At 54.4% G+C, this 115343-nt stretch carries 110 protein-coding genes, 5 tRNA genes, 1 other RNA gene, 1 pseudogene and 1 riboswitch (2 of these 118 only partly in view); of the genes and pseudogenes, 46 read left to right on the forward strand and 71 right to left on the reverse strand.

The annotated features are described in order from the left end of the window. A protein-coding gene (gene ompX, locus AC0LWE_RS06825; RefSeq protein WP_059178562.1) for an outer membrane protein OmpX crosses the window boundary here: on the reverse strand, positions 1–232 show its 5' portion. Its footprint begins 287 nt before the window's first position; 232 of the gene's 519 nt are visible here — the first part of the coding sequence; it begins with the start codon at positions 230–232; its stop codon lies beyond the left edge, outside the window. Between the two features lie 355 nt (positions 233–587). On the opposite strand from ompX, the gene rhtA reads away from it, so the two are divergent. From rhtA to ybiO, 6 genes are all read left to right on the forward strand, one after another. After that, the gene (gene rhtA, locus AC0LWE_RS06830; RefSeq protein ID WP_059178563.1) at positions 588–1475 is read left to right on the forward strand and encodes a threonine/homoserine exporter RhtA; all 888 of its coding nucleotides are present in this window, start codon (positions 588–590) and stop codon (positions 1473–1475) included. 301 nt (positions 1476–1776) lie between these two features. Beyond that, positions 1777–2280 carry a DNA starvation/stationary phase protection protein Dps gene (gene dps, locus AC0LWE_RS06835; RefSeq protein ID WP_012016699.1) on the forward strand — a complete coding sequence of 168 codons (504 nt, stop codon included), beginning with the start codon at positions 1777–1779 and terminating at the stop codon, positions 2278–2280. A 362-nt stretch (positions 2281–2642) separates the two neighbouring features. Beyond that, positions 2643–3386 carry a glutamine ABC transporter substrate-binding protein GlnH gene (gene glnH / locus AC0LWE_RS06840; RefSeq protein ID WP_059178564.1) on the forward strand — a complete coding sequence of 248 codons (744 nt, stop codon included), beginning with the start codon at positions 2643–2645 and terminating at the stop codon, positions 3384–3386. Between the two features lie 78 nt (positions 3387–3464). Then, positions 3465–4124, forward strand: coding sequence for a glutamine ABC transporter permease GlnP (glnP, locus tag AC0LWE_RS06845; RefSeq protein ID WP_012016697.1), 660 nt, complete (start codon positions 3465–3467; stop codon positions 4122–4124). After that, a complete protein-coding gene (gene glnQ / locus AC0LWE_RS06850; protein WP_012016696.1) occupies positions 4121–4843 on the forward strand; it encodes a glutamine ABC transporter ATP-binding protein GlnQ in 723 nt (240 codons plus the stop codon). Before glnP ends, glnQ begins: the two co-directional genes overlap by 4 nt. Before the next feature lie 142 nt (positions 4844–4985). Then, positions 4986–7199: a mechanosensitive channel protein gene (gene ybiO / locus AC0LWE_RS06855; RefSeq protein ID WP_216981682.1), complete on the forward strand. Its 2214-nt coding sequence runs from the start codon at positions 4986–4988 to the stop codon at positions 7197–7199. A 35-nt stretch (positions 7200–7234) separates the two neighbouring features. Here ybiO and rlmF read toward each other — a convergent pair whose 3' ends face one another. After that, a complete protein-coding gene (gene rlmF, locus AC0LWE_RS06860) occupies positions 7235–8152 on the reverse strand; it encodes a 23S rRNA (adenine(1618)-N(6))-methyltransferase RlmF (protein WP_131487156.1) in 918 nt (305 codons plus the stop codon). A 241-nt stretch (positions 8153–8393) separates the two neighbouring features. Between rlmF and mcbA the strand changes: the two genes are divergently transcribed. The 3 genes from mcbA to ybiJ all read left to right on the forward strand — a co-directional run bounded on the left by mcbA (position 8394) and on the right by ybiJ (position 9602). Next, complete coding sequence (mcbA, locus tag AC0LWE_RS06865) at positions 8394–8651, forward strand: DUF1471 family periplasmic protein McbA (RefSeq protein WP_131487155.1); 258 nt, start codon at positions 8394–8396, stop codon at positions 8649–8651. Between the two features lie 138 nt (positions 8652–8789). Further along, positions 8790–9056 (forward strand): DksA/TraR family C4-type zinc finger protein, encoded by a 267-nt coding sequence (locus AC0LWE_RS06870; protein WP_012016692.1) that lies wholly within the window; start codon positions 8790–8792, stop codon positions 9054–9056. 285 nt (positions 9057–9341) lie between these two features. Then, complete coding sequence (gene ybiJ / locus AC0LWE_RS06875) at positions 9342–9602, forward strand: DUF1471 family protein YbiJ (protein WP_059178568.1); 261 nt, start codon at positions 9342–9344, stop codon at positions 9600–9602. A 118-nt stretch (positions 9603–9720) separates the two neighbouring features. Here ybiJ and ybiB read toward each other — a convergent pair whose 3' ends face one another. The 3 genes from ybiB to rhlE form a co-directional block, all read right to left on the reverse strand. Then, positions 9721–10686 carry a DNA-binding protein YbiB gene (gene ybiB / locus AC0LWE_RS06880; RefSeq protein WP_202667136.1) on the reverse strand — a complete coding sequence of 322 codons (966 nt, stop codon included), beginning with the start codon at positions 10684–10686 and terminating at the stop codon, positions 9721–9723. Positions 10687–10750: 64 nt separating this feature from the next. Continuing rightward, positions 10751–12928: an ATP-dependent DNA helicase DinG gene (dinG, locus tag AC0LWE_RS06885; protein ID WP_219346856.1), complete on the reverse strand. Its 2178-nt coding sequence runs from the start codon at positions 12926–12928 to the stop codon at positions 10751–10753. Positions 12929–13025: 97 nt separating this feature from the next. Then, positions 13026–14414 carry an ATP-dependent RNA helicase RhlE gene (gene rhlE / locus AC0LWE_RS06890; RefSeq protein ID WP_059178571.1) on the reverse strand — a complete coding sequence of 463 codons (1389 nt, stop codon included), beginning with the start codon at positions 14412–14414 and terminating at the stop codon, positions 13026–13028. 232 nt (positions 14415–14646) lie between these two features. On the opposite strand from rhlE, the gene cecR reads away from it, so the two are divergent. Genes cecR through AC0LWE_RS06915 form a run of 5 tightly spaced genes read left to right on the forward strand, consistent with a single transcriptional unit; the run spans position 14647 to position 20287 of the window. Next, positions 14647–15324: a transcriptional regulator CecR gene (gene cecR / locus AC0LWE_RS06895; RefSeq protein ID WP_219346857.1), complete on the forward strand. Its 678-nt coding sequence runs from the start codon at positions 14647–14649 to the stop codon at positions 15322–15324. Next, positions 15321–16316, forward strand: coding sequence for a secretion protein HlyD (hlyD, locus tag AC0LWE_RS06900; RefSeq protein ID WP_131487150.1), 996 nt, complete (start codon positions 15321–15323; stop codon positions 16314–16316). The genes cecR and hlyD overlap by 4 nt, the downstream gene beginning before the upstream one ends. Continuing rightward, a complete protein-coding gene (locus tag AC0LWE_RS06905; protein WP_219346858.1) occupies positions 16309–18048 on the forward strand; it encodes an ATP-binding cassette domain-containing protein in 1740 nt (579 codons plus the stop codon). The genes hlyD and AC0LWE_RS06905 overlap by 8 nt, the downstream gene beginning before the upstream one ends. Continuing rightward, the gene (locus AC0LWE_RS06910; protein ID WP_202694159.1) at positions 18014–19171 is read left to right on the forward strand and encodes an ABC transporter permease; all 1158 of its coding nucleotides are present in this window, start codon (positions 18014–18016) and stop codon (positions 19169–19171) included. The genes AC0LWE_RS06905 and AC0LWE_RS06910 overlap by 35 nt, the downstream gene beginning before the upstream one ends. A 9-nt stretch (positions 19172–19180) precedes the next feature. Next, positions 19181–20287 carry an ABC transporter permease gene (locus AC0LWE_RS06915; RefSeq protein ID WP_059178576.1) on the forward strand — a complete coding sequence of 369 codons (1107 nt, stop codon included), beginning with the start codon at positions 19181–19183 and terminating at the stop codon, positions 20285–20287. Here AC0LWE_RS06915 and AC0LWE_RS06920 read toward each other — a convergent pair. Next, on the reverse strand, positions 20249–20659 hold the full coding sequence (locus AC0LWE_RS06920; protein WP_131487148.1) for a YbhQ family protein: 411 nt from the start codon (positions 20657–20659) through the stop codon (positions 20249–20251). The genes AC0LWE_RS06915 and AC0LWE_RS06920 overlap by 39 nt on opposite strands. Before the next feature lie 133 nt (positions 20660–20792). Here AC0LWE_RS06920 and AC0LWE_RS06925 point away from each other — a divergent pair, with 133 nt between their 5' ends. The 3 genes from AC0LWE_RS06925 to AC0LWE_RS06935 are packed head-to-tail and all read left to right on the forward strand — an operon-like array spanning position 20793 to position 23754. Then, positions 20793–21554 (forward strand): endonuclease/exonuclease/phosphatase family protein, encoded by a 762-nt coding sequence (locus AC0LWE_RS06925; RefSeq protein ID WP_219346859.1) that lies wholly within the window; start codon positions 20793–20795, stop codon positions 21552–21554. Then, positions 21551–22792: a cardiolipin synthase ClsB gene (gene clsB, locus AC0LWE_RS06930; protein ID WP_059178579.1), complete on the forward strand. Its 1242-nt coding sequence runs from the start codon at positions 21551–21553 to the stop codon at positions 22790–22792. The genes AC0LWE_RS06925 and clsB overlap by 4 nt, the downstream gene beginning before the upstream one ends. Beyond that, on the forward strand, positions 22792–23754 hold the full coding sequence (locus tag AC0LWE_RS06935; protein ID WP_174342250.1) for a lysylphosphatidylglycerol synthase transmembrane domain-containing protein: 963 nt from the start codon (positions 22792–22794) through the stop codon (positions 23752–23754). Before clsB ends, AC0LWE_RS06935 begins: the two co-directional genes overlap by 1 nt. Before the next feature lie 35 nt (positions 23755–23789). Here AC0LWE_RS06935 and AC0LWE_RS06940 read toward each other — a convergent pair whose 3' ends face one another. The 6 genes from AC0LWE_RS06940 to moaA all read right to left on the reverse strand — a co-directional run bounded on the left by AC0LWE_RS06940 (position 23790) and on the right by moaA (position 27260). Further along, positions 23790–24497, reverse strand: a complete 708-nt coding sequence (locus AC0LWE_RS06940; protein WP_012016678.1) for a Bax inhibitor-1/YccA family protein — start codon at positions 24495–24497, stop codon at positions 23790–23792. A gap of 58 nt (positions 24498–24555) precedes the next feature. After that, a complete protein-coding gene (moaE, locus tag AC0LWE_RS06945; protein WP_059178581.1) occupies positions 24556–25008 on the reverse strand; it encodes a molybdopterin synthase catalytic subunit MoaE in 453 nt (150 codons plus the stop codon). 2 nt (positions 25009–25010) lie between these two features. Next, a complete protein-coding gene (gene moaD, locus AC0LWE_RS06950) occupies positions 25011–25256 on the reverse strand; it encodes a molybdopterin synthase sulfur carrier subunit (protein WP_059178582.1) in 246 nt (81 codons plus the stop codon). After that, complete coding sequence (gene moaC / locus AC0LWE_RS06955) at positions 25249–25734, reverse strand: cyclic pyranopterin monophosphate synthase MoaC (protein ID WP_059178583.1); 486 nt, start codon at positions 25732–25734, stop codon at positions 25249–25251. Before moaC ends, moaD begins: the two co-directional genes overlap by 8 nt. Before the next feature lie 2 nt (positions 25735–25736). Next, entirely contained in the window at positions 25737–26249 is a 513-nt protein-coding gene (moaB, locus tag AC0LWE_RS06960) for a molybdenum cofactor biosynthesis protein B (RefSeq protein WP_174342253.1), read from the reverse strand. Positions 26250–26270: 21 nt separating this feature from the next. After that, positions 26271–27260 (reverse strand): GTP 3',8-cyclase MoaA, encoded by a 990-nt coding sequence (gene moaA / locus AC0LWE_RS06965; protein ID WP_219346860.1) that lies wholly within the window; start codon positions 27258–27260, stop codon positions 26271–26273. Then, a riboswitch (molybdenum cofactor riboswitch) is annotated at positions 27248–27382 on the reverse strand. It overlaps the preceding gene by 13 nt. 223 nt (positions 27383–27605) lie before the next feature. Between moaA and yvcK the strand changes: the two genes are divergently transcribed. Continuing rightward, positions 27606–28514, forward strand: coding sequence for a uridine diphosphate-N-acetylglucosamine-binding protein YvcK (yvcK, locus tag AC0LWE_RS06970; protein ID WP_202665207.1), 909 nt, complete (start codon positions 27606–27608; stop codon positions 28512–28514). Between the two features lie 262 nt (positions 28515–28776). On the opposite strand, the gene uvrB is transcribed toward yvcK, so the two are convergent. Next, positions 28777–30798: an excinuclease ABC subunit UvrB gene (gene uvrB, locus AC0LWE_RS06975; RefSeq protein WP_131487685.1), complete on the reverse strand. Its 2022-nt coding sequence runs from the start codon at positions 30796–30798 to the stop codon at positions 28777–28779. A 749-nt stretch (positions 30799–31547) separates the two neighbouring features. On the opposite strand from uvrB, the gene AC0LWE_RS06980 reads away from it, so the two are divergent. Beyond that, the gene (locus AC0LWE_RS06980) at positions 31548–32267 is read left to right on the forward strand and encodes an ABC transporter ATP-binding protein (protein ID WP_219346861.1); all 720 of its coding nucleotides are present in this window, start codon (positions 31548–31550) and stop codon (positions 32265–32267) included. Here the strand turns inward: AC0LWE_RS06980 and bioD are convergent. The 4 genes from bioD to bioB are packed head-to-tail and all read right to left on the reverse strand — an operon-like array spanning position 32230 to position 35857. After that, the gene (bioD, locus tag AC0LWE_RS06985; protein WP_202667141.1) at positions 32230–32931 is read right to left on the reverse strand and encodes a dethiobiotin synthase; all 702 of its coding nucleotides are present in this window, start codon (positions 32929–32931) and stop codon (positions 32230–32232) included. The genes AC0LWE_RS06980 and bioD overlap by 38 nt on opposite strands. Further along, positions 32924–33679 (reverse strand): malonyl-ACP O-methyltransferase BioC, encoded by a 756-nt coding sequence (gene bioC, locus AC0LWE_RS06990; RefSeq protein ID WP_059178590.1) that lies wholly within the window; start codon positions 33677–33679, stop codon positions 32924–32926. The genes bioD and bioC overlap by 8 nt, the downstream gene beginning before the upstream one ends. Next, on the reverse strand, positions 33666–34820 hold the full coding sequence (bioF, locus tag AC0LWE_RS06995) for an 8-amino-7-oxononanoate synthase (RefSeq protein WP_202694164.1): 1155 nt from the start codon (positions 34818–34820) through the stop codon (positions 33666–33668). Before bioF ends, bioC begins: the two co-directional genes overlap by 14 nt. Next, on the reverse strand, positions 34817–35857 hold the full coding sequence (bioB, locus tag AC0LWE_RS07000) for a biotin synthase BioB (protein WP_202694165.1): 1041 nt from the start codon (positions 35855–35857) through the stop codon (positions 34817–34819). The genes bioF and bioB overlap by 4 nt, the downstream gene beginning before the upstream one ends. An 86-nt stretch (positions 35858–35943) precedes the next feature. Here bioB and bioA point away from each other — a divergent pair, with 86 nt between their 5' ends. Next, positions 35944–37233: an adenosylmethionine--8-amino-7-oxononanoate transaminase gene (bioA, locus tag AC0LWE_RS07005; protein WP_411909844.1), complete on the forward strand. Its 1290-nt coding sequence runs from the start codon at positions 35944–35946 to the stop codon at positions 37231–37233. 48 nt (positions 37234–37281) lie between these two features. On the opposite strand, the gene hutH is transcribed toward bioA, so the two are convergent. The 5 genes from hutH to hutI form a co-directional block, all read right to left on the reverse strand. Beyond that, complete coding sequence (gene hutH, locus AC0LWE_RS07010) at positions 37282–38802, reverse strand: histidine ammonia-lyase (protein WP_219346863.1); 1521 nt, start codon at positions 38800–38802, stop codon at positions 37282–37284. Further along, positions 38802–40487 carry a urocanate hydratase gene (gene hutU / locus AC0LWE_RS07015; protein ID WP_202694168.1) on the reverse strand — a complete coding sequence of 562 codons (1686 nt, stop codon included), beginning with the start codon at positions 40485–40487 and terminating at the stop codon, positions 38802–38804. The genes hutH and hutU overlap by 1 nt, the downstream gene beginning before the upstream one ends. A gap of 127 nt (positions 40488–40614) precedes the next feature. Further along, complete coding sequence (locus AC0LWE_RS07020; protein ID WP_174342262.1) at positions 40615–41349, reverse strand: histidine utilization repressor; 735 nt, start codon at positions 41347–41349, stop codon at positions 40615–40617. A 19-nt stretch (positions 41350–41368) separates the two neighbouring features. Then, positions 41369–42307, reverse strand: a complete 939-nt coding sequence (gene hutG, locus AC0LWE_RS07025; protein ID WP_219346864.1) for a formimidoylglutamase — start codon at positions 42305–42307, stop codon at positions 41369–41371. After that, positions 42304–43527: an imidazolonepropionase gene (gene hutI / locus AC0LWE_RS07030; RefSeq protein ID WP_219347711.1), complete on the reverse strand. Its 1224-nt coding sequence runs from the start codon at positions 43525–43527 to the stop codon at positions 42304–42306. Before hutI ends, hutG begins: the two co-directional genes overlap by 4 nt. A gap of 224 nt (positions 43528–43751) precedes the next feature. Between hutI and AC0LWE_RS07035 the strand changes: the two genes are divergently transcribed. Further along, entirely contained in the window at positions 43752–45035 is a 1284-nt protein-coding gene (locus tag AC0LWE_RS07035; protein WP_131487675.1) for a putative acyl-CoA thioester hydrolase, read from the forward strand. Between the two features lie 57 nt (positions 45036–45092). On the opposite strand, the gene pgl is transcribed toward AC0LWE_RS07035, so the two are convergent. Continuing rightward, positions 45093–46088, reverse strand: coding sequence for a 6-phosphogluconolactonase (gene pgl / locus AC0LWE_RS07040; RefSeq protein ID WP_131487674.1), 996 nt, complete (start codon positions 46086–46088; stop codon positions 45093–45095). 141 nt (positions 46089–46229) lie between these two features. Here pgl and AC0LWE_RS07045 point away from each other — a divergent pair, with 141 nt between their 5' ends. Further along, positions 46230–47048: a pyridoxal phosphatase gene (locus tag AC0LWE_RS07045; protein WP_059178601.1), complete on the forward strand. Its 819-nt coding sequence runs from the start codon at positions 46230–46232 to the stop codon at positions 47046–47048. On the opposite strand, the gene modC is transcribed toward AC0LWE_RS07045, so the two are convergent. From modC to AC0LWE_RS07065, 4 genes are all read right to left on the reverse strand, one after another. Then, positions 47049–48107 carry a molybdenum ABC transporter ATP-binding protein ModC gene (modC, locus tag AC0LWE_RS07050; protein ID WP_059178602.1) on the reverse strand — a complete coding sequence of 353 codons (1059 nt, stop codon included), beginning with the start codon at positions 48105–48107 and terminating at the stop codon, positions 47049–47051. A gap of 2 nt (positions 48108–48109) precedes the next feature. Then, on the reverse strand, positions 48110–48799 hold the full coding sequence (gene modB / locus AC0LWE_RS07055) for a molybdate ABC transporter permease subunit (RefSeq protein ID WP_059178603.1): 690 nt from the start codon (positions 48797–48799) through the stop codon (positions 48110–48112). Beyond that, a complete protein-coding gene (gene modA, locus AC0LWE_RS07060; RefSeq protein WP_202667149.1) occupies positions 48799–49572 on the reverse strand; it encodes a molybdate ABC transporter substrate-binding protein in 774 nt (257 codons plus the stop codon). The genes modB and modA overlap by 1 nt, the downstream gene beginning before the upstream one ends. 178 nt (positions 49573–49750) lie before the next feature. Next, a complete protein-coding gene (locus tag AC0LWE_RS07065; protein WP_072241805.1) occupies positions 49751–49900 on the reverse strand; it encodes an AcrZ family multidrug efflux pump-associated protein in 150 nt (49 codons plus the stop codon). 127 nt (positions 49901–50027) lie between these two features. Between AC0LWE_RS07065 and modE the strand changes: the two genes are divergently transcribed. From modE to gpmA, 7 genes are all read left to right on the forward strand, one after another. Next, on the forward strand, positions 50028–50816 hold the full coding sequence (gene modE / locus AC0LWE_RS07070) for a molybdenum-dependent transcriptional regulator (RefSeq protein WP_219346866.1): 789 nt from the start codon (positions 50028–50030) through the stop codon (positions 50814–50816). A gap of 67 nt (positions 50817–50883) precedes the next feature. Further along, positions 50884–52356, forward strand: a complete 1473-nt coding sequence (modF, locus tag AC0LWE_RS07075) for a molybdate ABC transporter ATP-binding protein ModF (RefSeq protein ID WP_202713676.1) — start codon at positions 50884–50886, stop codon at positions 52354–52356. Between the two features lie 203 nt (positions 52357–52559). After that, entirely contained in the window at positions 52560–53576 is a 1017-nt protein-coding gene (galE, locus tag AC0LWE_RS07080) for a UDP-glucose 4-epimerase GalE (RefSeq protein ID WP_202713677.1), read from the forward strand. A 12-nt stretch (positions 53577–53588) separates the two neighbouring features. Then, on the forward strand, positions 53589–54635 hold the full coding sequence (galT, locus tag AC0LWE_RS07085; protein ID WP_219346867.1) for a galactose-1-phosphate uridylyltransferase: 1047 nt from the start codon (positions 53589–53591) through the stop codon (positions 54633–54635). Between the two features lie 4 nt (positions 54636–54639). Beyond that, the gene (galK, locus tag AC0LWE_RS07090; RefSeq protein ID WP_202667153.1) at positions 54640–55788 is read left to right on the forward strand and encodes a galactokinase; all 1149 of its coding nucleotides are present in this window, start codon (positions 54640–54642) and stop codon (positions 55786–55788) included. Then, positions 55782–56822: a galactose-1-epimerase gene (gene galM / locus AC0LWE_RS07095; RefSeq protein ID WP_219346868.1), complete on the forward strand. Its 1041-nt coding sequence runs from the start codon at positions 55782–55784 to the stop codon at positions 56820–56822. Before galK ends, galM begins: the two co-directional genes overlap by 7 nt. A gap of 325 nt (positions 56823–57147) precedes the next feature. Next, a complete protein-coding gene (gpmA, locus tag AC0LWE_RS07100) occupies positions 57148–57900 on the forward strand; it encodes a 2,3-diphosphoglycerate-dependent phosphoglycerate mutase (RefSeq protein ID WP_012016646.1) in 753 nt (250 codons plus the stop codon). Positions 57901–57959: 59 nt separating this feature from the next. Here gpmA and aroG read toward each other — a convergent pair whose 3' ends face one another. Further along, entirely contained in the window at positions 57960–59012 is a 1053-nt protein-coding gene (gene aroG / locus AC0LWE_RS07105; RefSeq protein ID WP_219346869.1) for a 3-deoxy-7-phosphoheptulonate synthase AroG, read from the reverse strand. A 320-nt stretch (positions 59013–59332) separates the two neighbouring features. On the opposite strand from aroG, the gene AC0LWE_RS07110 reads away from it, so the two are divergent. Continuing rightward, positions 59333–59731: a YbgS-like family protein gene (locus AC0LWE_RS07110; protein WP_219346870.1), complete on the forward strand. Its 399-nt coding sequence runs from the start codon at positions 59333–59335 to the stop codon at positions 59729–59731. A 118-nt stretch (positions 59732–59849) separates the two neighbouring features. Then, positions 59850–60788, forward strand: a complete 939-nt coding sequence (zitB, locus tag AC0LWE_RS07115; RefSeq protein ID WP_204772391.1) for a CDF family zinc transporter ZitB — start codon at positions 59850–59852, stop codon at positions 60786–60788. Here the strand turns inward: zitB and pnuC are convergent. From pnuC to sdhC, 27 genes are all read right to left on the reverse strand, one after another. Continuing rightward, complete coding sequence (gene pnuC, locus AC0LWE_RS07120) at positions 60785–61504, reverse strand: nicotinamide riboside transporter PnuC (protein WP_219346871.1); 720 nt, start codon at positions 61502–61504, stop codon at positions 60785–60787. The genes zitB and pnuC overlap by 4 nt on opposite strands. A 36-nt stretch (positions 61505–61540) precedes the next feature. Beyond that, complete coding sequence (gene nadA / locus AC0LWE_RS07125; RefSeq protein ID WP_202667364.1) at positions 61541–62584, reverse strand: quinolinate synthase NadA; 1044 nt, start codon at positions 62582–62584, stop codon at positions 61541–61543. A gap of 296 nt (positions 62585–62880) precedes the next feature. Next, positions 62881–63003: non-coding RNA, RtT sRNA (locus tag AC0LWE_RS07130), on the reverse strand. Positions 63004–63032: 29 nt separating this feature from the next. Next, positions 63033–63108 (reverse strand) — tRNA-Lys (locus AC0LWE_RS07135). A gap of 30 nt (positions 63109–63138) precedes the next feature. Then, positions 63139–63214: transfer RNA gene (locus AC0LWE_RS07140), tRNA-Lys, on the reverse strand. Positions 63215–63354: 140 nt separating this feature from the next. Continuing rightward, positions 63355–63430 (reverse strand) — tRNA-Lys (locus AC0LWE_RS07145). Between the two features lie 3 nt (positions 63431–63433). Beyond that, a tRNA-Val gene (locus AC0LWE_RS07150) sits at positions 63434–63509 on the reverse strand. Between the two features lie 122 nt (positions 63510–63631). Then, positions 63632–63707, reverse strand: a tRNA-Lys gene (locus AC0LWE_RS07155). Between the two features lie 161 nt (positions 63708–63868). Further along, on the reverse strand, positions 63869–64663 hold the full coding sequence (cpoB, locus tag AC0LWE_RS07160; RefSeq protein ID WP_219346872.1) for a cell division protein CpoB: 795 nt from the start codon (positions 64661–64663) through the stop codon (positions 63869–63871). Positions 64664–64672: 9 nt separating this feature from the next. Next, positions 64673–65194, reverse strand: coding sequence for a peptidoglycan-associated lipoprotein Pal (pal, locus tag AC0LWE_RS07165; protein WP_012016639.1), 522 nt, complete (start codon positions 65192–65194; stop codon positions 64673–64675). A gap of 35 nt (positions 65195–65229) precedes the next feature. Beyond that, positions 65230–66522: a Tol-Pal system beta propeller repeat protein TolB gene (gene tolB, locus AC0LWE_RS07170; RefSeq protein ID WP_059178616.1), complete on the reverse strand. Its 1293-nt coding sequence runs from the start codon at positions 66520–66522 to the stop codon at positions 65230–65232. Between the two features lie 131 nt (positions 66523–66653). Then, a complete protein-coding gene (gene tolA, locus AC0LWE_RS07175) occupies positions 66654–67922 on the reverse strand; it encodes a cell envelope integrity protein TolA (protein WP_202694179.1) in 1269 nt (422 codons plus the stop codon). Positions 67923–67950: 28 nt separating this feature from the next. Beyond that, entirely contained in the window at positions 67951–68379 is a 429-nt protein-coding gene (gene tolR, locus AC0LWE_RS07180; protein WP_131487664.1) for a colicin uptake protein TolR, read from the reverse strand. 3 nt (positions 68380–68382) lie between these two features. Next, the gene (gene tolQ, locus AC0LWE_RS07185; protein ID WP_071818725.1) at positions 68383–69075 is read right to left on the reverse strand and encodes a Tol-Pal system protein TolQ; all 693 of its coding nucleotides are present in this window, start codon (positions 69073–69075) and stop codon (positions 68383–68385) included. Beyond that, complete coding sequence (gene ybgC, locus AC0LWE_RS07190; RefSeq protein WP_012016634.1) at positions 69072–69476, reverse strand: tol-pal system-associated acyl-CoA thioesterase; 405 nt, start codon at positions 69474–69476, stop codon at positions 69072–69074. Before ybgC ends, tolQ begins: the two co-directional genes overlap by 4 nt. Before the next feature lie 148 nt (positions 69477–69624). Beyond that, positions 69625–69918, reverse strand: a complete 294-nt coding sequence (gene ybgE, locus AC0LWE_RS07195) for a cyd operon protein YbgE (protein ID WP_131487663.1) — start codon at positions 69916–69918, stop codon at positions 69625–69627. Beyond that, entirely contained in the window at positions 69918–70031 is a 114-nt protein-coding gene (gene cydX, locus AC0LWE_RS07200) for a cytochrome bd-I oxidase subunit CydX (protein ID WP_012016632.1), read from the reverse strand. The genes ybgE and cydX overlap by 1 nt, the downstream gene beginning before the upstream one ends. 14 nt (positions 70032–70045) lie before the next feature. Next, positions 70046–71185, reverse strand: a complete 1140-nt coding sequence (gene cydB / locus AC0LWE_RS07205; protein WP_131487662.1) for a cytochrome d ubiquinol oxidase subunit II — start codon at positions 71183–71185, stop codon at positions 70046–70048. A gap of 15 nt (positions 71186–71200) precedes the next feature. Further along, on the reverse strand, positions 71201–72769 hold the full coding sequence (gene cydA / locus AC0LWE_RS07210) for a cytochrome ubiquinol oxidase subunit I (protein WP_059178621.1): 1569 nt from the start codon (positions 72767–72769) through the stop codon (positions 71201–71203). A 732-nt stretch (positions 72770–73501) separates the two neighbouring features. After that, a complete protein-coding gene (gene sucD, locus AC0LWE_RS07215) occupies positions 73502–74371 on the reverse strand; it encodes a succinate--CoA ligase subunit alpha (protein WP_012016629.1) in 870 nt (289 codons plus the stop codon). Further along, positions 74371–75537 (reverse strand): ADP-forming succinate--CoA ligase subunit beta, encoded by a 1167-nt coding sequence (gene sucC / locus AC0LWE_RS07220; protein WP_059178622.1) that lies wholly within the window; start codon positions 75535–75537, stop codon positions 74371–74373. The genes sucD and sucC overlap by 1 nt, the downstream gene beginning before the upstream one ends. Positions 75538–75623: 86 nt before the next feature. Next, positions 75624–76853 (reverse strand): 2-oxoglutarate dehydrogenase complex dihydrolipoyllysine-residue succinyltransferase, encoded by a 1230-nt coding sequence (odhB, locus tag AC0LWE_RS07225; protein WP_059178623.1) that lies wholly within the window; start codon positions 76851–76853, stop codon positions 75624–75626. A gap of 14 nt (positions 76854–76867) precedes the next feature. Continuing rightward, entirely contained in the window at positions 76868–79675 is a 2808-nt protein-coding gene (gene sucA / locus AC0LWE_RS07230) for a 2-oxoglutarate dehydrogenase E1 component (protein ID WP_174342275.1), read from the reverse strand. A gap of 340 nt (positions 79676–80015) precedes the next feature. Beyond that, positions 80016–80732 (reverse strand): succinate dehydrogenase iron-sulfur subunit SdhB, encoded by a 717-nt coding sequence (gene sdhB, locus AC0LWE_RS07235; RefSeq protein ID WP_059178625.1) that lies wholly within the window; start codon positions 80730–80732, stop codon positions 80016–80018. Between the two features lie 15 nt (positions 80733–80747). Next, a complete protein-coding gene (gene sdhA, locus AC0LWE_RS07240) occupies positions 80748–82514 on the reverse strand; it encodes a succinate dehydrogenase flavoprotein subunit (protein ID WP_131487660.1) in 1767 nt (588 codons plus the stop codon). Beyond that, a complete protein-coding gene (gene sdhD / locus AC0LWE_RS07245; protein ID WP_012016623.1) occupies positions 82514–82861 on the reverse strand; it encodes a succinate dehydrogenase membrane anchor subunit in 348 nt (115 codons plus the stop codon). The genes sdhA and sdhD overlap by 1 nt, the downstream gene beginning before the upstream one ends. Then, on the reverse strand, positions 82855–83259 hold the full coding sequence (gene sdhC / locus AC0LWE_RS07250; protein ID WP_041689345.1) for a succinate dehydrogenase cytochrome b556 subunit: 405 nt from the start codon (positions 83257–83259) through the stop codon (positions 82855–82857). Before sdhC ends, sdhD begins: the two co-directional genes overlap by 7 nt. 491 nt (positions 83260–83750) lie before the next feature. Here sdhC and AC0LWE_RS07255 point away from each other — a divergent pair. Beyond that, positions 83751–83813, forward strand: a pseudogene (locus tag AC0LWE_RS07255) (hypothetical protein); the annotation flags it as partial. A 327-nt stretch (positions 83814–84140) separates the two neighbouring features. After that, on the forward strand, positions 84141–85424 hold the full coding sequence (locus AC0LWE_RS07260; RefSeq protein ID WP_059178627.1) for a citrate synthase: 1284 nt from the start codon (positions 84141–84143) through the stop codon (positions 85422–85424). 105 nt (positions 85425–85529) lie between these two features. Here AC0LWE_RS07260 and nei read toward each other — a convergent pair whose 3' ends face one another. The 10 genes from nei to AC0LWE_RS07310 form a co-directional block, all read right to left on the reverse strand. Continuing rightward, positions 85530–86321 carry an endonuclease VIII gene (nei, locus tag AC0LWE_RS07265; protein ID WP_202694182.1) on the reverse strand — a complete coding sequence of 264 codons (792 nt, stop codon included), beginning with the start codon at positions 86319–86321 and terminating at the stop codon, positions 85530–85532. Between the two features lie 25 nt (positions 86322–86346). Continuing rightward, entirely contained in the window at positions 86347–86991 is a 645-nt protein-coding gene (pcp, locus tag AC0LWE_RS07270; protein ID WP_202694183.1) for a pyroglutamyl-peptidase I, read from the reverse strand. 9 nt (positions 86992–87000) lie between these two features. Further along, the gene (locus AC0LWE_RS07275) at positions 87001–87996 is read right to left on the reverse strand and encodes a DUF979 domain-containing protein (protein ID WP_059178630.1); all 996 of its coding nucleotides are present in this window, start codon (positions 87994–87996) and stop codon (positions 87001–87003) included. Then, the gene (locus AC0LWE_RS07280; protein ID WP_059178631.1) at positions 87993–88712 is read right to left on the reverse strand and encodes a DUF969 domain-containing protein; all 720 of its coding nucleotides are present in this window, start codon (positions 88710–88712) and stop codon (positions 87993–87995) included. The genes AC0LWE_RS07275 and AC0LWE_RS07280 overlap by 4 nt, the downstream gene beginning before the upstream one ends. A 40-nt stretch (positions 88713–88752) precedes the next feature. Continuing rightward, positions 88753–89487, reverse strand: a complete 735-nt coding sequence (pxpA, locus tag AC0LWE_RS07285) for a 5-oxoprolinase subunit PxpA (protein ID WP_219347712.1) — start codon at positions 89485–89487, stop codon at positions 88753–88755. Continuing rightward, positions 89477–90409, reverse strand: coding sequence for a 5-oxoprolinase subunit PxpC (pxpC, locus tag AC0LWE_RS07290; RefSeq protein WP_131487657.1), 933 nt, complete (start codon positions 90407–90409; stop codon positions 89477–89479). The genes pxpA and pxpC overlap by 11 nt, the downstream gene beginning before the upstream one ends. Further along, entirely contained in the window at positions 90403–91059 is a 657-nt protein-coding gene (pxpB, locus tag AC0LWE_RS07295; protein ID WP_204772390.1) for a 5-oxoprolinase subunit PxpB, read from the reverse strand. The genes pxpC and pxpB overlap by 7 nt, the downstream gene beginning before the upstream one ends. A 14-nt stretch (positions 91060–91073) precedes the next feature. Continuing rightward, complete coding sequence (locus AC0LWE_RS07300) at positions 91074–91817, reverse strand: type 2 GTP cyclohydrolase I (protein WP_059178634.1); 744 nt, start codon at positions 91815–91817, stop codon at positions 91074–91076. A gap of 10 nt (positions 91818–91827) precedes the next feature. Beyond that, a complete protein-coding gene (phrB, locus tag AC0LWE_RS07305; protein WP_219346874.1) occupies positions 91828–93240 on the reverse strand; it encodes a deoxyribodipyrimidine photo-lyase in 1413 nt (470 codons plus the stop codon). Between the two features lie 258 nt (positions 93241–93498). Further along, positions 93499–93705, reverse strand: a complete 207-nt coding sequence (locus tag AC0LWE_RS07310; RefSeq protein WP_012016611.1) for a YbfA family protein — start codon at positions 93703–93705, stop codon at positions 93499–93501. A gap of 308 nt (positions 93706–94013) precedes the next feature. Here AC0LWE_RS07310 and kdpF point away from each other — a divergent pair, with 308 nt between their 5' ends. From kdpF to potE, 9 genes are all read left to right on the forward strand, one after another. Beyond that, entirely contained in the window at positions 94014–94103 is a 90-nt protein-coding gene (kdpF, locus tag AC0LWE_RS07315) for a K(+)-transporting ATPase subunit F (protein ID WP_071818723.1), read from the forward strand. Further along, positions 94103–95782 carry a potassium-transporting ATPase subunit KdpA gene (kdpA, locus tag AC0LWE_RS07320; RefSeq protein WP_219346875.1) on the forward strand — a complete coding sequence of 560 codons (1680 nt, stop codon included), beginning with the start codon at positions 94103–94105 and terminating at the stop codon, positions 95780–95782. The genes kdpF and kdpA overlap by 1 nt, the downstream gene beginning before the upstream one ends. A gap of 19 nt (positions 95783–95801) precedes the next feature. After that, positions 95802–97850, forward strand: coding sequence for a potassium-transporting ATPase subunit KdpB (kdpB, locus tag AC0LWE_RS07325; protein ID WP_059178637.1), 2049 nt, complete (start codon positions 95802–95804; stop codon positions 97848–97850). 12 nt (positions 97851–97862) lie between these two features. After that, positions 97863–98438, forward strand: coding sequence for a potassium-transporting ATPase subunit KdpC (gene kdpC / locus AC0LWE_RS07330; protein ID WP_216981709.1), 576 nt, complete (start codon positions 97863–97865; stop codon positions 98436–98438). Further along, positions 98439–101126, forward strand: a complete 2688-nt coding sequence (gene kdpD / locus AC0LWE_RS07335) for a two-component system sensor histidine kinase KdpD (protein WP_219346876.1) — start codon at positions 98439–98441, stop codon at positions 101124–101126. Continuing rightward, positions 101123–101800 (forward strand): two-component system response regulator KdpE, encoded by a 678-nt coding sequence (kdpE, locus tag AC0LWE_RS07340; protein WP_202713698.1) that lies wholly within the window; start codon positions 101123–101125, stop codon positions 101798–101800. The genes kdpD and kdpE overlap by 4 nt, the downstream gene beginning before the upstream one ends. A 277-nt stretch (positions 101801–102077) precedes the next feature. Beyond that, positions 102078–102182 carry a leader peptide SpeFL gene (speFL, locus tag AC0LWE_RS07345; protein ID WP_106875989.1) on the forward strand — a complete coding sequence of 35 codons (105 nt, stop codon included), beginning with the start codon at positions 102078–102080 and terminating at the stop codon, positions 102180–102182. 254 nt (positions 102183–102436) lie between these two features. Then, positions 102437–104635: an ornithine decarboxylase SpeF gene (gene speF, locus AC0LWE_RS07350; protein ID WP_219346877.1), complete on the forward strand. Its 2199-nt coding sequence runs from the start codon at positions 102437–102439 to the stop codon at positions 104633–104635. Next, positions 104632–105945, forward strand: a complete 1314-nt coding sequence (gene potE, locus AC0LWE_RS07355) for a putrescine-ornithine antiporter (protein WP_059178641.1) — start codon at positions 104632–104634, stop codon at positions 105943–105945. The genes speF and potE overlap by 4 nt, the downstream gene beginning before the upstream one ends. A gap of 99 nt (positions 105946–106044) precedes the next feature. Here potE and pgm read toward each other — a convergent pair whose 3' ends face one another. Further along, positions 106045–107685 (reverse strand): phosphoglucomutase (alpha-D-glucose-1,6-bisphosphate-dependent), encoded by a 1641-nt coding sequence (gene pgm, locus AC0LWE_RS07360; RefSeq protein WP_202665223.1) that lies wholly within the window; start codon positions 107683–107685, stop codon positions 106045–106047. Between the two features lie 24 nt (positions 107686–107709). Beyond that, entirely contained in the window at positions 107710–108252 is a 543-nt protein-coding gene (seqA, locus tag AC0LWE_RS07365; protein ID WP_059178643.1) for a replication initiation negative regulator SeqA, read from the reverse strand. A 183-nt stretch (positions 108253–108435) separates the two neighbouring features. On the opposite strand from seqA, the gene ybfF reads away from it, so the two are divergent. The 4 genes from ybfF to fur all read left to right on the forward strand — a co-directional run bounded on the left by ybfF (position 108436) and on the right by fur (position 111051). Continuing rightward, a complete protein-coding gene (gene ybfF / locus AC0LWE_RS07370; RefSeq protein ID WP_219346878.1) occupies positions 108436–109209 on the forward strand; it encodes an esterase in 774 nt (257 codons plus the stop codon). Between the two features lie 128 nt (positions 109210–109337). After that, positions 109338–109625: a LexA regulated protein gene (ybfE, locus tag AC0LWE_RS07375; protein ID WP_012016600.1), complete on the forward strand. Its 288-nt coding sequence runs from the start codon at positions 109338–109340 to the stop codon at positions 109623–109625. Positions 109626–109782: 157 nt separating this feature from the next. After that, complete coding sequence (gene fldA, locus AC0LWE_RS07380) at positions 109783–110313, forward strand: flavodoxin FldA (RefSeq protein WP_059178645.1); 531 nt, start codon at positions 109783–109785, stop codon at positions 110311–110313. A gap of 291 nt (positions 110314–110604) precedes the next feature. Then, a complete protein-coding gene (gene fur / locus AC0LWE_RS07385) occupies positions 110605–111051 on the forward strand; it encodes a ferric iron uptake transcriptional regulator (RefSeq protein ID WP_012016598.1) in 447 nt (148 codons plus the stop codon). Between the two features lie 134 nt (positions 111052–111185). Here the strand turns inward: fur and chiQ are convergent, their stop codons facing one another. The 4 genes from chiQ to nagE form a co-directional block, all read right to left on the reverse strand. Further along, on the reverse strand, positions 111186–111515 hold the full coding sequence (chiQ, locus tag AC0LWE_RS07390) for a ChiQ/YbfN family lipoprotein (protein ID WP_410199983.1): 330 nt from the start codon (positions 111513–111515) through the stop codon (positions 111186–111188). A gap of 53 nt (positions 111516–111568) precedes the next feature. Continuing rightward, a complete protein-coding gene (gene chiP / locus AC0LWE_RS07395; protein WP_059178646.1) occupies positions 111569–112966 on the reverse strand; it encodes a chitoporin ChiP in 1398 nt (465 codons plus the stop codon). A 441-nt stretch (positions 112967–113407) separates the two neighbouring features. Then, a complete protein-coding gene (glnS, locus tag AC0LWE_RS07400; protein ID WP_219346879.1) occupies positions 113408–115075 on the reverse strand; it encodes a glutamine--tRNA ligase in 1668 nt (555 codons plus the stop codon). Between the two features lie 171 nt (positions 115076–115246). Next, positions 115247–115343: the end of an N-acetylglucosamine-specific PTS transporter subunit IIBC gene (gene nagE / locus AC0LWE_RS07405; RefSeq protein ID WP_202667172.1), read on the reverse strand. It continues 1925 nt past the right edge of the window; only the last 97 of its 2022 coding nucleotides appear in the window; its start codon lies beyond the right edge, outside the window; the stop codon is at positions 115247–115249.

Raw genomic sequence — 115343 nt, forward strand, 5'->3', positions numbered from 1 at the left:
CGCCATCTTCAAAGCGATCTTTCTCGGTGTAAGTGAAAGAACCGATCACGCCCAGCGGGTTGTTGTCTTGCTCGTAACGATACTTCAGGTTGAAACCGTTAGCTTTGTTTACAACGCCCTGCATATCGCTCTGAGCGTAACCACCGGTAACGGTAGAAGTAGCAGCTACAGCGGTACCTGCGGAAACAGCCAGAACAGCGGCCAGTGCTGAAAGACATGCAATTTTTTTCATAACCACCTCAAATGTGCTTCAAGTTAATCCGTAAGTTTTAAATATATCAAAAAATCTGGTGAAACTCTTTGTGATTCGTAATGTCTAACAGAGTCTTTGATGTAACAGAACATTTCAAAGAACAGTTATCTCGTTCAAATAACTCTGAATTTCCGCATTTATTCGCTAATTTTGCGCGTCAATGACGTTACGTTCATCCAGATTATTCCTAATCTATTAGCTGATTAATTCATCAACTTGCTGCCATTTTACGGATTTGCGGACACTTTTTTTCAACAAAGTCTCAACCGTTGACCTTTTATTTCCATTACACTGCGGCTTTTACTCCCTTTGACATAAATTGACAGGAGAAAGGATGCCTGGTTTGTCTCGTAAAGCGCCGGTCTGGTTGCCCATCGTCGTGATACTTATTGCAATGCTCTCAATACAGAGCGGCGCGTCGCTGGCAAAATCGCTCTTCCCTATTATAGGTGCACCCGGCGTGACTGCGCTGCGCATCGCGCTTGGCACCCTGATTCTGGTGATTATCTTTAAACCCTGGCGATTACGGTTCAAAAAAGAGCAACGTCTGCCGCTGCTGTTCTATGGCCTGTCGCTGGGGGCGATGAACTATCTCTTCTACCTGTCGATACAAACCGTACCGCTCGGGGTGGCCGTCGCGCTGGAATTCACCGGACCGCTGGCGGTCGCACTGTTCTCCTCCCGTCGTCCCGTGGATTTTGTCTGGGTGGTTCTGGCAGTACTTGGGCTGTGGTTCCTGTTGCCGCTTGGGCAGAATATTTCTCACGTCGATCTAACCGGCGCCGCGCTGGCGCTGGGTGCGGGTGCCTGTTGGGCGGTGTATATCCTGACGGGACAACGCGCAGGCGAAGAGCATGGGCCCGCCACGGTGGCGTTAGGCTCACTTATTGCCGCCATCATTTTTGTCCCGCTCGGCATGGCGCAGGCGACAGAATCCATCTGGCAGTGGTCTGTATTGCCGATCGGTCTTGCGGTCGCCGTGCTCTCAACCGCACTGCCCTATTCACTCGAAATGATTGCGCTGACACGGCTACCCACGCGTATTTTTGGCACATTGATGAGCATGGAACCCGCGCTGGCAGCGATGTCCGGAATGGTATTTCTGGGCGAAAGCCTGACGCTGATTCAGGTACTGGCGCTGTGCTCGATTATTGCCGCTTCAATGGGTTCAACGCTGACCATGCGATCTGAACCTAAAATCAAAGAAATCGATATCCATTAATATGCCCTATTCTGCATGGTTTCTTACCATGCAGAATATACGCCAATTCTTATCCTTCGTTATTTCCGCACATACTTTGTCATCATGGTGAAATAATTTAGTGCATTTCACAGGATTATGTGGAATTAAGACTCATCCGCAATAAATAAAACAAAAAACCACAAAATCAATGAATTAAGAGAAGAACACTCTTATCACTATTACATCGATAGGCACAGACACCCCTGCAGAAAGAAAAAGCGGTGCTATACTTATTTCCGGTAATTACCTGGAACACAAAACATCAAGAGGATATGAGATTATGAGTACCGCTAAACTGGTAAAAACGAAAGCGTCTAATCTGCTTTATACCCGCAACGATGTATCGGACAGTGATAAGAAAGCGACGATTGAGTTGCTGAATCGCCAGGTGATCCAGTTCATTGACCTGTCATTAATCACCAAACAGGCCCACTGGAACATGCGCGGCGCAAACTTTATCGCCGTACATGAAATGCTGGATGGATTCCGTACTGCGCTGGTGACTCACCTTGATACCATGGCGGAGCGAGCTGTACAGCTTGGCGGTGTTGCCCTGGGTACAACCCAGGTGATTAACAGCAAAACGGCGCTGAAAAGCTACCCGCTGGACATTCATTCTGTACAGGATCACCTGAAAGAACTGGCCGATCGCTATGCCATCGTCGCGAACGACGTGCGCAAGGCCATTGGCGAAGCGAAAGATGAAGATACAGCCGATATTCTGACCGCGGCTTCTCGCGACCTGGATCAGTTCCTGTGGTTTATCGAATCTAACATCGAATAATCCATACGGAATTTCAATCAAACCCTCGCCTTACGGTGGGGGTTTTGCACATTTATGGTGCACACTTTTTTCTGTGACACCTGCAAAAGTAAAAAAGTTGTAATAATCACCTCACAAAATCGTTAACGAACGATTGTTTTATCGTCGTTAATTGCGCTTAATATCCTTCCGTCTGTTGACTACATTGAAACGCACCAAAACAGTGCCTCACTTTGGTGCAAATCGATACTCTTGCAACGATTATTGTGCAACGTAACTCTATATCCTCTTTGCAAAACAATAGGTTGTAAAGTTGGCACGATTCTTTCATATAGCCGTTTGCTCCCGCAGGGGATCGCCCCGTGGATATAAAAGGAAATACTATGAAGTCTGTATTAAAAGTTTCACTGGCTGCACTTACCCTGGCGTTCGCGGTTTCTTCTCAGGCCGCAGACAAACTCGTTGTGGCAACTGACACCGCTTTCGTTCCTTTCGAATTCAAGCAGGGTGATAAGTACGTTGGTTTTGACGTGGATTTGTGGGCGGCAATCGCAAAAGAACTGAAACTGGATTACACCCTGAAGCCAATGGATTTCAGCGGCATCATCCCGGCTCTGCAAACCAAAAATATCGACCTGGCGCTGGCGGGTATTACGATCACCGAAGAACGTAAAAAAGCGATCGAATTCTCTGACGGCTACTACAAAAGCGGCCTGCTGTTGATGGTGAAAGCCGACAACAACGACGTGAAAAGCGTGAAAGACCTCGACGGTAAAGTCGTCGCAGTGAAGAGCGGCACCGGTTCTGTTGATTACGCGAAAGCGAATATCAAAACCAAAGACCTGCGCCAGTTCCCTAACATCGACAACGCCTATATGGAACTCGGCACTAACCGTGCTGACGCGGTACTGCACGACACGCCTAACATTCTGTACTTCATCAAAACGGCGGGCAACGGCAAGTTCAAAGCGGTTGGCGAGTCACTGGAAGCACAGCAGTACGGCATTGCGTTCCCGAAAGGCAGCGACGAACTGCGTAATAAAGTGAACGGCGCGCTGAAAACGCTGCGTGAAAACGGTACTTACAACGAAATCTACAAAAAATGGTTCGGTACTGAACCAAAATAATTATTATTAAAGACGTTGTACGCTCAGGGGCGGCTTTCGCCCCTGCATTTTTTAGAACCACGGTTACAGGAAATTATCATGCAGTTTGACTGGAGCGCCATCTGGCCTGCCATTCCTCTCTTGCTTGAAGGCGCTAAAATGACCCTGTGGATTTCGGTCCTCGGTCTGGCTGGCGGGTTGATTATCGGTCTGGTGGCCGGTTTCGCTCGCAGCTACGGTGGCTGGATTGCAAACCACATCGCATTGGTTTTCATCGAAGTGATCCGCGGTACGCCAATCGTCGTACAGGTCATGTTTATCTACTTCGCCCTGCCAATGGCGTTTAACGATCTGCGCATCGATCCGTTCAGCGCAGCGGTCGTGACCATTATGATCAACTCCGGCGCCTATATTGCGGAAATCACCCGTGGCGCAGTGCTGTCGATTCATAAAGGCTTTAGTGAAGCCGGTCTGGCGCTGGGCCTGTCCCGTCGCGAAACCATTCGCCACGTCATTCTCCCGCTGGCGCTGCGTCGCATGCTGCCACCGCTGGGCAACCAATGGATCATCAGTATCAAAGATACCTCGCTGTTTATCGTTATCGGGGTGGCTGAATTAACCCGTCAGGGCCAGGAGATCATTGCCGGTAACTTCCGCGCACTGGAAATCTGGAGCGCCGTTGCGGTGGTTTATCTGATTATTACGCTGCTGCTGAGCTTTGTTCTGCGCCGTCTTGAAAGAAGGATGAAAATCCTGTGATTGAATTTAAAAACGTTTCCAAGCACTTCGGCCCTACGAAAGTGCTGCACGATATCGATCTGAATATCAAACAGGGTGAAGTGGTAGTGATTATCGGGCCGTCAGGCTCCGGTAAATCAACGCTGCTGCGCTGCATCAACAAGCTGGAAGAGATCACCAGCGGCGATCTGTTTGTCGATGGTTTGAAAGTGAACGACCCAAAAGTGGACGAGCGTTTGATTCGTCAGGAAGCGGGTATGGTGTTCCAGCAGTTTTATCTGTTCCCGCACCTGACGGCGCTGGAAAACGTGATGTTCGGTCCACTGCGCGTGCGCGGAGCCAACAAAGCGGCAGCAGAAAAACTGGCGAAAGAGCTGCTGGCGAAAGTCGGCCTTGCCGAGCGTGCACATCACTACCCTTCTGAGCTTTCTGGTGGTCAACAGCAGCGCGTGGCGATCGCCCGTGCGCTGGCGGTTAAACCGAAAATGATGCTGTTCGATGAGCCCACTTCCGCCCTTGACCCCGAACTGCGTCACGAAGTATTGAAAGTTATGCAGGATCTGGCAGAAGAAGGGATGACGATGGTGATCGTGACTCACGAAATCGGCTTCGCCGAGAAAGTGGCCTCCCGACTGATTTTCATCGATAAAGGCCGCATTGCCGAGGACGGCAATCCGCAGGCGCTGATCGAAAATCCGCCGAGCCAACGTTTGCAGGAATTCTTGCAGCACGTCTCCTGATATTTTCACGAAAATCCTCCAAAGCCGGGCTTATTATCGCCCGGCTTTTTTAATGCCAGATTGTTCCCAAAAACTTCCCGCCCCCGTGTTCCTTCTATACTTATCATTTTGCTGAACATTTTCTTCTTCATCGGAGTACGCCGTGCCGTGGATCCTGCTGCTACTGTTTTGCCTGTTCTCCGCGCCCGCGCAGGCGGTCACGATTCCGGGCGTCACCACTGGCGCGTCAACCTCCCAGCAAACCACGCCAGCCCCTGAACCTGACGTTGAACAAAAGAAAGCCGCCTACAGTGCGCTCGCGGATGTACTGGAGAATGACACTTCCCGCCAGGAGCTGATCGAACAGCTCCGCACCGTTGCCGCGACGCCACCGCAGGATCCGGTCCCCAAAATCACACCGCCGGACGTGGTTGAACAAAAAACCGTGCTGGAAAACGTCACCGATGTGGGTCGTCATTATGGCGATGCGCTATCAGCACGCTTCGCTCAGCTCTATCGCAATCTGATTGGTTCCCCGCATAAGCCCTTTAATCCGCAGACGTTCAATAACGCCGCAAGCCATTTTCTGATGCTGGCCGCGATGGTCTTTGCCTTCTACTGGCTGGTGCGCCTGTGCGCCTGGCCGTTGTACCGAAAAATGGGGCAATGGGGACGGAAAAAGAATCGGGAAAGGAGCAGCTGGTTTCATTTACCGCTGATGATTGCCGGGGCGTTCATTATCGATTTGTTGCTACTGGCGTTGACGCTGTTTGTCGGTCAGATCCTCAGTGATAATCTTGATGCCGGGAACCACACCATCGCCTTTCAGCAAAGTCTCTTCCTTAACGCCTTCGCCCTGATTGAATTCTTCAAAGCGCTCTTACGTTTACTCTTTTGCCCACGCGTGCCGGATTTACGCCCTTTCTCCCTCAGCGATGAGCACGCAAAATATTGGGCGCTGCGTCTGAGTATTCTCAGTGGGCTGATTGGTTACGGTCTGCTGGTCGCTGTGCCCATTATCTCAAACCAGGTCAATGTCCAGATTGGTGCGCTAGCCAACGTACTTATCATGATCTGTATTACCGTCTGGGCGTTGTACCTGATTTTTCACAATAAAAAGGCCATCACCGACGGGCTATTACATCTCGCCGATCGCTCGCTCTCGTTCTTTAGCCTGTTTATCCGCGCATTTGCGCTGATATGGCACTGGCTCGCCAGCACCTATTTTATTGTGCTGTGCTTCTTCTCGCTGTTCGATCCGGGCAACAGCCTGAAGTTTATGATGGGTGCTACATTCCGTAGCCTGGCGATTATGGGTATTGCGGCGTTTGTGTCGGGTTTACTGTCGCGCTGGATTTCAAAAACCGTCACGCTTTCTCCGCAGGTTCAGCGAAATTATCCGGAATTGCAGAAACGAGTAAACGGCTGGATCTCAGCGTCATTGAAAGTTGCACGTATTTTGACGGTTTGTGTGTCCATCATGCTTTTGCTTAACGCCTGGGGGCTGTTTGACTTCTGGAACTGGCTGCACAACGGCGCGGGCGAGAAAACCGTGGATATCCTGATTCGTATCGCGCTGATCCTGTTCTTCTCGGCGGTAGGCTGGACGCTTTTAGCGAGCCTGATTGAGAACCGGCTGGTGTCAGATATTCATGGGCGTCCCCTGCCCAGCGCGCGAGCACGTACGCTGCTCACGTTGTTCCGCAATGCGCTGGCAGTCATTATCAGTACCATCACCATTATGATTGTCCTGTCCGAAATCGGCGTGAACATTGCGCCGCTGCTGGCAGGTGCGGGTGCACTCGGCCTGGCGATCTCGTTCGGGTCACAAACGCTGGTGAAAGACATCATTACCGGTATTTTCATTCAGTTTGAGAACGGGATGAACACCGGGGATCTGGTGACCATTGGGCCATTAACCGGCACCGTAGAGCGGATGTCGATTCGATCCGTTGGCGTGCGGCAGGATACCGGCGCGTATCACATCATTCCGTGGTCTTCGATTACCACCTTCGCCAACTTTGTGCGGGGTATCGGATCTGTGGTGGCAAATTACGACGTGGATCGTCACGAAGACGCAGACAAGGCCAAACAGGCGCTCAGATCGGCGGTAGAGGAGCTGATGGAGATGGAGGATATCCGAGGGCTGGTGATCGGTGAACCGTCGTTTGCAGGCATTGTGGGGCTGACCAATACCGCCTTTACGCTGCGCGTCTCATTCACGACCCAACCGCTGAAGCAGTGGACGGTGCGCTTTGCGCTCGACAGCATGGTGAAGAAACACTTTGATCTGGCAGAAGTGCGAACACCTGTTCAGACGTATCAGGTGCTCTCGCCTGCTGGCGCACTTCCGCCACCGCAGGAGCCGACGCTTTAACGACAGGCCGGGCGTTGTCGCCCGGCACATCATGATTAAAGCGGTTTGCGGCGTTTGGCGTCGTCCATAAACGTCCAGGCGATAAATCGGCTTTGCTTCTGCCCTTGCGCCATCTCTTTTTTCACCACTTTTACCGCACCCACTTCCGTCAGCGCGCGGTACAGCGGCGGCAAATTATCGCCACGAGAAACCAGCGTCGTAAACCATTTCACCTGACGGGCAAACACTTTACTTTCCGCAATCATCTTCTCGATGAAAGCCACTTCGCCACCTTCACACCACAGCTCGTGCTGTTGGCCGCCAAAGTTCAGCGCACCATCTTCTGCCTGGCCGAGATTGCGACGCTTACGTTCGCTTCCCGCGCGGGCCGTCTCGGCTGAGTCATGGAAAGGGGGATTGCACATCGTGGCGTCGTAGCTTTCATTCTTATGAATGATGCCGTTGAAAATATCAGACGCCTCTTTCTGACGACGTAATCGAATCGCGCGGGTTAGCCCCTCGTTTCCGTTCACGATCGCCTGTGCGCTGGCATACGCCTCTTTCCCGGTTTCACTTCCGGTAAAGCGCCAGCCGTATTCCGCGACACCAATCAACGGATAAATCAGATTCGCGCCCGTGCCAATATCCAGCACCGTCGCTTGCGTAGGGATAATCCCGGCATTATCTTCCGCCAGCAAATCGGCGAGGTGGTGGACGTAATCAGCACGTCCAGGAACAGGCGGGCAGAGAAAACCTTCCGGAATGTCCCACTGCGTAACGCCGTAAAAATGGGCCAGCAGCGCCTTGTTCAGCGCTTTTACCGCCAGCGGGTCGGCAAAATTCACTGAGGGTTCACCCGCAGGCGTCTGCACGATGAACGCTTGCAGTTGTGGGCAGCTCTGACACAGGGCATTCATGTCGTAGCGGCTGCGGTGGCGGTTACGCGGGTGTAATCCCGGCTTTTCGGCAGTCATGGTATTCTCCTTTTAACAGCGGCGTAAGATACCCTCTGGCGGCGCAACGGTAAATAACTCTCTTCCCCGCACAATAATCCGTCAAAAATCAGCAACCTGTATGTCTATGATATGTCAATATTTTGTCAATAAACATCGTTCAAAAAACACGCAGATCTCCATCAAATTTTTGCGCTAAATCACATCAGGATTACTTCTAAACTTAGTCTGCATTACCCGTTGTCATTCTGAGGATCTGATTATGAAGAAATACCTGACACTACTTGTTCTTGCGGGTTCACTGGCCTCGTTATCCGCCTGGTCAGCTGAGTCCCTCTCCCGTAACGATACCGGACAACTTCGACCGGCAGGCACTGTTTCCGTCACCGGCGCAGCAAACCTTGACGACCTCCAGGCTAAACTCGCAGAAAAAGCCAAAGATGAAGGTGCAAGCGGATTTGTGGTGAACTCTGCTGGCGGTGAAAACCGGATGTTCGGCACGGCCACAATCTATAAATGAGATTTAACCGACACTTTAACCCCGCATAGCTGCATCTGCCCCCAACAGATGCAGTTCTTATTGCCCCCACCTTGACTGTCTATTTTTTAACCCCATATTTACATTATATGAATGTCTATCATGCAAGAGGAGACTGTCATGGCATCCGGTTGGGCCAATGATGACGCCGTCAACGAACAGATCAACAGTACTATTGAAGATGCTGTTGCGCGTGTTCGCGGCGAATTAGCGCAGGGTGAGAGTTTGTGTGAATGCGAAGAATGCGGCGATCCCATCCCTGAAGCCCGGCGTAAAGCCGTGCCAGGTGTGCGGCTATGCATCACCTGCCAGCAGAATAAAGATTCAAAAAATACATCACATTCAGGATATAATCGCAGAGGATCGAAAGACAGCCAGTTGCGCTGACTCTTCTTTACCTAAAACAAAGTCACCCTCATTTAGCTTTACGCTCACGGTTTTTTCCGTGACGCGTAGCAAAATGTGCCCTCGATGAGTGTTGTGTAAAGCGAAACGGCAAGAACGGTAAAGCGGGGATATGAATTTATTAATATTCAATAAGTTATTTGTCATTCAATTTTTTTGAGCAATGCCTTCAATTCTCTTCGATTTTATCTTTCGCAAAAAAACGTGATACTTATCACATCGACGGAACATCGTCCCCTTAACAGAACAACCTGCGAGAGATTACCTATGAAAACCATTAAATATGCTGTTGCCGCTATCGCCCTGACTACCCTTTCTTTTGGCGCGTTCGCTGCACAATCAGTGACTGAAGCTCAGGCACAAAACATGAATAAAATGGGTGTTGTCAGTGCTGAAGGCGCGACCACACTGGATGGTCTGGAAGCGAAACTGGCTGCGAAAGCCTCTGCTGCTGGCGCAAGTGGTTACACCATCACTTCTGCGAACACCAACAACAAACTCAGCGGCACTGCAGTCATTTACCAGTAAGCCAAACGATTTAATGCTCGACCCTCGCTAACCCTCTGGCGAGTTGCTCCAACCCTCATTGACCCTGTTGTTGTTACCCTTTGTTTGCCCGTCCTGGATTGGACGGGCTTTTTTTTGCTTAAAATGTCTGCGCAATACGCGCAAGCCCGGCATCCACGGATTCCACTTCTCCCGTCGCCAGCAGGCAGCACGCCATTTGAAGTTTGAGGGAGTGAGGCACCGGCTCGCTTCCCGCAAGACAACGTTCAATCCAGCGGGCAGTGGTCGCAGGATCTTTGGCCTCCGGCAGCGCAATCTCCCCGGCGGTTTCTTCCCCCCGCTCAAGCACCACACGCGTTCCAGCACTGTCGATCAGCGTCATCTGCGGGCAGCGCTGCGGATTAGCATACGCCTCCCCTTCCGTTCCGTGCATCAATAGCCCTCTGCCGCCGATATCGGCAAAAAAACCGGCAACACGGGTGACATATTCCGGGTGCGACACGCTGGACAGACGCAGCGCTGCATCTTCCGCGAACGGCGTCGCCAGTTTCGCCAGCGTATGCGCACTGTTACGTACCCCCATGCGCCAGCGCATATCCAGCTGTTTTTCCAGCGACGGGCACAGCGCGTTAACCGGGATATAAACCGGCTGAGGCCCATCGAGTTTTGCCTGAGCCTGGCCGGCATGAAGCGTAGGCGCAATTCCGAGCAGGGTAAAAATGGTTTCGGTCAGCACGCGTGTCGGGTCGGCGCTCACTCCGTGCACCACCACCGGGAATCCCAGTTTGTGGAGCAAAATTGCCAGCAACGGCGTCAGGTTCGCCTGTTTACGCGCGCCGTTGTAACTGGGGATCACAATCGGCATCGGCTTGCCCGCAGGCGGCGTCAATTGCAGGGTGTGGGCCTGCATCGCCTCGTAAAAGCCCCGCATTTCCGCTTCGCCTTCCCCTTTGATGCGCAGCGCAATCAATATGCCGCCCATTTCCAGCTCCGGCACATCGCCATTCAACATATGGGTATACAGCGCGCGGGCGGTTTCCTGATCCAGATCGCGGGCATGATTTTTCCCGCGTCCTACCTCTTTGATAATTTTGCGATAATCCACGACATTTCTCCTGGCGACATCTTTTTAACAATATAGCCCCGAAGAAGCGTTCGCCGACAGGTTTTTATTTACCTGCGGGACGACGCCCACGGGCACGCGGACTTTTTTTAGACGCGGCAACGACGCGAGTCGGACGCTTTTTGACTTCCGGCACGTCGGGCTGCTCGATGGGGAATACCGGCAGAGCATTCAGCAAACGCTGACCGTAGTTTTTCGTCAGCAGGCGACGGTCATAAATGACGATTTCACCCCAGCAGCCGTGGCTACGGATCAGTCGCCCGACCTGCTGAATCAAATTAAACGACGCCGCCGGCAGGCTTTGCACTTCAAACGGATAGCGATTCAGGCTTTTCAGCCATTCGCCCTCGGTGATCACCACCGGGCTGTCGATGGGCGGGAAGGCAATTTTGTGTATATGCACCTGCGTCAGATAATCGCCTTTCAGATCCAGACCTTCCGCAAAGGACTGCAAGCCCACCAGCACGCTGCGTTCACCGCTATCAATGCGCTTACGGTGCGCCTCGACCAGCCGATAGCGCGGCTGATCGCCCTGCACCAGCAGCAGCAAACGCAGATCGGTGACAAACGTTAAGAACAGCTGCAGGGCGCGGTTGCTGGCGAACAGCACCAGCATGCCGGGATATTTCTTGCTCTCCACCTGCTCGCGGAAATAGGCCGCCATTTCGGCAATATGCTGCTCTTCGTGCTCCATCAGCGGCTCATATTGCATTTTTGGGATAATCAGTTTGCCCTGCTCGCAGTGGTTAAACGGCGAATCCAGTGAGACAAAACGGTCGCCCGCCTTCTCTTTTAAGCCGCTCATCTCCTGCAAACGCGAGAAACTGTTCAGCGAACGCAGCGTCGCCGACGTCACGACCACATGCGGCACGCTGCGCCAGATCAGCTTTTCCAGCTGATCGCTCACGCGAATGCCCACGCAGTGGAAGAACAGATGGATTTGCCCGTCTTTCACTTCGCGCGTCGCCCATTTGGTGACCGGTGCGCCGGACGCTTGCGCCATTGAGGCCAGGCGCCACAGCTTGCTTTGGCTTTCAAACATGCTTAACGCGCGATTCATCTGTAATAACACGCGATGCACGCGCACCACGTCATGGGTACCGGTTTTCTCGCTGAGATCGTTCAAGAACATTTCAGCCAGGCCACGCAATTTTTCCAGCAGTTTCGCCAGCTGCTTGCAGATCTCCATCACTTCATCCGGCAGCTCACCCATCGCAAAGCGGTGTTCCGCCTGCTGAGCCGCAGGAAGATAAAGGTCGAGGATGGCGTTCAGCGAAGCAATCAGGGCGTAGACCTCTTCGCAATGCTCGCTAAGACGCTCAGGCACCGCCAGCGGTGGCGTCGTTTTGGGGCGAAACTGCTCCATGCAGGTGGCGATCAGTTTGCAGAACAGATCGAGCTGCAGACGGAACCACGACGCGGTGATCTCAGCGCTCATCTCCAGCGCATCGCGCGCCACGTCAGGCAGATGGTGTCCTTCATCGAGCACCAGCAGTAAATTTTTGGGATCGGGAAGCACCGCTTCGCTCTCGAGCGCCGCCATCACCAGCGCGTGGTTGGCGACCACTACTTCTGCTTCCTGAATTTCACGACGGGCAACAAAGAACGGACATTCACGGTAGTAGTGACAGTTACGGTTCAGACAGCTGGCTTTATCCGTGCTCAGGCGTCGCCACAGATCGTCGCTAATCGCCTTATCAGTGTGATCCCGCAGGCCGTCCCATTTATAACCGTCGAGATCGACTTTCAGCTTTGCGCACAGATCCTGCTCGGCCTTATTGTTTGGCGTTAAATCGTCATCCAGGAACGCCAGCAAATCCTGCTGCGTCGCGTCGCTGCTGGCAAGCCCAGCCAGATTACGCGGGCAGACATAGCGTCCACGCCCAAACGCCGCGGTAAAACGCAGCTCGGGAATAATTTTGCGCAGCAGGGGTAAATCTTTGCTGTAAATCTGATCCTGAAGCGCCACGTTGGCGGTACTGATCACCAGCGTTTTTTGCTCTTCGCGGGCAATGGCGATCCCAGGAATTAAATAGGAGAGTGTTTTACCGACGCCGGTCGGCGCTTCAATCGCCAGATGCCGTCCTTCGTCCCCGGCAAGCGTCTTCGCCACGTCGGCAATCATCTGTCGCTGTGGGGCTCGGGGAATAAAGTCGGGGATCTGTTCCTGCAACGCCTTATACCAGGCGGCAATTTGCGTTTTGAGCGCAGCGGTTAAAGCCATCGGGGAACCTGAAATACTGTATAAACAGCCACTATTGTGGCACGTTCGAGGCGTTGTCGCAAAAAGAAAAGCCCGGCTTTAGAGCCGGGCTTCCAGATTACTGCGCGGAGGCAGGTTTACGCGGTTTGCGTCGGCGTTGGCCTTCGCCTGCGGGCTTGGCTTCCCCGCTGCGCCACGGGTTTTCGCCCGCCGGTTTTGCATCACCGCTACGACGCGGAGGCTTACCTGACGCTTTCGGTGCGCCGCCTTCGGAACGACGCGGCTGCTGGCTGCGTCCACCGCCACCACCCTGTCCACGACCACCGCCGCCCTGACGACCGTTTTGAATCGGATCGGCTTTGATAGACTTATCCACTTCATAGCCGTCAATGGCGATGCGCGGAATCTCTTTCTTCAGCAGACGTTCGATGTCATGCAGCAGCTTGTGTTCATCGACACAAACCAGTGAAAGCGCTTCACCGGTGGCCGCAGCACGACCCGTACGACCGATACGGTGCACGTAATCTTCCGGTACGTTCGGCAGCTCGTAGTTCACGACATGCGGCAGCTCTTCGATATCCAGACCGCGCGCGGCGATATCCGTTGCCACCAGCACGCGAATGTCACCGGATTTGAAATCGGCCAGCGCACGCGTACGTGCCCCCTGGCTCTTGTTGCCATGGATTGCCGCACTGCGAATGCCGTCTTTATTCAGTTGTTCAGCCAGGTGGTTAGCGCCGTGTTTGGTACGGGTAAAGACCAGCACCTGCTGCCAGTTGCCTTCGCCAATCATCTGCGACAGCAGTTCCCGCTTACGCTTTTTGTCCACGAAGTGAACGTACTGTGAAACCTGTTCAGACGCGGTATTACGACGCGCGACTTCAATTTCCAGCGGGTTACGCAGCAGCTTTTCTGCCAGGCCTTTGATCTCATCAGAGAAGGTGGCGGAGAAAAGCAGGTTCTGACGCTTAGCAGGCAGTTTCGCCAGCACGCGACGAATGTCATGGATAAAGCCCATGTCCAGCATACGGTCAGCTTCATCCAGCACCAGGATTTCGACCTGATCCAGCTTGACCGCGTTTTGATGTTCCAGATCCAGCAAACGGCCTGGCGTCGCGACTAAAACGTCAACGCCGCTGCGCAGTTTCATCATCTGTGGGTTAATGCTCACACCGCCGAAAACCACCAGCGAGCGGATATCGAGATAGCGGCTGTACTCACGCACGTTCTCGCCGATCTGCGCCGCCAGTTCACGGGTTGGGGTCAGGATCAACGCACGCACCGGGCGACGGCCCTTCGCGTGCGGCTCTTTCTGCACCAGACGTTGCAGCAGCGGCAGCGTAAAGCCTGCCGTTTTGCCGGTGCCGGTCTGTGCGCTGGCCATCAGATCACGGCCTTCCAGCACCGCAGGGATCGCCTGCTGCTGAATCGGGGTTGGCTCGAGGTATCCCTGTTCTGCGACGGCGCGCAGAATTTCCGGGTTCAGGCCAAGGGTATCAAAAGACATAAAAACTCCGAACCGCCCCGACCGTCACAGGTGTAGTTTTCAGGGAGATAAGACGAATAGAAGAGGACAAAAACCACAATGTCACGAAGGTGCGGAGTGTAGCAGATTTTGTGACACGGCGCATAAAATATCCCTCCGTGATTCCTCAGCGAAATATTGCACCACCCGACTGGACAAGGTGAAAATTTATACATAATCTTAATCAATCGATTGATTAACTTTTAATGACGAGATGAATCCAACACCGACCACCACTAAAGGGGAACAGGCGAAAAGCCAGCTGATCGCGGCGGCGTTAGCCCAGTTCGGGGAATACGGACTGCACGCCACGACACGCGACATCGCTGCACAAGCCGGGCAAAACATCGCGGCTATTCCGTACTACTTCGGTTCGAAAGAAGATTTGTATCTCGCCTGCGCGCAATCTATCGCCGATTTCATTGGCAGCAATTTTCGCCCGCACGTTGAAGCCGCCACGGCGCTGCTTGACGCGCCATCGCCGGATCGCGCCGCCATTCGTGGGCTGCTGCATGACGCGTGCAACAACATGATTCGGCTGCTGACCCATGACGATACGATGAACCTCAGTAAGTTTATCTCACGCGAACAACTTTCGCCCACGGCCGCCTATCAGCTGGTCCACGACCAGGTCATCAACCCGATGCACACCCATTTGACTCGGCTGATCGCGGCCTATACCGGACGCGACCCCAACGACACGCAAACCATTTTGCACACCCATGCGCTGCTCGGCGAAATCCTCGCCTTTCGCCTGGGACGAGAAACGATTTTGTTACGTACTGGCTGGACACAATTTGATGAGGATAAAGCCGCGCAGATTAGCCAGGTTATCACCTGTCATCTCGATCTTATCCTGCACGGTTTAACGCTAAGGAGCATGGAGTCATGAAAAAACCTGTCGTGGTCATACTGGCGGTAGTCGTTCTGCTGGCAGCCGGCATCGGCGGCTGGCTGTGGTATCAAAGCCAGCAGGATCGGGGTCTTACGCTTTACGGCAACGTCGATATTCGCACGCTGAATATGAGTTTCCGCGTTGGCGGGCGTCTGGAATCACTCGCCGTTGACGAGGGCGATACGGTAAAAAGTGGGCAACTGCTCGGTCAGCTTGATAAAGCCCCGTATGAAAACGCGTTGATGCAGGCCAAAGCCAGCGTGTCGGTGGCGCAGGCCCAGTATGATTTGATGCTGGCGGGCTACCGCGACGAAGAGGTCGCGCAGGCAGAAGCCGCCGTCAAACAGGCGAAAGCGGCCTACGATTATTCGCAAAACTTCTATAACCGTCAGCAGGGGTTGTGGAAAAGCCGCACTATTTCCGCCAACGATCTGGAGAACGCCCGCTCCTCACGCGATCAGGCCCAGGCAACGCTCAAATCCGCCCAGGATAAATTGAGTCAGTACCGCACCGGTAATCGCCCGCAGGATATTGCCCAGGCGAAAGCCAATCTCGAACAGGCGCAGGCGCAGCTGGCGCAGGCGGAACTGGATCTGCACGATACCACGCTTGTCGCGCCATCGAACGGCACGCTGATGACCCGCGCCGTCGAGCCGGGCAGCATGTTAAGCGCGGGCAGCACCGTGCTGACCCTTTCGCTGACCCGTCCTGTGTGGGTTCGCGCCTATATTGACGAACCGAATCTCAGCCAGGCACAGCCAGGACGCGAAATTTTGCTGTATACCGATGGCCGTCCGGATAAGCCGTATCACGGCAAAATCGGGTTTGTTTCCCCGACGGCTGAATTCACCCCGAAAACCGTCGAGACCCCGGACCTGCGTACCGATCTGGTTTATCGCCTGCGGATTATCGTGACTGATGCCGACGATGCGCTGCGTCAGGGCATGCCAATCACCGTCAAATTCAATGATGGGGAAGGACATGAATGACGCGGTTATCCAACTCAACAATCTGGTAAAACGCTTTGCGGGAATGGATAAACCCGCCGTTGCACCCCTGAATTGTACGTTGCACAAAGGCTACGTGACCGGGCTGGTCGGCCCGGACGGTGCGGGGAAAACCACGCTCATGCGTATGCTCGCCGGACTGCTAAAACCGGATGAAGGCAGCGCCACCGTGCTCGGGCTTGATCCGATAAAAAACGACAGTGAGCTCCACGCCATCATGGGCTACATGCCGCAGAAATTTGGTCTGTATGAAGACCTGACGGTGATGGAAAACCTGAATTTATATGCCGATTTGCGTAGCGTAACCGGCGAAACGCGGAAAACAACGTTTGCGCGGCTGCTGGAATTTACCTCGCTGGGACCGTTCACTGAACGACTGGCGGGCAAGCTTTCGGGCGGCATGAAGCAAAAACTGGGGTTGGCCTGTACGTTGGTCGGCGAGCCAAAGGTACTGCTGCTGGATGAACCCGGCGTGGGCGTGGACCCCATTTCGCGCCGCGAGCTGTGGCAGATGGTTCACGAACTGGCAGGCGACGGGATGCTCATTCTCTGGAGCACCTCTTATCTGGATGAAGCCGAGCAGTGCCGCGACGTACTGTTGATGAACGAAGGCGAGCTGTTGTACCAGGGTGAGCCAACGGCGCTGACGCAGCAGATGGCGGGACGGTGTTTTTTACTGCACAGCCCGGCGGAAACCAACCGCAAATTATTGCAGCGGGTACTGAAACTGCCGCAGGTTAGCGACGGCATGATTCAGGGACGCTCGGTGCGGGTGATCCTCAAGAAAGAGGCTACTGCCGACGACATCCGCCATGCGCAAGGTATGCCCCCTGTCGATATGGACGAAACCGCCCCGCGCTTTGAAGATGCCTTTATTGATTTGCTCGGCGGTGCGGGCACGTCAGAGTCCCCGCTCGGCGCTATTTTGCACACGGTTGAAGGCACGCCCGGCGAAACGGTGATCGAGGCGAAAGCCCTGACCAAAAAATTCGGCGATTTTGCCGCGACCGATCACGTGGATTTTGCGGTCAAGCGCGGGGAGATTTTCGGCCTGCTGGGCCCGAACGGTGCGGGGAAATCCACCACCTTCAAAATGATGTGTGGTCTGCTGGTACCGACATCTGGCAAAGCGCTGGTGCTGGGCATGGACCTGAAGGTCAGCTCCGGCAAAGCGCGCCAGCATCTGGGCTATATGGCGCAAAAATTCTCGCTGTACGGCAACCTCACCGTTGAACAAAATCTGCGATTTTTCTCCGGCGTGTACGGCCTGCGCGGCAAAGCGCAGAACGAGAAAATCACCCGCATGAGCGACGCGTTTAGCCTGACCAACATTGCCTCGCACGCGACGGATGAGCTGCCGCTCGGGTTTAAGCAGCGGCTGGCGCTGGCCTGTTCGCTGATGCACGAGCCGGACATTCTGTTTCTCGACGAACCGACTTCCGGCGTGGATCCCATCACCCGCCGCGAATTTTGGCTGCACATCAACAGCATGGTCGAGAAAGGCGTGACCGTGATGGTCACGACCCACTTTATGGATGAGGCAGAATATTGCGACCGCATCGGGCTGGTCTATCGCGGCAAGCTGATTGCGCACGGTACGCCGGACGATTTGAAAGCCCAGGCCGCTGATGACGACAACCAGGACCTCACCATGGAGCAGGCGTTTATCACGCTTATCAATGACTGGGATAAGGAGCACGCCAGTGAGTCATAAAAGCTTATCCTGGCGCCGGGTGCGCGCCCTGTGCGTCAAAGAGACGCGGCAGATCGTGCGCGATCCGAGCAGCTGGTTGATTGCGGTGGTGATCCCTCTGCTGTTGCTGTTTATTTTCGGCTACGGCATTAACCTCGACTCCAGCAAGCTGCGGGTGGGGATTTTGCTGGAACAGCAGAGCGAAGAGGCGCTCGATTTTACCCATGCCCTGACCGGCTCACCGTATATCGACGCCACCATCAGCGATAACCGGCAGGAACTGGTTCAGAAAATGCAGGCCGGGCGCATTCGCGGGCTGATCGTCATTCCGGTCGATTTTGCCGCCAATATGGCGCGGGCAAATACCGACGCACCGATTCAGGTGATCACCGACGGCAGCGAGCCGAATACCGCTAACTTTGTGCAAGGCTACGCCGAAGGGATCTGGCAGCTGTGGCAAATGCAGCGCGCGGAAGATCGCGGGGAAAAATTTGAACCGCTGATCGACGTGCAAACCCGCTACTGGTTTAACCCGGCGGCGATCAGCCAGCACTTTATCATCCCCGGCGCGGTGACGATTATCATGACCGTTATTGGCGCGATCCTGACCTCACTGGTGATCGCCCGCGAATGGGAGCGCGGCACGATGGAAGCGTTGCTCTCGACCGAAGTCACCCGCGTGGAGCTGCTGCTGTGTAAACTGATTCCGTACTATTTTCTCGGCATGCTGGCGATGCTGCTCTGCATGCTGGTGTCGGTGTTTATCCTCGGCGTGCCCTATCGCGGCTCGCTGATTCTGCTGTTCCTGATCACCAGCCTGTTTTTGCTCAGCACGCTCGGGATGGGGCTGTTGATTTCGACCATTACCCGCAACCAGTTTAACGCCGCGCAGGTGGCGCTGAACGCCGCGTTTCTGCCGTCGATCATGCTTTCCGGGTTTATTTTCCAGATTGACAGCATGCCGGCGATTATCCGCGCGGTGACCTATATCATCCCGGCGCGGTATTTCGTTAATACACTGCAAAGCCTGTTTCTGGCGGGCAATATTCCGTCGGTTTTAGTGGTCAATATTCTGTTTTTAATGGCGTCGGCGGTGATGTTTATCGGTCTGACATGGATGAAAACCAAGCGGCGGCTGGATTAAGGGGAAATTATGTTTCATCGTCTATGGACGTTAATTCGCAAAGAGCTGCAATCCCTGCTGCGTGAGCCGCAGACCCGCGCGATTCTGGTGCTGCCGGTGCTGATTCAGGTGCTGCTGTTTCCGTTTGCCGCCACGCTTGAGGTCACCAACGCCACCATCGCGATTTACAATGAAGACAACGGTAAACATTCGGTCGAGCTGACTCAGCGTTTCGCCCGCGCTAAAGCCTTTACCCACGTGCTGCTGCTGAAAAGTCCGCAGGAGATCAAACCGACCATCGACACGCAAAAAGCGCTGCTGCTGGTGCGTTTCCCGGCTGATTTCTCGCGTAACCTGGACACTTTCCAGACCGCGCCGATGCAGCTGATTCTTGACGGGCGTAACTCCAACAGCGCACAGATTGCGGCGAATTACCTGCAACAGGTGGTGAAGAATTATCAGCAGGAGCTGATGGACGGTAAGCCGAAACCGAACAACAGCGAGCTGGTAGTGCGCAACTGGTACAACCCGAATCTGGATTACAAATGGTTTGTCGTGCCGTCGCTGATCGCCATGATCACCACTATTGGCGTGATGATCGTGACGTCACTGTCGGTTGCGCGTGAACGTGAGCAAGGGACGCTCGATCAGCTGCTGGTGTCTCCCCTTGCCACCTGGCAGATATTTGTCGGAAAAGCCGTTCCCGCGCTGATCGTCGCCACGTTCCAGGCCAGCATTGTGCTGGGAATTGGCATCTGGGCGTATCAGATTCCGTTTGCCGGATCGCTGGCGCTGTTTTACTTCACGATGCTTATCTACGGGTTATCGCTGGTGGGATTCGGTCTGCTGATTTCAGCGCTGTGTTCCACGCAACAGCAGGCGTTTATCGGCGTGTTTGTCTTTATGATGCCGGCGATTTTGCTGTCGGGCTATGTGTCACCGGTCGAAAACATGCCGGTCTGGCTACAGGATCTGACGTGGGTGAATCCCATCAGGCACTTTACGGATATCACGAAACAAATTTATCTGAAGGATGCGAGCATGGATATTGTGTGGGGAAGTTTGTGGCCGCTACTGGTCATAGCGGCCACGACAGGCTCAGTGGCGTACGCGATGTTTAGACGAAATATTGCGTAACTTTTTCTCTTTAGTCAGTAATGAAACCACTGCGGGTCCTGCAAGGATTGCCAGACCCGCCAGGGCCAGCAACAGGTTGTTTTGCAGCACGCGTGACAACAGCCACAGCACAATCATTGCCGCACCAAAATACCAGGTGGTGGTGAGCTCTTCGAGCACATCACCCACTTCGCGCCAGCGTGCGTCGTGGTGACGCTGCAAAAACAGCATCGACAGCACGGTCACGCCATACATGACGCATAACCCTAAGCCGACACGCACCAGCGCGCCGCTCATCCAGCCCATTACCAGTGCCGCCACGACCAGTAAATGCAACATAATCTGCCAGCAACTGAGGCCAGTTGCGACGCGAATGCGTTGTTGCCACTTCATGGCTTCTCTCCTGAAGGATATTTCTCTGCTAGTTCAGAGTACCGCACTTTACGGAAAATTCCGTAACGCCGCATCTTTTTGTGACGCCGACTACACTTTATTTTCATCAGGATAGTGACGCTGGCAGGAAAATATGACGCAAAAAAACCGGCATTTTTCATTAAAAATATTGACGATAAACACACACAAGGGCTTCACGGCATTTAACCGCCGCTTCATTTTACCCGAGTTGCGGGACGCGGTACGCACCGTCGGCGCAGATATCGTGTGCCTGCAAGAGGTGATGGGCGCGCATGAGATTCACCCTATGCATGTCGAAAACTGGCCAGACACGACACATTACGAATTTTTGGCCGATACCATGTGGAGTGACTACGCCTACGGGCGCAACGCCGTTTACCCTGAAGGGCATCACGGCAATGCGGTTCTGTCGCGCTTTCCCATCGAACATTATGAAAATCACGACGTTTCGGTGGGCGAGAGCGAAAAGCGCGGGCTGCTTTACTGTCGGATTACGCCACCGGAACTGGCGTTTCCGATTCACGTCGGGTGCGTCCATCTGGGCCTGCGCGAAGCACACCGTCAGGCACAGCTGAAGATGATGGCGAAATGGGTGAATGCCCTCCCCGAAGGCGAACCGGTGGTCGTCGCGGGCGATTTCAACGACTGGCGGCAGCGCGCCAACCGTCCACTGAAAGTTCACGCCGGGCTGGATGAGATCTTTACGCGCGCACACGGGCGTCCGGCGCGGACCTTCCCGGTGAGTTTCCCGTTGCTTCGCCTCGACCGAATTTATGTCAAAAACGCGCACGCCAGCAGCCCAACTACGCTGGCGCTGCGTACATGGCGTCATTTATCCGACCACGCCCCTTTAAGTGCGGAGATTCACTTATGAAATGTTCATGGCGAGAAGGAAACCGGATCACGCTGCTGGAGAATGGTGACGAGTATTATCCAGCTGTGTATGCCGCGCTTGATAAAGCCCAGCACAGGGTGATTCTGGAAACGTTTATCTGGTTCGAGGATGGCGTTGGCCGTCAGCTTCATGAGGCCATTTTGCGAGCCGCACAGCGCAGCGTCAAAGTTGAAGTGCTGCTTGATGGCTACGGTTCACCCGATTTGAGCGACGAGTTTGTCAACGAACTCACCTCGGCGGGCGTGGTGTTCCGGTATTACGATCCGCGCCCTCCTCTGCTGGGTATGCGCACCAACGTCTTCCGTCGGATGCACCGCAAAATCGTGGTGGTGGATGACGCTGTTGCCTTTGTCGGCGGGATTAACTATTCCGATGAGCACATGTCCGATTACGGCCCCGAAGCCAAGCAGGATTATGCGATACGCGTCGAAGGCCCGGTAGTTCAGGATATTTTGCAGTTCGAGCTGGAAAACTTGCCCGGCGAATCCGTGACGCGTCGGTGGTGGAAACGCCGTCATCGTCCGGAAGAGAACCGTCAGCCGGGCGAAGCGCAGGCGCTGTTCATCTGGCGCGACAACGAAGAGCATCGTGACGATATCGAACGGCATTATTTGAAAATGCTGGCCAACGCGAAGCGTGAAGTGATTATAGCGAACGCCTATTTCTTCCCGGGTTATCGCCTGCTGCATGCCATGCGCAATGCCGCACGACGCGGTGTGCGGGTCAAACTGATTGTGCAGGGTGAGCCGGATATGCCGATTGTCACCGTCGGCGCACGACTGCTGTACGATTATTTAGTCAAAGGCGGCGTGCAGATTTATGAATATCGTCGTCGTCCCCTGCACGGCAAAGTCGCACTGATGGACGATCACTGGGCCACCGTCGGCTCCAGTAATCTCGATCCCCTGAGCCTGTCGCTGAATCTTGAGGCCAACTTGATTATCCACGATCGTGAATTTAACCAGACCTTGCGCGATAACCTGACAGGAATTATCGCTCGCGACTGCGTGCGGGTGGACGATTCAATGGTGCCCAAACGCACCTGGTGGAATTTGACCAAAAGCGTGGTGGTTTTCCACTTCCTGCGCCACTTCCCGGCGCTTGTCGGCTGGCTGCCCGCGCACACGCCTAAACTGGCGCAGGTCCCGGCACCGGTTCAACCTACAATGGAAACTCAGGATCGCGTTGAAGCCGAAAACACGGGGGTGAAGCCATAATGAGCAAATCACATCCTCGCTGGCGAATGGCCAAAAAAATCCTCACCTGGCTCTTTTTTATCGCGGTCATTGTTCTACTGGTGGTATACGCGCAGAAAATTGACTGGGAAGAGGTCTGGAAAGTTATCCGCAACTATAACCGCACGGTGCTGCTCAGCGCCGTCGGGCTGGTGGTAGTAAGTTATCTGATTTATGGCTGTTACGATTTACTCGGACGCGCCTATTGCGGGCATAAGCTGGCAAAACGCCAGGTGATGCTGGTGTCGTTTATCTGCTATGCCTTTAACCTGACGCTCAGCACCTGGGTGGGCGGCATCGGGATGCGCTACCGGCTTTACTCGCGGCTTGGGCTGCCGAGCAGTACCATCACGCGCATTTTTTCACTGAGTATTACCACCAACTGGCTGGGCTATATTCTGCTCGGTGGAGTGATCTTTACCATCGGCGTGGTGCAGTTACCGGCACACTGGTATATCGACGAAACCACGCTGCGGATTTTGGGCATCGTCCTGCTGCTGATTATCGCGGTATATCTTTGGGCATGCGCGTTCGCCAAACATCGCCACATGACCATCAAAGGGCAAAAACTGGTTCTGCCGACGTGGAAATTTGCCCTGATGCAGATGGCGATTTCCAGCGCCAACTGGATGGTGATGGGCACGATCATTTGGCTGTTGATCGGCGAAGACGTGAACTATTTCTTTGTCCTGGGCGTGCTGCTGGTGAGCAGTATCGCGGGCGTCATCGTGCATATCCCGGCGGGGATCGGCGTACTCGAAGCGGTATTTATTGCGCTGCTGGCGGGGGAACATGTTTCTCACGGCAAGATTATCGCCGCGCTGCTGGCCTATCGTATGCTGTACTACTTCTTACCGCTGGCGCTGGCGACGGTCTGCTATCTGATTCTGGAGAGTCGGGCGAAGAAATTGCGGGCGAAAAACGAGAAGGCGATGGCGAAGTGATAATTCCCTCACCCACAGGGGTGAGGGAAAGAGTATTAACGACGGTTGCCGAAAATACGCAGTAGCATCAGGAACAGGTTGATGAAGTCGAGATACAGCGTCAATGCGCCAAGAATGGCGTATTTGCGCAGGTTTGAGCTGTCGCGCACATCGATCTGTTCACCGATATTTTTCAGCTTTTGCGTGTCGTACGCGGTCAGGCCGACAAAGACGATCACCCCGATATACGTCACAGCCCACATCAGCGCTTCGCTTTTCAGCCAGAAGTTCACCAGTGAAGCCAGCACGATACCGATCAGCGCCATAAACAGCATGTTGCCAAAACCGCTCAAATCACGTTTGGTGGTGTAGCCGTAGAGGCTCATCGCACCAAACATCCCGCCGGCGACCACGAAGGTACTGGCGATAGACGAGTAGGTATAGACGATAAAAATGCTGGAAAGCGTCAGGCCGGTGAGCGCCGAATAGAGCATAAACAGCGTGGTCGCCATCCCCGCGCTGAGCTTTTGCACGAGACCGGAGAGCACAAAGACCAGCGCCAGCTGCGCGATAATCAGCCCAAAGAAGGTGATTTTGCTGGAGAAGACAAACATCATCACTGCGGGCGTATTGGCTGCATACCACGCGATAAACGCGGTTAACAGCAAACCACAGGTCATCCAGCCGTACACCTGCGCCATATACGTTTGCAGGCCGCTACGGGTCTGCTGAACGATTGAATCCGAACGTGGAAATCGGTCCATGATAACTCCTCATTAAGTGGACATTTACCGTTAAGATTAACACATCTGCGCGCGTCGGTTACCAGCGGCTGGCAGCGTCTTTATCGCTGTCGCGTGACTCGACCCAGCGCTCGCCTTCCGGCGTGGCCTCGCGCTTCCAGAAGGGTGCCCGCGTTTTGAGATAATCCATGATAAATTCTCCCGCTTCAAACGCGCTGCTGCGGTGAGAACTGGTGACGCCAACAAAGACAATTTCTTCACCCGGCCACATTTCCCCGATGCGGTGAATCACCGTGATACGTCCCAACGCCCAGCGAGTGCGCGCCTCTTGCACGATATCGGCCAGCGATTTTTCGGTCATTCCCGGATAGTGCTCAAGCGTTAGCGCTTTGACGCTGTCGCCCAAATTATGGTTGCGGACTTTCCCGGTAAAAGTGACGACCGCGCCGTCTTCATCGCGCTCTGCAAGCCACGTGTATTCCGTTCCGACGCTAAACCGCGCGGGGCTGACAATGATTCGCGTGTCACTCATCGTTAACCTCCCGTTACTGGCGGGAAAAACGCCACTTCATCACCCGCATTAACAGGATGGCTGAAATCCACCAGCGTCTGATTGACGGCGGCCAATAATTTGCCCTCTTCCAGCGCCAGCGCCCAGCGGTCGCTTTGCGCCGCCAGATGGGCGCGCAGCGCGTCGACGGTCTCGAAAGAGGCGTCAACGGTGAGACTGTCCGTATTCACCAGCTCGCGAACCTGCGCGAAAAACAGAACCTTAATCATGACAGTCAGCCTTAAAATCGCCGGATTTGCCGCCGCTTTTCGCCAGCAGTCGAACCGGACCAATCACCATATCTTTCTGCACCGCTTTGCACATGTCGTAAATGGTGAGTGCCGCCACGGAAGCCGCCGTTAAGGCTTCCATTTCTACGCCGGTTTTACCGGTCAGGCGGCATAACGATTCGATACGCACGCGGCTGTGTTCTGGCTCCGCCAGCAGGTTTACTTCGACCTTGCTTAGCATCAGCGGATGGCACAGCGGGATGAGATCCCATGTGCGTTTCGCCGCCTGAATCCCGGCGATACGTGCGGTAGCAAACACGTCACCTTTGTGGTGGCTGCCGTCGATAATCATGGCCAGCGTTTCAGGCAGCATAGTGACAAAGGCTTCGGCACGCGCTTCGCGCACCGTTTCGGCTTTGGCAGAGACATCCACCATATGGGCTTCGCCTGCGGCGTTAATATGGGTGAGTTGCGACATAATTATTTCTTTAAATGTGGATGAAAATTACAGGGACGTGTGCGGACATCAAGCTGCGGGGCAATGATATTTTCCCATGCGGTACGGCAGGCTTTGGTGGAGCCTGGCATGGCAAAAATCAGCGTTTTGTTCGCCATCCCCGCCACCGCCCGTGATTGCAGCGTCGAGGTGCCAATCTCTTCAAACGACAGCATGCGGAACACTTCGCCAAACCCTTCAACCTCCCGGTCAAACAGCGGCAACAGCGCTTCCGGTGCCTGATCGCCTGCGGTCAAACCCGTTCCACCGTTAATCAACACGACCTGCACGTCGTCGCTGGCGATCCACTGTGAAACCTGCGCGCGAATGGCGTAGCGGTTCTCTTTGACGATGGCCTTATCGACGATATGGTGTCCCACCTCATGCGCCGCGTCACGCAGCCAGTGGCCAGACGTATCGTCCTCTTCGCCACGGCGTTCTGAAATCGTAAGAATAGCAATACGCGTCGGGATAAACTCTGCGCTGACCTGACTCATTTCTGATTCCTTTTAAGCCAATTACCCGCCGATGTAGGACAGGTTCTGTGTGATTCCGGTGTCGCCCTGATGCAGGAAGTGGGTCTGCTTTTTGTGCGTCAACGCTGCTGCGATCCGCGCTTCAAGGGCGTTCTGCTGTGCATCGTCCTCCAGCAAGTCACGGAGATCGACGCCGCCGTCGCCAAACAGGCACAGGTGCAACTTGCCAATCGATGAGACGCGCAGGCGGTTACAGCTGGCGCAGAAGTCTTTTTCATAGGGCATGATAAGCCCGATTTCCCCTTCGTAATCCGGGTGACAAAAGACCTGAGCCGGGCCGTCACTGCGGCTTCGAATCTGATGGATCCAGCCGCGTCTCAACAGCGCATCGCGCAATACCATCCCGGAAATATGATGGCGGCGGAACAGGTCACTGCCCTCGCCTGTCTCCATCAGCTCAATAAAACGCAGCTGAATGCGGCGCGGTTTGATCCACGCCAGGAAGGTGTCCAGTTGGTGGTGATTCACATCGCGCATCAGCACGGTGTTGACTTTGACTTTATCGAATCCGGCTTCAAACGCCGCGTCGATGCCGTCCATCACCTGCTGGAATTTATCCTGCCCGGTAATGGCGTGAAACTGGCGTGCATCAAGGCTATCGACGCTGACGTTAATTGCCGTTAATCCGGCTTCGCGCCAGTTTGCGACGTCGCGTGCCATACGATAGCCATTGGTCGTGACGGCAATTTGACGGATGCTGTCGTTTTCACGAATAGCGGCAATAATGTCAGGAAAGTCACGACGAAGTGAGGGCTCTCCGCCCGTCAGGCGCACTTTTTCCGTGCCGAGTTCAGAGAATGCGCGCGTGACGCGCCGCACTTCGGCCACGGAGAGAAATCCGTTATTGGTGACGCTGCCGGGTTTATAACCGTTCGGCAGGCAATAGGTGCAACGAAAGTTGCACACATCGGTAATCGACAGACGTAAATAGAAAAACTTACGCGCGAAAGCATCAGTGAGTTGTGAAGCCATGTACACCTTTCCAGATACGGGAGGCACAGTCATTTCTTTCTGTACCCTGGTGGCGAAACCGCCACGGCCAGGGCGCCATATCATGTGACACAGGCGCCAGGGCTAGAGTGTATGTTTTCATCAGCGAAAACGTGGGTTATGCCGATAGTAGCGCGGAAATGGCACTTCCGCCATTTTGCTTTCGCTGTATAATTATATATATAGCGTCATTATCGTGCACTTTCACTACAGGATACGTAAAACGCAACGTTTCACATTGATATACGTCATTTTGACGAGCGTAGGGCATCGTCTTTTAGGGGTAGTTAGGTTACTGTTACGCGATCATCAGGATAAGGAATTTGTATGCGCAATCGCACTTTTGCGGATCTTGACCGTGTCGTTGCTCTCGGCGGAGGGCACGGGCTGGGACGCGTTATGTCATCGTTATCGTCGCTGGGTTCCCGGCTGACCGGTATTGTGACAACCACGGATAACGGCGGTTCAACGGGACGTATTCGTCGTGCAGAAGGCGGCATCGCCTGGGGCGACATGCGCAACTGTCTTAATCAATTAATTACCGAGCAAAGCGTCGCTTCGGCGATGTTTGAATATCGTTTTAGCGGCAACGGTGAACTTTCGGGACATAACCTCGGAAATCTGATGTTAAAGGCGCTGGATCACCTGAGCGTAAGGCCTCTCGAAGCCATCAATTTGATCAGAAATCTGCTGAAAGTCGACGCATTCCTTATCCCAATGTCAGAACAACCCGTCGATTTGATGGCGATTGATATGGATGGCCATGAAGTTTACGGCGAGGTGAATATCGATCAACTTGTGGTGCCGCCAAAAGAGCTGATGACCTATCCCAATGTTCCTGCCACGCGTGAAGCGATCGAGGCCATTGCGGAGGCCGATCTGATCCTGATTGGCCCTGGCAGCTTTTACACCAGTCTGATGCCGCTTTTGCTGGTAAAAGAGCTGGCACAAGCGCTGCGCAGAACCCCTGCGCCCATGGTGTATATCGGCAATCTGGGGCGCGAGCTGAGCCCTGCCGCCGCCAGCCTGTCACTGGCAGATAAACTGCACCTGATGGAACAATATGTCGGGAAGAAGATCATCGACGGTGTCGTCGTAGGGCCCGGCGTGGATATTTCAGGTATGGAAGGCCGCGTCGTAGTGCAGGAGCCGCTGGAAGCGAGCGATATTAAGTATCGCCACGATCGCCATCTACTGCGCCTGGCGCTGGAAAAAGCGATTCAGGAATTAGGTTAGAGAGAACCATCTTGCAAATCATCAATTTGCGGGGAATTCTTAGCCCAAAGAAACAGTAAAAATCCGCCTTCATAGAAGGCGGCATTGATTGCGCCCTAAAAGGGCGTACCCAAACCCTTAAAAAGAAGTCTCTACCAGTCCTGTTGGATTTAAATCCGAAGATAATAAGGCAGAGCCAAAACCTGTTGATGACCACGCCCGCAGGACGTGGTTTTCAGTTGGCAATAAAAATGGCAGCCACGCGCTGCCATTTTGCTTTGAGCTACGACGCCGCGATAAACAGTTCCCGCAGTTGATGAAGCTGATCGCGGATTTGCGCGGCTTCTTCGAACTCCAGGTTTTGTGCGTGCTGCATCATCTGCCCTTCCAGTTCGTGAATTTTCTGCTGCAGCGCTTTTGGCGTCAGCACCAGTTCAACCGGATCGGCCTCAACCGGAGAGCGCGATTTGCCGCGGCCTTTGGCTTTGGTTTTCGCCAGCCCCTGACCGAGCGCTAGTATATCCACCACTTTCTTGTTCAAGCCCTGCGGCACAATGCCGTTATCCAGATTGTACTGATGCTGCTTCTCGCGTCGACGTTCGGTTTCGCTAATCGCTTTCGCCATCGACGCCGTAATTTTATCGCCGTACAAAATGGCTTTACCGTTGATGTTACGCGCCGCACGGCCAATGGTCTGAATAAGCGAGCGCTCGGAGCGCAGGAAGCCCTCTTTATCGGCATCCAGAATCGCCACCAGCGATACCTCTGGCATATCCAGGCCTTCTCGTAACAAGTTAATCCCGACCAGCACGTCAAATTCGCCAAGGCGCAAATCGCGAATGATCTCCATACGTTCGACGGTGTCGATATCCGAGTGCAGATAACGCACGCGCTCGCCGTGCTCTTCAAGATACTCGGTCAGATCTTCCGCCATACGCTTGGTGAGCGTGGTGACCAGCACGCGTTCGTTGATCGTCGCGCGCGCACGGATTTCTGAAAGCAGATCGTCCACCTGAGTGCCCACAGGACGCACTTCGATAATGGGATCCAGCAGGCCGGTCGGGCGCACCACCTGATCCACCACATCCTCGCCAGATTTTTCCAGCTCGTAGTTGCCGGGCGTCGCAGAGACATAGATGGTCTGCGGGGCCAGCGCTTCGAACTCTTCGAACTTCATTGGACGGTTATCCAGCGCCGACGGCAGACGGAAGCCATATTCCACCAGCGTCTCTTTACGCGCGCGGTCGCCACGGTACATACCACCGATTTGCGGAATGGTTACGTGGGATTCGTCCACCACCAGCAGTCCATCGGCAGGCAGATAATCAAACAGCGTCGGCGGCGCTTCACCGGGACCACGGCCCGAAAGGTAGCGTGAGTAGTTTTCGATACCCGAGCAGTAGCCCAGCTCGTTCATCATCTCCAGATCGAACTGCGTACGCTGGCTCAAACGCTGCTCTTCGAGCAGTTTGTTATTTTCCAGCAGCACTTTTCGTCGCTCGGCCAGTTCGACTTTGATGTCTTCCATCGCCTGGACAATGCGCTCGCGCGGGGTGACGTAGTGCGTTTTGGGGTAGACGGTGAAGCGCTGAATCACTGAATCAACATGGCCGGTCAGCGGATCAAAAAGCGACAGCCGCTCGACTTCTTCATCAAAAAGCTCAACGCGTAACGCCAGATCGTCGGATTCCGCCGGGAAGATATCGATCACTTCGCCCCGCACCCGGAATGTCCCGCGCTGGAACGCCTGATCGTTACGGGCATATTGCAGCTCGGCCAGACGTCGCAAAATGGCGCGCTGATCGATGATCATCCCGTTGGTGAGGTGCAACATCATTTTCAGATACAGATCGGGATCGCCCAGACCGTAAATAGCGGACACAGAGGCCACCACAATGACGTCTCGACGCTCAAGCAAGGCCTTGGTCGCCGACAGACGCATCTGTTCGATATGCTCGTTCACAGACGCGTCTTTCTCGATAAAGGTATCTGAGCTCGGGACGTAGGCTTCGGGTTGATAATAATCGTAGTAGGAGACGAAATATTCCACGGCGTTATCCGGGAAGAACTCTTTCATCTCACCATAAAGCTGTGCCGCCAGCGTTTTGTTAGGTGCCAGCACCATCGTGGGGCGCTGCAAATCGGCAATCACGTTGGCGACGGTAAATGTTTTACCCGACCCGGTTACGCCCAACAGCGTTTGATGTGCAAGCCCATCTTCCAGCCCCTCTTTCAGACGACGGATCGCCTCCGGCTGATCGCCAGAAGGACGGAAGGCAGAATTCAATTTGAACATTTTACTCATGGGCAACAACCTGATGACGATAAAAGCGGCAGGTGAGTAATTTTACTCGTGACTGGCAAATTTGCCAGTAAAAAATACTGGATGTAATTCCAGTAGCATGTAACGATATTTGGTACTGCATCCGGTGAATCAGCGAAAAAGTGGTCAATATCCAGACTACGGCACGATAAAATACTAGCCTGAAGGGCTTATCCCCAAAACATTTCCATTTTTAACATTTGTCAAGCTGGGTAAGGGCAGATTAATGGCCGCAGATGACACTTTCATTACGGTGATTGCTTTTGTCTAACACATTAATTAATAGAAGATATTTCTTAAAGCCGCGTTTCGCATCAATTCATCCGCAGGCCGCGTATTCTCTCGCTTACCTGAAGTTTTCTAACCCTAATGCACATGGTTATCCACAGGAATAGTGGATAACTGCTTCCAGCCCACGTAGACAGCCACTCCGCAAAGTCCCGGTTTTTCCCAAAAGCCGGTCCGTAAAAAATATTTATAGCTCTTTTTCGATGATTAACAGTTGAGCAGATCATATACGGCTGGTGAGATCTTACTCACATTTCCTCGATCCTCGCTGCACCACGACTCAGCGTCGTTAGCACTGAAGGTGTGCAATTCCGCGCCTGTGCATCACATTAGCAGTGACATAATCCGAAAAAAACACCTTATTCGATTCACTTTACGTATATGGCAAGGGTTTTGCAGAATCATTATGACATCTCGCCCACGCGTTTTTTACGGAGTGAATTATGCTGAGTCTGCGCGCAATAAATCAGTTTTACGGGAGCGAACACACGCTGTGGAACATTGATCTCGATTTGCCGCCAGGAATGTGTACAGGCGTGGTCGGGCTGCCCGGCATGGGGAAAACGACCCTGATCAACTGCATCACCGGGCAACTTCCGGTGGAGAGCGGCTCCATTATCTGGCATGAAGCGGGTGCGCCACCGCAGGACTTGTTGGGCGCTGCACGTGACAGCGAATTACCGGGGATCGGGTATGTCACGCAGGATCGACGGATATTTTCGCAGCTCACGGTTGAAGAAAATTTGCATGTCGCGATGCGCGCGCAGGGGAAATCCGACGCGACGGCCAGCAGCGAAATGTACGATCTGTTGCCGCAGCTGTGGCCGCTGCGACAGGCCCGTGCGATGGGATTATCTCCGGATGACAAATATCAGCTGGCGCTGGCAAATGCGCTGGTCAGCCGCCCTCGCCTGCTGATTCTGGACGAACCGATGCACGGTGCCAGCCCGACGTTTACCCACAGGCTGGGATTGCTTCTGGCGCGTTTAAATCGAGATTTGGGCATGACGGTTTTACTGGCGGAACAGCAGCTGTCGTTTATCCGCCGTGTGGCCGACCGTTTTTGCATGCTGTACCGCGGACGTAACGTGGCACAAGGCCACGTTAATGAGCTCAATGACGAACTTATTGCCCACTGGATGACGCTGGATGCAAGGCGCTGAGATCGAGATAGTGTCCGGTTTCCGCATTTTCTGCCCCGCCGGCAAGCCACGGGATTTCGCCGAGAAAGGGCGCATGAATCCGGTGTTTAAGCGTCGCCAGATACTCATGATGACGTTTTCCAGGCGCAACCACATCGTTGGCTATCCAGCCTGCGAGACGCAGGCCTGACTGTTTTACCGCTAATGCGGTGAGCATCGCATGGTTAATACAGCCCAGTTTGATACCAACGACCAGAATAACCGGCAATTGTTCGCCCGCCACCCAGTCGGCAAAAGTCAGGTCATCACTGAGCGGGGTAAACCAGCCACCCGCGCCTTCAACCAGTACCCATTCAGCCTGCTCCTCCAGCGCCCGAAGGCCCGCAGAGAGCACAGAAAAAGAGATTGGGCGCTGCTCATCATGGCTCACAATGTGTGGCGAGGTCGGTTCCGCAAAGGTGTAAGGATTCACCGCCTGATATGACAGCGCCACGCTGCTGTTTCGTTGCAGCGCTAACGCGTCGGTGTTGCGCAGCCCTTCTGCCGTCATCTCGCTGCCAGAGGCGACCGGTTTATATCCGACGGTTTTGAATCCCTGTAAACGCGCGGCTTGCAATAATGCACTGCTGGCCACGGTTTTCCCCACTTCGGTGTCGGTTCCGGTGACAAAATAGCGTTCAATCACGTTCGATAATTCCATGGAAAAGTTGATAAGAGAGCGGGAATTCACCCCGCTGCTGCGGCCAGGCTAACTCCAGCCGCTGGAGCTCGCCACGCGTCAGCGGTTTGCGCCCGCGCCCGTCATGCAAATGCGTGGCGCCAATGCCCTTCAGGGAACGCATGGCGCTGAGGGCATCCACAAACGTCAGCGTCACCGTCTGCGTGGTCGCGCGATATCGCCAGCCCCGCATGGCGGAAATCACCTCTGCCTCAGGCAAAAACCGGTTGGCATGAGGCCGTTCATCCACGGCCTGCCACGCCTGATTAAGTTCCGGCAGCGAGTGTGCCAGCAGCGTGGTAAAGGCCAGCGTACCGCCAGGACGCGTGACCCGATACAGCTCCCGCAGCGCTTGCGAGAGACTGGCGCACCATTGCACGGCCAGGTGGCTCCAGACCAGGTCAAACTGCGCGTCAGGCAAGGCCATGGATTCAATATCCCCCACCCGATAATCGTCCGCCGCCTGCTGATAGCGGGCCTGTTCGATCATCTGCGGCGAGAGGTCGAGTGCCGTGACGTGACAGCCTCTTTCCCGCCAGACGCGGCTGTTTGCCCCCGGTCCGCAACCGGCATCCAGCACCGCATTAAAGCGTTTATCACCGAGAAACGCGTACAGCCCCTGCGCGCTCTGGCGCTGGAGTTCATCGTGTTGCGAATAGCACCGCGCCGCCCGGCCAAAGGCGGACGCGATGGCCTGCTTATTAACCTGCGGCATACAGCGCCTCCAGCACGTTATCGATGTCCTGCGTCTGGTGCGCGGCCGTCAGCGTCAGACGCAGCCGCGCGGTTCCCGCCGGTACGGTTGGCGGACGAATCGCCGTCACCCACAGATTCCGCGCACGCAGCTGTTCCGCCAGCGCCAGCGCACGACTGTTTTCCCCCACGATCAGAGGCTGAATCGCGCTGTGTGAATCGGTTGTCTGATACGGCAACTCTCGTGCGCCTGCGCGAAAACGCTGAATGAGCGCCGCCAGCGTTTGCCGCCGCTGCTCACCGTCATCGCTTCGAATGACCTTCAACGCGGCCTGAAGCGCCACAGCCTGTGCAGGCGGCATGCTGGTGCTGTAGATCAGATGTCGTGCGAACTGCAGCAGATAATCCGCAACGGAATCGCTGCACAGCACCACCGCACCGCTTACGCCAAAGCCTTTGCCGAAAGTCACGACCAGGATCTCCGGCTGGACGTTTTGGCTGAATGCGCTGCCGCGCCCTTCGTCCCCCAGCACGCCAATTCCGTGGGCATCATCGACCAACATCCAGGCGTTATGCCGCTGAGCGGTTGCCTGCACATCGCATAACGGCGCGCTGTCGCCATCCATGCTAAATACCCCTTCCGTCACCACCAGCTGTTGCCCGTCGCAGGGCTTTTCCAGCAGCGTACTGAGCTGGGAAGCGTCGTTGTGCGCAAAGCGGCGCAATTGAGCGGGGCTGAGATGTGCCGCTTCCAGCAGCGATGCGTGGCTCAAACGATCGGCAACTATCCGATCGTCTTTTTCCATCAGGGCGCTAATCAGCGCCTGATTTGCGGCGAATCCCGAGATAAACAGCAGCGCGCGGGAATAGCCGAGCCAGTCGGCGAGCGACGCCTCCAGGGCATGATGCGCCGTGGTGTAGCCGCTGACGTGACCGGAGCCGCCGCTGCCGACGCCGTACTGCTCAGCCCCCTCTTGCCAGGCGCGAACGATCGCCGGGTGCTGGCTCAGGCCAAGGTAATCATTGCTGGAGAAATTGCAGAACTGACGCTGTTCGCGGATGAGAAAGCGGCCTGCGCCGCCCTCCACGACCGTACGCACGCGAAAAGCCTCTGCCGCCCGGCGTTTCTCCAGCGCAGTTGTGATGCGCTGCTGCCAGGTCATACGGTGGCCGCGTTGTAATACTGTTCGGTATCGGCGTTGAAAAGCTGCTGCTCAAGACGTTGCTGCTGTTCGTTATCGCCCGCCAGCACGTCCGTTTGGGTCGGGTTCAGCCCCAGCTTGCGGAACAACTGAACGTCTTTGTCCTCTTCCGGGTTGGGCGTCGTTAACAGTTTGCAGCCGTAGAAAATAGAGTTCGCGCCCGCCATAAAGCACATCGCCTGGGTCTGCTCGCTCATCTGCTCGCGACCCGCTGAGAGGCGCACGAAAGAGGTTGGCATCATGATGCGCGCCACGGCGATGGTGCGAATAAAATCGAACGCGTCCACGTCGTCGTTATCGGCCATCGGCGTGCCTTTGACTTTCACCAGCATGTTGATCGGCACGCTTTCCGGTGGCGTCGGTAAATTGGCCAGCTGTAACAGCAGACCGGCGCGATCGTTCACGGTTTCGCCCAGGCCAACAATACCGCCAGAACAGACTTTGATCCCCGCATCGCGCACCTTTTCCAGCGTATCCAGGCGCTCCTGATAGGTACGCGTGGTAATAATATTGCCGTAGAATTCCGGTGAGGTATCGAGGTTGTGATTGTAGTAATCCAGCCCTGCCGCCGACAGGCGCTGCGCCTGGCTGTCATTGAGCGTGCCAAGCGTCATACACGCCTCTAGCCCCATCTCTTTAACGCCCTGAACCATTTGTTCCAGATATGGCATATCGCGATCGTGCGGGTTTTTCCACGCTGCACCCATGCAGAAACGGGTCGAGCCGGCATTTTTGGCCTTGCGTGCCGAGTCCAGCACCTGCTCCACTTCCATCAGACGCTCGGCTTCCAGCCCGGTTTTGTAGCGCGCGCTTTGCGGGCAATATTTGCAATCTTCCGGGCACGCCCCGGTTTTGATCGACAGCAGCGTGCTGACCTGGACATGGCGCGGGTCGAAGTGCTGACGGTGGATCTGCTGCGCTTCAAACATCAGTTCCAGGAAAGGTTTATTAAATAATTCGGTGACCTGCGACATTGTCCAGCGAGTGTGGTGAGCCATTGGGCTTCTCCAAAGGGTTTTGTTAATTATCGGTTCAGCGTATAATCGTAAACCTAAATTAATACAAAATGGTTTACAAGTCGATTATGTTACAAGACGATCTCGCCTTCGATCAACGCCATATCTGGCACCCTTACACGTCAATGAGTCAGCCTTTGCCCGTTTATCCGGTGGCGTCTGCGCACGGCTGCGAGCTGCATCTCACGACGGGCGAAACGCTGATCGACGGGATGTCATCGTGGTGGGCGACCATTCATGGCTACAACCACCCGCGCCTGAACGCGGCAATGAAAATGCAAATCGACCAGATGTCACATGTAATGTTTGGCGGAATCACTCACCCGCCAGCGATTACTCTGTGCCGTCGTCTGGTGGCGATGACACCGGAAAATCTGGAATGCGTTTTCCTTGCCGATTCGGGTTCGGTCGCGGTCGAAGTGGCGATGAAAATGGCGCTGCAGTACTGGCATGCGAAGGGCGAACCGCGCCAGCGGTTTCTGACGTTCCGCAACGGCTATCACGGTGATATGTTTGGCGCGATGTCGGTCTGCGATCCGGACAATTCGATGCACAGCTTGTGGAAGGGATATCTCCCGGAAAACCTGTTTGCGCCCGCCCCGCAAAGTCGTTTTGACGGTGAATGGGATGAGGCCGATATGGTTGGGTTTGCGCGAATAATGGCGGCGCATCGCCAGGATATCGCCGCCGTGATTCTGGAGCCCATCGTTCAGGGCGCAGGCGGCATGCGGATGTATCACCCTGAGTGGCTACGACGCATCCGCAAGATGTGCGACCGCGAAGGCATCCTGCTGATTGCCGATGAGATCGCTACCGGATTTGGTCGCACCGGCAAGCTGTTCGCCTGTGAACATGCGGGCATCGCGCCGGATATTTTGTGTCTCGGTAAAGCGCTGACGGGCGGGACAATGACCCTTTCTGCGACGATCACCACGCGTCATGTTGCCGAAACCATCAGCGACGGTGAAGCGGGCTGCTTTATGCACGGTCCCACGTTTATGGGGAATCCGCTTGCGTGCGCGGCGGCCAGCGAAAGCCTGGCGATCCTTGAAAGCGGGGAGTGGCAGGCGCAAGTTGCGGCTATCGAAGCGCAGCTCAAACGGGAACTGACGAAGGCAAAAGCGTCTGAATGTGTGGCGGACGTGCGCGTTCTGGGCGCGATTGGCGTGGTGGAAACCCGCTATCCGGTGAACATGGCCGCGTTGCAGCGTTTCTTCGTCGATCAGGGGGTGTGGGTGCGTCCGTTCGGCAAACTGATTTATCTGATGCCGCCGTACCTCATCACCGCAGAGCAGTTGCAAAAACTGACTGACGCCGTGGTCGACGCGGTGAATTTTCCCGATCACTTTGTGATGTAATCAGGACGTAAAATGACGCCCGGCCAGACAAGTCTGCCGGGCGTTTTTTTATAACACGGCCGGCAACAGCGCCACCAGACGTCCCTCATCCAGCAGTTCCATCGCCTTTTCGATGTCCGGCGCGAAGAAACGGTCATCGTCGTAGTGTGAAACGGCCTCGCGCAGCATCTGGCGCGCCTGCTCCAGCAAGGGGCTGGATTTTAGCCCTTCGCGCAAATCAATACCCTGAACCGCCGCGAGCCACTCTACCGCCAGCACGCCCCGCGTATTCGACGCCATTTCCCACAGGCGACGCCCTGCGGCCGGTGCCATAGAGACGTGATCTTCCTGATTCGCCGAGGTCGGCAGACTGTCGACGCTGTGCGGATGCGACAGGGCTTTATTTTCGCTCGCCAGCGCCGCCGCCGTGACTTGGGCAATCATAAACCCGGAGTTGACGCCGCCGTTACGCACCAGGAACGGCGGCAGCTGCGACATGTGTTTATCCATCATTAACGCGATACGGCGCTCGGATAATGCGCCGATTTCGGCAATCGCCAGTGCCAGATTATCCGCCGCCATCGCCACCGGCTCAGCGTGGAAATTGCCGCCGGAAACCACTTCATTTTGCTCAGCAAACACCAGCGGGTTATCGGAGACCGCGTTGGACTCAATAAGTAAAACCTCTGCGGCATGGCGCAACTGGGTTAAACACGCGCCCATCACCTGCGGCTGACAGCGCAGCGAATACGGGTCCTGCACTTTGTCGCAGTTATGATGAGAATCAGCGATTTCACTGGTATCCGTCAGCACATGGCGATACATCGCCGCCGCGTCAATTTGTCCGCGCTGGCCGCGCACCGCATGAATACGCGCATCAAACGGACTCCGTGAGCCGAGCACCGCTTCGGTCGTTAAGGCGCCGCACACCACCGCCGACGCGAACAGATCTTCGGCTTCGAATAATCCACGCAGCGCAAACGCGGTTGACGCCTGGGTACCGTTCAGCAGCGCCAGGCCCTCTTTCGCGGCGAGGGTAATCGGCTCCAGTCCTGCCTTTTTCAGTGCGTCTTTGGCGGGCAGCCATTCGCCCTGCCAGCGGGCTTTGCCCTCGCCGAGCAACAGCAACGACATATGGGCCAGCGGGGCCAAATCGCCCGACGCGCCAACGGAACCTTTCGACGGGATCCACGGATACACCTGAGCATTCACCAGCGCAATCAGCGCCTGAATCACGCTCAGCCGGATGCCGGAAAAACCGCGCGCCAGACTGTTGATTTTCAGCACCATCATCAGGCGCACCATGCCGTCGTCCAGTGGAGCACCTACGCCTGCGGCATGCGACAGCACCAGCGAGCGCTGGAGATTTTCCAGGTCGTGCGTGGCAATGCGCGTCTGCGCCAGCAGGCCAAAACCGGTGTTAATGCCGTAAGCCGTCCGGTCTTCCGCCACGATCGCTTCGACGCAGGCCACGCTTTGGTTGATGGCTTCATGCGCTTTTTCATCCAGTGCCAGCGGGGTCGGGTGACGCCAGACGCTGCGCAGCTGTTTCAGCGTCAGCGCGCCAGGAGTAAGGGTTAACGCGTTCATCAGTGCTTTCCTTGTGTGGCGGCAATCATCGGCAGATTCAGTCCCTGCTCTTTGGCGCAGTCAATCGCGATGTCGTAACCCGCATCAGCATGGCGCATCACGCCTGTCGCCGGGTCGTTATGTAATACGCGAGCAATGCGCGCCGCAGCTTCGTCGGTGCCGTCGCAGACAATCACCATTCCCGCATGCTGAGAAAAGCCCATCCCCACGCCGCCGCCGTGGTGCAATGACACCCAGGTCGCCCCGCTGGCGGTGTTCAGCAGCGCGTTGAGCAACGGCCAGTCGGAGACCGCGTCGGAGCCGTCCTGCATCGCTTCGGTTTCGCGGTTTGGGCTGGCTACGGAACCTGAATCCAGATGGTCGCGGCCAATCACAATCGGCGCAGACACTTCACCGCTGCGCACCATTTCGTTAAACGCCAGGCCGAGCTTTTGTCGCCACTCCAGCCCCACCCAGCAGATACGCGCCGGTAAGCCCTGGAAGTTGATGCGCTCGCGGGCCATATCCAGCCAGTGATGCAGATGCGCGTCGTCGGCAACGATCTCTTTGACTTTGGCGTCGGTTTTATAGATATCTTCCGGGTCGCCGGAGAGCGCGACCCAGCGGAACGGGCCGATACCGCGGCAGAACAGCGGGCGAATATAGGCGGGGACGAAACCGGGGAAATCGAAGGCGTTTTCAACACCCATCTCTTTGGCCATCTGGCGGATATTGTTCCCGTAGTCGAAGGTCGGGACGCCCATCTCGCTAAACGCCAGCATCGCGCGAACGTGTTCAGCCATCGATTGTTTGGCGGCCAGAACGGTGCCTTCCGGATCGGTTTTCGCTTTTTGCTGGTACTCTTCCCAGCGCCAGCCGGTGGGCAGATAGCCGTGCAGCGGATCGTGGGCGCTGGTCTGGTCGGTCACCAGATCCGGGCGAACGCCGCGCGCGACCAGTTCCGGGACGATATCCGCCGCATTGCCGCACAGCGCAATCGACACCGTTTTGCCTTCGGACGTGTATTTGTTGATGCGCGCCAGCGCGTCGTCCAGATTGTCGGCCTGCTCATCGACATAGCGGGTGCGCAGACGGAAATCGATGCGGCTCTGCTGGCATTCAATGTTCAGGGAACATGCGCCCGCCAGCGTTGCGGCCAGCGGCTGTGCGCCGCCCATGCCGCCCAGTCCTGCGGTCAACACCCAGCGGCCTTTCAGTGAGCCGTTATAGTGTTGGCGACCGGCTTCCACGAAGGTTTCGTAGGTGCCCTGCACAATTCCCTGACTGCCGATATAGATCCAACTGCCCGCGGTCATCTGGCCATACATCGCCAGCCCTTTCGCATCCAGTTCGTTAAAATGTTCCCACGTCGCCCAGTGCGGCACGAGGTTCGAGTTGGCAATCAGTACGCGCGGGGCATTTTTATGGGTTTTGAACACACCCACCGGTTTGCCGGATTGCACCAGCAGGGTTTCGTCGCTTTCAAGATGGGTCAGAGAGTCCACAATGGCGTCGTAGCATTCCCAGTTGCGCGCTGCGCGACCGATGCCGCCGTACACCACCAGCTCATGCGGATTTTCAGCAACGTCGGGATCGAGATTGTTCATCAACATGCGCAGCGGCGCTTCGGTGAGCCAGCTTTTGGCTGTCAGCGTGGTGCCGCGTGGGGCGCGGATCTCCTGCTGACGGTATTTACCTGACGACATTGTGTGGTCCTCATACGGGATGAAAGATACAAATAGATATACTTGTATAGACAACCCCGCACAAGGTTGGATTTAACAAAAAAGATACAATTTTGTTATATTGCGTTAGCTATCACGCTTTTAAAACTTATGACATAAAGTGGCCCTGCAACCGGTAGCGATCCCCGGGAAACAGCAGCCGCGCATGGGAGACAATTTGCGATCCAGACCAGGTGCGACGGCGGATCAGCAGGCACGGATCGTGCTCTTTGATGCGCAGCATTTCACACTCCTGCAACGTAGCGCGTACCGCTTCGACGATGTGTTCGCCTTCGGTCAGCGGAGCAACCTGCGACAGCCAGGCGTGCGGCGTGGTCTGGGTGTAATCCTGTTCGAGATAGTCCGGCACGCGCGCGGCATTGACGCAGCGGTCTTCAATTTGCACCGGGATGTCGTTCTCGAAATGCACCATTACCGAGTGAAAAATCCGCGTCCCCTCATTGACGTTCAGCGCCAACGCCTGTTCAGCGCTGGCCTGCGTCTCTTCAAGAATTAACACCTCGCAATGATGCTGATGATTTCGCGCGGCGATCTCATCGGCGATGCTGCGGATCGCAAAAAGCGCAGACTCCCCTTTTGGCTCGGCGACAAAAGTCCCGACCCCCTGCAATCGCACCAGCATGCCCTCGTCGGTCAGTTCCCGCAGCGCGCGGTTGATGGTCATGCGGCTAAAACCAAACTGCGACACCAGCTCCGCTTCGGATGGAATGCGGTCGTGCGGCTTCCAGACGCCCGCGGCGATTTTCTCGCTGATCGCCTGTTTCACCTTTTCGTAAAAAGGCGCGGGCGCGCTGGGTGGCTGATTCGGTGAGCGTGTAAACATCGTGACTCCTCTAAACGTGTTATGCCCACCAGTGAGCAATTTGCCAGGCCAGACGCGCAGCCAGTCGTGCGCCCTGACCATCGCGATCGTACGACGGATTAAACTCGACTAAATCAGCGGCCTGCAGCTTTCCGCTACGACAGATCTGCTCAATCACCGGCATAAGATCCATGGCCGGAATACCGAGCGCTGCCGGAGCCGAGACTGCGGGCATTTCACCTGCAGGCAGGACGTCCAGATCGAGGGTGAGATACACGCGATCCGCCTGCGCTAAAACGGCGTCCAGTGTGGATAACGCATCGCGGCGAAAATGCAGATCGTCCACCAGCGTGACGTTCAGGCGAACCGCTTCATCCCACAGCGCCTGGGTATTCGCCGCGCGGCTGACGCCAAAGCACGCGTACTGAAATTCACGCTGCTGCGCTTCGCAATACTGCGCAAGCTGGCGGAACGGCGTGCCGGAAGTCGCCCTTTCGGCTTTGCGCAAATCGAGATGCGCATCCAGATTAATGATAACGACGCGTTCATCAGGAAACGCATCCAGCACGCCGCGCCCGTGCGCCCAGGCGGTTTCATGCCCGCCGCCGAATACCAGCGTGCGCATCCCCGCGTGCTGACAGGATTTCACCCCGTCGCTGAGCGCTTGCTGCGCGGGTTCAAGCTGGTCTGCTTCAACGGTGATCGTCCCCATATCCACCAGCCGATCGTGCCCGTGATGGCTGGCCATATTCGCCAGGGCCTTGCGCAGCACGTCGGGTGCGTGCGCCGCGCCAGGTCTGCCGTGATTGCGCTTCACCCCCTCATCGCTGGCAAAACCGAGCAACGCAATACCAGAACTTACCGGAATAAAATGTTCAGCCTGGCGTAGCGTCTGGAAAATACGCAGGGCGTTGCTGGCCTCGGCGCGATCGTCTCGCCCTTGCCAGATTTCAGAGGGCGTTGGTCGCCAGAAATTCATGTTATTTTCCCACGAAAAACACGTTGATACAGCGGGTTACGACCTGGCTCATACACCATTTCCACCGGCCGTTCGGCATCCCAGACAATAAAATCGGCGACAAACCCGTCTTTTAATTGCCCGTGTGTGGCGCCGCGTCCCAGCGCCTGCGCGGCATGGCGCGTCACGCCAGCCCATGCTTCTTCCGGCGTTAAGCCAAACTGGACACAGGCCATGTTCATCGCCAGATGCAGGCTGGCAAACGGGCTGGTGCCGGGATTGTAGTCGGTCGCCACGGCGATCGGCACACCCTGTTTTCGCAGCTGTTCAACCGGTGGGCGCTGGCGCTCCTGTAAGAAATAGAACGCGCCCGGCAGCAATACCGCTACCGTGCCGTTTTGCGCCATCGCGGCAACGCCCGCGTCGTCCAGATATTCGATATGATCGGCGGACAAGCCTTTATAGCGGCTGACAAGTGCCGCACCGCCAAGGTTTGAAAGCTGCTCGACGTGGCCTTTGACGGGGATGCCCAGCGCCGCAGCGGCCTGAAAAACACGCTCGGTTTGTGCAGGGGTGAACCCGACGTTTTCACAAAACACATCCACCGCTTCAAAGACGTTCTGCTTCCAGAGTGTGGGCATGATTTGCTCGCAAACCAGCGTCAGATAAGCATCCGGATCGTGGCGGTATTCAGCTGGTACCGCGTGCGCCGCCAGCAGCGTCGGGCTTATCTCGACCGGATTGTTTTGTGCGAGCTGTTGCGCCACGCGCAGCATTTTCGCTTCGGCCTCGTGATTCAGACCGTAACCGGATTTGATCTCAAGCGTGGTGACGCCCTCTTGCATCAGGCGTTGCAGCCGCTGTTGCGCCAGCGTCAACAGCGTTTCCGCCGAGCTTGCACGCGTCGCCGTGACCGTGGCGTTAATTCCGCCGCCCTGCGCACTGATCGTTTGATACGAGACGCCATTAAGACGCTGCTCCCACTCAGAGGCGCGGTCACCGCCAAACACCAGATGGGTATGACAGTCAATCAGGCCCGGCGTGACCAGCCGCCCTTCTAGGTCAATCCGATTCGCATGATTTACCGGGATGTCAGCTTCAGGAATCAGCGCCAGGATTTTCTCGCCGCGTACAATTAATGCGACGTTTTCCTGCATACCGTAAGGCTCAGGATTGTCCGGATTCAGGGTTGCCAGCCGTGCGTGATGCCAGATAACGTCATCGGGATGAAGCTGCTGCATAGGACGTCCGCTTGTCATGAGTTGTATAGACATTTATTTTCATTCGATTGCCCCTGTCAACCCGCTTTATCGAAAATGTTATTTATTTGTGACGACTTCCGCGGCTGTCGCAGGTGAAAAAGAGAACTTTTTGCCTTTTCATCTTCCCGTTTCGCTCAACTTAGTATAAAAAAGCAGGCTATTTCGATTATCCCGTTAAGACTCGCGAAGCAAGGAGCTTTCCCTTGAACATTTCCAGGATTTCCCGTCTGGCGTTGGCGCTCGCATTTGGCGTGACGTTATCCGCCTGTAGCTCAACGCCTGCGGATCAGTTGCCTTCTGAGCAAGCCGCACCAGGTACGGCGTCTCGCCCGATTCTGTCTGCTGGCGAAGCAAAGAACTTCACCGCTGCACATTATTATTCAGCAATGGATCCAAACGCTGCGCCGTGGACGCCGTCCTCTATTCGTCTGCCTGAGCAGCCAAACTTCGTGGTTGGGCCAGCAGGCGCGCAGGGCGTGACGCACACCAGCATTCAAGCTGCGGTTGACGCGGCTATCACCAAGCACAGCGCGTCTCGCCAGTACATTGCGATTTTACCGGGTGAATACGAAGGAACCGTTTATGTTCCTGCTGCACCGGGCAGCATCACTCTTTATGGTACCGGTGAGAAAGCGGTTGATGTGAAAATTGGCCTGGCGATCGACTCCGAAATCGACCGTAACACCTGGCGTCATCTGGTGAATCCGGCCGGTAAATACATGCCTGGCAAACCGGCGTGGTATATGTTCGACAACTGCCAGAGCAAGCAAAGCGCGACCGTGGGCGTGATGTGTTCTGCGGTAGTCTGGTCACAGAACAACGGTCTGCAGCTGCAAAACCTGACCATCCAGAACACCGTGGGTGACAGCGTGGATGCGGGTAATCATCAGGCGGTTGCCCTGCGTACTGACGGCGATCGGGTGCAGATCAACAACGTGAATATTCTGGGTCGCCAGAACACCTTCTTTGTGACCAACAGCGGCGTGCAAAACACGCTGCAAAATAACCGTCTGACGCGCACTCAGGTCACCAATAGCTACATTGAAGGCGATGTGGATATTGTGTCTGGTCGTGGCGCGGTGGTGTTTGATAACACCGAATTCCGCGTCGTGAACAGCCGCACCCAGCAGGAAGGTTACGTGTTTGCACCTGCAACGCTGTCCAACATGTTCTACGGCTTCCTGGCTATCAACAGCCGCTTCACCGCATCCGGTGACGGCGTGGCGCAGCTGGGTCGTTCTCTGGATGTGGATTCGGCGACCAACGGTCAGGTCGTGATTCGCGACAGCGTGATCAACGAAGGCTTTAACATGGCAAAACCGTGGGCCGATGCCGCTGTATCCAAACGTCCGTTCTCCGGCAACACCGGCGCGGTGGATGATAAAGGCAACGTGCAGCGCAATCTGAACGACGCTAACTTCAACCGCATGTGGGAGTTCAACAACCGCGGCGTGGGCAGTAAAGTCGTGGCTGAGCCGAAGAAGTAATCGGATCTCCTGACATAAAAAAACCTCGCATTAGCGAGGTTTTTTATTTTCTATCGCTTAGTGTGCGTTAACCACCACCCACATTGGGCCTTGACCAACCGCATAGCGACCTTTCTCTTCCAGCAGCCCCTGTACGCCTTTAATTTCATACAGCGCGATGTGATGAGATTTCTGCCCCGCCGCAATCAGGAATTTGCCGCTGTTATCGATATTAAAGCCGCGCGGCTGGGTTTCGGTTGGCTGGAAGCCTTCGATTGCCAGCACGCTGCCGTCTTCAGAGATGCTGAACACGGTGATCAGGCTCGAAGTACGATCGCACGCGTACAGATGACGGCCATCCGGGGTGATATGAATGTCTGCCGCCCAGCGGGTGTCGGCAAAGTCCGCAGGCATCATATCCAGCGTCTGGATGCACTCGATCTGGCCGTTTGGATTGCGCAATTCCCACACGTCAACGGAGCTGTTTAGCTCATTTACCACGTAGGCGTACTGCTGATTTGGATGGAACACCATATGACGCGGACCTGCGCCCTCCACGGTGGTGACCTCTGCCGGGTTCTGCGCCTGCAGGTGGCCGTCGTCGCTGAGCGTGAACAGGCAAATGCGATCCTGCTTCAGCGCGGGAACCCACAGCGTGCGGTTATCAGGTGAGATATTCGCGGAGTGACAGCCTTCCAGCCCTTCGACAATATCCACGGTTTCAACCGGAATGCCCTCTTCCAGACGCGTCACGCTGACGCTGCCCGCATTGTAAGATCCGCTGAAAATGAAACGACCCTGACGATCGGTGGAGATATGCGTCGGGCTGCCCGGCAGTGGCGCTTCGGCGGTGTAGGTCAGCGCGCCATCGTCCGGGGAAATGCGGTAAGCCAGAACGCGGAATTCAGGACGCACGCCCACATACAAAAAACGTTTATCCGGACTGACGACCATTGGCTGAACTTGCCCAGGCACATCGACAACCTGCACCAGCGTGAGCGAGCCTTCGGTATTCAGACGCCAGACGTGGATCTGCTGGCTTTCAGGACTGGCGGTATAAACGGTTTGTTTCATGAATTCTCCTTTCCTCACTGCGCGTGAAAGTAATTAACTTTTAACGGTGAATGCTGAATTCTAGCCTGGCATTTTGCCGGCATCCTCTCTCGGTGTACCATCCCAGAAGACTTTAAATTCAATATTAACCCGGAAGAACAAATGACCTCGCGTGTGATTGCACTGGATTTAGACGGTACACTGCTAACCCCTCAAAAAACCCTGCTTCCCTCTTCGCTTGAAGCACTTAAACGTGCCCAGGAAGCGGGATATCAACTCCTGATCGTCACGGGTCGACATCACGTTGCCATTCATCCTTTTTATCAGGCACTGGCGTTAGATACACCTGCAATTTGTTGTAACGGGACTTATTTGTATGATTATCAAACAAAAAAGGTTCTTGAGTCCGATCCGCTGCCTGTCACTCAGGCGCTGCAACTGATTGACCTGCTGGATGAACACGCCGTACACGGGCTGATGTACGTTGACGATGCCATGCTGTATGAACGCCCAACCGGGCATGTGATCCGCACCCGCAACTGGGCGCTGACGCTGCCTGAAGCCCAGCGCCCGGTGTTTACCCAGGTGTCTACTTTGCGTGAGTCCGCGCAGGAGGTGAACGCTATCTGGAAATTCGCGTTGACGGATGAAAACACGCAAAAGCTGAATGAATTCGCGGCGCACGTGGAGCAAACGCTGGGGCTGGCGTGCGAGTGGTCGTGGCACGATCAGGTGGATATCGCCCGCAAAGGCAACAGCAAAGGCAAACGTCTGACGCAGTTTGTCGAATCTCAGGGCGGTTCAATGCGCGATGTGATTGCCTTTGGCGATAACTATAACGACATCAGCATGCTGGAAGCGGCGGGTACGGGCGTGGCAATGGGCAATGCCGACGATGCGGTGAAAGCGCGCGCTAACGTGGTGATTGGCGACAACACCACCGATAGCATCGCGCAGTATATTTATACTCACCTGCTGTAATCAGGTGGTGATCGAGACGCTCTTGATTTGCGCGTAAAGCCACAGGCCAGGCTTGATACCGAGTTCATCCCTAGCCCACGGGCTGATGCGCGCCCAGAGCGTCTTGCTGCCGATTTCGAGCTGGACTTCCACCTGTCCGTTATCGTCGAAACATTGCGCCACTTTGGCGCGCAGAATATTGCGGATACTGGATTGCAGCGGTGGTTGTAGCACCAGCGAAACGTCAGACGCCTGAATGCGGATCCGCAGCGCTGTCTGCAACGGTTTTTCAATCTTATTGACCCACAGATGCTGATCGCCCAGCGCCAGCGCCGTCATGGCGTAGTGCGGGTGGTGCTCCAGCACGCTCACTTTCAGCACGCTACTTTGTTGCTCTTTCGGCAACCACGGGTGCATGACGCTGCTGCCCCACACCTCTTCCAGATTGCCAAAGGCTTTGACGCTGCCGTTTTCCAGCACCAGCACTTTGTCTGCCAGATGTAAAATCTCATCCAGAGAATGGCTGACATACAGCATTGGAATGTTAATTTCGCGCGCCAGACGCTGGAGATACGGTAACAGTTCACGCTTACGCGGAATGTCGAGCGAGGCCAGCGGCTCATCCAGGAGCAGCAGTTCTGGCGCGGTGAGCAGGGCACGACCAATGGCGACGCGCTGTTTTTCCCCTCCCGAAAGCGACGACGGCAGACGCTCAAGTAAGGTTTCAATTCCGAGCAGCGCCACCAGCTTATCAAACTGTCCGGCCATGCTTTTCGCCATGCCGTAGCGCAGATTGCCGCGCACGTTGTAATGCGGGAACAGGCGCGCATCCTGAAACACGTAGCCAATGCGGCGCTTCTCAGGGGCCAGGTAAATCTTTTTTTCGACGTCATTCAGCACGCGATCGTTAAGGGCAATGCGGCCCGTTTGCGGACGCGTCAGGCCGCTAATCGCGTTGATAAGCGACGTTTTTCCCGCGCCCGATACGCCAAAAACGGCGGTGATCCCTGACGCAGGCAGCGTTTCGTTGAGCGTCAACGTGTGGTTGCCCAGCGTTTGGGTGAAATTGAGTTCCAGCATGATTATTTCCCCATCCGCTCGCGGCTAAGACGCGCCAGCCATTCAGAAACCAACAGCGACACCAGCGCCAGGACAATGGAAATAATGCACAGTCGCGCCGCTGCGCCTTCGCCGCCAGGGGTCTGAATCAGGGTATACATGGCAGAAGGGATGGTGCGGGTTTCGCCAGGAATGTTAGACACAAACGTAATGGTCGCGCCGAATTCGCCAAGCGAACGTGCAAAAGCCAGCACCGTGCCGACAATAATCCCCGGCAAGGTCAGCGGCAGCGTGATGGTGAAGAAGACGCGCCAGCGCCCGGCACCGAGCGTACGCGCGGCGTGTTCCAGTTTGATATCCACCGCTTCCAGCGCGAGGCGAATCGCCCGCACCATCAGCGGGAAGGACATCACCGCAGCTGCCAGCACCGCACCGCGCCAGGTGAATGCCAGCGTCAGGCCAAACCAGTCATACAGCCATTCACCGATAAAACCGCGGCGTCCCATGGCGATCAGCAGTAAATAGCCAACCACTACCGGCGGCAACACCAGGGGAAGATGAAGAACACTGTCGAGCAACGCTTTGCCCGGAAACTGGCAGCGAACCAGCAGCCAGGCAAAAAAGATCCCAAAGGGCAAACTAAAGGCAACGGCCAGGGAAGAGACTTTAAGGCTGAGAATCACAGCCTGCCATTCAGGATCGGTCAATATCATCAGTGAGTCGTAAATCCATAACGTTTAAAGGTTGCTGACGCTTCAGGCCCCTTCAGATAGTCAAAGAAGGCGCTGACCGTCGCATTTTTGTGTCCATCAACAATCGCAATCGGGTACTCGACTTTCTTATGAGAGTCTTCTGGGAACGTACCGACCACTTTCACGCCCTTACTGGCAACTGCATCGGAGCCGTAAACGATGCCCAGAGGGGCTTCATTACGCTCCACCAGAGCCAGCGCACCGCGCACATCTTCAGCAGGTGCCAGTTTCGGGGATAATGTATCCCAGGCACCCAGTTTTTGCAGCGCCTCTTTGGCGTAAATCCCGGCTGGAACATGATCCGGATCGCCCACCGCCAGACGCCCGTCTTTCAGCAGGCTGGCCCAGTTGGTCTCTTTAGAAATCGCGATCTCGCCCTGTGCGCTCGCTTTAGGCGCGATAACCACCAGGCTGTTGCCCAGCAGCGTTTCACGGGTTGCGGCGTCGATAGATTTCTTCTCGACCGCATAATCCATCCATTTCTGGTCGGCAGAAATAAACAGATCGGCCGGGGCCCCTGCTTCAATCTGACGCGCCAGCGTTGACGACGAGGCAAAAGAAGAGACCACATCGACGTTTTTCTCTTTTTTGTACTGCGCCGCAATATCCTGCATCGCATTGGTCAGCGACGCCGCGGCAAAGACCGTGATTTTGTTTTCTTCTGCCAGTGCATGCCCGGCGAGCGAAAGCGTCAACGTTGCCCCTGCAAGAAGGCGTAATAATGTACGTGCCATTTTTATCTCCTGTTAACTTCGTTATATATAAATAAATATAACGATATCTGCAGGGAAGTCCTAGCGTTAAATCGTACCGATTAATGAGTAAAGCGTGCTGACAATGGGAATACTATCGGCGCAGAAGGGAGAAACTTGAGGGCAAAACGCCCGGTCAGACCGGGCGTTTAGAAAGGAATCAATGCTGCTTTTTAGGCTGGTCTTTATGACCGATGTTCGAAAATACGTTGAACACTTCACCCAGGCCGTAGATGGCGCCGAGGATGATGGCCATCACTACGGGTACCATGATCACGGCGAATACCAGACTTTTCAACAACTCTAACATGGTGTTCTCCAGACATTGTGAGTGACGTATTCTACCCTGAAAAGCGAGAAAAACATCCCCTTTTGTGCGGTAGTCTTTGCGCATCCGAGCAATTGGGTCACAATACACTTTTTGCCAGGACTTTGTTATGCAGGCCGAAATTCTCCTTACCCTTCGACTTCAGCAGAAGCTTTTCGCCGATCCGCGCCGCATTGCCCTGCTTAAACAAATAGAGCAAACCGGCTCAATTAGCCAGGGCGCGAAAAATGCCGGTATCAGCTATAAGAGCGCGTGGGACGCCATCAATGAGATGAACACCCTGAGCGAGCAAACGCTGGTCGACAGAGCGACAGGCGGCAAAGGGGGCGGTGGCGCGGTGTTAACGCGTTACGGTCAGCGTCTGATTAAGCTGTACGATTTGCTGGCCCAGATTCAGCAAAAAGCCTTCGATGTCCTGAGCGATGACGATGCCCTTCCGCTCGATAGCCTGCTGGCAGCCATCTCTCGCTTCTCACTGCAAACCAGCGCGCGCAATCAGTGGTTTGGCACCGTGACGGCGCGCGATCGCGCGCAGGTACAACAGCACGTGGATATTCTTCTCGCCGATGGCACCACGCGCCTGAAAGTGGCAATTACGGCGCAAAGCGGTGAACGACTCGGGCTCGACGAAGGCAAAGAGGTGCTGGTGCTGCTCAAAGCGCCGTGGGTGAATATCACACGCAATGCGGAGCAGGCCAAAACGGCGGATAACCAACTGCGCGGCACGATAAGCCAAATAGAAAGCGGCGAAGAGCAGTCGGAAGTGCTGATGACCTTACCGGACGGACAGATCCTGTGCGCGACGATCCCCGCCGCTGCTGCAGACGATTTAACAGAAGGTGTCGACGTCACCGCATATTTCAATGCTGACCGGGTGATTATCGCCACGTTGTGCTGAGTGCATTGACAAATTTGCCGACAGTGCGTATCCCTGAAGATTATCGCTGCACTAAATGGGATACTTCATGTCATCATTGCATATTTCGCAAGGCACGTTTCGTCTTAGCGACACTCAAACGCTGGCCCTTCCTGATATCACTTTGCGCGCAGGCGAAAGCTGGGCGTTTGTGGGCACTAACGGTAGCGGAAAATCTGCACTCGCACGTGCGCTGGCAGGCGAACTGACGCAGCTGAAAGGCGAGCGTCAGTGCAATTTTACGCGCCTGACTCGCCTCTCATTCGAGCAGTTGCAAAAATTGGTCAGTGACGAATGGCAGCGCAACAATACCGATCTACTCAGTCCCGGCGAAGAGGATACTGGCCGTACCACGGCGCAGATCATTCAGGACGAGATCAAAGACGACGCCCGCTGCCGACAGCTGGCGGAACAGTTCGGTATCTCCGCGCTGCTGGATCGACGCTTTAAATATCTCTCCACGGGTGAAACCCGTAAAACCCTGCTCTGCCAGGCACTGATGAGCGCCCCTGACCTGCTGATTCTGGATGAGCCTTTCGACGGGCTGGATGTGCAATCTCGTGCGCAGCTGGCGTCTCTGTTAGCCACGCTGAATCAGGAGGGTTACACCCTCGTATTGGTGTTGAACCGTTTTGATGAGATCCCCGATTTTGTGCAATTTGCGGGCGTGCTGGCGGATTGCACGCTGGTGGAAACCGGCGATAAAACAGCGCTGCTACAACAAGCCCTGATCTCGCAGCTGGCACACAGCGAAAAGCTGGACGGCATCGCACTCCCGGAACCGGACGCCCCTGCGGCTCAGCACGAATTAGACCGCCACCAGCCGCGTATTCAATTGCGCAATGGCGTCGTGTCGTATGACGACCGCCCTATTCTCAATCAGCTTACCTGGACCGTGAATCCGCACGAGCACTGGCAAATCACCGGCCCCAACGGCGCGGGAAAATCGACGCTCCTGAGCCTGATCACGGGCGATCATCCCCAGGGGTACAGCAACGATTTAACCCTGTTTGGCCGCCGTCGCGGGAGCGGTGAAACCATCTGGGATATCAAGAAACATATTGGCTACGTCAGCAGCAGCCTGCATCTGGACTACCGCGTCAGCACCACCGTGCGGAACGTGATTTTGTCAGGCTATTTCGACTCTATCGGAATTTATCAGGCGGTTTCTGACAGGCAACATAAGCTGGCGCAGCAATGGCTGGATATTCTGGGCATGGATAAACGCGTGGCGGATGCGCCGTTTCACAGTTTGTCGTGGGGACAGCAGCGTCTGGCGCTCATTGTTCGTGCGCTGGTTAAGCACCCTACCCTGCTGATCCTCGACGAACCGCTGCAGGGTCTGGACCCGCTTAACCGACAATTAGTCCGTCGCTTTGTGGATATCCTGATTAGCGAGGGTGAAACGCAGCTGTTGTTTGTTTCACACCATGCAGAAGACGCCCCGTCTTGCATTACCCATCGCCTGGCCTTTGTGCCGGAAGGTGAACGCTATCGCTACGCGTTAACCCGTATTAACTAACATCATTCAAGGGGCTTCGGCCCCTTTTTTCAGACAAGTGGCATCATTACATCCCTATCTCTTTGATTTAAAATGCTTAGGCATCAGCAGAAAGCGCGCTTGAAAATCGGTGTAACCGATACCACTATTTTATCCCATGTCACACTTTTCGTGTCTCTGTTATGCTAAGGTTAATACATACCATAAGCCTAATGGAGCGAAAAATGCGAGTTCTGGTAACAGGTGGTAGCGGTTACATTGGGAGTCATACCTGTGTACAACTGCTGCAAAATGGCCATGACGTCATCATTCTGGATAACCTGTGCAACAGTAAGCGCAGCGTTCTGTCTGTCATTGAACGCCTTGGCGGCAAGCAGCCCACTTTTGTGGAAGGCGATATTCGCAACGAAGCGTTGATGACCGAAATCCTTCACGATCACGCGATCGATACGGTAATCCACTTTGCCGGTCTGAAAGCCGTCGGCGAATCCGTCGCGAAACCGCTTGAATACTACGATAACAACGTTAACGGTACGCTGCGTCTGGTCGCTGCGATGCGCGCCGCGAACGTGAAAAACCTCATCTTTAGCTCATCTGCTACCGTCTATGGCGACCAGCCAAAAATCCCTTACGCTGAAAGCTTCCCGACCGGCACGCCGCAAAGCCCGTACGGGAAAAGTAAATTGATGGTGGAGCAGATCCTGACTGACCTGCAAAAAGCCCAGCCGGAATGGAGCATCGCCCTGCTGCGTTATTTCAATCCGGTAGGCGCACATCCATCAGGTGATATGGGCGAAGACCCGCAGGGCATTCCGAATAACCTGATGCCTTACATCGCGCAGGTTGCCGTGGGTCGTCGTGATTCTCTGGCGGTCTTTGGCAATGATTACCCAACCGAAGACGGCACGGGCGTGCGTGATTACATTCACGTCATGGATTTGGCCGACGGACACGTTGCCGCGATGCAGCAGCTGGCGAATAAACCCGGCGTGCACATCTACAACCTCGGTGCGGGCATTGGTAGCAGCGTGCTGGATGTCATCAACGCGTTCAGCAAAGCCTGCGGTAAGCCTGTGGCCCATCACTTCGCGCCGCGCCGCGATGGCGATCTTCCCGCTTATTGGGCTGATGCCTCCAGGGCCGATAAAGAGCTTAACTGGCGTGTGACCCGCACGCTCGATGAAATGGCACAAGATACCTGGCGCTGGCAGTCACGCCATCCCCAGGGCTATCCGGACTAAGGACCCTCCGTCATGACGCAATTCAATCCCGTCGATCATCCACATCGGCGTTTTAACCCGTTAACCGGGCAGTGGATTTTGGTTTCACCGCATCGCGCCAAGCGTCCGTGGCAAGGGGCGCAAGAAACACCCGCCAAGCAGACGCTGCCACAGCACGATCCGGATTGTTTCTTGTGTCCGGGCAATACCCGCGTCACGGGCGATAAAAACCCGGATTATCAGAGCACGTACGTTTTCACTAACGATTTTGCTGCGCTGATGACCGACACGCCTGACGCGCCGGAAAGCGCGGATCCGCTGATGCGCTGTGAGAGCGCACGCGGCACCAGCCGGGTGATTTGTTTCTCGCCGGATCACAGCAAAACGCTGCCAGAACTGAGCGTCAATGCGCTGACCGACGTGATCAAAACCTGGCAGGATCAGACCGCTGAGCTTGGCCAGAGCTATCCCTGGGTGCAGGTATTTGAGAATAAAGGCGCGGCGATGGGGTGCTCTAACCCGCACCCGCACGGTCAGGTGTGGGCAAACAGTTTCCTGCCGAACGAAGTCGAGCGCGAAGACCGCCTGCAAAAAGCCTATTTCGCCGAAAACCAGTCTGCGCTGCTGGCCGATTACGTACAGCGTGAAATGGCCGACGGTAGCCGTACGGTTGTCGAGACCGAACACTGGCTGGCTGTCGTGCCGTACTGGGCGGCGTGGCCGTTCGAAACGCTGCTGCTGCCAAAAGCTCACGTTCTGCGCATTACCGAATTAACCGAAGACCAGCGCGATGATTTGGCGCTGGCGTTGAAAAAACTGACCAGCCGCTATGACAATCTCTTCCAGTGCTCCTTCCCCTATTCTATGGGCTGGCACGGTGCACCGTTTAACGGAGAAGACAATCAGCACTGGCAGTTACATGCCCATTTCTACCCGCCGCTGCTGCGTTCAGCGACGGTACGTAAATTTATGGTGGGTTACGAGATGCTGGCGGAAACCCAGCGTGATTTGACGGCAGAACAAGCAGCAGAACGTCTGCGTGCCGTCAGCGATGTGCATTACCGCGAATCAGGAGTCTAAAAAAATGAGTCTCAAAGATAAAACACAATCCCTGTTTGCTGAAACATTCGGCTACCCTGCCACCCACGCGATTCAGGCTCCCGGGCGCGTGAACCTGATTGGTGAACACACCGATTACAACGACGGTTTTGTGCTGCCGTGTGCAATTGATTATCAAACCGTTATCAGCTGTGCAAAACGCGATGACCGCATCGTGCGCGTCATTGCGGCGGATTACGGTAATCAAACCGACGAGTTTTCACTCGACGCGCCGATCGTAGCTCACGAGACGCAGCAGTGGTCTAACTATGTCCGTGGCGTGGTGAAACACCTGCAAATGCGTAATAAGGCTTTTGGTGGCGCGGACCTGGTGATCACCGGTAACGTGCCGCAGGGCGCAGGGTTAAGCTCTTCTGCGTCTCTCGAAGTCGCCGTGGGGACGGTCTTCCAGCAGCTGTATCACCTGCCGCTGGACGGCGCGCAAATTGCCCTGAATGGCCAGGAAGCTGAGAACCAGTTTGTGGGCTGCAACTGCGGCATCATGGACCAGCTGATCTCTGCGCTGGGCAAAAAAGAGCATGCGCTGCTGATCGACTGCCGCTCGCTCGGCACCAAAGCGGTTCCCCTGCCAAAAGGCGCCGCGGTGGTGATCATCAACAGTAACTTCAAACGCACGCTGGTGGGCAGCGAATACAACACCCGACGCGAGCAGTGCGAAACCGGGGCGCGTTTCTTCCAGCAACCGGCGCTGCGTGATGTCTCCCTGAACGAGTTCAACAAAGTGGCGCACGAGCTGGATCCGGTCGTGACCAAACGCGTTCGCCACGTATTAACCGAAAATGCACGCACCGTTGAAGCCGCGTCAGCGCTGGCACAGGGCGATTTAAAACGGATGGGCGAACTGATGGCTGAGTCGCACGCGTCAATGCGCGACGACTTCGAGATTACGGTTCCGCAAATCGACACGCTGGTGGAGATTGTCAAAGCGACCATCGGCGACAAAGGCGGCGTGCGCATGACCGGTGGCGGCTTCGGCGGTTGTGTTGTCGCCCTCATCCCGGAAGAGTTGGTCCCTGCCGTTCAGGATGCCGTTTCACAGCAATATGAAGCGAAAACCGGAATCAAAGAAACCTTCTACGTCTGCAAACCTTCACAAGGAGCGGGTCAGTGCTAAACGAAACACCTACGCTTGCCGCCGATGGCCTGCCGTACCGCCTGTTAACCCTGCGCAACAGCGCGGGGATGGTGGTCACGGTCATGGATTGGGGCGCAACTTTACTTTCTGCTCGTGTTCCTATGCCTGACGGCAGCGTACGTGAAACGCTGCTCGGCTGCGCGTCGCCGGAACAGTATGCGAATCAGGCCGCGTATCTCGGCGCGTCCGTGGGCCGTTACGCGAACCGCATTGCGAAAAGCCGTTTTACGCTCGACGGTACAGAGTACGCGCTTTTGCCAAGCCAGGGTGAAAACCAGCTTCACGGTGGCCCTGAAGGGTTTGACAAACGCCGCTGGCGTATCGTGCAGCAGAACGACTGTGAGGTCCTGTTTGCGCTGGAATCTGCTGATGGCGATCAGGGCTTCCCGGGTCATCTCTCTGCGTCAGCGAAATTTACGCTGACAGAAGATAACCGTATCTCAATTGAGTACCGTGCAACGGTCGATAAGCCGTGTCCGGTGAACATGACCAATCATGCCTATTTCAATCTGGATGGCGACCAGTCAGACGTCCGTCAGCATAAGCTCCAGCTGCTGGCCGATGCCTGGCTGCCGGTCGATGAGATGGGTATTCCTTGTGAAGGACTGAAAGCCGTTGCCGGTACGAGCTTTGATTTCCGCACGCCCAAAACCATCGCGAAAGAATTCCTGAGCGATGATTATCAGCGCAAGGTGAAAGGCTACGATCACGCGTTCCTGCTGCAGGCGAAAGGTAATGTCAGCCAACCCGCTGCACAGGTGTGGTCTGCAGATGAAAAACTGCAAATGACGGTGTTCACCAATGCCCCTGCGTTGCAGTTCTATTCGGGCAACTATCTCGGCGGAACGCCGGCTCGCGAGCAAGGTGATTACAGTGACTGGCAGGGTCTGGCGCTGGAAAGCGAGTTTTTGCCGGATAGTCCGAATCATCCTGAATTTCCGCAGCCGGACTGCATTCTGCGGCCGGGTTCGGAGTACGTCAGTCTGACGGAATATCAGTTTATAACGCATTAATCTCAAGCCCTCCTCCCGGAGGGCTTTTTTTGTCCATCTTGCTGAAAATAGCGCCATTCACAGACAAAATCATAACCCGCGATTCACAAGCAGCTTACACTGGGGCACTATTTTCGCTATGGTTAGTGTTAAGCGTTGCCGCTGGCCCCGCCACGGCAATATAATGAGAATTGTTATCATTCAACGCGTAAAATCATTCATGCTGCGTCAAACGGGATTGCCCTAAAAATTCCAGGAGCAAATGTGTGACTGGGTTTTGAGAGCGAAACTAACGCAGAAGCAGCGTGAGAGATGAAGCGCAAATAAAGCTTATGAGGAGTGAGATATGGCTGTAACTAAGCTGGTTCTGGTGCGCCACGGCGAAAGTCAGTGGAACAACGAAAACCGCTTCACCGGTTGGTATGATGTTGATCTGTCTGAGAAAGGCGTTGGCGAAGCAAAAGCTGCAGGTAAACTGCTGAAAGATGAAGGCTTTAGCTTTGATTTTGCTTACACCTCAGTGCTGAAACGTGCCATCCATACTCTGTGGAACGTTCTGGATGAACTGGATCAAGCCTGGCTGCCGGTTGAGAAATCCTGGAAGCTGAATGAGCGCCACTACGGTGCGCTGCAGGGTCTGAACAAAGCTGAAACCGCTGAAAAATACGGTGACGAGCAGGTTAAGCAGTGGCGTCGCGGCTTTGCAGTGACTCCACCAGAGCTGACCAAAGACGACGAGCGCTATCCGGGCCACGATCCGCGTTACGCTAAACTGACCGATGCCGAGCTGCCGCAGACCGAAAGCCTGGCGCTGACCATCGATCGCGTTGTGCCTTACTGGAACGACACTATTCTGCCGCGTGTGAAAAGCGGTGAGCGCGTGATCGTTGCCGCTCACGGTAACTCCCTGCGCGCGCTGGTGAAATACCTGGACAACCTGGGAGAAGAAGAAATTCTCGAACTGAACATCCCTACTGGCGTACCGCTGGTGTACGAGTTCGATGAAAACTTCAAACCAATCAAACGTTACTATCTGGGTAACGCTGACGAAATCGCTGCAAAAGCGGCGGCCGTAGCGAACCAGGGTAAAGCGAAGTAATTTTCGCCAGAGTAAAAAAAAGCGTGGAGCAATCCACGCTTTTTTATTTGTCCGGATAATTACCCGCGACGCGCTTTTACCGCATCGGCCAATTGGCGCAGAAGCGTATCGGTATCATTCCAGCCAATACAAGCATCCGTCACGCTCTTGCCGTAGACCAGCGGTTCACCGCTCTCCAGATTCTGATTCCCCTCGACCAGATGACTCTCAATCATCACGCCAATCACCGCTTTTTCGCCGTTAACCAGTTGCTGGCAAACATCGGCGCCGACGTCCATCTGTTTTTTGAACTGTTTGCTGGAGTTGGCATGGCTGAAATCAATCATCACGTTCGCAGAAAGGCCCGCTTTTTCCAGCCCCGCTTTGACTTCTTCAACATGCTTGGCGCTGTAGTTTGGCTCTTTACCGCCACGCAAAATAATGTGGCAGTCGCCATTACCGCTGGTATTCACAATCGCGGAGTGACCCCATTTGGTCACGGACAGGAAGCAGTGCGGCGCACCCGCGGCGTTGATAGCATCAATAGCCACTTTAATCGTGCCGTCCGTTCCGTTTTTAAAACCAACGGGGCAAGACAAACCTGACGCCAATTCGCGGTGTACCTGGGATTCGGTGGTACGGGCACCAATGGCGCCCCAGCTCATCAAATCGGCAAGGTATTGCGGAGTGATCATATCCAGGAACTCACCCGCCGCAGGCAGGCCAGCATCGTTGATTTCCAGAAGCAGTTTGCGCGCAATACGCAGACCGTCGTTGATCTGGAAACTGTTGTCCATGTGCGGATCGTTGATCAGCCCTTTCCAGCCCACCGTGGTGCGCGGCTTTTCGAAATAGACACGCATGACCACTTCCAGCTCACCTTTCAGCTCTTCGCGAAGCGCGAGCAGACGCGCGGCATACTCTTTCGCCGCTGCGGGATCGTGAATGGAACAGGGACCGATGACAACCAGCAAACGATCGTCATTGCCGTTAAGGATTTTGTGGATCGCTTTGCGGGCATGAGAAACGGTATTCGCAGCGTTTTCAGTGGCGGGGAATTTTTCAAGGAGTGCGACAGGGGGTAATAACTCATTGATCTCTTTGATACGTAAATCGTCATTCTGATAATTCATGATCGTTCCGGCTTTGCCATATATTTGGTAATGAATGCAATCCTTTCAATCTAACTTGTCGGCCAGGAAGTGTAAACGGGCTTTTACACTTCTCACGGATAATTCCTGGAATTACGCTAATAAACGCCACAAAGTAGCGAAAAGCGAGATGTAACCTACACTTTTTAAATGTAACGACTCTGTTTATATGTTTTAACATGATTCTGTTCTGACATAACGCCAGAAATCAGAATCTTTCACCACTGAGCGAAACCCTCTTTCGCCTGTGCACTGTTGGACGACGTTATCCAGCAAATAACAACCAGAACAGGAGCATCACGATGAAAATGACTAAACTGGCAACTCTTTTCCTGACAGCAACGCTGACAATGGCAAGCGGCGCCGCACTGGCAGCCGATGCATCGAGTTCTGATAACAATGGACAGGCCAACGCTGCAGCCAGCGCGGGCCAGGTTGCACCGGATGCTAAACAGAACGTTGCTCCTAATAATGTTGATAACAATAATATCAATACAGGTAGCGGTAACAGCAGCGGAACGATGCTTCATCCGAACGGTACCGATTCAGGCACGATGAACCATGACGGCATGACCAAAGACGACGTGCACAAAAACTCAATGTGTAAAGACGGTAAATGCCCGGATATGAACAAAAAAGTGGAAACCGGCAGCGGTGACAACAGCGAAGTAGACACCAAAACGGACGGTACAACCCAATAACGGGTTACGTCACGAATATTTCCCCTGAAGATAAAAGGAGAGCTGAAGCTCTCCTTTCTTTTTTGTGCAAAATGTTAAAAAATCACTCTGTAAAATACTCACTCATCAGGACATTTTCATGGCGCATGCACATTCTCACTCGGATTCGCCGCGGGACGACAACGCTAAGCGCTTAATGCTCGCGTTTGGCATTACTGCGACCTTTATGGTGGTCGAGGTGATTGGCGGGCTGATCTCTGGCTCGCTCGCTTTGCTGGCCGACGCGGGCCATATGCTCACCGACGCCGCCGCTCTGCTTTTTGCCCTCATCGCAGTACACTTTTCCCGTCGCCCGCCCAATACGCGCCATACTTTCGGCTGGCTTAGGCTCACGACGCTCGCGGCTTTCGTCAATGCTATCGCGCTGGTCGTCATAACGATTTTGATTGTGTGGGAAGCTTTCCAGCGTTTTCGCCATCCGCAACCTATCGCTGGAATGACAATGATGGTGATTGCCGTTGCAGGATTGCTGGCCAATATCGCCGCATTCTGGATTTTGCATCGTGGCAGCGGAGAGAAGAACCTGAACGTGCGCGCAGCAGCACTGCATGTTCTCGGCGATCTGCTCGGGTCGGTGGGTGCCATTGTGGCGGCGCTGGTGATTATCTATACCGGCTGGACACCCGTTGACCCGATTTTGTCGGTGCTGGTGTCCTGTCTGGTCTTGCGTAGCGCCTGGAGTTTGTTGCGGGAGAGTGTGAATGAACTGCTGGAAGGTGCGCCGGTTTCGATGGATATTCCTGCGCTGAAACGCAATCTGTCTCGTTCCATCCCGGAAGTGCGTGATGTTCACCACGTTCACGTCTGGCAGGTGGGCGAGAAACCTGTCATGACGCTGCACGTTCAGGTTGTTCCTCCCCATGACCATGATGCCTTGCTGGGGCGCATTCAGCACTTTCTCGAGCATCACTACACTATTTCACACGTCACCATTCAAATGGAGTATCAGCCCTGTAATGGACCGGACTGCCACCTCAATGAGACGCAGCCCGATCATTCACATCATCACCATCATTAACGGGAAAGCGCGCGTGAGCCACGCTGACGCGCGCTGTTAATCCACATCCGGCTGCCGTTGAGGGCAATAAACGTGAGAAGCATATATTCCAGCGACATCGCGTAAACGCCCTGCAATGCAAAGATCACCACGCTTATCACATTGATGATGACCCACAGCAGCCAGTTTTCGACGTATTTTCGCGTCATCAAAATCATCGCTGCAATGGAAAGCACCATCATGCAGGAGTCCCAGAACGGGAAAGCGTCAGGCTGCAGCTCAGGCATTGTTACGTTGAGTCCAAGGCTGCTCATTACCGAGACGGAAATGCGCGTGAGATAGCCAAATACCGGGTTGATGTAGACCGTCATCAGACCGATGGCGACGACGCATGCCGCAAGCCAGGCGATGGCCTTAGGCAGCGGCAGCCAGCGAATTTGCAGTTCTGCCTCCTGCTGGCTGTTTTGCCGGGACCATGCGTACCAGCCGTAAATATTGGCGGCAAAGAAAAACAGCTGCAGCAAGAGACTGGCATAGAGCTGAATCTGGAAAAAAATAATCGCAAAGAGCGTCACGTTAACCAGGCCGAACGCATAGTTACTGATTTTCTCCAGACTCGCTAACCAGATACAGAGCAGGCCCGCTATAGTGCCGACAGCTTCAATCCATGACAGATCGTAGCCCCCCGTCCCGATCGGGATATGAACCAGAATGTTCTGCGTGCTAAAAAAATCCATCTCTTCCCCTGAGCGCGTATAACGCGTTGTCTTAAATCAAGAACGTAGTGTAGCCGCAAATTCCAGCATGCGGTTAAGCGGAAGTAATGCGCCTTCACGCAAAGCTGCATCAACATGGATTTCGTGTGCCGCGCCGCCGGACTCCAGGCCGTCGGCAATCGCTTTAAGCCCGTTCATCGCCATCCAGGGACAATGCGCACAGCTGCGGCAAGTTGCCCCTTCCCCGGCAGTCGGAGCTTCAAACAGTTCTTTTTCCGGCACCGCTTGCTGCATCTTATAAAAAATACCGCGATCGGTGGCGACGATAAGCTTCTGCTGCGGTAACGTTTTTGCCGCGTTGATCAGTTGGCTGGTAGAACCGACGGCATCCGCCATGTCGACAATCGACTGGGGTGACTCTGGATGAACCAGAAGGGCGGCTTCAGGATACAGCGCCTTCATGCGTGCCAGCGCCTGGGTTTTAAACTCGTCATGGACGATACAGGCCCCCTGCCAGCAAAGCACGTCTGCGCCCGTTTGCTTTTGCACATAGTTTCCCAGATGTTTATCTGGCGCCCAAATGATCTTCTGGCCCAGGCTATCAAGATGTTCAATCAGCTCGACGGCAATACTGGAGGTGACAACCCAGTCAGCACGGGCTTTGACCGCGGCGGAAGTATTTGCATAGACCACGACAGTTCGGTCAGGATGCGCATCGCAAAATGCGCTGAACTCTTCGATAGGGCAGCCTAGATCAAGCGAGCATTCCGCGTTCAGCGTCGGCATCAAAATCGTTTTTTCAGGACTCAGAATTTTCGCCGTCTCGCCCATAAAGCGAACGCCAGCTACCAGAAGCGTTGATGCAGAATGTTTTGCCCCAAAACGCGCCATCTCAAGAGAGTCAGAAATACATCCACCCGTCTCTTCAGCCAGCTGTTGAATTTCAGGATCGGTGTAATAATGCGCCACCATCACGGCATCACGTTCTTTTAGCAAAAGTTTGATTTTTTCACGGTAAAACTGTTTTTCGTCCAGATTTAACGGCACAGGTTTAGGCGGAAAAGGATAGATTGCGGCCTCTGGATCAAACATCACGCTCATCATTGCATCTCGTTTTGCTGGCTTAACCGTTTTGCGTTATTTCCAAGGAACTTAGCATAAGGGTCAGCGATCATGTTTTATATACTAAACAAGATAGCGAATTTGAGGTGAAAAGTCACAGGAATTGAAAAGCAAAAAGGTGCCTTTTTGCATTGGCGGGCCGCGAGGGATGACTCGGCTTTTTCCACTCTCCGGCCGTCACCAGAGGATCACTGCGTTCGGCTCGAACCTGCTGCAGGTTCGAATCTTTCAAGGCGCAGATAGCAAGAAAGCGCCTTTAGGGCGCTTTCTTACATTGGTGGGTCGTGCAGGATGATTCGCGCCGCTCACCCTCCGGGCCGTCGCCAGAGGCTCCGGTGCCTCACTTCGTTCGGCTCGAACCTGCAGCAGGTTCGAATCGTTCAAATTTCAGATAGCAAAAAAGCGCCTTTAGGGCGCTTTTTTACATTGGTGGGTCGTGCAGGATTCGAACCTGCGACCAATTGATTAAAAGTCAACTGCTCTACCAACTGAGCTAACGACCCCTTTCGGGATTTACTTTTCTTTATTCAGGCTGGTGGGTCGTGCAGGATTCGAACCTGCGACCAATTGATTAAAAGTCAACTGCTCTACCAACTGAGCTAACGACCCATTCGGGTGCTGCCTGAATTTTACTTTTTACCAATATAAATTGGTGGGTCGTGCAGGATGACTCGGCTTCGCCTCGCCCTTCGGGCAGTTGCTTTCGCAACATTATTCTTCACGTCTAACATCTTAGTCAGATGTTAAATTGGTGGGTCGTGCAGGATTCGAACCTGCGACCAATTGATTAAAAGTCAACTGCTCTACCAACTGAGCTAACGACCCAAATGGTGGGTGATGACGGGCTCGAACCGCCGACCCCCTCCGTGTAAAGGAGGTGCTCTACCAACTGAGCTAATCACCCTTGTACTGCTGTAATTTTTAGTAGTGGCTCGTTCAGGATGACTCGGCTTCACCTTGCCCTACGTGCCGTTGCTGATGCAACGTTATCCTTTACGTTTTACTATCGTGTTCCACCAGAACGATTGGTGGGTCGTGCAGGATTCGAACCTGCGACCAATTGATTAAAAGTCAACTGCTCTACCAACTGAGCTAACGACCCACTATTTTGCTGCTTTTGGGGTGTTTGATATCCCTTGGCAACGGCGGCATATATTACTGATTTAAGAATTGAGCGCAACAAAAATTTCGATGCAGATCACTTAACTGCTTACGAATCAGGCGGCACGACCAGAAAAAACGCGATTTCTGGTCATGCGATACTCATCCCATCGAACCAAGACGTTTTTGCGCTTGTTTAGCGCCTTCAGTGCCTGGGTACTTACTAACCACCTGCTGAAACACAGCCTTCGCTTTTGCAGTATCGCCTTTATCCTGCATGATCACGCCGACCTTAAACATTGCATCAGATGCTTTAGGTGATTTGGGGTAATTTTTTACCACAGAGGCAAAATAAAACGCCGCATCATCCTTTTTCCCTTTGTTGTAATTCAGCTGACCGAGCCAGTAATTTGCATTTGGCTGGTAAGTCGAATCAGGGTATTTCTTCACGAAGCTTTGAAACGCCGCGATGGCATCGTCCTGACGAGATTTGTCCTGAACCAGGGCAATCGCTGCATTGTAGTCAGTATTCGCGTCACCGCTTTGTACAGGAGCGCCTGCGGAGGCCGACGCATCTGTTGACGGTGCAGGGGTTGCTGTCGCAGCGCCTGTTTGATCTCCAGCAGCAGGTTGCGCACCCGCAACACCGCTGCTGAGGCTATCCATCTGCAACAAAATCTGCTTCTGTCGTTCGACAACCTGATTTAGCTGATACTGACTTTCCTGGATCTGCCCACGAAGAGAATCGATATCATTTTGGTTATCAGAAAGTTGCTGCTGAAGTTGGGTTAAAAGCTGACTGTGAGCATTAGAAATACGCTCGAGTTGGGTGACGCGGTCTTCGACCGAGCCTGAGCCGACACTACTGATTGGCGCCTGAGCAAAAGCGGCCCAGGGGGCCGCTATACCAATCAGTAACGACAGACTCAACAAGTGATGTCTGAAGTTACTGCTCATGCAATTCTCTTAGTAAACCAGTACAGCACGACGGTTTTTGGAGTAAGCCGCTTCGTCGTGACCCAGTACTGCAGGTTTTTCTTTACCGTAAGAAACGATGGAGATCTGGTCAGCAGAAACGCCTTTACCCTGCAGGTACATTTTAACGGCGTTAGCACGACGTTCACCCAGGGAGATGTTGTACTCTGGAGTACCACGTTCGTCAGCATGACCTTCTACGGTGACTTTGTAAGATGGGTTGCTACGCAGGAAGTTAGCGTGTGCATCCAGCATCGCAGCGAAGTCAGAACGGATATCGAATTTATCCAGATCGAAGTAAACGATGTTGTTCTGCTGCAGCTGTTGCATCTGAAGACGAGCTTGTTCTTCAGAAGACATGTTGCCGCTACCGTTAGCGTCCATACCAGTACCAGCGCCCATCATGCCTTCGCCGCTCTGGTCGTTGCTTGCATTCTTGTTAGAAGAACACGCTGCGATTGCCATTACAGGCAGAGCGATCATCAGCCCCTTCAGCACTTTGTTCAGTTGCATTTCTAAGATTCCTTTAGTAATCAATTAATTATTATTTAGAGATACGGCGACCAGGCAGGTGATTTTACCTGTCCATCAGTTGCCGGAAGACGCGCTTTGAAACGCCCATCTGTAGAAACCAGATTCAACACGGATCCCATCCCCTGAGAAGAGCTGTAGATTACCATCGTGCCGTTAGGTGCCAGACTTGGCGTTTCGTCCAGGAACGTTGACGACAATACTTGTACGCCTCCCGTCACCAGATCTTGTTTGGCAATGTGCTGCTGACCACCAGCTGAACTCACCATTACCATCGTTTTACCGTCGCTGCTGACATCAGCATCCTGGTTCTGTGAACCTTCCCAGGTGATGCGCTGCGGTGTACCGCCATTGACGTTAACTTTGTAAACCTGTGGACGACCTGCCTGGTCAGACGTAAACGCCAGATTCTGGCTGTCCGGGAACCAGGTTGGCTCAGTGTTGTTGCTGCGACCATCGGTCACCTGACGAATCTGACCAGAACCCACGTCCATGACATAAAGATTCAGGCTGCCTGTTTTAGACAAGGCAAACGCCAGCTTGGAGCCGTCCGGAGAGAATGCTGGAGCACCGTTGTGACGCGGGAACGAAGCGACCTGACGGACAGCGCCATTGGACAGCGTCTGGATAACCAGTGCGGAGCGTCCACTTTCGAAAGTCACGTACGCCAGTTTAGAACCGTCTGGAGTCCAGGCCGGTGACATCAGCGGTTGCGGAGAGCGATGCACGGTGAACTGGTTGTAACCGTCGTAGTCAGAAACGCGAAGCTCGTACGGGAACTGACCGCCGTTGGTCTGAACCACATAAGCGATACGAGTACGGAAAGCGCCTTTAATACCGGTCAGTTTCTCGAACACTTCATCACTTGCAGTGTGACCCGCATAGCGCAGCCATTGCTTGTTCACTTTATAAGTGTTCTGAGCCAACACTGTACCTGGCGCACCACCGGTATCAACCAACTGATAGGCTACGGTATAGCCACCGTCTGGATTCGGAGTCACCTGACCCACAACCACTGCATCGATACCCAGCGCAGACCAGGCGGCTGGTTGAACTTCCTGAGCCGTACCCGGCTGTTGTGGCAGACGAGAACGATCCAATGGGTTGAATTTGCCGCTGTTGCGAAGGTCAGCGGAAACAATACCACCAACATCTTCCGGCGCAGCGCCAGGTCCTGCCCACTGGAATGGAACAACACCAATCGGACGTGCCGAGTCCACCCCTTGGGTGATCTCAATACGTACTTCTGCGTGCAGCACAGCTGCCCACAGCATAAAGAAACTCACAGCTACACGTAATGCCTGCTTCATTATATCTCCCTTATCTGAGTAACATTACCCACGATAATTAGCAGAATGTTAACAAACTCAAATAAACAAAACTACCGACACCCTGCGACTAAACCTGGCCTATTTTTTCAACTTTGCACAGAAAAAATGACTTAAGGTTTGAAGTCCAACGGTGCATTTTTAAAGACTTCGTAAACCGCCTGCGAAGGTGGTTTTGGCATTTTCGCCTGGCGCGCCGCAGCAAGAGCTGCTGTACACAAGGCTGGATCGCCCCCTTCGGACTGAATATCGAGCAACATACCATCTGGCGCCAGTTTTATACGCAAAGTACACGTTTTACCGGCGTAAGATGAGGCATCATAAAATCGACTTTCAATAGCAGATTTTATCTGCCCGGCATAACCACTGATTTCAGCACCAGAAGCACCGTTATTCTTAGTGTTACCACTTCCTGCTGGTGACGCATTGTTTCCTTTCGCCCCACCGCCCGTTTTCGGTGCATTCTTACCTGAGCTTAAATCACCGAAAAGGTCGTCAACATCTGACGCAGAGGCTTTATCTGCTGCGGCTTTTTTGGCTGCGGCGGCTTTGGCTGCAGCGGCTTTATCGGCAGCCGCTTTCTTATCTGCGGCAGCTTTTTCTGCAGCAGCCGCTTTTTTATCAGCGGCAGCCTTCTCAGCAGCAGCCGCTTTTTCTGCGGCGGCTTTCTCTGCTGCTGCAGCTTTCTTAGCCGCATCAGCAGTGGCTTTTTTCTCGGCTTCCTGAGCAGCCTTCTTGGCCGCTTCGGCTTCTGCTTTCTTCTGAGCATCGGCAGCCGCTTTCTTAGCCGCTTCTGCCTCAGCTTTTTTCTGAGCATCAGCAGCTGCTTTTTTAGCGGCTTCCGCTTCGGCTTGTTTTTGCGCATCGGCGGCAGCTTTCTTCGCTGCGTCAGCGGCTACTTTTGCCTGAGCATCTGCTTTCGCTTTTGCATCCGCTGCGGCTTTGGCGGCCGCCTCTTCAGCTTGCTTCTGCTGCTGTTGTGCTTTCTTCGCCGCGTCTTCAGCTTGTTTTTGCTGATCCGCCTGCTCTTTTGCCGCTTCTTGCGCTTGCAAACGTTCTTTCTCGAGCTGTTTCAGGCGCTCTTGCTCCGCCGCCTGCTTTTCACGCAGTTCTTCGGCTTGCTGTTGCGCCTGTTTGTCACGCTGCTCTTCAGCACGTTTCGCACTCGCCTGTTGCTGTTGCTCACGGTTATAGTTTTGCACTACCGCACCAGGATCTACCATGACGGCGTCGATGGACGATCCACCGCCACCGCCAGCTGCTGCATCTATATGCTCATCGAACGAACTCCAGATCAGCGCTGCAAATAAAATGACGTGCAGCACTGCCGAGATAATTATCGCTCGCTTAAGCTTGTCGTTTTGTTCGGTTGCCTTTGACACTATCGGTTCCCAAAAACTGTGCAGATGATCAAATAGGTTGCGTCATCAAGCCAACCGACTTAACACCCGCGCTATGAAGCAAGTTCAGCGCTTTAATTATTTCATCGTAAGGCACGTCTTTCGCGCCGCCGATCAGGAAGACCGTTTTTGGATCGGCTTCGAGACGACGTTGCGCTTCAGCGATAACCTGCTCTGGTGGAAGCTGATCCATACGATCTTTTTCGACCACTACGCTGTATTGCCCTACGCCGGAAACCTCAATGATCACCGGTGGATTGTCATTGGAGCTGACCGCCTGCGATTCTGTTGCATCCGGCAGATCAACTTCCACGCTCTGGGTGATAATGGGCGCTGTCGCCATGAAAATCAGCAGCAACACCAGCAGTACGTCCAGCAACGGTACAATATTGATTTCGGACTTGAGTTCGCGACGACCTCGTCCACGCGATCTGGCCATGGTTTACCCCTTGTTACTCTCGGTGCTGGTAAACGCCTGACGGTGCAGAATCGCAGTGAACTCTTCCATGAAGTTGTCGTAGTTCAACTCAAGTTTGTTCACGCGCTGGTTCAGTCGGTTATAAGCCATAACTGCAGGAATAGCGGCAAACAGACCAATTGCGGTCGCGATCAGTGCTTCTGCGATACCCGGTGCAACCATTTGCAGCGTTGCCTGCTTCACCGCGCCCAGCGCGATAAAGGCATGCATAATCCCCCACACGGTCCCAAACAGGCCGATATACGGGCTGATAGAACCGACCGTGCCGAGGAACGGAATATGGTTTTCAAGCGTTTCCAGCTCACGGTTCATGGAAATGCGCATCGCGCGCGAAGCGCCTTCGACAACGGCTTCCGGTGCATGATTATTCGCACGATGGAGACGAGCGAACTCTTTGAAACCGCTATAAAAAATTTGTTCGGAGCCTGAAAGATTTTCGCGACGCCCTTGGCTTTCCTGATACAAGCGAGAAAGCTCAATACCAGACCAGAACTTATCTTCAAAGGCTTCAGCTTCACGGCTGGCCGCGTTGAGGATACGGGTTCTCTGAATGATGATGGCCCAGGATGCGATTGAAAAACCAATCAAAATCAACATGATAAGTTTAACCAGAAGGCTAGCCTTCAGGAACAAATCAAGGATATTCATGTCAGTCACTGCTTAAACTCCGCGACAATAGACTTAGGAAGCGCACGAGGCTTCATAATGAGTGGATCAACACAAACAATCAGTACTTCTGCTTCGTTCAGCACTGTGTTCTCTGCATTGACGATCCGTTGCGTGAAAACCATTGAGGTTCCGCGCATAGATGTTATTTCCGTTTGGACTTCGAGCATATCGTCGAGTCTGGCGGGTGCAAAATACTCCAGCGTCATCTTGCGTACCACGAAAGCAACACGTTCAGCCAACAAAACCTGCTGACTAAAATGATGATGGCGCAGCATCTCAGTGCGTGCTCGTTCATAGAAAGCAACGTAGCTGGCGTGGTAAACCACACCCCCGGCATCAGTATCTTCGTAATAGACCCGAACCGGCCATCGAAACAGCGTTGTATTCACTTTACATCCCGGTAATGCAACAAAAGTTGGAGCTTTCAAACTTCGCTACTATACGCGCGGCAATGATGGTTTGGAATGGGGGAAAGTAAACGGAGAGTAAATTTTTATGGGCTCAGGTAAGCCCATAAGATTAACGGACAGTTCTTATTCAGTTGAAGAAAAAGATCAATCCTGCAAGGAGTACCACATCTGCGATCAACGGGCAGAAAATCCCCTGCCAGTGTACCGCTTTTGGACGAAATCCCACGCCGTGAATGATGCCTGCGCAAACCGCCCACATAATGAGTAAACCATGCCAGATTTCCAGGTCGCTTGTTTTCGCTGCAAAGCGCGAAGGGTCCCAGAAAATACAGCCTGCCAGCAGTAATGCCATCACTAAGGAAAGCGCCCTTAACGGGCGCTTGTCCATTACCGCATAAAGCATTGCGATAATTTTCATCATCAGTGATTTTCTTCGCCCGCTTTAGACGCTTCAACATGTTCAAGCGCCAGGGCAGTGATGACACCAAATGCACAGGCAAGAAGCGTCCCTAAAATCCATGCGAAATACCACATATTCAGCTCCTTACTTAGTACATAGAGTGGGTGTTGCTTTCGATATGTTCTTTCGTGATTCGACCGAACATTTTCCAGTAACACCACGAGGTGTACAGCAGAATAATCGGTACAAACACGCCTGCAACATAGGTCATCAAGTTCAGCGTCAGCTGGCTGGATGTCGCATCCCACATGGTCAGGCTTGCATTAAGCATCGTGCTGGATGGCATCACGAATGGGAACATCGCAATACCCGCAGTCAGGATGATGCAAGCCAGCGTCAGTGAAGAGAACACGAATGCCCACGCCCCTTTTTCCAGACGAGACATCAGCACTGTCAGCAACGGCAGCAACACACCCAGAGCCGGGATAGCCCACAGCGCTGGCATAGTGTTGAAGTTCACCAGCCATGCACCTGCCTGGCGCGCCACTTCTTTAGTCAGCGGATTAGACGGAGCCGCATGATTAATGGCAGAAGTCACCACGTAACCATCAATACCGTACACAACCCAAACGCCAGCCAGTGCGAAGCAAACCAGTGTCACCAGCGCAGCAACCTGTGCAGTGGCACGTGAACGCAGGTGCAGCTCACCCACAGTACGCATCTGCAGATAGGTTGCGCCCTGAGTAATGATCATCCCCACGCTGACCACGCCTGCCAGCAGGCCGAACGGGTTCAGCAACTGGAAGAAGTTACCGGTGTAGTACAGACGCATATACTCGTCGAGGTGGAACGGTACGCCCTGCAACAGGTTGCCAAACGCCACGCCAATCACCAGCGGCGGCACAAAGCTACCGATGAAGATGCCCCAGTCCCACATGTTGCGCCAGCGAGTGTCTTCAATCTTGGAGCGGTAATCAAAACCGACCGGACGGAAGAACAAAGACGCCAACACCAGAATCATCGCCACATAGAAGCCAGAGAACGCTGCAGCATAGACCATCGGCCAGGCAGCAAACAGCGCGCCGCCTGCGGTGATCAGCCACACCTGGTTACCGTCCCAATGTGGAGCGATGGAGTTGATCATGATTCGACGCTCGGTGTCATTACGACCGAGGAAACGGGTGAGCATGCCCACCCCCATATCGAAACCGTCAGTGACCGCAAAACCAATCAGTAAAATACCGACCAGCAGCCACCAGATAAAACGCAATACTTCATAATCGATCATTTCACGACTCCTGTCTTAGCGTGCCGGCTGAGTAGCCACAGTGGACTGTTCGTAATGATAGCGACCGGTTTTCAGGCTGCTTGGGCCAAGGCGTGCGAACTTGAACATCAGGAACAGTTCGGCCACCAGGAACAGGGTGTACAGACCACAAATCAGCAGCATTGAGAAGATCAGATCGCCTGCTGTAAGGGATGAGTTCGCCACTGCCGTTGGCAGTACCTCACCAATCGCCCATGGCTGACGGCCATACTCCGCAACAAACCAGCCTGATTCGATAGCAATCCACGGCAGCGGCATACCATACAGCGCGGAGCGCAGCAGCCATTTTTTCTGACCGATACGGTTACGAATCACGGACCAGAACGACGCACCAATAATCAGCAACATAATGATGCCGCTGCCCACCATGATACGGAAGGCGAAGTACAGCGGTGCAACGCGAGGAATCGAGTCTTTGGTTGCCAGTTGGATCTGCGCTTCGGTCGCATCGGAAACGTTTGGTGTATAACGTTTCAACAGCAGGCCGTAACCCAGGTCTTTTTTCACATCATTAAACTGGTCACGAACAGACTGATCGGTAGAACCAGAACGCAGCTGTTCGAGCAGCGCGTAAGCCTTCATCCCGTTACGGATACGCTCTTCATGCTGCACCAGCAGATCTTTCAGGCCAGTCACCTGCTTATCGACCGAACGGGTTGCGATGATGCCCAGCGCGTAAGGAATCTGGATAGCAAAGCGGTTTTCCTGCGCATCCTGATCAGGAATACCAAACAGGGTAAAGGCTGCCGGGGCCGGCTGGGTTTCCCATTCTGCTTCGATAGCGGCCAGTTTGGTTTTCTGTACGTCGCCCATTTCGTAACCGGATTCATCACCCAGAACAATAACGGAGAGGATTGCCGCCATGCCGAAACTCGCCGCAATGGCGAAAGAACGTTTGGCGAAAGCGAAGTCACGACCGCGCAGCATATAGTAGGCACTGATACCCAGAACGAACATCGCGCCGCACACATAGCCAGATGCTACGGTGTGAACGAATTTCACCTGTGCGACCGGGTTCAACACCAGCTCAGAGAAGCTGACCATCTCCATACGCATGGTTTCGAAGTTGAAATCAGACGCGATAGGGTTCTGCATCCAGCCGTTCGCCACCAGAATCCACAGTGCGGACAGGTTCGAACCCAGTGCCACCAGCCAGGTTACGGCCATGTGCTGGACTTTGCCCAGACGGTCCCAACCGAAGAAGAACAGACCTACAAAGGTGGATTCGAGGAAGAAGGCCATCAGACCTTCAATGGCCAGCGGCGCACCGAAGATATCCCCAACATAGTGAGAATAGTAAGACCAGTTAGTCCCGAACTGGAACTCCATGGTCAAACCGGTTGCCACGCCCAGCGCAAAGTTGATACCAAACAACTTGCCCCAGAACTTGGTCATATCTTTATAAATCTGTTTGCCGGAGAGGACGTAGACCGTTTCCATAATGGCCAGCAAGAACGCCATACCGAGCGTTAGTGGCACAAACAGGAAGTGGTACATCGCGGTCAAGGCAAACTGTAAGCGCGACAGTTCGACTATATCTAACATCATGACTCCTTGCTCATCGCATGAAGACTCCGAGAGTGAATCACGCCCTAAAGCGGTTCACACGCATGCCCCAATACAAAATTATCTGCGTCCTTACTTCGTCACTCACTTCATCGAAAGAAGAAAGTCATGATGAAAGGTTGCAAATACGTTAATTAAAAACTCAAATTGATCCCGTAAATATAATACGCTGCAAAGCCCTTACAATAAACAGGTTTTTATTGAATCAGATTTACGTTTTACGACGGTGATCAATATATAGCGAATTTACAACTTTTCAGCCAATTTGATCGGGGACAATTTAACGCCTTTTGCGGCTTTTTTCCAAGAATTAAACATTGATTTAAATCAAAGTCATTGCTTAATGTTAAAGGTGTTTAAGTCAGGTGATCATGGTAAAGACCATGTTAATCATATGTATGCTTGACGAGTGCTTAGGTTATCAATTGCGAGAATTCATATAAACAGAAGTGATTTTTATTAACTCTGTAAATTGTCCTTTTTTTTAAAACAAACAACTTTTCATATTAGTGACGCGACGTGACTTTTTCCTCTTTTTCCCTTATCAAAATTTAATAACAAATAATTCACCTTTCTTAACTTGTTAATTAACATAATTTATTGGCACTAAATTGCGACGCGACCAATAAAAAAGGCCGCTCTTCAGCGGCCAACCATGTCGAAACGGACATTTATTATGTCAAAGCTCCCCTTCCGGAGAGCAGAGAGGATTTACTTAATGATAGCTTTCAGCGCGTCGCCGATATCCGCCAGGCTGCGAACCGTTTTCACGCCAGCCGCTTCCAGCGCAGCGAATTTTTCATCCGCCGTGCCTTTACCGCCCGCGATGATAGCGCCCGCGTGACCCATACGTTTGCCTTTCGGCGCAGTCACGCCCGCGATATAACCTACAACCGGTTTAGTCACATGATCTTTGATATACGCAGCCGCTTCTTCTTCTGCGCTACCGCCGATCTCACCAATCATCACGATCGCTTCAGTCTGCGGATCTTCCTGGAACAGCTTCAGGATATCGATGAAGTTAGAGCCAGGGATCGGGTCACCGCCGATGCCCACACAGGTGGACTGGCCGAAACCGTAATCTGTGGTCTGCTTAACCGCTTCGTAGGTCAGCGTACCGGAGCGAGAAACGATACCCACTTTGCCCGGCTTATGAATGTGACCCGGCATGATGCCGATTTTGCATTCGCCTGGGGTGATAACACCTGGGCAGTTCGGGCCAATCATGCGCACGCCCGCTTCATCCAGTTTCACCTTCACGGTCAGCATATCCAGCGTTGGGATGCCTTCGGTGATGGTGATAATCAGCTTAATGCCTGCGTCGATCGCTTCCAGAATGGAATCTTTGCAGAACGGAGCCGGAACGTAGATAACGGTCGCAGTCGCGCCCGTCGCTTCTACGGCTTCGCGAACGGTGTTAAACACCGGCAGGCCCAGATGCGTGGTGCCGCCTTTGCCTGGCGTTACGCCGCCAACCATCTGCGTACCGTAAGCAATCGCTTGTTCGGAGTGGAAAGTCCCCTGGCTACCGGTGAAGCCCTGGCAGATAACTTTAGTATTCTTATCAATCAAAACGGACATTATTTCCCCTCCACGGCGGCAACAACCTGCTGAGCTGCATCCGTCAGACTTTTCGCTGCAATAATATTCAGGCCACTGTCAGCCAGTTTTTTCGCGCCGAGTTCAGCGTTGTTCCCTTCCAGACGCACCACAACCGGGACGTTCACGCCCACTTCTTCGACCGCACCGATAATGCCGTCAGCGATCAGGTCGCAACGCACAATACCGCCGAAGATGTTCACCAGAACGGCTTTCACTTTGTCGTCAGAAAGAATGATTTTGAACGCTTCGGTCACGCGCTCTTTGGTCGCACCACCGCCCACGTCGAGGAAGTTTGCCGGCTCGCCGCCGTGCAGTTTAACGATGTCCATGGTGCCCATTGCCAGGCCCGCACCGTTAACCATGCAGCCGATGTTGCCATCCAGCGCCACGTAGTTCAGTTCCCACTGAGCAGCCTGCGCTTCACGCGGGTCTTCCTGAGACTGATCGCGCATTTCGCGCAGGTCAGACTGGCGGAACAACGCGTTGCCGTCAGCGCCCAGTTTGCCGTCGAGGCAGATCAGATCGCCCTGCGTGGTAATAACCAGCGGGTTGATTTCGATCAGCGCCAGATCGCGTTCGAGGAAAATCTTCGCCAGACCCATGAAGATCTTGGTGAACTGTTGAACCAGTTTGCCTTCCAGACCCAGTTTGAACGCCAGCTCGCGACCCTGATATGGCATTGGACCTGCCAGCGGATCGATAGCCACTTTGTGGATCAGATGCGGCGTTTCTTCCGCCACTTTTTCGATTTCCACGCCGCCTTCGGTAGACGCCATGAACACCACGCGACGTGAGCTACGGTCTACCACTGCGCCGAGGTACAATTCTTTGGCGATATCAGTCGCTGCTTCCACCAGAATCTGGTTGACCGGCTGGCCGCCCGCATCTGTTTGATACGTTACCAGGCGTTTGCCAAGCCAATGCTCAGCAAAAGCACGAATCTCTTCTTTGCTCTTAACCACTTTCACGCCGCCCGCTTTACCGCGGCCGCCAGCGTGAACCTGACACTTAACTACCCAAGGGCCGGAACCGATTTTAGATGCGGCTTCTTCTGCTTCGCGTGGGGTATTACAAGCATAACCCACCGGAGCCGGTAAGCCATACCGGGCAAACAGCTGTTTGGCCTGATATTCATGTAAGTTCATGTGTTCTATCCATCCTTCAGGTAATCGTTAGGTGAGGCTTTTTATAGGCCCGGCAAACGCTGTGTTGCCGGGCAATACTGCAAAAACTACACGTCCAGCAGAAGACGCGTTGGATCTTCCAGCAGCTCTTTAATCGCCACCAGATAACCAACCGACTCACGGCCATCAATCAGACGGTGATCGTAGGAGAGCGCCAGATACATCATTGGCAGGATCTCTACTTTACCGTCGACCGCCATCGGACGATCTTTAATGGCGTGCATGCCCAGGATCGCGCTCTGCGGCGGGTTGATAATTGGCGTAGACATCAGTGAACCGAATACACCGCCGTTGGTAATGGTGAAGTTACCGCCGGTCAGATCTTCAACGGTCAGCTTGCCGTCACGGCCTTTCAGGGCCAGCTCTTTGATGCGTTTCTCAATGTCAGCCATGCCCAGCGTATCCACATCGCGCAGAACCGGGGTCACCAGGCCGCGTGGCGTAGAAACGGCCATGCTCACATCGAAATAGTTGTGATACACCACGTCTTCGCCGTCGATAGACGCGTTGACTTCCGGATAGCGTTTCAGCGCTTCAACAACCGCTTTCACATAGAAAGACATAAAGCCCAGACGGATACCGTGGCGTTTTTCAAACGCATCACCGTACTGCTTGCGCAGATCCATGATCGGCTTCATGTTGACTTCGTTGAAGGTCGTCAGCATCGCGGTGGAGTTTTTGGCTTCCAGCAGACGCTCAGCCACACGCTTACGCAGGCGCGTCATCGGCACGCGTTTTTCGCTACGTGAACCCAGAGCAGGCTGTGCGGCAGCTGGCGCAGACGCGGCGGCCGGGGCTTTGGCTTCTTCTTTGGCTGGTGCTTTCGCCAGATGTTTTTCAACATCTTCACGCGTCAGACGGCCACCCACACCGGTGCCTTTAATAGCGCTGGCTTCGAGGTTATGTTCACTCAGCAGGCGACGGATCGCTGGGCTAAGCGCATCGTTGCTCTGCTCTTCCAGAGAGGCTTGCTGACGCTGAGCCGGCGTGGACTCTTTGCTTTCAGACTTGGCGCTGGACTCTTTACCACCGCTATTGCCTTCGCGCAGGCGACCCAGAATCTGGCGAGACGTGACAGTCGTGCCTTCGTCTTCCAGCACTGCATCCAGAATGCCATCCGCCGATGCCGGTACTTCCAGTACCACTTTGTCAGTTTCGATTTCTACCAGCACTTCATCGCGCTTAACGCTATCGCCCGGTTTTTTATGCCAGGTCGCTACCGTTGCGTCAGCCACGGATTCAGGCAGGTCGGGAACAAGAATATCTACGCTACTCATTATGTATCCTTTAATTAATCGACGTTCAGCGCGTCATTGACCAGATCTTGCTGTTGCTTCTGGTGAACGGACATATACCCTACCGCTGGTGAAGCGGAGGCCGGGCGACCTGCATAACGCAGACCAGACCCAAATGGAATCACATCACGGAAATGATGCTGACTGCAGTACCATGCGCCCTGGTTAAGCGGCTCTTCCTGGCACCAGACAAAATCATGTACGTGTGCGTACGGTTTCAGCGCTTCCTGCACCGCCTGGTGCGGGAACGGATAAAGCTGTTCGATGCGCACGATGGCGACATCTTTCTGATCGTTTTTACGACGCTGTTCAAGCAGGTCGTAATAAACCTTACCAGAACACATCACAACACGCTTCACGGCCTGTGGATCCAGCTCGTCAATCTCGCCAATCGCAGGCTGGAAGGCACCGTTTGCCAGTTCATCCAGCGTAGACACCGCCAGCGGATGACGCAGCAGAGATTTCGGCGACATCACAATCAGCGGACGGCGCATACCGCGCAGCGCCTGACGGCGCAGCATGTGGTAAACCTGCGCTGGCGTTGACGGCACGCAAACCTGCATATTCTGCTCGGCGCAGAGCTGCAGATAACGTTCCAGACGCGCGGAGGAGTGCTCCGGGCCTTGCCCTTCGTAGCCGTGCGGCAGCAGCATCACCAGACCACACATACGGCCCCATTTCTGCTCGCCGGAGCTGATGAACTGGTCGATAACCACCTGCGCACCGTTAGCAAAGTCACCAAACTGCGCTTCCCAGATGGTCAACGTGCGCGGCTCAGCAGTGGCGTAACCGTATTCAAAGGCCAGCACCGCTTCTTCAGACAGCACGGAATCCCAGACTCTGAACGAGCCCTGACCGTTATGCACATGCTGCAGCGGGGTGTACGTTGAACCGTTAGTCTGGTTGTGAATCACCGCGTGACGGTGGAAGAACGTGCCACGGCCCGCATCTTCACCGGACAGACGAACCGGAATGCCTTCATCTACCAGCGTGGCGTAGGCCAGATTTTCTGCGCCGCCCCAGTCGAACAGCTTCTCACCTGCCGCCATGGACTGACGGTCGGCGTAGATTTTCTGCACGCGGGACTGCATCTCAATGGCTTCAGGCACGGTGCTGATACGCTTCGCCAGCTCTTGCAGACGCTTGGTTTCAACCTTGTTCGGGTAGCTCTCATCCCATTCGTGGTTGAGGTACGGCGACCAAGTGAAGGAGTGCATATTCATCGGACGCAGCTCTTTCACCACACATTCGCCCGCGTCCAGCGCATCACGGTAAAGATTCACCAGCTCGGTGGCATCTTCAAGCGTCGCGGTTTTTTCAGCTTCCAGTTTGTCAGCGTAAATTTTACGCGGCGTCGGATGCTTTTTGATTTTCTGATACATCAGCGGCTGGGTTGCACTCGGCTCGTCCGCTTCGTTATGACCATGACGGCGATAACAGAACAGGTCGATGAACACATCGCGTTTGAAGGTATTGCGGAAGTCCAGCGCCAGACGGGTAACAAATGCGACAGCTTCCGGATCGTCTGCATTGACGTGGAAGATTGGCGCCTGCACCATTTTACCGATATCGGTACAGTACGGGCTGGAACGCGCATCCAGCGGGTTAGAGGTCGTAAAGCCCACCTGGTTGTTGATAACGATGCGAACGGTACCGCCCACTTCGTAACCACGCGCTTTAGACATGTTCAGGGTTTCCTGAACCACGCCCTGGCCAGTTACCGCAGCATCACCGTGAATGGTGATTGGCAGCACTTTATTGCTGCTTGGCTCGTCGAGTCTGTCCAGACGCGCGCGCACGGAGCCGATAACCACCGGGCTTACGATCTCCAGGTGCGACGGGTTAAACGCCAGCGCCAGGTGAACCAGACCGCCGTCAGTTTCAATATCAGACGAGAAGCCCATGTGGTACTTCACATCGCCCGTACCGAGATGTTCTTTATGTTTGCCTGCAAATTCGTCGAACAGGTCCTGCGGTTTTTTACCCAGCACGTTGACCAGCACGTTCAGACGACCGCGGTGCGCCATACCCAGCACCACTTCGCGCGTACCGCTGTTGCCCGCATGGCGGATCAGCTCTTTCAGCATCGGCACTAACGCATCGCCGCCTTCCAGAGAGAAGCGTTTTGCACCCGGGAATTTCGCGCCGAGGTAACGCTCAAGGCCTTCCGCTGCGGTCAGTTCATTCAGGAAGCGTTTTTTCTCATCCGTGCTAAAGCTTGGACGACCGGCTACCGACTCAATACGCTGCTGGATCCAGCGTTTTTCGTCGGTAGACATGATGTGCATGTATTCCGCACCGATAGAGCCGCAGTAGGTTTGTTTGAGCGCGTCAAGCAGCTCGCCCAACTTCATCGTGTCTTTGCCGCTGGCAAAAGAGCCCACGTTAAAGGTTTCCTGGAAATCGGCCTCGGTCAGATCGTGGTAAGCCGGATCGAGATCCGAGACACGTTCTTGCTGCCACAGTCCCAGCGGATCGAGGTTCGCATGCTGGTGACCGCGGAAGCGATAAGCGTTGATGAGCTGCAGGACTTTAACCTGCTTCACATTGGTATCAGGGTCAGAGATCGAGGAGGAGTAACGTGAGGCATCCTTCGCCAGACGACGGAAATAATCACGTGTTTTGGAATGGAATTGATCCGGTTTGACTCCCGTTCCAGGTAACTCCTGGAACATGGAACGCCAGTTAGCGTCCACTGAGTCAGGATCGGTTAAGAAGTCTTCATAGAGCTGTTCAATCCAACTTTGGTTTGCACCAGAGAGGAAAGAAGAGTCCAGCCAGGCTTTCATTGCGCCGTTCTGCATCGTGATCCCTTAAGCATGTTTATGCTTATTTCGCCGTAGAAACTACCACGCACACCTCGTGTACGTGCCGGGGTTCACCTGCGAGCTCTTATGGCCCGCGAAGGAACCTTTAAAAACCGCCCTCTAACCGTCGTTGTTCAGGCTGCAACTGCGTTGCGCCTCTCACTCTTCCCAGTCACATAGTTATCTATGCTCCTGGGATTCGTTCAGCCGCGCCTTGTTTCGCACTGAACATCTCGGTTATAGATGCCATTTATGGCAGTTTTTAGAGGTTTCCTGCATTTATACCCTCTCCCATCGGAGAGGGTCAGGCGAGGGGAAAACGCTCCCCTCTTCTTACTTATGCGCTGCGTTGCAACAGCATCGACTTGATATGGCCGATGGCGCGCGTCGGGTTCAGCCCCTTAGGACATACACTGACGCAGTTCATAATGCTATGGCAGCGGAATACGCTGAAAGCATCACTTAACCCTTCCAGACGGCTATCGGTCTCGGTGTCGCGGCTATCGATCAGGAAACGATACGCTGCCAGCAGACCCGCAGGGCCGATAAATTTGTCCGGATTCCACCAGAATGACGGACAAGAGGTCGAACAACATGCACACAGAATGCACTCATACAGACCATCGAGTTTTTCACGCTGCTCTGGCGACTGTAAATGCTCGCGAGCCGGTGGATTTTGCCCATTATTCAACAAGTAAGGCTTAATCTTCTCATATTGTGCATAGAATTGCCCCATGTCCACCACCAAATCGCGCACGACCGGCAGACCAGGCAAAGGACGGATAACAATTTTCTGTCCCGCACGCTGTAACGCGGATATCGGCGTGATGCAGGCCAGACCATTTTTGCCGTTCATGTTCAGGCCGTCGGAGCCACACACCCCTTCGCGGCAGGAACGACGAAACGACAGTGTCGGATCTTTTTCTTTCAGCTGCATTAAGGCATCAAGCAGCATCATGTCGCGACCTTCTTCCGCTTCCAGAACGTAATCCTGCATACGCGGAGCGTCATCAACATCCGGGTTATAACGATAAACTGAGAATTCGAGTTTCATTGTCCTGTCTCCGCATTAATAGGTACGAATCTTCGGCGGGAACGCCGGACGCAGTTTCGGTTCCATATTGACTTCACGTCGTGTCATGGATTCCGACTCTGGCAGATACAGGGAATGGCACAGCCAGTTAGCATCATCACGATCCGGATAGTCAAAGCGGCTATGCGCGCCACGACTTTCAGTACGGAAGTTTGCGGATACAGCCGTCGCGTAGGCGGTTTCCATCAGGTTATCCAACTCCAGGCACTCAACGCGCTGGGTGTTGAACTCGCTGGAGGTATCATCCAGACGCGCATTTTTCAGACGCTCGCGGATGGCTTTCAACTGCTCAAGCCCTTTCGCCATCGCGTCACCTTCACGGAAGACCGAGAAGTTGTGCTGCATACATTCCTGCAGCGCTTTGCGGATTTCGACCGGGTCTTCACCGTCACGGTTGCCGTTCCAGCGGTTCAGGCGCTCCAGGGAAGCATCAATATTCGCCTCAGTCGCATCACGCAGGTCACCCTGTTCGGCAATCGACTCTTGCAGATGTATCCCCACCGCACGACCGAATACCACCAGGTCGAGCAACGAGTTACCGCCCAGACGGTTAGCGCCGTGTACCGATACGCAGGCGATTTCGCCGACAGCGAACAGGCCAGGAATCACCACGTCTTCGCCCTGCTCATTCACGGTCAACGCCTGACCGGTCACTTTGGTCGGAATACCGCCCATCATGTAGTGGCAGGTTGGGATAACCGGGATAGGCTCTTTGATCGGATCAACGTGAGCAAAGGTACGGGACAATTCCAGGATACCCGGCAGACGGGATTCCAGAACCTCTTTACCCAGATGATCGAGTTTCAGTTTGGCATGCGGACCCCATGGGCCGTCGCAGCCGCGACCTTCACGGATTTCAATCATGATGGAACGCGCCACCACGTCACGACCCGCCAGGTCTTTAGCATTTGGCGCGTAACGCTCCATGAAGCGCTCGCCGTGTTTGTTGAGCAGATACCCGCCTTCACCACGACAGCCTTCGGTGACCAGCACACCAGCACCGGCAATACCGGTCGGGTGGAACTGCCACATCTCCATATCCTGCACCGGGACACCCGCGCGGATCGCCATGCCAACGCCGTCACCGGTGTTGATGTGGGCGTTCGTGGTGGACTGATAAATACGGCCTGCGCCGCCGGTCGCCAGTACCGTTGCGCGCGCTTTGAAATAAACCACTTCACCGGTTTCAATGCACAGCGCGGTACACCCGACCACTGCGCCATCTTCATTTTTCACCAGATCGAGTGCATACCACTCGGAGAAAATGGTGGTGTGGTTTTTCAGGTTCTGCTGATACAGCGTGTGCAACAAAGCGTGACCGGTACGGTCAGCCGCTGCCGCGGTACGTGCCGCCTGCTCGCCGCCGAAGTTTTTCGACTGGCCGCCAAACGGACGCTGATAAATGGTGCCATCATCCAGACGGGAGAATGGCAGGCCCATGTGGTCAAGCTCGAGAATCGCTTCCGGGCCGGTCTTGCACATATATTCAATGGCGTCCTGGTCACCGATATAATCGGAGCCTTTCACCGTGTCATACATGTGCCATTCCCAGTTATCTTCATGGGTATTACCGAGCGCAACGGTGATGCCACCCTGGGCAGAAACCGTATGCGAGCGGGTTGGGAAAACTTTTGAGAGCAGCGCACAGGTCTGGCCGCTCTGGGAAATTTGCAGTGCTGCGCGCATACCTGCGCCACCCGCACCAATCACAACAGCATCAAATTCTCTGACTGGCAATTTCATCACACACCCCACACCACAACAAATCCATAAATAACGTAAACCACCAGAGCAACAACGATAGCAAGTTGCAGAGGCAGGCGAATCGCCAACGGTTTAACGTAATCGGTCAACACCTGCCACATGCCAATCCAGGCATGAATAAGGATTGAGAACAGCGCCAGAAGGGTGAACACTTTGGTGAAGGCAGATCCGAAGAATCCGCTCCAGATTTCCCACGTCAGCTCGCCGCTGGTCGCAAAGAAACCGATCATGTAGATGATGTAAAGCGTGAGGACGATGGCGGTAGCGCGGACCAGAATAAAGTCATGTACGCCGTTGCGTCCTAATGCGGAGGCGTTGCTTACCATACGAGGACTCCTGCGAGAATTGAAAACACGACAGTAATGGCAAACGAAATATAGGCAGAGCGTTTCCCTGCTTCGAATGTTTCTTCCAGATAACCAAAGTCCATCAGCATATGGCGAACACCCACAACAACGTGGAATGCCAGCGCGGTCAAAATGCCCCACATGATAAATTTCACGAAGAAGCTGCTCATGATGGCCGAAGCCTGGAGGAATCCTTCAGGAGAAGAGAGGCTCGTTCCCAGTAACCACAGCAAAATGCCTACCGCCACAAACGTAATCACACCGGATGCACGGTGGAGAATGGACGCTATTGCCGTTACAGGGAACCGGATCGTTTTCAGATCCAGATTGACAGGTCTTTGTTTTTTCACATTTCTTATCATGAATAACGCCCACATGCTGTTCTTATTATTCCCTTTGAATTCGCGTAACAGGAGGGCGGCAAGTCCGGGAAACCCGAGATCATAGTGAACTATGTAACCGGGATGAGCGGGCGCAGCCAACGCACCTGTAGCGTGAAAGACTATGGGATTTCCTTACTCCGGCTGCGATGCGGGTCAGACAGCGTCCTTTTTGTATAACTGCGCGTCATGTAAAACATTGCTTCCAAATGCTAAAACGACACGTAACAACGCTGGGTGGCTCGGGATTGCAGGGTGTTCCGGAGACCTGGCGGCAGTATAGGTCGTTCACAAAACCATTACAATTAACCTACATACAGTTTGTCGGGTTTTATGCGGAACAGTGATCACAGTCACGATAACAACATTATTTTAAATTTTAATCATCGGATTTGACAAAGATTAAACAATATTGTTACAAACGTCAGCGGAAAAGGCATATAATGCGCAAAAGTTATGAGGTCTCTCTTTCACCTGAGATTTAGTTATGTAACAGTGTGATGGTATTGACCGAAGTTATCAGGACAGTTATTAGTGGTATACAGGTTTGAATAATTCGGACTGCGAAGACACTGATTTGCTGTTGTTTCTCTGATTTTTCATTCGTTTACCTGCAAGGCGCCATAGCTCTGTACCCTGGTTTCTCCTCGCGAGCTGAGCGGCAAGCCAAATAACAAACTGGTAACGGTGATTAACAGCTGAAAGCGAATCCGTATTAAACACGCAGGCATTCGAGCGAGATCAAGGCGGCAAGCCAGAGAATCCCAGAGAGCATAGATAACTATGTGACCCGGGTTCGAGGGCGCAGCCAACGCAGAGCTGGCTTGAAGGACTGAGTGTTTCGTGGTCTTAAGCATAAGGCGCTAAGGAGACCGTAAATGGCTGATACAAAGGCAACGCTCACCCTAAATGGTGACACTGCTATTGAACTGGATGTGCTAAAAGGCACGCTCGGTCAGGATGTTATTGATATTCGTACTTTGGGCTCAAAAGGGGTGTTTACCTTTGATCCTGGTTTCACTTCTACCGCATCTTGCGAATCCAAAATCACCTTCATCGACGGTGACGAAGGTATCCTGCTCCACCGCGGCTTCCCCATCGATCAATTAGCCACCGAATCCAACTATCTGGAAGTGTGCTATATCCTGCTGAACGGTGAAAAACCGACGCAGGCGCAGTTCGATGAATTCCAGACGACCGTCACCCGCCACACCATGATTCATGAGCAGATTACCCGTCTGTTCCACGCCTTCCGTCGTGATTCTCACCCGATGGCTGTGATGTGCGGTATTACCGGTGCGCTGGCGGCGTTCTACCACGACTCGCTGGACGTCAATAACCAACGCCATCGTGACATCGCAGCGTTCCGCCTGCTGTCCAAAATGCCAACCATGGCGGCGATGTGTTACAAATATTCTATCGGTCAGCCTTTTGTTTATCCGCGTAACGACCTCTCCTATTCAGGCAACTTCCTAAACATGATGTTCTCCACGCCGTGCGAACCTTACGAGGTTAATCCGGTGCTTGAGCGCGCGATGGACCGTATTCTGATCCTGCATGCCGACCACGAACAAAATGCATCGACCTCCACCGTTCGTACCGCTGGCTCTTCAGGCGCAAACCCATTCGCCTGTATCGCAGCCGGTATCGCCTCCCTGTGGGGACCGGCGCACGGTGGCGCGAACGAAGCGGCACTGAAGATGCTGGAAGAGATCAGCTCTGTTGAGCACATTCCTGAATTCGTGCGTCGTGCGAAAGACAAAAATGACTCCTTCCGCCTGATGGGCTTCGGTCACCGTGTTTACAAAAACTACGACCCGCGCGCGACCGTTATGCGTGAAACCTGCCACGAAGTGCTGAAAGAGCTGGGTACGAAAGATGATCTGCTGGAAGTGGCGATGGAGCTGGAACACATCGCGCTGAACGACCCGTACTTCATCGAGAAAAAACTGTACCCGAACGTCGATTTCTACTCTGGCATTATTCTGAAAGCGATGGGCATTCCGTCTACCATGTTCACCGTGATCTTTGCCATGGCGCGTACCGTGGGCTGGATTGCACACTGGAACGAAATGCACACCGACGGCATGAAAATCGCCCGTCCTCGTCAGCTGTACACAGGCTACGAGCAGCGTGATTTCAAATCAGACATCAAGCAATAATTCGATTTGTCTGTTAAAAACGCGCCGACTGGCGCGTTTTTTATTTGTGCGATCAGATGCCCTTACCCCAGCCTTCTGCCACGGGGAGAAGGAGAACTCTGCGCCCTATTTCTGACACTCCGGACACCCGTAAAACGGTCTTGAAGAAAGCGTGCTCCGCTCAATCACCCCGCCGCATCGCTCGCAGGCTTTGCCCTCCCGATGAAACACCTTAAAGCGAAACAACGCACCGTGATGTTTATTGTCATCTACCACGCCACGCGTGTTGTACGACAGCCGCGGGATGTCCAGCAAAGCATGTGAAAGCGCATCAAGCTGCTCCTCGCTGAGCTGCGAAGCCTTACGCTGCGCCGCCAGCCCCACTTCCCAGAGAATTTCAACGCGCAAATAATTGCCCAACCCGGCAAGAAAGGCCTGATCCAGCAGCAATCCTGAAAACTGCCGATTGCGGAACTTCTGCGACAATAATCGCGCTTTCACCGCTTCTGCCGTCAGCCGCATATCCAGTACATCCGGCCCAACGCGTTGCAAAAAGGGGTGAGTGAGCAGTTGCTCCGGCGTTAACATCTCTATGTCTGACGCACTGTAGAGCAAAATCGCTTTATCCGCCGTTTGCAGCCTGACGCGCAATATCCTTGATGTTTGTGGGTGCTCACCTGCATCAACCACCCGCCAGACCCCATAAAGTTGATTGTGGCTATATAGCGTCAGGTTATGGGAAAAATGCGTCAGCAACGCTTTGCCGCGCGTTTCAATCTGCGTGACTTTTTGCCCAATCAACGAGGATTCGAACGATTTTAACTGAGGAAAGGCAAACCACGCATCGGTGAGAGGTTTGCCCTTTATCGCCGCCTCCAGGCTGTCCGCCGCGCGGCGGATCTCCGGTCCTTCTGGCATATTTACATCCTTTTTGAGTGCATCGTTAATGCGTTGCGCCGCCTACGACGTTAATGTCACAGTCCTGGCGTAACGCCACGGTTATGGCGATTTCCAGCGCATCTTTCACCGTCTGTGCCGCCATGCTCGGTGCGCCAGCATGCGCCGCGGCCTGTTCAGGTAAGTACGGAATATGAATAAAGCCGCCCTTTATCTCCGCGTTTTCACTGATTTTATGCAGCAACCCGTACATCACGTGATTACAGACGAACGTCCCCGCCGTCTGCGACACTGATGCAGGAATGCCTTTTTCGCGCATCGCCGCCACCATTGCTTTGATGGGCAGCGAGCTAAACCACGCCGCAGGGCCGCCCGGGACAATCGCAACGTCAATCGGCTGCTGCCCACGATTATCAGGAATTCGTGCATCATCGACGTTTATACCGACACGTTCGACGGTGATATCCACACGACCGCCCGCCTGCCCGACGGCAATCACTACGGCCGGATTCAATTCGTCGATAGCGGCATTCAGCACCGTCAGCGACTCGCCAAACACGCAAGGCAACTGCCGCGTCACCACGCGGCAATCATCTATTATCATCCCCTCAAGCTGTTTGACCACTTCCCAGGAAGGGTTGATGGTCTCACCGCCAAAAGGCTCAAAACCGGTCACTAAAATATGACGCATCACGCCTCCTTATAAGAACATCAGGAAGTACATCAGGAACACGTTGACGATCAGTAACAGCACGCCGGTCGGTATTTGCGCCTTGATCACCGCATTTTTATCCGGCAGTTCCAGCAGGGCGGCGGGAACAATATTGAAGTTAGCCGCCATCGGCGTCATCAGCGTCCCGCAATACCCGGAGAACATCCCAATCGCCGCCATGACGGCCGGATTGCCGCCGTGTTGCAGCACCAGAATCGGAATGCCGATCCCTGCCGTCACAATCGGGAACGCAGCAAACGCATTGCCCATCACCATCGTCAGCACAGCCATGCCAATCGCGTAGACCGCCACCGCGATAAAGCGGCTATCCACCGCCAGATAGGTTTTCGTGAGCCAGGAGATCCCATCGCCCACGCCTGCTGCGGTAAACAGCAGCCCGAGCGTCGCCAGAATTTGCGGCAAAATAAACGCCCAGCCGATGGAATCCAGCAGACGACGCGCTTCCTGCAGCGGTTGATGCACTTTTTCGTGCGTCATTTTGATTGCCAGCGCCAGGCCAATGAGCGTGCCGATCGTCATGGAAAACAGCGTCACCAGGGTCGCGTGATTGCCCGGCCCAAACAGCGTCTCCTGCAATCCCGGAATATGGTTGAACATCAGCACGCCAACAACCGTCACCACGGGAATGGCGAGCGCCGGATAGAACAGTCGGTTACCCAGACGCGTTGCGCTGGCTTCACGTTCTTCCTGCTTGCGTTGATGATAGCTGCCCAGACGCACGCCGCCAAAACCAGCAATCAGCGCCAGCCCCACCACCGCGACACCCACCGCAATATGCACGGTGCGCTTATCGCCCACCAGCTGATACGTCCAGTCACCCAGCAGGAACATCAGGCCGTAAATGCCCCAGAACATTCCGGTCGTCACGCGGCGCGGGTTAGCTTTATCGCGGAACGACATCACCGCGACGATCAGCAGGATCAGCCCCGCCAGCCAGTACAAATAGCTTTGCTGGAAATTCATGAGGCATCTCCCTGCGTACGCGTGGTTTTCGCCAGCTCGCGCTCAAGATGCTTATCCAGCCGCCACAGGCGAGTGGCATGAATGATAAAGGCGCAGATCGCCGTCGGGATGCCCCACAAGGCAATATGCAGCGGCTCGGTCTGAATACCGCCAGACTCAAGCATAAAGTTATGCATAAAGATGATCGCGCCAAAGGCGACAAAAATGTCTTCGCCGAAGAACAGCCCGACGTTATCGGTCGCCGCCGACATGGCACGCAGGCGGTAACGCACCGCGCCCGGCAGTTCACCGTATTTTTTCTCTGCTGCACCCTCCGCCATCGGGGCCAGCAGCGGGCGCACCATCTGCGGATGACCGCCGAGGCTGGTCAGTCCCATTGCGGCCGACGCTTCACGCACGAACAGATAGACAATCAGCAAGCGGCCCGCAGTGGCGCTGTGAATTTTGGCAATCCAGGCCTGCGCGCGCTCTTTCAGCCCGTGGCGCTCCAGCAGACCGATAACCGCAAGAGGAATCAGCAGGATATACGGCAGGTTACGGGTATTCAGGAACCCCTCGCCGAGCTTTTCGAGGATAGTGGCGACAGGCATATGCGCCGCAAGGCCAGTCACGATACCGGCGACAATCACCACCAGCACCGGATTAAAACGTAATAAAAACCCGACCACAATCACCGCGATACCGATGAGTGGCCAGAGCGATAACGTCTCTGCCATATTCTCTTTCCTGTTGTTAAGTTGTGTTTGCGTTTGTGCGTTATGCACTGATTGTTATATTTTTAACGTCAAATTCTTTGCGTAAGCGGCGGGCAAACGCCAGCGCATGTTCGCCATCGCCATGCAGGCAGACGGTCTGCGCCCGCACGCTGGCCCACTCCCCGGTGATGCTTTTGACCCGCCCCTGCTGCACCATTTCCAGGGTTTGCCCCAGCGCCAGTTCTTCATCGTCAATCAGCGCGCCCGCCGCCGTGCGCGGCACCAGACTTCCGTCAGCCTGATAACCGCGATCGGCAAACACCTCTTCGCGCGTGACCAAACCATGACGCTCCCCGGCGCGGATCAGTTCGCTGCCGGCCAGTCCCACCAGAATCAACGTCGGGCTAACGGCATGAACCGCACGGGCGATAGCGTCCGCCAGCGCGGCGTCTTTTGCCGCCTGGTTATAGAGCATCCCGTGCGGCTTAACGTGACGAAGTTGCCCTCCTTCGGCGCGCGCGATAGCCTCCAGCGCCCCAATTTGATACAGCATTTGGGCGTACACCGTTTCCGGTGGCAGGTTCATCGCCGTGCGGCCAAAGTTCTCCCGGTCGGGAAAGCTCGGATGGGCGCCGATCGCCACGCCATTTTTTAACGCCTCGCGAACGCACGCCTGCATGGTTTGCGCATCCCCGGCGTGAAATCCGCAGGCGATATTGGCGGAAGAGACAAGCGTCAATAATTCAGCATCGCTTGTGCAGCCTTCGCCTAAATCCGCATTCAAATCAACGACGATCATTCAACCTCCATGCCAGTTGTTCGATATGTTGTCTCTGTACGCGTCGCGCTTCGAGCGCCTCTTCCAGCGTGCACTGCACAAAATGAATCGGCTGACCCAACGGAATTTGCGCCAGATGGTACATATCCGCCTCGATGATGCAGGCGATACGCGGATAGCCCCCTGTGGTCTGCGCATCATTCATCAGGACAATCGGTTGGCCGTTATGCGGCACCTGAATCACGCCCGGCAGCAGGCCATGTGACAGCATTTCGCGATCGGTAGTGCGTGCCAGTTGCTGACCCTGTAAACGATAGCCCATGCGGTTACTTTGCGGGCTGAGCTTCCACGGCAGACGCCAGAAAGCATCCTGCGAAGGCTGGTCAAACTCATGGTATTCCGGCCCAGGCAGTGCGCGAATACGGTTGGTCCACAGCAGTTGCTTAACCCCCTGCGTTTCGGCAAATTCCCGCGTGCCGGGACGAAGCGGTAACCTGTCGCCATCTTTCAGCAAACGGCCTTCAAACCCGCCGATACCCGTTTTGAGATCGGTGCTGAATGAGTTCATCACTTCCGGTACGTCAATGCCGCCATCGATCGCCAGATAGCTGCGCATCCCGTGCAACGGGCGATTCAGCGTCAGGCGCTGCCCGGCTTTAGCCCTTAATCGCCATCCGGTCCAGACCGCTGCGCCATCAAGCGTGGCATCGCAGCCTGCGCCGGTCAGAGCGAACCAGCTGTCGCGCTCAAACTCGACGCTGCATTGACCCAGGGTCATTTCCAGCGCCGCCGTATTCGGATCGTTGCCCACCAGCAGATTCGCAATCTGCAACGCCGGTTTATCCAGCGCCCCGCAATAGCTGATCCCCGACTGACGCAGGCCAATACGGCCCTCGTCCTGTACCGAGGTATACAGCCCTGCGCGAATCACCTTCAACATACCCCCTCCTTCTGCGGCACAAACCGCACGGTATCACCCGGTCGCAACAGCACCGGTTCATCGCGTTTTGAATCAAATAACGGCAGAGGGGTATGGCCAATCAGCTGCCAGCCGCCCGGCGACACCAGCGGGTAAATCCCGGTCTGCGCCCCGCCAATGCCGACCGAACCGGCAGGAACCTGCAGGCGCGGCTCAGCGCGACGCGGCGTGGCCAGCTGTTCCGGCAATCCCCCCAGATAGGGGAATCCTGGCTGGAAGCCCAGGAACCACACTACGTAATCAATCGAGCTGTGCAGCTCGACCACCTGCTTTTCAGACAGTCCGGCATGTCGGGCGACTTCGCCCAGATCCGGGCCACCCGCCCCGCCGTACACTACCGGGATTTCGATAAAGCGTGACTCAGGCTCAAGCGCCTCGCTCTCTTCCCACCAGCGTTGCAACCGCTCGATTGCATCCAACGCCAGGGACTGCGGATTGCGCAATACGACCGTAATGTTATTCATCCCCGGAATGGCTTCCACCACTTCGGGGATCTCCGCTAGCCGCTGCGTTAAGCGCCAGATCCTTTTTTGCGTCGCCAGCGTGACCGGAGGCTCAAGCTCCAGCACCACGGCGGTTTCGCCTAATAAATAACAACGCGCTCGCTGCACTTACGTACCTCTCATCAGGCAGGATTAGGAATATCAATAAAGGTCACATCCAGATCGGTATTTTCCGTCAACCACTCGCTCAGAGCGCGAATGCCGCCGCGTTCAGTGGCGTGATGCCCGGCGGCATAAAAATGCAGACCCTGTTCACGCGCGGAATGAATCGTCTGTTCAGACACTTCACCGGTAATAAACGCGTCAACGCCAAAGCGCGCAGCGTTGTCGATAAAGCCCTGACCACCGCCCGTACACCAGGCGACGCGTTTCACCAAGTCGGGCCCGGTATCGCCGCTCCACAGCGGACGACGCCCCAGGCGCGCCTCAATCCAGGAGGCCAGCTCCAGACCAGGGACCGGCATCGATAACTCACCCCACGGCACTAACTGTTCAATTTCGCCCATCACGGTGATGCCGAGCAGCGCGGCCAGCTGCACGTTATTGCCCAGCTCCGGGTGCGCATCCAGCGGTAAATGCCAGCCATACAGGTTGATGTCGTTTGCCAGCAGCGTTTTCAGGCGATTGCGCTTCATGCCGCGAATCACGGGCGCTTCGTTTTTCCAGAAATAACCGTGATGTACGATCACTGCATCGGCTTGCAGACGCACCGCTTCATCGAGCAGCGCCTGGCTTGCCGTGACGCCCGTGACAATCTTTTGCACCGTGTCGCGCCCTTCCACCTGCAGGCCGTTCGGGCCATAGTCGCTAAAGCTGGCGCTGTTCAGTTTTTCGTTGATCAGTTGTTCAAGTTCGGTGTTTTTCATCATGACTCTCTTACACTTTGCGGGCGGCTTCATAGGCCGCCAGTGTGGCGACGCGCGCCTGTTTATGATCGACAATCGGGCGCGGATAATCGAGCTTCACGCCCGCTTTATCTGCCCACACCCAGGGTTCATGAACGGATTTAATCGGCACATCACGAAGTGATGGCAGCCACTGACGGATAAACTCGCCCGTGGCGTCAAACCGTTGCCCCTGCGTGGTCGGATTAAAAATACGAAAATAGGGCGCGGCGTCCGTTCCGGTTGAGGCCGCCCATTGCCAGCCGCCATTATTGGCGGCCAAATCGCCGTCGATCAGCTGTGCCATAAAATATCGCTCTCCGGCACGCCAGTCGATAAGCAAGTCTTTCACCAAAAAACTCGCCACGATCATTCGCAGGCGGTTATGCATCCATCCCGTTTCGTTGAGCTGGCGCATCGCCGCATCGACAATCGGATAGCCCGTGTTCCCGTCCTGCCAGGCCTGCAGCAGCACCTCGTCGTGCTGCCACTGCACATTGTCAGTCCAGCGAATAAAGGGCCGATGTTTACATAAATCCGGATGATAGGTCATCAGATGGCGATAAAATTCTCGCCAGATAAGTTCGTTAAGCCACACCGCGCCCTCACCGCCGTCCAGCGCTCTGGGCTGCTCCGCCAGCAGTCGGTGCAAACACTGACGCGGCGAGAGCACGCCCAGCGCTAAACAGGCAGATAACCGGCTGGTGCCGTCGATGGAAGGGAAATCGCGCCGCGCCTCGTACTCACCCGCGCCGTGCTGACAGAAATGACGCAGCTGCGCGATGGCGGCCTTTTCACTGGCAGGAAACCGTTCAGCATCAAAATCCTGCTGCGGGTAGTTGAAGTCAATTTCAGCGGGTGGCGGCAGCTTTTGTTCTCTGGCTGCGGGCGCGGCCACGCATTCCGGCAGCCCCTCTTTCAGGCGCTTGACGTACGCATTCTTGAACGGGGTAAACACTTTATACATCTCGTGATTCCCGGTCATGACGCTGCCGGGGGGCAACATCACGCTGTCGTCAAAGCCCTGACAGACCACGCCGTCGAGCGTTTTTTCGAGCTGTCGGTCACGTTGCTGCTCGTTGCATTCGTATTGATAGTTGTAAAAAAGATGGGTGACGGCGTGCTGCTCGCAGAGCTGCTGCACTTTTGCGCTTTGCGCCGCAAAATCACTCACCTCTTCATAGATGAGTGGAATGCCTCTCTCCGCCAGGCCCTGCTGCAACCCATTAAGGTGCGCGCGCAGATATGACGCCTGTCGCGGGGCCATATCGTGCTGCCGCCACTGATCGGGCGTGGCGATAAACACGGCCAGCACCCGCGCGTTTTGGCTGCGGCAGGCAGCCGCAAGGGCGATATTGTCATGAAGGCGCAGATCCGCGCGAAACCAGACCAGATGCGTGGTCATAACACTCCTGAATAATTGTCCATAACCTAAGCGTAGCGTTTCCGGCCGCACGCTAACATCGCGTCGTCCGAAACAGCGTCGGAATACCTGACGCTATAATGTTTAAGTTATGTTACTGGAGCAAGCAGTACAACCCCGTTAATGCCGGTTAACTGCGGATGATTCCTGACAATCTCAAGGGATAAACCTTTATCGCGGGCATAAAAAAACCGCCACATCTCTGTGGCGGTTACGACATTGCTGTGTGTCGTCTTTATTTTAATAGAAGTCGCAGGTCGCTTTTTCGGCCTGATCCATCCATACCGGTTTCTCGCTGGTTTTCGCCCAGACGCGGTGCAGATAGCTGTAAAAACGGGCACGGTCTTTCCAGAAAAGCATTACCGGTAACGCCAGAACACCCGCCACTACAGCGAAGGTGCGACGTAAAAAGACAACATGTGCAGGATACTCTTTGTAAAGGTCCATTATTTTCTCCCCTATAGTTGGCCGGAAACATTATCCGGAAAATTCAAAAGTGGTTATCTGGCTAAAATAGTACCGTTTTGTTTGTAATTTTACTACTCATCCGACCACTTCTTTTCATTCATTTAGTGAATATTTACACTTCTCCCGTAATTAAGTTACGAAAAAGTTAACGAGACACTTACCAATAGTTAAATTGGGGCTTTATCGTTTTTATACTTTTTTTACACCTCCCCCGCCGATTTTTGCGAAATCTTTGCGCCATAAATCCTACCTTTTGCACAAAGACAAATGTCACCCGGAGGTGAATTGTGAGTGCAGGTCTGATTGCCGGCATCGTGTTGGTTTTTCTGTTATTAGGGTATCTGGTCTACGCCTTGTTTAATGCGGAGGCATTCTGATGGCCGCTCAAGGATTTTTACTTATCGCCAGCTTTTTACTGGTGCTGTTCCTGCTGGCACGACCGCTGGGAACCGCACTGGCGCGGATGATAAATGGCGTTCCGCTGCCTCTGGTTGGCGGCGTGGAAAACGGATTGTGGCGCGTACTCGGCATCCAAAATCAGGAGATGAACTGGCGGCAATATCTGCTCGCTATTCTGCTGCTGAATGTGTGCGGCCTGTTTGTCCTCTTCGCGATGCTGATGTTGCAGGGCATTTTGCCGCTCAACCCGCAGCAGTTGCCGGGGTTGAGCTGGCATCTGGCGCTCAATACGGCCGTCAGTTTCGTCACCAATACCAACTGGCAATCGTATGCAGGTGAAACCACGCTGAGCTATTTCAGCCAGATGGCGGGATTAACCGTACAAAACTTCCTGTCTGCAGCCAGCGGCATCGCGGTGATCTTCGCGCTGACGCGCGCTTTTGCGCGGCAAAAAATGAATACGCTGGGTAATGCCTGGGTCGATCTCACGCGGATTACGCTGTGGGTGCTGCTGCCGATTTCTCTGCTTATCGCTCTGTTCTTTATCCAGCAAGGCACGCTGCAAAACCTGCTGCCGTATTCGTCTTACACCTCGCTTGAGGGGGTAAAACAGATGCTGCCGATGGGGCCAGTGGCCTCGCAGGAAGCCATCAAAATGCTTGGCACGAACGGCGGCGGATTCTTCAATGCCAACTCCTCGCACCCGTTCGAAAACCCCACTGCGCTGACTAACTTCGTGCAGATGCTGGCGATCTTCCTGATCCCCTCCGCGCTCTGCTTTGCCTTTGGCGATGTGGTGAACGACCGCCGTCAGGGCCGCACGTTGCTCTGGGCGATGTCAATTATCTTCGTGGTCTGCGCCGCGCTGGTGATGTGGGCGGAATGGCACGGCAACGCGCACTTTATGCAGCTCGGTGCCGACAGCAACATCAATATGGAAGGTAAAGAGAGCCGTTTCGGCATTCTCGCCAGCAGTCTGTACGCAGTGGTCACCACGGCGGCCTCCTGCGGCGCGGTGAATGCGATGCATGACTCCTTCACCGCGCTCGGCGGGATGATCCCGCTGTGGCTGATGCAGATTGGTGAAGTGGTGTTTGGCGGGGTCGGATCCGGTCTGTACGGCATGCTGCTGTTTGTCCTGCTGGCGGTGTTTATCGCCGGGCTGATGATTGGCCGCACGCCGGAATACCTGGGTAAAAAAATCGACGTGAGGGAGATGAAACTGACCGCGCTGGCGATTCTGGTGACCCCTGCACTGGTGCTGATGGGTACGGCGCTGGCGCTGATGACCGACGCCGGACGCAGCGGCATTTTCAACCCTGGTATTCACGGCTTTAGCGAAGTGCTGTACGCCGTTTCATCCGCCGCTAACAACAACGGCAGCGCCTTCGCCGGATTAAGCGCTAACTCTCCGTTCTGGAACTGCCTGCTGGCGTTCTGCATGTTCGTCGGTCGCTTTGGGGTAATCATCCCGGTGATGGCGATTGCCGGGACGCTTGTCAGCAAAAACATTCAGCCCACCTCCAGCGGAACGCTGCCCACCCACGGGGCGCTGTTTGTCGGCCTGCTGATTGGCACCGTGCTGCTGGTGGGTGCATTGACCTTTATCCCCGCCCTCGCGTTAGGCCCGGTCGCGGAACATCTTTCTTTACGCTAATTGAGCGGAGACATAAGTCATGAGTCGTAAACAACTGGCCCTCTTAGAACCCGCGCTGGTTCGCCAGGCGTTGATGGATGCGGTCAAAAAACTCAGCCCGCGCGTGCAGTGGCACAACCCGGTGATGTTTATTGTCTGGATTGGCAGCGTGGTCACCACCGCGCTGGCTGTTGCAATGGCAACCGGGCATCTGGCGGGCGATGCGGGCTTTACCGGCGCGATTAGCGTTTGGCTGTGGTTTACGGTGCTTTTCGCAAACGTAGCCGAAGCGCTGGCTGAAGGCCGCAGTAAGGCGCAGGCCAACAGCCTGAAAGGCATCAATAAGACAGCATTTGCCCGCAAACTGCGCGAGCCAAAATATGGCGCGCAGATGGATCACGTCCCGGCTGACGAGCTGCGCAAAGGCGACGTCGTGCTGGTCGAAGCGGGCGATATCATCCCGTGCGACGGGGAAGTCATCGAAGGTGGCGCATCGGTCGATGAGAGCGCGATCACCGGGGAATCTGCACCCGTGATTCGTGAGTCTGGCGGCGATTTCGCTTCCGTCACCGGCGGGACGCGGATCCTCTCCGACTGGCTGGTGATCCAGTGCAGCGTCAACCCAGGCGAAACCTTCCTTGACCGCATGATCGCGATGGTCGAAGGCGCGCAGCGTCGTAAAACGCCAAACGAAATCGCGCTGACCATTTTACTGGTGGCCCTGACGATTGTTTTCCTGCTGGCAACCGCCACCCTGTGGCCGTTCTCCGCCTACGGCGGCACGGCGGTCAGCGTCACGGTACTGGTCGCGCTGCTGGTCTGCCTGATCCCAACCACCATCGGCGGATTGCTGTCGGCGATTGGCGTGGCGGGGATGAGCCGGATGCTCGGCGCAAATGTCATCGCCACCAGCGGTCGCGCCGTAGAAGCGGCGGGCGACGTGGATGTGTTGCTGCTCGATAAAACCGGGACCATTACCCTCGGCAACCGCCAGGCATCTGAGTTCCTGCCCGCGCCCGGCGTGGATGAAAAAACGCTGGCCGACGCCGCGCAGCTCTCATCGCTGGCCGACGAAACGCCGGAAGGCCGCAGCATCGTTATTCTCGCAAAACAGCGCTTTAACCTGCGCCAGCGGGATGTGCAAAGCCTGCAGGCCACCTTTGTGCCGTTCACCGCGCAAACGCGTATGAGCGGGATTAACATCCAGGATCGCATGATTCGCAAAGGCTCCGTTGACGCAATCCGCCGCCACATTGAAGCCAACAACGGCCACTTCCCACCGGAAGTCGATCGTCTGGTTGAGAACGTGGCGCGTCAGGGCGCAACGCCGCTGGTGGTCGCCGAAGGTGCAACCGTGCTCGGCGTCATTGCCCTGAAAGATATCGTGAAAGGTGGCATTAAAGAACGCTTTGCCCAGCTGCGTAAGATGGGGATTAAAACGGTGATGATCACCGGCGATAACCGGTTGACCGCCGCCGCGATTGCCGCCGAAGCGGGCGTGGATGATTTTCTGTCTGAAGCCACGCCGGAAGCCAAACTGGCGTTGATTCGTCAGTACCAGGCCGAAGGACGCCTGGTGGCAATGACCGGCGACGGCACCAACGACGCCCCGGCACTGGCACAGGCGGACGTCGCGGTGGCGATGAACTCGGGCACTCAGGCGGCGAAAGAGGCGGGGAATATGGTCGATCTCGACTCTAACCCGACCAAGCTGATTGAAGTGGTGCACATCGGCAAACAGATGCTGATGACGCGCGGATCGCTGACCACGTTCAGTATCGCCAACGACGTGGCAAAGTATTTTGCCATTATTCCAGCGGCGTTTGCGGCGACCTATCCGCAGCTCAACGCCCTGAACGTGATGCATCTGCACTCTCCGGCGTCGGCCATTCTCAGCGCCGTGATTTTTAACGCGCTGATTATTGTCTTCCTGATCCCGCTGGCGCTTAAAGGCGTGAGCTATAAACCGCTGACGGCGGCCGCTATGCTGCGCCGCAACCTGTGGATTTATGGTCTGGGTGGACTGGTGGTGCCGTTTATCGGTATCAAGATTATCGACATGCTGCTGACCGTGTTCGGGCTGGTTTAAAAGGTAAATCAAATGACGATGTTACGCCCCGCTATACTGCTGTTTATTCTGTTAACGCTGGTGACCGGCGGGCTTTATCCGCTGCTCACAACGGCACTCGGCCAATGGTGGTTTACCGATCAGGCCAACGGTTCGCCGATTATCCAGAACGGTGAAAATCGCGGTTCGCGCCTGATTGGGCAGAATTTTACCGACGCGGGCTACTTTCAGGGGCGTCCTTCCGCCACTGCGGAAAGCCCGTATAATCCGATGGCGTCTGGCGGGAGTAATCTGGCGGGGAGCAATCCCGAGCTGGATAAAGCGATCGGCGAACGCGTTGCCACACTTCGCGCCGCCAACCCGCAGGCCAGCCGTGATGTGCCCGTTGAGCTGGTCACGGCCTCTGCCAGCGGGCTGGATTACAGCCTGACGCCCGAATCGGTCGCATGGCAGATCCCGCGCGTGGCGGCCGCCCGCCAGTTGACCACGGAACAGGTGCGTCAGGTCGTTGAGGAACATACGCAAAAGCCGCTGGTCAATTTTATCGGTATGCCGGTAGTGAATATTGTTGAGCTAAATCTGGCGCTGGACGCGCAAAGGAAAAACTAAATGACCGACGAGCCTGTGCGCCCGGACCCTGACCGACTGCTGGAACAGACAGCCGCCCCGCATCGCGGCAAGCTGAAAGTGTTCTTTGGCGCCTGCGCGGGCGTCGGGAAAACGTACGCCATGCTGGTGGAAGCGCAGCGGCTGCGGGCGCAAGGTTTAGACATTGTGGTAGGCGTGGTGGAAACGCACGGACGCAAAGAGACGGCGGCGCTGCTGGAAGGATTAGCCACGCTGCCCGCCCGGCGGACCAGCCATCGCGGTCGTCTGGTGACGGAATTTGATCTCGATGCCGCCCTCGCCCGCCGTCCGGCGCTGATCCTGATGGACGAACTGGCGCACAGCAACGCGCCAGGCTCGCGTCATCCAAAGCGCTGGCAGGATGTCGAGGAGCTGCTGGAAGCGGGTATCGACGTCTTTACCACCGTTAACGTGCAGCATCTGGAAAGCCTGAACGATGTGGTCAGTGGCGTGACAGGAATTCAGGTGCGCGAAACCGTGCCCGATCCCTTTTTTGATTCCGCCGATGAGGTGGTGCTGGTCGATTTGCCGCCGGACGACCTGCGCCAGCGCCTGCACGAGGGCAAAGTCTATATTACCGGTCAGGCCGAACGGGCCATCGAACATTTCTTCCGCAAAGGGAATTTGATCGCCCTGCGTGAACTGGCGCTCAGACGCACCGCCGATCGGGTGGACGATCAGATGCGTGCCTGGCGTGACCGACAGGGACAGGATCGCGTCTGGCACACCCGCGACGCGATTTTACTGTGTATCGGCCACGGGAGCGGCAACGAAAAGCTGGTGCGCACCGCCGCGCGGCTGGCGGCAAAATTTGGCAGCGTCTGGCATGCGGTTTATGTCGAAACGCCGCATCTGCATGCGCTGCCTGAACATCAACGTCGCGCGATTCTGAGCGCCTTACGCCTGGCACAAGAATTGGGCGCAGAAACCGCCACGTTGTCCGATCCCGCAGAAGACAAAGCCATTCTCCGCTACGCCCGCGAGCATAATCTGGGCAAAATTGTGATTGGCCGTCGCCATCATCGCCGCTGGTTTAGCCGTGAGTCGTTCGCCGATAAACTGGCAAAACGCGCGCCCGATTTAGATTTGGTGATTGTCGCCCTTGATGACAAACCCGCTCCCCTGCCAAACCGAACAGCAGATGTGCGCCCTTTCGGCGAGAAATGGCGTATTCAGCTGCGTGGCTGTCTGGTCGCGACGGTTCTGTGCGCGCTGATCACGTTCGTGGCCAGCCAGTGGCTTTTCGCCTTTGACGCGGCCAATCTGGTGATGATTTATCTGCTGGGCGTGGTGATTGTCGCCCTGCTTTACGGTCGCTGGCCGTCAGTGCTCGCCACGGTGATTAACGTCGCCAGCTTTGATCTGTTTTTTATCGCCCCGCGCGGAACGCTGGCGGTGTCGGACGTGCAGTACATTCTGACGTTCGCGGTGATGCTTACCGTCGGCCTTATCGTCGGGAATCTCACCGCAGGTGTGCGCTATCAGGCACGTATCGCCCGCTATCGCGAGCAACGCACGCGTCATCTTTATGAGATGTCAAAATCGCTGGCAGTGGGCCGCACGCCACGCGATATCGTTCAGACCAGCGAGCAGTTTATTCGCTCGACGTTCCACGCCAGCAGCCTGATTTTGCTGCCCGATGAGCACGGGAAACTGCGCCCGTTGACCTCGGCCAGCGGTATGACGCCGTGGGATGACGCCATTGCCCGCTGGAGTTTTGATAAAGGCTTACCCGCAGGCGCGGGCACGGACACTTTACCCGGCGTGCCCTATCTGATGTTGCCGCTGCGCAGCGCCAACAAGACGCTGGGGCTGGTGATTGTGGAACCGACCCATCTGCGACAGCTGATGATCCCGGAACAGCAGCGTCTACTGGAAACCTTCACGTTGCTGGTCGCCAGCGCTCTCGAAAGACTGGCGCTGACGGCAAGCGAAGAGCAGGCCCGAATGGCCAGCGAGCGTGAGAGCATCCGCAACTCGCTGCTGGCGGCGCTCTCTCACGATCTGCGCACGCCGCTGACCGTCCTGTTTGGCCAGGCGGAAATTTTAACGCTCGATCTGGCGGCAGAGAATTCCCCGCACGCGCCTCAGGCCAGTGAAATACGCCAGCATGTGCTCAACACGACGCGGCTGGTGAATAATCTGCTGGATATGGCGCGCATTCAGTCCGGCGGATTTAACCTCAAAAAAGAGTGGCTGACGCTGGAAGAGGTGGTTGGCAGCGCCCTGAAAATGCTGGAACCCGGTCTTGGCGGGCGACACATTTCTTTGAACATGCCGGAACCGCTGGCGCTGATTCACGTTGACGGCCCGCTGTTTGAGCGTGTGTTGATTAATCTGCTGGAAAACGCGGCGAAATACGCGGGCACCAAAGCAGAGATTGGGCTGAATGCGGGCGTGGCAAATCAGGCATTACGTCTTGAGATCTGGGACGACGGCCCCGGCATTCCCGTTGGACAGGAATCGGCTATTTTTGAAAAATTTGCCCGGGGAAATAAAGAGTCTGCCATTCCGGGTGTCGGGCTTGGGCTGGCGATCTGCCAGGCCATCGTCGAGGTTCACGGTGGGACCATCGACGTGCACAACCGTCCGGAAGGCGGGGCCTGTTTTTGTGTTACACTTCCGCTAGAAGCCCCGCCGGAACTTGATGAATTACCAGAGGATTTGTGATTAACGTTCTGATTGTTGAAGACGAACATGCGATTAGCCGTTTCCTGCGCGCCGCGCTGGAGGGGGACGGCTTGCGCGTGTTTGACGCCGGAACGTTACAGCGTGGCCTGATTGAAGCCGCGACGCGCAAACCCGATCTGGTGATCCTCGATTTAGGTTTGCCAGACGGCGACGGCATCGATTTTATCCGCGAGGTTCGCCAGTGGAGCCAGATGCCGATTATTGTGCTTTCTGCCCGCGCGGAAGAGACCGATAAAATTGCCGCGCTTGATGCCGGTGCCGATGATTATCTCAGCAAACCCTTTGGTATCGGCGAACTGCAGGCGCGACTGCGCGTGGCGTTACGTCGTCATAGCGCCACGACGCCCGCTGAACCGGTCTACACCTTCTCAGACATTCAGGTTGATCTCGCCGCGCGGCGCATTCTTCGAGGCGCGCAAGAGATTCACCTTACCCCGATTGAATTTCGCCTGTTGGCCATTCTGCTGAATAACCACGGTAAAGTGCTGACACAGCGCCAGCTACTCAATCAGGTATGGGGCCCGAATGCCGTCGAGCATAGTCATTATTTACGCATATATATGGGCCATCTTCGTCAGAAACTCGAAGTTGACCCTGCACGCCCTCGCCATTTATTAACCGAAACCGGTATCGGTTATCGCTTTATGCTTTGAATAAGTATTCACTTTATTTAAACCACCAGCCTAAAATATCTCTTTTTATATTTACCCAATATCAAAAAGTTTATAGATGATTTATTTAAAATAAATCAGAACATCCATTCAACACAAGATTAACACCATCATTACAATGCAGAATTTTGATCTGCACTATTCACTCAAAACGAATATTTATTTCTGATTTGATCGGTTAATGGTGATCATACTCACGGTTTACCGCCTTTTCCTGGATAGAATGACCATGCTTTCAATTACTGAAAGGAAAATAAGCATGGAAAACAATAATCGTTTAATGCCTCATATCAGGCGGACAACGCATATTATGATGTTCGCCCACCGCAACAGCTTTGATTTTCATTTCTTCAACGCCCGGTAGATCCCCGTCTGCTGGCGTGTTCGTACACAGGTTATTCTGAACCCCTTGTTTTACAGGCCATTGCCTGTGAACCTGCACGCTTATCCTTTTAAATCCTGAGTGCTTCGTCACCGGACGATTGGGATTTAACTCATCAAAAAAGCAAATTTACTGATTTTTTATCAGCGGCCACACTTTGTTTTTTTCCGGGAAATATCGATTTCTTATTTAAAAGAAACCGATGGGTGAATATTGCCAAAAATAAAGAGATGAATATGAAACTGCTAAAAATCGCTGTCAGTCGTGCCTGCCCAGATTGTTTTACCACCACACGTGAAACGGTCGATATCAGCGCCTCAGATTATATTGATATCGCCGCCGTGGTTCTGGCCGTCAGTGATATTTTCAACGGCACAATAGAAGAAATTGAAGCCACCGGCTTTGGTATTCCGGTATTTATTGCCACTCACAAAGAAGAGATTGTTCCGGCAGAATATTTATCGCGCATTCAGGGTGTTTTTGAATGCAATGACACCAGCAACGACTTTTACGGACGCCAGCTGGAAGCCGCCGCGCAGAAGTACGAAACCCAACTGCGCCCGCCGTTTTTCCGCGCGCTGGTGGACTATGTCAACCAGGGCAACAGCGCATTCGACTGTCCGGGGCATCAGGGCGGCCAGTTTTTCCGCCGCCATCCCGCCGGTAATCAGTTTGTGGATTTCTTCGGCGAGACGCTGTTCCGCTCCGATCTGTGCAACGCCGATGTGGCCATGGGCGATCTGTTGATCCACGAGGGCGCGCCCTGCACGGCACAGAAACACGCCGCAAAAGTGTTTAACGCGGATAAAACCTATTTCGTGCTGAACGGGACGTCGTCGTCCAATAAAGTCGTGCTCAATGCCCTGCTGACACCGGGTGATTTGGTCCTTTTCGACCGCAATAATCATAAATCTAATCACCACGGCGCACTCATTCAGGCAGGCGCTACGCCGGTTTATCTGGAAACTGCACGCAACCCGTACGGGTTTATCGGCGGTATCGACGCGCACTGTTTCGAAGAGAGTTATCTGCGCGAGCAGGTTTCTGAAGTGGCACCTGGACGCGCCCGCGATGCGCGCCCTTTCCGTCTGGCGGTGATTCAGCTCGGAACCTACGACGGCACCATTTATAACGCCCGTCAGGTGGTCGATAAGATTGGTCATCTCTGCGACTACATTCTGTTTGATTCCGCCTGGGTCGGCTACGAACAATTTATCCCGATGATGGCGGATTGTTCCCCGCTGCTGCTGGATCTGAACGAAAACGATCCGGGTATTTTGGTCACGCAATCGGTGCATAAACAGCAGGCTGGATTCTCGCAAACCTCGCAGATCCACAAGAAAGACAGCCACATTAAAGGTCAGCAGCGTTACGTTCCGCACAAACGGTTGAACAACGCTTTTATGATGCACGCCTCCACAAGCCCGTTCTATCCGCTGTTTGCGGCTCTGGATATCAACGCCCGCATGCACGAGGGGCAGAGCGGACGCAACATGTGGATGGACTGCGTGGTCAATGGCATTGAAGCGCGCAAATTGATTCTGCAAAACTGCCGGTTTATCCGCCCATTTGTTCCGGAAACGGTGGACGGCAAAGCGTGGGAAAGCTGTCCAACTGCCAATATTTCATCAGATTTACGCTTCTTCCACTTTGTACCCGGCGAACGGTGGCACGCCTTTGAGGGGTATGCCGAGCACCAATATTTTATCGATCCGTGCAAATTACTGCTCACAACGCCGGGCATTAACGCGCGTACCGGTGAATATGATGAGTTCGGCGTGCCGGCCACCATCCTCGCTAATTTCCTGCGCGAGAACGGTATCGTCCCGGAGAAATGCGATCTCAACTCGATTCTGTTCCTGCTCACGCCGGCCGAAGATATGGGCAAGCTGCAGCAGCTTATTGCGCAACTGGTGCGTTTCGAAAAACTTCTGGAAACCGACGCACCGCTGAAGGAGGTGCTCCCGTCACTGTATAAACAGCATCCTGAACGCTACGCCGGTTATTCGCTGCGCCAGATTTGCCAGGAGATGCACGATCTCTACGCCCGTCACAACGTCAAACAGCTGCAAAAAGAGATGTTCCGTAAAGCGCATTTCCCACGGGTAATGATGAACCCGCAGGAGGCCAATTACGCCTATCTGCGCGGTGAAGTGGAACTGGTTTCTCTGCGCGACGCCGAAGGCCGAATTGCCGCCGAAGGCGCCCTCCCTTACCCACCGGGCGTGCTGTGCGTGGTCCCAGGAGAAGTTTGGGGCGATGCGGTTCTGCGCTATTTCACTGTGCTTGAAGAGGGTATCAACCTGCTGCCGGGCTTCGCACCGGAACTCCAGGGTGTGTATATCGAAGAGTGTGACGGGCGCAAACAGGTACGTTGCTACGTGATTAAACAACCCATTGCTCAACCCACGCTGCTGAAAGGGGAAAAACTATGAGTAAATCCAATAAGATGGGCGTTGTGCAGCTCACTATTCTGACAATGGTGAATATGATGGGCTCAGGCATCATCATGCTGCCCACCAAACTCGCGGAAGTGGGGACGATCTCGATTATCTCCTGGCTGGTCACAGCCGTCGGGTCGATGGCGCTGGCGTGGGCATTTGCTAAATGCGGAATGTTTAGCCGTAAGTCCGGCGGGATGGGCGGCTACGCCGAATACGCCTTCGGTAAGTCGGGCAACTTTATGGCGAACTACACCTACGGCGTGTCGCTGCTGATCGCCAACGTGGCGATCGCGATCTCGGCGGTTGGCTACGGGACGGAGCTGTTTGGCGCAGCGCTCACCCCGGTGCAGATCGGCCTCGCGACCATTGGCGTGCTGTGGATTTGTACTATCGCCAACTTTGGCGGCGCACGCATTACCGGGCAAATCAGCAGCGTGACGGTCTGGGGAGTGATCATCCCGGTCGTCGGACTGTGCATTATCGGCTGGTTCTGGTTTAGCCCGACGCTGTACGCCAACTCCTGGAACCCGCATCACGTACCGTTCTTTACCGCGGTTGGGTCGTCGATTGCGATGACGCTGTGGGCATTTCTTGGGCTGGAGTCAGCGTGTGCCAACGCCGAAGTAGTGGAAAACCCAGAGCGCAACGTGCCGATCGCGGTATTGGGCGGCACGCTGGGTGCCGCAGTGATTTACATCGTTTCGACCAACGTGATCGCCGGGATTGTGCCGAATATGGATCTGGCAAACTCTACCGCGCCGTTTGGTCTGGCTTTTGCGCAGATGTTTACGCCGGAAGTCGGGAAAGTGATCATGGGGCTGATGGTGATGTCCTGCTGCGGTTCACTGCTCGGCTGGCAGTTCACGATTGCGCAGGTATTTAAATCTTCTGCGGATTCCGGTTATTTCCCAAAAATCTTCTCGCGTGTGAGCAAGTCAGAAGCGCCGATTCAGGGGATGCTGGCGATTGTCATTTTCCAGAGCGGTTTGTCGCTGATGACTATTAGTCCGTCCCTGAGCACTCAATTCAATGTGTTGGTCAATCTGGCCGTCGTGACGAATATCATTCCATATATCTTGTCGATGGCAGCGCTGGTGATCATTCAGAAAATGGCAAATGTCGAACCAGGCAAAGCGAAAGTGGCCAATTTTGTGGCGCTGGTCGGGGCGATTTACAGCTTCTATGCGCTGTACTCTTCCGGCCAGGAAGCGATGCTGTATGGCGCGATGGTGACGTTTATGGGCTGGACGCTGTACGGTCTGGTGTCACCGCGTTTTGAACTGAAAAATAAGCACAGCTGAGGTAAACGTAAAACGGCAACCCTGCGGTTGCCGTTGTTTTCCCCTCTTCCGTGGAAGAAGGTTGAGGTGAGAGCTTCAGCCCCACCCGCTCAAACACATTTACGCGTTTTTCAGCACTTCGCTGACAATCTCTACCGCTTCTTTCTCAATCAGCTGACGGTGTTCGTCGCCGAGGAAGCTTTCGCAATAGATTTTGTACGCATCTTCCGTACCGGACGGACGCGCTGCGAACCAGCCGTTTTCAGTCATCACTTTCAGACCGCCGATGGACGCACCGTTACCTGGCGCCGCCGTCAAACGTGCGGTGATCGGGTCACCCGCCAGCGTGCTCGCGCTCACCATCTCTGGAGAGAGCTTAGACAACGCCGCTTTCTGAGCCGAGGTTGCACTCGCCTGAATACGGTTGTAGCTCGGCGCACCAAACCGCGCAGCCAGCTCATTGTAATGTTCCTGCGGATTTTTACCGGTGACGGCCGTGATTTCCGCCGCCAGCAGGCACATGATGATCCCGTCTTTATCGGTCGACCACGGTGTGCCGTCGAAACGCAGGAAGGAAGCGCCCGCGCTCTCTTCGCCGCCAAAACCGAAGCTGCCGTCATGCAGACCGTCAACGAACCATTTGAAACCTACCGGCACTTCCACAAGCCGTCGGCCCAGATCGTTCACCACGCGGTCAATCATCGCAGATGACACCAGCGTTTTACCTACCGCTACCTCTTTACCCCACTGAGGGCGATGCTGGAACAGATAGTTAATCGCCACCGCCAGATAGTGGTTTGGATTCATCAGGCCCGCAGGGGTGACGATACCGTGACGGTCATAATCCGGGTCGTTGGCAAACGCCAGATCGAATTTGTCGCGCAGCGCCAGCAGGCCGGCCATCGCGCACTCTGACGAGCAGTCCATACGGATTGCGCCGTCTTTATCCAGATGCATAAAGCGGAACGTCTGATCGACCTGATCGTTCACAATGGTCAGATCCAGCTTGTAGAACTCCGCGATGCGTTTCCAGTATTCAATACCGGAGCCACCAAGCGGATCCACGCCCAGTTTTAAACCGGCTTTCTGAATCGCTGCGATATCCACGATATCCGCCAGCCCTTCGATAAACGGCTGAACCAGATCGATCTCTTTCACGTGACCAGAAGCCATCGCGGCATCCAGAGAAATACGTTTAACACCTTTCAGACCATCCGCCAGCAGCGCGTTCGCACGGTCTTCCACCACTTTGGTGACGTTGGTATCAGCCGGGCCGCCGTTAGGTGGGTTGTATTTGATACCGCCATCATCCGGTGGATTGTGCGATGGCGTGATAACGATACCGTCCGCCTGCGCGCCGCCTTTTTTGTTGTGCACCAGAATAGCATTCGAGACCGCAGGCGTTGGCGTATAGCCGTTGTCTTCCTGGATAACGACATCCACACCATTCGCTGCCAGCACTTCCAGTACGGAGATGAAGGCCGGTTCGGACAGCGCATGAGTATCTTTACCGACGAAGCACGGACCGGTAATACCATTTTTGGCGCGTTCTTCAGCGATGGCCTGAGCAATGGCCAGAATATGCGGTTCGTTAAAGCTGTGGCGCGCCGCGCCGCCGCGGTGGCCAGACGTACCAAACTTCACTGCGTGTTCTGCGTTGCCCACTTCCGGCTTCAATACATAGTACTGAGCGGTAAGCTGAGCGACGTTAATCAAATCGCTTTGTTGCGCAGGCTGACCCGCGCGTTCGTGATTTGCCATTGCCTGGTCCTTCTTATGCAAGGGTTAAATTGTACCGCAAACCTTTTCAATCAATTCCGCCGGGAATTGCATTGATTGCATGATGTGTTCGACCATGCTGCATTTGCGTCCGGTGTTGGTATTGGTGATGACCCAATAAGGGGTACCCGGAACCTGTTTTGGTTTGGTTTGGTTACCGTTTTGAATCAGCGTCTGCTCATCCGCCGCGAAGTACACGCGCGTACGGCCGTGAAGCGACTCGGTCGCCTCTGCAAACGCTTTGTTATCCAGTGAATAAAGTGTAGTCAGCACCAGCAGAAAACGGTTAACCGCTTTCTTTTGCTCTGCATATTCGTCGGAGAGCAGCAGTTCACGCACAGCACGCACTTTGTCTTTAACCGGCGCAACGGTTTTAGCTTCCGCCACGACGTTTGACGCGCGAACCTCTTTCGAAACCGGAGTTGCAGGCTGTGAAGCGGCAGAAAATTTCAGCATGCGACGTAAAATGTCGGACGCACTCTCGCCAATATGTCGCGTGTGGCTGGCAATATACGCATAGAGCTCATCATCAACTTCGATTGTTTTCATCTTAATCCAGTGCAATATCTTATCTGAATACAAGTCGTTGGGATTATAGGGGCTAATCCCAACCGCGGATAGGGTCAAGCCAGGGTGGCGGCAAAAGTCAGAATAAACTGGATCCTTGCAGCCGGGCGGCAGAATGGTCAACATAATACCCTAACCTGACATACGTAAAAAAAGAACTTTGCCATGAAATTGAATAGCCGAGCGCAATCTGCACAATCGCCGAACAATAATTCTCCCATCGTACTGGTTCACGGGCTTTTTGGCAGCCTCGATAATTTGGGCGTGCTCGCGCGCGATCTGGTTACCGATCACAATATTCTGCAGGTCGATATGCGCAACCATGGGGTTTCACCGCGCGATCCAGAGATGACGTATGCGGCGATGGCCCAGGATCTGCTGGATACGCTCGATGCGAATAACATCGAAAAAGCGACGCTGATTGGCCATTCAATGGGCGGTAAAGCGGTGATGGCCCTGACGGCGATTGCGCCAGAGCGTATTAACCAGCTGGTGGTGATTGATGTGGCACCTGTGGATTACGATGTGCGTCGCCACGACGAAATTTTTGCGGCGATCAATGCCGTCACTGAAGCCAATGCGAAAACCCGTCAGCAGGCTGCGGCGATTATGCGCGAGCATTTAGATGAAGAAGGCGTGGTGCAGTTTCTGCTGAAGTCGTTCGTCGAGGGCGCGTGGCGGTTTAACGTCCCGGTTCTGTGGGATCAATACGATAACATTGTTGGCTGGCAGCCAATTCCAGCCTGGCAGGCCCCTACGCTCTTTATTCGCGGCGGCAATTCACCGTATGTCACAGAAGCCTATCGCGATACGCTGCTGGCGCAATTCCCGCAGGCGCGTGCGCATGTGATTGCCGGTGCAGGCCACTGGGTTCACGCCGAAAAACCGGACGCGGTGCTGCGCGCCATCCGCCGTTATCTCTCTGAGAACGCGATTTGATTAAAATGTCAGCGACTGGACACCTGTTGGCCTCCAGTCGTTGGCGTGCTGATATCAGTAATGTATGATGTCGCGCTCATCGCCCCGGCAATAGCAGGGCCGCTCGTTTTCCCCGAAGTCTCTGAATCATGGCCAAAGAACAAACGGACCGTACGACATTAGATCTGTTCGCGACTGAACGTCGACCGGGACGACCTAAAACCAATCCGCTTTCGCGCGATGAACAGTTGCGCATCAATAAGCGAAACCAGCTTAAACGCGACAAAAGTCGTGGGCTTAAACGCGTCGAGTTAAAACTCAATGCGGACGCAGTCGACGCCCTAAGCGAACTGGCTGAGGCCCGTGAAATCAGCCGCAGCGAGCTGATCGAAGAGATGCTTATGCTGCAACTGCAGGCATTGCGCCATTCACAGTAAAAGTCTGAAAAATCGCCCTTACCCCACTTTCATGTAGCACAGAGTGCAGTCCCGCGTGATAGCTGTTTCCGCTGACTTCTCTGTTCTGCTATGATTGCCCTTATCCGTGGACAATTTGTGCCACCATACCATTAAGTTTCAAGAGGTTATTTTACTCATGGCAATCATCGGCATTTTCTTCGGCAGCGATACCGGTAATACCGAAAACATCGCAAAAAACATTCAAAAACAGCTAGGTAAAGACGTTGCCGACGTCCATGACATTGCGAAGAGCAGTAAAGAAGATCTCGAAGGTTACGATATTCTGCTGCTGGGCATTCCAACCTGGTACTACGGCGAAGCACAGTGTGACTGGGACGATTTCTTCCCAACGCTGGAAGAAGTCGACTTTAACGGTAAGCTGGTCGCGCTGTTCGGTTGCGGTGACCAGGAAGATTACGCAGAGTACTTCTGTGATGCGCTGGGCACCATTCGCGACATCATCGAACCGCGCGGCGCGGCGATTGTCGGTCATTGGCCAACGGCGGGTTATCACTTTGAAGCGTCTAAAGGCCTTGCGGATGACGATCATTTTGTGGGCCTGGCGATTGACGAAGACCGTCAACCAGAACTCACCGCAGAACGCGTAGACAAATGGGTTAAGCAGATCCGCGAAGAACTTCACCTCGACGATATCCTGAATGCCTGATTGATCGTGCGGCGCTGCAAAACTGTTGCGCCGCATTGATAGGTAATTCCAATTAAAATAATTGCTACAAATTTTTAACTTTTGCTTTCATACCTGTACAATATCCCAGGTTAAAGTGGATGCCTTCGCTCAACTTTGTTGGCGATACCACGTTTTTATAAGCATACTTTGCTTGAGACTTGCAGTTTTCATTTAGGCATGGCAGTTCTATAATGAAACGCATTATCCCAAGTGCATTTTCTGTCACTTCTTCTTTAGAAGTGAATCGTTTAGCAACAGGACAGATTCCGCATGACTGACAACAATACCGCATTAAAGAAGGCTGGCCTGAAAGTTACGCTTCCTCGTTTAAAAATTCTGGAAGTACTGCAAGGGCCGGACAATCACCATGTCAGTGCGGAAGACTTGTATAAACGTCTGATCGACATGGGCGAAGAGATTGGCCTGGCGACCGTTTATCGCGTTCTGAACCAATTTGATGACGCCGGGATTGTCACCCGTCATAATTTTGAAGGCGGTAAATCCGTTTTCGAACTGACACAACAGCATCACCACGATCACCTCATCTGCCTGGATTGCGGCAAGGTGATTGAATTTAGCGATGAATCTATCGAATCTCGTCAGCGTGAGATTGCCACTCGTCATGGTATCCGTCTGACCAACCACAGCCTGTACCTCTACGGTCACTGTGCTGAAGGCGATTGCCGCGAAAACGATCACGCGCACGACACCAAATAATCGTCTTGCATACTCTGAGCCAACCTGACGGTTGGCTTTTTTTTGCCTGCTAGACCTGCTAAAAATAAAAAACCCGGTTGTGCGCCATCCAACTCGCATCAGGATGGCGCACAACCGGGCGTGGCAAAAGAGAATTACTTAGTGTTATTGCTGCGAATCTCCTGCCAGATCTTGTCACAACGCTTTGCCACTTCCTGATCATTGCCGGTTTGACGCGCCTGAATACAGGCCTGGTAATCCAGCACCCGCACATTTTCCTGCGTCGCAAACTGCTCGTGCGCTTTCTCTTTTTTCAGCACATTCAGCACGCTCTGGCAGGCTTCAATTTTTTCTGGCGATCCTTCGGCGGTGTTAATACAGGCGCTGTAGGCCTCTTTCAGTCGTGAGTCTTCTTTTGGTGCTTGCGGCTGTGCGCAGGCGACCAGTCCCGATGCAAGCATCGCGACGATAACACATTTTTTCAACATATCAGTCTCCATTCCGGCGGGATGGGGGAATCATCCCGCCGGCGTGTTCATCAGAAAATGGTGAAGGGTGCGATGACCATGAATTTCACGTCACGCTCGTCCTGGAAGATGTTGCCGTAACCGCCCGAGTAGCTTGGAATGTCGGAATGGTTGTCGTATTGAGTGAAGTGCAGTTTAAACATCGTGCCCTTCGCGCGACCGTCCTGAAGGGTGTAGATGGCATCGAGGCTGTATGAGGATTCTTTCAGGCGATAGTTCGGATCGTAGTAAGCGTCCGGCGTCGCCATATCCGCAGGTTTTGCGTCCCATGCATACGCGTAAGATGCGCCAACTGCCCAGCCCGGCAGATTCCAGTTTTTCAGGTCATACATGGCACCGAAGAATACGGCTTTCTCGCCATCGGCGTTGAAATCCGAACGGTTATCCCACCAGATATCCAGGCGACCATTTGAAGATGCGTAGGTCGGCGTCATACGCTGCAGGAAGTAGCCCTGCTGACCTTCGGCCTTCACGTATGTCCCTTCCAGGCGTAAATCAACCTGCCCGATTTTGTAGCCAAAGGTCAGCGCCTGAAGCCATGCCGTGCCGTCATACAGATCGTTCACACCGCCATCGCTGACTTTGTCACGCGTACCGTAGAACTGATAACTGGTCGACAGCGGGCCGCCAACGATATCGAATTTATAGCTGGCTTTGGCGAAGTACTGATCCACGTATCCTTCTGCCTGACCAAACGCCGCTTCCAGCACTAAATCGTTTTTAAAGTCATATTTCGCCCCTAACGAGTGGAGATACTCGACTTTGGTTTTCTTGTCATTCTGGTAGAACTTGTCCATCTCAAGGTGCCATGGCGCTTTATATTCGTTGGTCCACATATAGGAGAAACTCAACGCGCCCGCATCGCCATAGTCAAAGTTTGCTCCGGCTTCAGCGCCCTGATACGTCCCTGGCATAAAGCTCCAGTGTGGGGCTAACAGCGTCTGACCGGTTGGCTGAATATAGCCACCGCGTGCCCAAACCGGACCGTATTTGAATTTAGCGGCCGCTTTGTAGAGGCTGATTCCACTCTTATCACCCGACCAGTCTTCTTTGTAGGCTTTGTTACTGGAGGAGAACGCAATTTCGTTCGGGTGGGCGCTGTCGCCATTTTCCGCCATCTCGATGGCAGTAAACGCCGCAATATCCAGCCCGAACATGTCCGCAGCGTAACCAGACTGGAAATCAAGATTGGCGTTCCAGGTGGAATGGGACAGGTTGGTTTTGTATTTGTCTTCGGTGACGTCTTTACGGTCACGTTCACGCTGCCAGTAATAGATACCGCCCGTGAGCGTGGAATCATCGATAAAGCCTGCTGCCTGAGCCTGCGGAGAAGCGATAAAGCCAGACATTGCTGTCACACCGGCAATAGCCAGCGCCAGCGCACTACGTTTGCCACTGAACGTACGCATAGTTGTTCCTCTTTGACGAATTAAAGCGCCTTAAACGGCGAAAAATCTAAAAAGACCAAACGGTCAGGGGTAGTTATAAATACCCTCGAATTAACTACCGTCTGTAGACTATTTTTCGCGACGCGAATTATCAATGCTTTTCAGTGGGCAAAATGCAGGATTATGACGAAGTGCACATAATTGGTAGTGATTTGTAACATATACATCAGGAAGGGTTTTGTCATTAAAAAATCAACTAAATTCAATCACTAATAATTATTGATAGCGATTACACCGTTTTATTCTACTCTTCTCATACGCATCAAATTTTATTTAATAAAATAAGTAGCAGCTCATTGACCTTATTTTTAGGCATCTTTTTTTTCGATGAAATACTAACAGCCTGATCGACAAGCAAAAAAAACGCCGCAATATGCGGCGTTTGTCTCTCATTGACCTGGATTACTCGCCAGCTTTCGCCCAGGTGTCACGCAGACCGACCGTACGGTTAAAGACCAGTTTGGTAGCGGTTGCATAACGGCTGTCGAGACAGAAGTAGCCTTCACGCTCAAACTGGTAAGCCTTGCCGGCTTCAGCATTTTTCAGTGACGGCTCAGCGTAGCCCTGTTTGATCAGCAGTGATTCCGGATTGATCGTCGCCAGGAAATCTTCCGCAGCGCCCGGATTCGGCACGCTGAACAGACGATCGTAAAGACGAATTTCAACCGGCAGCGCGTGCGCAGCGCTGACCCAGTGAATAACGCCTTTCACTTTACGGCCATCCGCCGGATCTTTGCTGAGGGTTTCGGCGTCATAGCTGCAGAAAATCGTCGTGATATTGCCTTCTGCGTCCTTTTCTACGCGTTCAGCTTTGATCACGTAGGCATTGCGCAGGCGCACTTCTTTGCCCATCACCAGACGTTTGTACTGTTTGTTGGCTTCTTCGCGGAAATCGGCGCGGTCGATCCAGAGTTCTGCGCTGAATGGCACTTCGCGGCTACCCATTTCCGGTTTGCTCGGATGGTTAGGCATCGTCACCAGCTCGCTTTCGCCCTGCGGATAGTTTTCGATAACCAGTTTAACCGGATCGATAACGGCCATTGCGCGCGGCGCGTTTTCGTTCAAATCTTCGCGAATACAGGATTCCAGCGACGCCATCTCGATGGTGTTGTCTTGCTTGGTCACGCCGATACGCTTGATGAATTCGCGGATAGAGGAGGCGCTGTAACCACGGCGACGCAGACCGGAAATGGTCGGCATACGCGGGTCATCCCAGCCTTCAACGTGCTTGTCTGTCACCAGCAGGTTCAGCTTACGCTTAGACATCACGGTGTATTCCAGATTCAGACGAGAGAACTCGTACTGACGCGGATGCACAGGAATGGTGATGTTATCCAGCACCCAGTCGTACAGACGACGGTTGTCCTGGAATTCCAGCGTACACAGAGAGTGCGTGATGCCTTCCAGCGCATCGCTGATGCAATGGGTGAAGTCGTACATCGGGTAGATGCACCACTTGTTGCCGGTCTGGTGGTGTTCGGCAAATTTGATACGGTACAGAACCGGATCGCGCATCACGATGAAAGGCGATGCCATGTCGATTTTGGCACGCAGACACGCTTTACCTTCTTCGAAACCACCGGCACGCATTTTTTCGAACAGTGCGAGGTTTTCTTCGACGCTGCGATCGCGGTATGGGCTGTTTTTGCCCGGCGCAGTCAGCGAGCCGCGATATTCACGAATTTCGTCAGCAGACAGTTCGTCAACGTAGGCCAGGCCTTTATTGATCAGCTCCACCGCATAGGCAAAGAGCTGATCAAAATAGTCTGAAGAGTAGCAAATGTCGCCTGACCAGTTGAATCCTAGCCACTGCACATCTTTTTTAATGGACTCAACGTATTCGATGTCTTCTTTTACTGGGTTGGTGTCATCGAAACGCAGGTTGCATTGGCCCTGATAGTCTTGCGCAATGCCAAAGTTCAGGCAGATGGATTTCGCATGGCCAATGTGCAGGTAGCCATTAGGCTCCGGCGGAAAACGGGTATGCACCGTGGTGTGCTTACCACTGGCCAGATCTTCATCGATGATCTGACGAATAAAGTTACTCGGGCGGGCTTCAGCCTCACTCATCGTGGATTCCTCAAAGGCATAAATAACGTATAGCGGCGTATGATCTTATAAGCCGGACGTAGTGACAACCCTTAAAACGTCCAGGAGGAAAATAATGGGGGCGAATGATGCAAAAAAAAGCGGCGGAGGATAACCCCCGCCGCTTAAGGCATGAACTCTACTCAGGAGCGATTACTTGCCTTTAATCTCATACAGCGGGGTCTGGCCTGCAACAACCTGACCTTTTGCCTGAATCACCAGGCCGCTAAAGTCGTCAATATTGCTACAG

It is taken from the genome of Lelliottia sp. RD5 (assembly GCF_056032945.1).

What these genes read in the sequence shown, in the direction of transcription:
- sucD (WP_012016629.1), bottom strand. Translation starts at nt 74,371, where the DNA reads ATGTCCGTTTTGATTGATAAGAATACTAAAGTTATCTGCCAGGGCTTC.
- AC0LWE_RS06915 (WP_059178576.1), top strand. Translation starts at nt 19,181, where the DNA reads ATGTTTCATCGTCTATGGACGTTAATTCGCAAAGAGCTGCAATCCCTG.
- pal (WP_012016639.1), bottom strand. Translation starts at nt 65,194, where the DNA reads ATGCAACTGAACAAAGTGCTGAAGGGGCTGATGATCGCTCTGCCTGTA.
- odhB (WP_059178623.1), bottom strand. Translation starts at nt 76,853, where the DNA reads ATGAGTAGCGTAGATATTCTTGTTCCCGACCTGCCTGAATCCGTGGCT.
- AC0LWE_RS07280 (WP_059178631.1), bottom strand. Translation starts at nt 88,712, where the DNA reads ATGGCAGAGACGTTATCGCTCTGGCCACTCATCGGTATCGCGGTGATT.
- AC0LWE_RS07260 (WP_059178627.1), top strand. Translation starts at nt 84,141, where the DNA reads ATGGCTGATACAAAGGCAACGCTCACCCTAAATGGTGACACTGCTATT.
- AC0LWE_RS07110 (WP_219346870.1), top strand. Translation starts at nt 59,333, where the DNA reads ATGAAAATGACTAAACTGGCAACTCTTTTCCTGACAGCAACGCTGACA.
- speFL (WP_106875989.1), top strand. Translation starts at nt 102,078, where the DNA reads ATGGAAAACAATAATCGTTTAATGCCTCATATCAGGCGGACAACGCAT.
- aroG (WP_219346869.1), bottom strand. Translation starts at nt 59,012, where the DNA reads ATGAATTATCAGAATGACGATTTACGTATCAAAGAGATCAATGAGTTA.
- galE (WP_202713677.1), top strand. Translation starts at nt 52,560, where the DNA reads ATGCGAGTTCTGGTAACAGGTGGTAGCGGTTACATTGGGAGTCATACC.
- nadA (WP_202667364.1), bottom strand. Translation starts at nt 62,584, where the DNA reads ATGAGCGTGATGTTTGATCCAGAGGCCGCAATCTATCCTTTTCCGCCT.
- moaE (WP_059178581.1), bottom strand. Translation starts at nt 25,008, where the DNA reads ATGAGTGACACGCGAATCATTGTCAGCCCCGCGCGGTTTAGCGTCGGA.
- tolR (WP_131487664.1), bottom strand. Translation starts at nt 68,379, where the DNA reads ATGGCCAGATCGCGTGGACGAGGTCGTCGCGAACTCAAGTCCGAAATC.
- cydB (WP_131487662.1), bottom strand. Translation starts at nt 71,185, where the DNA reads ATGATCGATTATGAAGTATTGCGTTTTATCTGGTGGCTGCTGGTCGGT.
- ybgE (WP_131487663.1), bottom strand. Translation starts at nt 69,918, where the DNA reads ATGATGAAAATTATCGCAATGCTTTATGCGGTAATGGACAAGCGCCCG.
- AC0LWE_RS06905 (WP_219346858.1), top strand. Translation starts at nt 16,309, where the DNA reads ATGAATGACGCGGTTATCCAACTCAACAATCTGGTAAAACGCTTTGCG.
- moaC (WP_059178583.1), bottom strand. Translation starts at nt 25,734, where the DNA reads ATGTCGCAACTCACCCATATTAACGCCGCAGGCGAAGCCCATATGGTG.
- dps (WP_012016699.1), top strand. Translation starts at nt 1,777, where the DNA reads ATGAGTACCGCTAAACTGGTAAAAACGAAAGCGTCTAATCTGCTTTAT.
- sdhB (WP_059178625.1), bottom strand. Translation starts at nt 80,732, where the DNA reads ATGAAACTCGAATTCTCAGTTTATCGTTATAACCCGGATGTTGATGAC.
- kdpB (WP_059178637.1), top strand. Translation starts at nt 95,802, where the DNA reads ATGAGTCGTAAACAACTGGCCCTCTTAGAACCCGCGCTGGTTCGCCAG.
- AC0LWE_RS07045 (WP_059178601.1), top strand. Translation starts at nt 46,230, where the DNA reads ATGACCTCGCGTGTGATTGCACTGGATTTAGACGGTACACTGCTAACC.
- ybfE (WP_012016600.1), top strand. Translation starts at nt 109,338, where the DNA reads ATGGCCAAAGAACAAACGGACCGTACGACATTAGATCTGTTCGCGACT.
- AC0LWE_RS06920 (WP_131487148.1), bottom strand. Translation starts at nt 20,659, where the DNA reads ATGAAGTGGCAACAACGCATTCGCGTCGCAACTGGCCTCAGTTGCTGG.
- phrB (WP_219346874.1), bottom strand. Translation starts at nt 93,240, where the DNA reads ATGACCACGCATCTGGTCTGGTTTCGCGCGGATCTGCGCCTTCATGAC.
- AC0LWE_RS07275 (WP_059178630.1), bottom strand. Translation starts at nt 87,996, where the DNA reads ATGAATTTCCAGCAAAGCTATTTGTACTGGCTGGCGGGGCTGATCCTG.
- kdpC (WP_216981709.1), top strand. Translation starts at nt 97,863, where the DNA reads ATGACGATGTTACGCCCCGCTATACTGCTGTTTATTCTGTTAACGCTG.
- pcp (WP_202694183.1), bottom strand. Translation starts at nt 86,991, where the DNA reads ATGCGTCATATTTTAGTGACCGGTTTTGAGCCTTTTGGCGGTGAGACC.
- bioF (WP_202694164.1), bottom strand. Translation starts at nt 34,820, where the DNA reads ATGACCTGGCAGCAGCGCATCACAACTGCGCTGGAGAAACGCCGGGCG.
- cydA (WP_059178621.1), bottom strand. Translation starts at nt 72,769, where the DNA reads ATGTTAGATATAGTCGAACTGTCGCGCTTACAGTTTGCCTTGACCGCG.
- bioC (WP_059178590.1), bottom strand. Translation starts at nt 33,679, where the DNA reads ATGCCGCAGGTTAATAAGCAGGCCATCGCGTCCGCCTTTGGCCGGGCG.
- potE (WP_059178641.1), top strand. Translation starts at nt 104,632, where the DNA reads ATGAGTAAATCCAATAAGATGGGCGTTGTGCAGCTCACTATTCTGACA.
- AC0LWE_RS07310 (WP_012016611.1), bottom strand. Translation starts at nt 93,705, where the DNA reads ATGGACCTTTACAAAGAGTATCCTGCACATGTTGTCTTTTTACGTCGC.
- sdhA (WP_131487660.1), bottom strand. Translation starts at nt 82,514, where the DNA reads ATGAAATTGCCAGTCAGAGAATTTGATGCTGTTGTGATTGGTGCGGGT.
- moaB (WP_174342253.1), bottom strand. Translation starts at nt 26,249, where the DNA reads ATGAGTCAGGTCAGCGCAGAGTTTATCCCGACGCGTATTGCTATTCTT.
- modF (WP_202713676.1), top strand. Translation starts at nt 50,884, where the DNA reads ATGTCATCATTGCATATTTCGCAAGGCACGTTTCGTCTTAGCGACACT.
- hutI (WP_219347711.1), bottom strand. Translation starts at nt 43,527, where the DNA reads ATGCAGCAGCTTCATCCCGATGACGTTATCTGGCATCACGCACGGCTG.
- hlyD (WP_131487150.1), top strand. Translation starts at nt 15,321, where the DNA reads ATGAAAAAACCTGTCGTGGTCATACTGGCGGTAGTCGTTCTGCTGGCA.
- kdpD (WP_219346876.1), top strand. Translation starts at nt 98,439, where the DNA reads ATGACCGACGAGCCTGTGCGCCCGGACCCTGACCGACTGCTGGAACAG.
- pxpC (WP_131487657.1), bottom strand. Translation starts at nt 90,409, where the DNA reads ATGTTGAAGGTGATTCGCGCAGGGCTGTATACCTCGGTACAGGACGAG.
- rlmF (WP_131487156.1), bottom strand. Translation starts at nt 8,152, where the DNA reads ATGACTGCCGAAAAGCCGGGATTACACCCGCGTAACCGCCACCGCAGC.
- pgm (WP_202665223.1), bottom strand. Translation starts at nt 107,685, where the DNA reads ATGGCAAATCACGAACGCGCGGGTCAGCCTGCGCAACAAAGCGATTTG.
- AC0LWE_RS06940 (WP_012016678.1), bottom strand. Translation starts at nt 24,497, where the DNA reads ATGGACCGATTTCCACGTTCGGATTCAATCGTTCAGCAGACCCGTAGC.
- bioA (WP_411909844.1), top strand. Translation starts at nt 35,944, where the DNA reads ATGTTACAAGACGATCTCGCCTTCGATCAACGCCATATCTGGCACCCT.
- AC0LWE_RS06980 (WP_219346861.1), top strand. Translation starts at nt 31,548, where the DNA reads ATGCTGAGTCTGCGCGCAATAAATCAGTTTTACGGGAGCGAACACACG.
- AC0LWE_RS07020 (WP_174342262.1), bottom strand. Translation starts at nt 41,349, where the DNA reads ATGTTTACACGCTCACCGAATCAGCCACCCAGCGCGCCCGCGCCTTTT.
- cydX (WP_012016632.1), bottom strand. Translation starts at nt 70,031, where the DNA reads ATGTGGTATTTCGCATGGATTTTAGGGACGCTTCTTGCCTGTGCATTT.
- hutG (WP_219346864.1), bottom strand. Translation starts at nt 42,307, where the DNA reads ATGAATTTCTGGCGACCAACGCCCTCTGAAATCTGGCAAGGGCGAGAC.
- AC0LWE_RS07300 (WP_059178634.1), bottom strand. Translation starts at nt 91,817, where the DNA reads ATGAAAAACACCGAACTTGAACAACTGATCAACGAAAAACTGAACAGC.
- rhlE (WP_059178571.1), bottom strand. Translation starts at nt 14,414, where the DNA reads ATGTCTTTTGATACCCTTGGCCTGAACCCGGAAATTCTGCGCGCCGTC.
- nei (WP_202694182.1), bottom strand. Translation starts at nt 86,321, where the DNA reads ATGCCAGAAGGACCGGAGATCCGCCGCGCGGCGGACAGCCTGGAGGCG.
- glnP (WP_012016697.1), top strand. Translation starts at nt 3,465, where the DNA reads ATGCAGTTTGACTGGAGCGCCATCTGGCCTGCCATTCCTCTCTTGCTT.
- fur (WP_012016598.1), top strand. Translation starts at nt 110,605, where the DNA reads ATGACTGACAACAATACCGCATTAAAGAAGGCTGGCCTGAAAGTTACG.
- sdhD (WP_012016623.1), bottom strand. Translation starts at nt 82,861, where the DNA reads ATGGTAAGCAACGCCTCCGCATTAGGACGCAACGGCGTACATGACTTT.
- sucA (WP_174342275.1), bottom strand. Translation starts at nt 79,675, where the DNA reads ATGCAGAACGGCGCAATGAAAGCCTGGCTGGACTCTTCTTTCCTCTCT.
- mcbA (WP_131487155.1), top strand. Translation starts at nt 8,394, where the DNA reads ATGAAGAAATACCTGACACTACTTGTTCTTGCGGGTTCACTGGCCTCG.
- sucC (WP_059178622.1), bottom strand. Translation starts at nt 75,537, where the DNA reads ATGAACTTACATGAATATCAGGCCAAACAGCTGTTTGCCCGGTATGGC.
- galT (WP_219346867.1), top strand. Translation starts at nt 53,589, where the DNA reads ATGACGCAATTCAATCCCGTCGATCATCCACATCGGCGTTTTAACCCG.
- bioB (WP_202694165.1), bottom strand. Translation starts at nt 35,857, where the DNA reads ATGGCTCACCACACTCGCTGGACAATGTCGCAGGTCACCGAATTATTT.
- AC0LWE_RS06910 (WP_202694159.1), top strand. Translation starts at nt 18,014, where the DNA reads ATGACTGGGATAAGGAGCACGCCAGTGAGTCATAAAAGCTTATCCTGG.
- cpoB (WP_219346872.1), bottom strand. Translation starts at nt 64,663, where the DNA reads ATGAGCAGTAACTTCAGACATCACTTGTTGAGTCTGTCGTTACTGATT.
- ybiJ (WP_059178568.1), top strand. Translation starts at nt 9,342, where the DNA reads ATGAAAACCATTAAATATGCTGTTGCCGCTATCGCCCTGACTACCCTT.
- moaA (WP_219346860.1), bottom strand. Translation starts at nt 27,260, where the DNA reads ATGGCTTCACAACTCACTGATGCTTTCGCGCGTAAGTTTTTCTATTTA.
- clsB (WP_059178579.1), top strand. Translation starts at nt 21,551, where the DNA reads ATGAAATGTTCATGGCGAGAAGGAAACCGGATCACGCTGCTGGAGAAT.
- hutU (WP_202694168.1), bottom strand. Translation starts at nt 40,487, where the DNA reads ATGTCGTCAGGTAAATACCGTCAGCAGGAGATCCGCGCCCCACGCGGC.
- seqA (WP_059178643.1), bottom strand. Translation starts at nt 108,252, where the DNA reads ATGAAAACAATCGAAGTTGATGATGAGCTCTATGCGTATATTGCCAGC.
- modA (WP_202667149.1), bottom strand. Translation starts at nt 49,572, where the DNA reads ATGGCACGTACATTATTACGCCTTCTTGCAGGGGCAACGTTGACGCTT.
- chiP (WP_059178646.1), bottom strand. Translation starts at nt 112,966, where the DNA reads ATGCGTACGTTCAGTGGCAAACGTAGTGCGCTGGCGCTGGCTATTGCC.
- cecR (WP_219346857.1), top strand. Translation starts at nt 14,647, where the DNA reads ATGAATCCAACACCGACCACCACTAAAGGGGAACAGGCGAAAAGCCAG.
- moaD (WP_059178582.1), bottom strand. Translation starts at nt 25,256, where the DNA reads ATGATTAAGGTTCTGTTTTTCGCGCAGGTTCGCGAGCTGGTGAATACG.
- dinG (WP_219346856.1), bottom strand. Translation starts at nt 12,928, where the DNA reads ATGGCTTTAACCGCTGCGCTCAAAACGCAAATTGCCGCCTGGTATAAG.
- AC0LWE_RS06870 (WP_012016692.1), top strand. Translation starts at nt 8,790, where the DNA reads ATGGCATCCGGTTGGGCCAATGATGACGCCGTCAACGAACAGATCAAC.
- modC (WP_059178602.1), bottom strand. Translation starts at nt 48,107, where the DNA reads ATGCTGGAACTCAATTTCACCCAAACGCTGGGCAACCACACGTTGACG.
- sdhC (WP_041689345.1), bottom strand. Translation starts at nt 83,259, where the DNA reads ATGTGGGCGTTATTCATGATAAGAAATGTGAAAAAACAAAGACCTGTC.
- gpmA (WP_012016646.1), top strand. Translation starts at nt 57,148, where the DNA reads ATGGCTGTAACTAAGCTGGTTCTGGTGCGCCACGGCGAAAGTCAGTGG.
- galK (WP_202667153.1), top strand. Translation starts at nt 54,640, where the DNA reads ATGAGTCTCAAAGATAAAACACAATCCCTGTTTGCTGAAACATTCGGC.
- tolB (WP_059178616.1), bottom strand. Translation starts at nt 66,522, where the DNA reads ATGAAGCAGGCATTACGTGTAGCTGTGAGTTTCTTTATGCTGTGGGCA.
- glnH (WP_059178564.1), top strand. Translation starts at nt 2,643, where the DNA reads ATGAAGTCTGTATTAAAAGTTTCACTGGCTGCACTTACCCTGGCGTTC.
- pgl (WP_131487674.1), bottom strand. Translation starts at nt 46,088, where the DNA reads ATGAAACAAACCGTTTATACCGCCAGTCCTGAAAGCCAGCAGATCCAC.
- uvrB (WP_131487685.1), bottom strand. Translation starts at nt 30,798, where the DNA reads ATGAGTAAAATGTTCAAATTGAATTCTGCCTTCCGTCCTTCTGGCGAT.
- yvcK (WP_202665207.1), top strand. Translation starts at nt 27,606, where the DNA reads ATGCGCAATCGCACTTTTGCGGATCTTGACCGTGTCGTTGCTCTCGGC.
- ybfF (WP_219346878.1), top strand. Translation starts at nt 108,436, where the DNA reads ATGAAATTGAATAGCCGAGCGCAATCTGCACAATCGCCGAACAATAAT.
- modB (WP_059178603.1), bottom strand. Translation starts at nt 48,799, where the DNA reads ATGATATTGACCGATCCTGAATGGCAGGCTGTGATTCTCAGCCTTAAA.
- AC0LWE_RS07065 (WP_072241805.1), bottom strand. Translation starts at nt 49,900, where the DNA reads ATGTTAGAGTTGTTGAAAAGTCTGGTATTCGCCGTGATCATGGTACCC.
- modE (WP_219346866.1), top strand. Translation starts at nt 50,028, where the DNA reads ATGCAGGCCGAAATTCTCCTTACCCTTCGACTTCAGCAGAAGCTTTTC.
- pnuC (WP_219346871.1), bottom strand. Translation starts at nt 61,504, where the DNA reads ATGGATTTTTTTAGCACGCAGAACATTCTGGTTCATATCCCGATCGGG.
- kdpA (WP_219346875.1), top strand. Translation starts at nt 94,103, where the DNA reads ATGGCCGCTCAAGGATTTTTACTTATCGCCAGCTTTTTACTGGTGCTG.
- rhtA (WP_059178563.1), top strand. Translation starts at nt 588, where the DNA reads ATGCCTGGTTTGTCTCGTAAAGCGCCGGTCTGGTTGCCCATCGTCGTG.
- speF (WP_219346877.1), top strand. Translation starts at nt 102,437, where the DNA reads ATGAAACTGCTAAAAATCGCTGTCAGTCGTGCCTGCCCAGATTGTTTT.
- fldA (WP_059178645.1), top strand. Translation starts at nt 109,783, where the DNA reads ATGGCAATCATCGGCATTTTCTTCGGCAGCGATACCGGTAATACCGAA.
- AC0LWE_RS06925 (WP_219346859.1), top strand. Translation starts at nt 20,793, where the DNA reads ATGACGCAAAAAAACCGGCATTTTTCATTAAAAATATTGACGATAAAC.
- glnS (WP_219346879.1), bottom strand. Translation starts at nt 115,075, where the DNA reads ATGAGTGAGGCTGAAGCCCGCCCGAGTAACTTTATTCGTCAGATCATC.
- AC0LWE_RS06935 (WP_174342250.1), top strand. Translation starts at nt 22,792, where the DNA reads ATGAGCAAATCACATCCTCGCTGGCGAATGGCCAAAAAAATCCTCACC.
- hutH (WP_219346863.1), bottom strand. Translation starts at nt 38,802, where the DNA reads ATGAACGCGTTAACCCTTACTCCTGGCGCGCTGACGCTGAAACAGCTG.
- zitB (WP_204772391.1), top strand. Translation starts at nt 59,850, where the DNA reads ATGGCGCATGCACATTCTCACTCGGATTCGCCGCGGGACGACAACGCT.